Raw genomic sequence first — 107,294 nt, forward strand, 5'->3', positions numbered from 1 at the left:
GTGTTCTCCTCGGGTGGGGCCTAGTCTGACGGTCCGTCAGAATTGGGTACCGCGCCGGAGGCGAGCGAGCATGCTGCTGACAGGGAAGACCGTGGTCGTATCCGGAGTCGGCGCCGGCCTCGGGCAGTGCGTGGCGGCAGCCGCGGTGCGCGACGGCGCGAACGTGGTGCTCGGGGCGCGCACCGAGGAGCACCTCGTGAAGGTGGCCGGGGAGATCGACCCGAAGGGGTCGCGGACCGCATGGCTGTCCACGGACATCGCCGACGGCGACCAGTGCGAGGCGCTCGCCGCGCTGGCCGTCGAGCGCTTCGGCGGCATCGACGCCGTCGTGCACGTCGCGGCCATGGACGGGTACTTCGGCGGCCTGGAGGACGCGGACTTCGCGTCGTGGCAGCGCGTGCTGGACGTCAATCTGCTCGGAACACTGCGGCTCACCAAGGCGTGCCTGCCGGCGCTGAAGGCGCACGGCGGGTCCGTGGTGTTCATCGGGACGCAGTCGGCGATCGCGGCGCCCTCGCAGGTGCGGCAGGCGGCGTACGCGGCCTCCAAGGGGGCGCTGACGTCGGCGATGTACTCGGTGGCGCGCGAGCTGGGCCCGTACCGGATCCGGGTGAACACGGTGCTGCCCGGCTGGATGTGGGGCCCGCCGGTGCAGGCGTTCGTCCAGTTCTCGGCGCACACGGAGGGCGTGTCCGAGGATGAGGTGCTGGGCCGGCTCACGGAGCGGATGGCGCTCCCGGAACTGGCGACGGACGGGGACGTGGCGGAGGCGGCGGTCTTCCTTGCCTCCGACCGGGCTCGTGCGATCACCGGTCAGTCCCTGCTGGTGAACGCCGGCGAACTGATGCGGTAGCGCTCGACCTCTCCTCTCTCTACCGCGCGGGATCCCGTATCCCGCGCGGTACTTCCTCATGCCCTGCAGGACGTCCAGCGAAGTGCCCGCTCATCGTGTGTTCGCGGTCACGTTCACAACAATGCCAAGGAAGGTCAAGAACAAGTAAAATCGTTCGGCTTTCTGATTTTTGTTCAGACTCTTGAACGCGAAGACCCTTGACCGACCACCCTGACAGGGGGTTCAATCCCGGAAGTCCCCCACTCCCGCACGGGGGCGCCGCCGCAGCGAACGTCCCAGCGAAGTGCGATTCACGTTCACAGGGCGGACCCCTGGAGGGGACATGAACACTCTTGACTGGGCCGTACTCATCGCCTACTTCGGCGTGATGATCGCGATTGGAGTCTGGTCCCACAAGCGCATCGACGACGTCGGCGACTACTTCACGGCCGGCGGCAAGATGCCCTGGTGGCTTTCCGGCATCTCGCACCACATGTCCGGCTACAGCGCGGTCATGTTCACCGGCTACGCGGGCATCGCCTACAAGTACGGGGTGACGTCCTACGTCACCTGGTCCTTCCCGATCGCGATCGGGATCGCCATCGGCGCCAACCTCTTCGCGCCCCGGATCAACCGGCTGCGCTCCCGGCTGCATGTCGCCTCGCCGCTCGAGTACCTGAAGAACAGGTACAACCTCACCACCCAGCAGGCGCTCGCCTGGTCCGGTGTGCTGCTGAAGATCGTCGACGTGGGTGCCAAGTGGGCGGCCATCGCCACCCTGCTGTCGGTCTTCACCGGCGTCACGATCACCCAGGGCATCGTCATCACCGGCGCGATCACCGCCGTCTACTGCACGGTCGGCGGACTGTGGGCCGACGCGCTCACCGAGCTGGGGCAGTTCATCATCCAGCTGCTGGCGGGTGTCGCCATGCTCGTGGCCGCCCTCGGCAAGATCGGCGGCATCAGCGGGATCTGGAACGTCTGGGACGACCCGAAGCTGCACGGCCACACCAGCGGCACCGCCGGCCCCTACACGCTGATCTTCCTGTTGGCGTATCTGTTCATCAAGACCTTCGAATACAACGGCGGCATGTGGAACCAGGCGCAGCGCTACATGGCCACCTCCAGCCCCAAAGAGGCCATCCGCTCGGCCCGGCTGTCGGCCGCCCTGTGGTTCGTCTGGCCGCTGGTGCTGTTCTTTCCGATGTGGATCTCCCCGCTGCTGGTGACCGCCAAGAAGCCCGACGGGTCGGACTCGTACGGCCTGATGGTCGAGCAACTGCTGCCACACGGGCTGCTCGGCCTGGTGGTCGTCGGCTTCTTCTCGCACACGATGGCCATGTGCTCCTCCGACGCCAACGCCATCGCTGCCGTCGTCACCCGCGACATCGCGCCGGCGTTCTCCAAGACGGCGCGGGCCTGGACCCAGCGTGCGGGGCTGATCGCCGCCCGGCTCACCACGCTCTCGTTCCTCGGCCTGTCCATGGCGATCGCCACCCAGGTCAACTCGCCCACCTTCAAGGACATCATCACCATCGTCATCAAGTGGGTGGCGGGGCTGATGGGACCGATCGCGATCCCGTTCATGCTCGGGCTCCTGCGGCCGTTCCGTAAGTCCGGGCCGACCGCCGCGCTCACCAGCTGGGCGATGGGTCTGCTCGCGTTCTACCTGCTCAACTACCCGATCAACGATGCGATCGACGGCGGCGTGAACCTGGAGTACCAGATCTCATTGCCGCTCGCGGTCTCGCTCTTCCTCTACATCGTCATCGGCTTCATCAAGCCGGAGGACACCCCGGAGCGGGACGCGGTGCTGGCCCTCATCAACAACGACGGCGGCGGCAGTGATGCGACCGGGTCCGCCGCGGCCGTCCCCGAGCCGGCCAAGGACCAGGACGCGGCGGTGCCCGCCAACGACTGAGCCGCGGCCGGGACGTGGCGGTGGAGCACCTGCGGGGGCGCAACAGCTCCACCGTCACATACCTCCGGCGTCACGTATCTCCACCGTCACGGACCGGCCGACCGGCACGACAGCCGAATGGGGCGCCCGCCGGTGGCGGGCGCCTCAGGCGTTCGGGTAGCGGTCCAGCCACGAAGGGGACGCGCCGGCCGGGCCGTGCAGCGCCGGGGCCTGCGTCATCTCCATGGCGAAGTCGTCCGCGAGCTGCAGGATCGTGCCGCGCCCCTCCAGCTCCGCGATCCACGACGGGGGCAGCGCCGTCTCACCGTGCTGCGCGCCCAGCAGATTGCCGCAGACGGAACCGGTCGAATCACTGTCGCCGCCGTGGTTCACCGCCAGCAGCAGGCCGTGGTGTACGTCCTCGGCGACGAGCGCGCAGTACACGCCGATCGCCAGCGCCTCCTCCGCCGTCCAGCCCTCCCCCAGCGACTCCACGCGCTCCGGTGACGGCATCCCCTGCCGTACGGCGCCCAGCGCCCGCTGCAGGGCGTCCGTGGTCTCCTCGTGGTCGGGGCGCGAACCGAGCAGCGCCAGCGCGTGCTGTACGGAGCCGTCGAGCGCCTCCCCGCGCGCCAGCCCGTGCACGATGACGGCGAACGCGCCCGCCGCCAGCTGCCCGGTGGGATGGCCGTGGGTCTGCGCCGCGCACTCGACCGCCAGCTGGAACACCAGCCCCGCCTCCCAGCCGACCAGCAGCCCGAACGGCGCGGAGCGCATCACTGTGCCGCAGCCCTTGGAGTCCGGGTTCTTCGGGCTCTCGACCGTGCCCATCCGGTCGTCCGCGAGGCCCTTGAGGCACGCCTGGCCGGGCGCGCGGCGCGAGTACAGCCACTCCTCGCGCGACAGCCAGCCGGTGTCCTTGCGGCGCTCGTCGGGTCCCCAGTCGTTCTGGGTGGCCGCCCAGCGCAGATACGCGCGGTGCACATCGGTGGGCGGGTGCCAGGCGCCGCTGTCGCGGCGCACCTGGGCGCGTATGAGCCCTTCCGTCGTGAACAGCGTCATCTGCGTGTCGTCCGTGATGGCGCCCCGGCGGCCGAACGCCGGCACAAAGTCCGTCACCCCGTCCGGGCCGTGCTCCGCCCGGATCGCCTTCAGCGAGTCGAACTCGATGCCCGCGCCCAGCGCGTCGCCGATGGCCCCGCCCAGCAGGCAGCCACGTACGCGGCTGCGGAAATCCTGCTGCTGCGCGCGTCCCCAAACCGCCGTCAAAGCGAACCCCTTCGGTCAGCCGCTGTCAGGCGCAGCACGATAGTCGACAAACCCGCTCGCGTCCCGTGCCGTCGGACGTCACCGGCGCGGACCGGCCACGCCCGGCCGCCGCGACTGGCAACGCCCGGCCACGACCGCCCACACCCCGCCACGCCCGCCCACAACCCCCACCCCTACGCGTCGAGCACCGGCAGCAGCTCGGGGAGGTGTCCGTCGGAGGCGAGCCCTGCGGCCCGGCGTTCCGCGGAGACCTCGCCGTACAGGGTGGTGCGCTGACGGGACGGCCGGCCGGCGGAGTCGGCGATCGCGACCAGGTCCTGGATGGACCGGTAGGAGCCGTAACTGGATCCCGCCATCCGGGAGATGGTCTCCTCCATCAGGGTGCCGCCCAGGTCGTTCGCCCCGGAGCGGAGCATCTCCGCCGCCCCCTCAGCGCCCAGCTTGACCCAGCTGGTCTGGATATTGGGGATATGGGTGTGCAGCAGCAGCCGGGCCATCGCCGTGACCGCCCGGTTGTCCCGGAGCGTCGGCCCGGGCCGGGCTATACCGGCCAGATAGACGGGCGCGTTCGTGTGGATGAAGGGCAGCGTCACGAACTCCGTGAAACCGCCCGTCTCCCGCTGGATCTCGGCGAGCAGCCGCAGATGGCCCAGCCAGTGGTGCGGCTGGTCCACATGCCCGTACATCATCGTGGACGAGGACCGCAGGCCCAGCGAGTGCGCGGCCTTCACGACCTCCACCCAGGTCGCGGTCGGCAGCTTGCCCTTGGTGAGGACCCACCGCACCTCGTCGTCCAGGATCTCGGCGGCCGTGCCGGGAATCGAGTCGAGCCCGGCCTCCTTGGCCGCCGCCAGCCAGTCGCGGATCGACATGCCGGTGCGCGTCGCCCCGTTGGCGACCTCCATCGGCGAGAAGGCGTGCACATGCATGCCCGGCACGCGCTCCTTCACCGCTCGCGCGATGTCGAAGTACGCGGTGCCGGGCAGGTCCGGGTGGATACCGCCCTGCATGCACACCTCGGTCGCGCCGACCTCCCACGCCTGCTCCGCGCGATCGGCGACCTGGGACAGCGACAGCGTGTACGCGTCGGCGTCGGTGCGCCGCTGCGCGAAGGCGCAGAAACGGCAGCCGGTGTAGCAGACGTTGGTGAAGTTGATGTTCCTGGTGACGATGTACGTGACCTCGTCGCCGACCGTGTCGCGCCGCACATCGTCCGCGATCCGGCACAGCGCGTCCAGCGCGGGACCGTCCGCGTGCAGCAGCGCGAGCGCCTGCTCGTCGGTGAGCTTCACCGGATCGTCGGCCGCGGTCGCGAGCGCCGACCGTACGTCCCCGTCGACCCGGTCGGGGACCATGCCGGGCGCCGCCTGCTCGCGCAGCGACTCCCAGTCGCCGTACACGTCGTCGAAATCATCCCTGCGGTCGCCGGTCCGCCCGGTGGTGTCGATCGTGGTGTGCAGATCGGTGCGGCCGGTGGCCGTGAACGCCTCCTCCGGCTCCTGCCAGAGCAGCCCGGTGGGCTTGGCGTTCTCGTCCGCCAGCGCCGTCCCCGGGTCCGCCAGGGCCCGTACGTGCGGCAGCAGGCGCGGGTCGAGCCACGGCTCGCCCCGCTGGATGAACTCGGGATAGATCGTGAGCCGCTCGCGCAGCGCGAACCCGGCGGCGGCCGTCTTCCCGGCCAGTTCGTCGATGTGCGGCCACGGGCGTTCGGGATTGACGTGGTCGGGGGTCAGCGGCGACACCCCGCCCCAGTCGTCGATCCCCGCGTCGATGAACCGCGCGTACTCACCGTCCACCAGGTTCGGCGGCGCCTGGATCCGGGCCGCGGGGCCGAGGATCAGCCGGGCCACCGCGATCGCCGCCGCCAGCTCCTCCAGCTCCGCGTCCGGCATGCCGCGCATCGCGGTGTCCGGCTTGGCGCGGAAGTTCTGGATGATCACTTCCTGGATGCCGTGGTACTGCCGGGCGATCTTCCGTATCGCGAACAGCGATTCGGCGCGCTCCGCGTACGTCTCCCCGATGCCGATCAGGATGCCCGTCGTGAACGGGACGTTGGAGCGCCCCGCGTCCTCCAGCACCCGCAGCCGCACCGCCGGGTCCTTGTCGGGCGAGCCGTAATGCGGGCCGCCCGGCTCCGACCACAGCCGGGTCGCCGTCGTCTCCAGCATCATGCCCATCGACGGCGCCACCGGCTTGAGACGCTGCAGGTCCTGCCACGACAGCACGCCGGGGTTCAGGTGCGGGAGCAGTCCGGTCTCCTCCAGCACGCGGATCGACATCGCCCGCACATACGCGAGCGTGTCGTCGTAGCCGTGCGCGTCGAGCCACTCCCGCGCCTCCGGCCAGCGTTCCTCCGGGCGGTCGCCGAGCGTGAACAGGGCCTCCTTGCAGCCCATTTCCGCGCCCTGCCGCGCGATGTCGAGGACCTCGTCCGGGGAGAGGTACATCCCGTGTCCCTCGCGGCGCAGCTTGCCCGGCACCGTCACAAAGGTGCAGTAGTGGCACTTGTCGCGGCACAGCCGGGTCAGCGGAATGAAGACCTTCCGCGAATACGTGATCACTCCGGGCCGGCCGGCCGTCTCCAGCCCCGCGTCACGCACCCGGGCCGCCGTGGCGGAGAGATCCACCAGATCACCGCCACGCGCCTGCAGCAGGACCGCCGCCTCGGCGGTGTCGAGCGCAACGCCGTCGCGGGCACGCTTCAGAGCGCGCCGCATGCCGTTGGCGGTGGGGGTCGGCTCGTCGGGGCGGGTCAGGCTCATGGTCATCTCCCGAGCATAGGTCGCTGCCCGGCACGCGGGGCTATGGCGTTGACCACGACGGATTCCGGCGGGCCCGCCGGCAGGATCACTGCTTCCGGTCCATCCGGTGCTTCCGGTGCTTCCGCTCCGGCGGTCACAGGAACTGCGCGTAGTCGTCCAGCACGCGCAGGACGTCGTCCGTCCCGGCCGGGGGCAACTGCACCACGCACTCCTCGATGCCCAGGTCACGGAAGTACCCGAGCTTTCCCGCGTTCGGGCGCACCGCCGACGGCACGACCTGCAGCGCGCCCGGCTCACGTCCGGCCGCGGCCCACACCTCCCGCAGCCGCGGCAGCGCCTCGGCGAGACCACCGCCCCCGATCGGCATCCAGCCGTCCGCGTACTCGGCGATGTGCCCGAAGAGCTTCGGCCCCGCGGCCCCGCCGACCAGCGTCCGCAGCGGGCCGACCGGCTTCGGGTACGCGTCACTCGCCGCCACCGACGCGAACTCCCCCTTGTACGCCGTCGGCTCCGGCGCCCACAGCGCTCGCATCACCCGCATCCGGTCGCGTACGAGCTCCCGCCGCCGGTTCCACTCCACCCCGTGATCGGCGGCCTCCTCCACATTCCAGCCAAATCCGACCCCCAGCGTGAACCGGCCGCCCGACAGGTGATCGAGCGTCGCGATCTGCTTCGCCAGCACGATCGGATCGTGCTGCGCGACGAGCGTGATGGCGGTGCCGAGCGTGATCCGCCGGGTGACGGCGGCCGCCGCCGCGAGCGCCGTGAAGGGATCGAGCGTCCGCCCGTACTCGCGCGGCAGCGGCTCGCCCATCGGCGCCGGAGTGGTCCTGGCCACCGGAATGTGGGTGTGCTCGGGCAGGAACAGCCCGGCGAAACCGCGCTGCTCCACCTCCTCGGCGAGCCGCACCGGAGCGATGGTCTCGTCGGTCAGGAAGATCGTGGCATTGATCCGCACGGGCACCTCCGGTAAGTGGAGCGGGACGGCGTGGCGGGACACCCCTGTACGCCATGAACGCTGGGGCCGATCCTGTCTCTTCCCGTGAGCGTTTGCACCCAACCTCGCCATCCGGCGTCCCCGGGGTGTTCCGGCCTCCGACACTCCGGCGTAGAACAGTTCCCAGCGGCACTTCCCACCCTTCTCGCCAGGAGGCACGGATGGAACGACGCGATGTTCTCAAGCTCACGGCGCTTGCGGGCGCGACCGGAGTCCTTACGCTGGCTCCTGTGAGCTTCGCCGGAGCCGCGGACGCGCCGGACGGTACCCCAGGCGCCCCAGCGGCCGAAGAGACGCATACCGTCGCCGGACATCTGCCCACCGGTGTGGCGGACTTCGTCTACCTGCCCGTGGAAGTACCGCACGGCGTACGTGAGATCGCCGTCTCCTACACGTACGACAAGCCGGCCGTACCCGTCGGAACCGTCGGCAACGCCTGTGACATCGGCATCTTCGACCAGCGCGGCACCGCACTCGGCGGCAAGGGCTTCCGCGGCTGGTCCGGGGGATTCCGCACCGAATTCGCCATCAGCGCCAGGCAGGCGACCCCGGCCTATCTTCCCGGCCCGGTCTCCCCCGGCACCTGGAACATCGTCCTCGGCCCGTACACCGTCGCGCCCCAGGGGCTGAACTACTCCGTCACCATCACCCTGCGCTACGGCCCCCAGGGCACCACCCCGGCCACCACCTACCCGCCGCAGCACGCCAAGGGGCGCGGCAGCGCCTGGTACCGCGGGGACTGCCACCTCCACACCGTCCACTCCGACGGCAAGCGCACGCCGGAGGAGCTCGTCGCCGCCGCCCGCGCCGCCGGGCTCGACTTCATCAACACCAGCGAACACAACACCTCCTCCGCCCACACCGTCTTCGGCCCGCTGGCCGGCGACGACCTGCTCATCCTCACCGGCGAGGAGATCACCACCCGCAACGGCCACTACCTCGCCGTCGGCAGCGACGCCGGCGTCTGGTTCGACTGGCGCTACCGCGCCCGCGACGACGCGTACGCGCGGTTCGCGCGCAAGATCCGGAAGGCGGGCGGCCTCGTCGTGCCGGCCCATCCCTACGGGATCTTCCCCGCCAGTCAGTGGAAGTTCGGCTACGACCAGGCCGACGCCATCGAGATCTGGAACGGCCCCTGGACCCCGGACGACGAACTCTCCCTCAACACCTGGGACAACCTCCTCACCGCCTCCGGCCGTGGTGACGGTCATTGGATCCCCGCGATGGGCAACTCCGACGCCCACCGCGAACCCCAGGTCGTCGGCCTCCCCCAGACGGTTGTCCTGGCGGACCGCCTCGACCGCCCTTCCCTTCTCGCGGGTATCCGCGCGGGCCGGAGCTGGCTGGCGGAGTCGTCCGCCGTCCAGCTCGCCTTCACGGCCACCGGCCCGCACGGCGAGCACGCGGGGATCGGCGAACGGCTGGTCGTGGCGGCGGGGGACATCGTGACGGTGCGGCTCGAGGTGTCGGGGGTGCCGGATGCGGGCGGGGTGTTCGGCGCGCAGGCGCGGTTGATGACGGACGAGGGCCAGATGTACGCCACGCAACTCCCTGTCTCGGGGATCGGTCACATCGAATGGCGCACCACGGCTTCTTTGGCGGCGTATGTGAGGGCGGAGGTCCGGCATCCGGTTACGGACGGCGGGGCGAGCGGGCTTCCGGGCCGGGTTGCTGCCCTGACGAATCCGATCTGGCTGGATCCGCGGTAGCCGGTTCGCTTGCGGCGGGCTTGGGGGGCGGGGCCGGGTCCTCCGGGGCGGCGATCCCCTGCGGGAGGCGAGTGGCCGGTCAGGCCGTTGGGACGGTCGCGGTGTCGCGGCCTGAGCGCAGCACAATGCCCGGCACAGCGCCGGTGATCTCGTCGTCGCGAATCGTCTCGACGCCGTTGACCCGGACGCTCACGATGCCGATCGCCCGGGAGTCGAGCCGGGGGCTGTCGCCCGGCAGGTCGTGGACGAGGGTGGCGACGCCGGCGTCGATGCGGGCGGGGTCGAAGAGGACGAGGTCGGCGAAGTAGCCCTCGGCGATCCGGCCCCGGCCGCGCAGTCCGAAGAGCCGGGCCGGGTCGTCGGTGAGCATGCGTACGGCCTGTTCGAGGGGGACCAGGCGGCGGCCGCGCAGGCAGTCGCCGAGGAAACGGGTCGTGTAGGGGGCGCCGCACATGCGGTCGAGGTGGGCGCCGGCGTCGGAGCCGCCGAGCATGACGTCCTCGTGTTCCCAGGTGCGGGCGCGGAGCGCCCAGCTGTCGGGGTCGTTGTCGGTGGGCATCGGCCAGAGCACCGTACGCATGTAGTCGTTGGCGCAGATCTCGACGATGGTCTCGAACGCCTCCTGCCCGCGTTCGGCGGCGATGTCCTTGACGACCCGGCCACTGACGCCCGTGTTGGCCTCGGAGTACGTGTCGCCGATGACGTAGCGCCCGAAGTCGGCGAGGCGCCGGAAGACGCCGGCCTCGGGGCTGTTGGCGCTGCGCAGCATCTCCGTGCGGACGGCGGGCTCTCGGAGCCTGGCGATGCGTTCCGGGACGGGAAGGTTGAGGACCTCGCCCCAGCCGGGGATCAGGTTGAGTGCGCAGAAGGTGCCGAGGGACATGTTCATCGGCGTGAGGATCGGCATGGTGAGGGCCACGATGCGGCCACCGGCCTTGCGGGCGCGTTCGGACGCGGCGAGCTGGCGGGGAACGCGGGCCGGGACGGCGGCGTCGATGGTGAGGACGTTCCAGTTGAGCGGCCGTCCCGCGGCGGCGCTCATGTCCACGAAGAGGTCGATCTCCTCGTCCGCGAACTGGTCGAGACAGCCGGCGACGATCGCCTCGATCTGGGTGCCCTCGTGTTCGCCGACGGCGCGCGACAGGGCGATGAGTTCCTCGCGGGTCGCGTGCCGGGAGGCGACGGGTCTGCCGTCGCCGTCGGAGTGGGTGGAGGACTGGGTGGTGGAGAGCCCCCAGCCGCCGGCGGCCATGGATTCATGGAAGAGCTGGAGCATCTGCTCCAATTGCTCCCCGGTGGGCTGTCCGCCGACGGCGTCCGGGCCCATGACATGGCGGCGGAGCGCGCAGTGGCCGACCATGAAGCCCGCGTTGACGGCGATACGTCCTTCGAGGGCGTCGAGATAGTCGCCGAAGGAGGACCAGGTCCAGTCGACGCCGTCCTCGAGGGCCTTGAGGGACATCCCCTCGACCTTGGACATCATGCGGCGGGTGTAGTCGGCGTCGCCGGGGCGGTCGGGGTTGAGCGGGGCGAGGGTGAAGCCGCAGTTGCCGCCGGCGATGGTGGTGACGCCGTGGTTCATGGAGGGGGTGGCGAAGGGGTCCCAGAACAGCTGGGCGTCGTAGTGGGTGTGGGGATCGACGAAGCCGGGGGTCAGGACGAGGCCGGTGGCGTCCTCCTGCGACCGCGCGGGTTCTGTCAGGGTGCCCGGTTCGGCGATCGAGACGATCGTGCCGCCGCGCAGGCCGACATCGGCGGTGTACGCGGGGGCTCCCGTGCCGTCCACCACGGTGGCGCCCTTGATCAGGTGGTCAAGCATGGTCGATCTCACCTCTCCGGGTAACGGGTAAGCGGTCGCTGCGGTGCGGGGCCGCGGCGGTCAACGGTCGCTGCGGTGAACCACCGCGGTAGCGGGCCGGCTGCCGGACGGACCGGCTCCGGCACGTGTCCTGGCTTCCGGACCGGGCAAGGCCGGCAGGCCGCTGCCGGTGTTCCTGCCCGGTCCGGAGGCCCGTGGTGGCGGCGGTCCGGGAAGACGCCGCCGTATGGGGCGCGGGCCGGGGCCCGCAGTGCGCGGCGGGCGCCGTCAGGCGCCGGCCGCCTGGCGGAATCGCGTGGTGCGGTGCACCGGGTCCGTGTCGATCTTGGGGATCACGTGCTCGCCGATGAGCTTGATGGTGTTCATCGTGTCCTCGTAGGAGATCCCGATCGGCAGCCCGAAGGAGAGCTGGTCGGCACCGGCCTGCTCCCAGCGCTTGCACTGCGCCGTGACCTCGTCCGGGTCGCCGCAGATCATCAGCTCCTCGGCGATGAGGAGTTCGATGATCTCCTCGCTGTACTCGGGGAGCAGTTCCGGCCACTCGGGGATGCCCTCGGGCCGGGGGAAGGTGTCGTGGTAGCGGAAGACCAGCGACTGGAGGCGGTTGAGGCCGCCCTTGGCGGCTATCTCGACGGCCTTGGCGTGGGTCTCCGCGCAGATGGCGGTGGACGTCACCATGACGTTGTCGTTGACGAAGTCACCGATCGGCTCGGCCTCCTGGATTGCCGTCTTGTACTGCTCCAGGACCCACTCCATGTCGGAGACCTTCTGCACGCTGAACCCCAGCACGCCCAGGCCCTTCTTGGCGGCCATGGCGTACGAGGACGGTGATCCGGCGGCGTACCACATGGCCGGGTGCGACTTCGCGTACGGCTTGGGGAAGATCTTCCGCGGCGGCAGCGACCAGTGCTTCCCCTGGAACCCGACGTACTCGTCCTGGAGCCACATCTTGGGGAACTCGGCGATGGTCTCTTCCCAGATCTCCTTGGTGTGGTTCATGTCGGTGATGCCCGGCATGAACCCGAGGATCTCGTGGCTGCCCGCCCCGCGTCCCGAGCCGAACTCGAACCGGCCTTCCGAGAGGTGGTCCAGCATCGCGACCTTCTCGGCGACCTTCACCGGGTGGTTGACCGGCGCGAGGGGGTTGAAGATGCCGGATCCGAGGTGGATGCGGTCAGTGGCGTGGGCGAGGTATCCGAGGAAGACCTCGTTCGCCGACAGGTGGGAGTACTCCTCCAGGAAGTGGTGTTCGGAGGCCCAGGCGTACTTGAAGCCGGACTTGTCCGCCTGGATGACGTACTCGGTCTCCTCCAGCAGCACCTTGTGCTCCGCCTGGGGGTCGACCGCAGACCGTGCGGCAGGCACGTATCCCTGTACAAAGAGCCCGAATTCCAAGGAGGTTCACCGTCCTAAAGTTTTCTGACACTCCGTCAGATACAGACGACTCTGGCACCGCCGCCGCGGAGCGTCAATACCTGATGAAGCGTCAGATTCAGTGGCTAGAAGACGGATACCCCGGCCAGCCAGCCACCGTCGATGACGAACGGCTGCCCGGTGATGTACGAGGAGTCCTCGCTGGTCAGGAACAGTGCGAGCTTCGCCACCTCGGCCGGCTGACCGATCCGCCCGAGCGGCACGAGCTTCTTGTACAGCCCGTCGAGGGCCGCCGTGGTCTCCGCCGGGTCCGCCTCCGGGTCGAGCCGGGAGGGGTTGGACATGGGGGTGTCGATGGCGCCGGGGCACATCGCGTTCACCCGGATCCCCTTCGACGCCACCTCCATCGCCGCCACCCGCGTCATCCCGACGATCGCGGCCTTCGTCGCGGCGTACGACGCCAGCAGGGCCATGCCGCTCAGCGCGGTGTACGAGGCGGTGTTGACGATCGTGCCGCCGCCGGCCGCCTCGATGGCGGGGATCGCCGCCCGCATCCCGAGGAACGCGCCCACCTGGTTGACCTGCACCACCAGCTGGTACTCCTCCAGCGGGGTACTCGCCAGCTCGTTGAAGCGCAGGATCCCCGCGTTGTTGACCAGCCCGTCCAGCCGGCCGAATGCCTCGGTCGTGGCCGCGACGGCCGCCGCCCAGTCCTCCTCGCGGCTCACGTCCAGATGGACGTAGCGCGCGCTCTCGCCCATCTCCTTGGCCAGCGCCTCGCCCTGCTCGTCGAGCACATCCGCGAGAACGACGTTCGCCCCCTCGGCGGCGAACAGCCGCGCCTCCTGCTCGCCCTGCCCGCGCGACGCGCCGGTGATCAGCACCACGCGCCCGTCCAGCTTGCCCATGTCTCTCCCTCGGTCCCTCGGTCGTCTCAGTCATTGAGGAGCGGGGCGACGTCCGTGCCGAACGCCTCCATCTGCTCGATCAGTTCGGCCAGGCTGCGGCTCCTGAACCGGACCTGGATCTGGCCGACGCCCATCGCGTGGTACTCGCGCAGGCTCTCGGCCAGCGCGTCCGCCTTGCCGTGCAGCGTCCGCCGCCCGACGTGCCACGTGGCTTCGCCGACGTACAGCGGCTCGGCGATCGCGCCGATGTCGATCGGCGCCCCGATCCCCGCCTGCTCGCGCAGCTCCCTGATCCGCGCGATCTGCTGCGGCATGCGGTCCCGCGGGTCGCCCTGCGGCAGCCAGCCGTCGCCCTTGGTCGCCGCCCGCCGCACGGCCGCGGGCGCGGAGCCCCCGACCCACACGGGCGGGCCCGCCGGCTGGGCGGGACGCGGGCGCTGCCCGAGCCCGTCGAACGAGAAGAACTCGCCCTCGTGCGAGGGGAACTCGTCGGCGAAGGCGGCTTTGAGCGCGTCGATGGTCTCGTCGAGTACGGGTCCGCGCCGCTCGAAGTCCGCGCCGACCGCGTCGAACTCCTCGCGCACATGCCCGGCCCCGACCCCGAGGATCAGCCGGCCGCCCGACAGATGGTCCAGCGTCGCGTACTGCTTCGCGCTGATCAGCGGATGCCGCAGGCCGGTCACGGCCACGTGGCTGAGAAGCCTGACGTTCGTCGTGGCGGCGGCCAGGTAGGCGAGGGTCGCCACCGGGTCGTACCAGGTCGTACTCATCGCCTCGGCGAGCCGGTGCGGGATCGCGACGTGGTCGCACGACCCGATATACGCAAAGCCGAACCGGTCCGCCGCCTGCGCCACCGCCACGAGGTCGGCGGGTGTCGCGTCCGTCTCCCACGGCTCGGCGTAGATGGTGCTCAGCGACTGGATCGGCAACTGCATCCCATAGACCAGCCGCCCTTCGGGCAGGATCCGCGCCACGTCGTCCTCCCTCAATCTGGATCGGTGTGGATCGGTGTGCGGCCATCGTCGTATCTGACGATCCGTCAGTAAAGGGCTGCGCCGGGTTTTCCGGCCGGGGTCAGGGCTTTGCCCTCAAACGCCGGGCGGGCTGGACGGGTCTGCGGGTCCGGCGTTTGAGGGCAGAGCAGGAAGATCAGCCGGCCCACAAACCGTCAGGGCTGAGGCCGAGCAGCGCGATCGCGTTGCCGCGAACGATGCGGTCCACCACATCCGGCGCCAAGTGACCCATCTGCGCCTCCCCCACCTCCTTCGACTTCGGCCATGTCGAGTCGGAGTGCGGATAGTCCGTCTCGTACAGGACGTTGCCGACGCCGACGGCGTCGAGGTTCTTCAGCCCGAACGCGTCGTCGAAGAAGCACCCAAAAACGTGCTCGGCGAAGAGCTCGGACGGCGGCCGGAACACCTTGTCCGCGACGCCGCCCCAGGCGCGGTTCTCCTCCCACACCACGTCCGCGCGCTCCAGGATGTACGGAATCCAGCCGATCTGGCCCTCCGCGTACATGATCCTGAGGTTCGGGAAGCGCTCGAACTTGCCCGACATCAGCCAGTCGACCATCGAGAAGCAGCAGTTGGCGAAGGTGATCGTGGAGCCCACCGCGGGTGGCGCGTCCGCCGAGGTGGACGGCATTCTGCTGGACGAGCCGATGTGCATCGCGATGACGGTGCCGGTCTCGTCGCAGGCCCGCAGGAAGGGGTCCCACTCGTCGGTGTGGATGGACGGCAGCCCCAGGTGCGGCGGGATCTCCGAGAAGCAGACGGCCCGTACGCCGCGCGCTGCGTTCCTGCGTACCTCCGCGGCCGCCAGTTCCGCGTCCCAGAGCGGGACGAGGGTGAGGGGGATGAGGCGGCCGTGCGCTTCGGGGCCGCACCACTCCTCCACCATCCAGTCGTTGTACGCGCGCACCCCGAGCAGTCCCAGCTCCCGGTCCTTGGCCTCGGTGAAGGTCTGGCCGCAGAACCGCGGGAAGGTCGGGAAGCAGAGCGCGGACTGGACGTGGTTGACGTCCATGTCGGCCAGCCGCTCAGGAACGCTGAAGGAGCCCGGCCGCATCTGCTCGTACGTGATCACTTCGAGCTTGATCTCGTCGCGCGAGTAGCCGACGGCGGTGTCGAGGCGGGTCAGCGGGCGGTGCAGATCCTCATAGATCCACCAGTCGCCTATCGGCCCGTCGTCGCCCGGCTGCCCCATGACAGGGGCGAACCTGCCGCCCATGAAGGTCATTTCCTTCAGGGGGGCGCGGACGACGCGCGGGCCGATGTCGTGGTACTTGGACGGGAGCCGGTCCCGCCAGACGTTGGGGGGCTCAACCGTGTGGTCGTCCACCGAGATGATCTTCGGGAAGGTCTCCATGGGCACCACGGTAGCGCCGATCTGACGATCCGTCAGCTACGTGGAGGCACCCTCGTCCAGCGGAGAGCGCGGCCGAAGGACGCGCTCTCCGGGGAACCATGCCGGTCAAGGAACGTGCGTCGGCAGCAGAATCCGCCAGACCGCGTCCTCCACCCCGTGCACGGCCGCGATCCACCCGATGTTCTCCTCCTCCGTGCCCAGCCGCACCGCCTGCGCCAGCTCCCCCACCACGTCCGCGAGATCCCCGTGCCCCATCGCCGGCTCCAGCCGGCCACCCGCGGGCCCGTCGTCCAGATAGCGCTGGTAGCCCGGCGCGGTCCGCAGCACACCCACCGGCCGCCAGCTCTCGGCCAGCCGCCACACCGGTTCGCCGCCGACCCGGATCCCGTCCGCCTCCACCACCTGCGTACGGGCCCGGTCCACCGCCAGCGCGGTCCAGCCGTCGGCACCGGTCAGTACCGCGGCCGGCGCGCAGCGCTCGACGCAGCGGCCCACCGCCGACGTCACCCCCGGCGCGGGCAGCACCAGCGGCACCGCCGTCATCCCCGCGTACAGACAGCCGAAGAACGCCCCCGCGAGATCGGCCCCCTCCGGGTAGGCCAGCAGCACCCGGCTGCCGGGCGGCAGCAGTTGCCCGAGCCGCGCGGCCACCGCCCGTGCCCGGCGGTCCAGTTCCCCGTAACTGCACCCGGCGGTCCCCGCCGTCTCACCGTCGGGGAACGGAAGTTCCGGCACCGACAGCGGCGACCAGGCCGCCCGCCGCCGCAGCCAGGGGCCGGGCAGCCGGTCCACGGCCGCCTCCCGGCGCCCCGGACCGGGCCCGGGACGAGAGCCGGTCCCCGGCCCCTGGCCGAAACCCGACCCTGAGCCCGAACCGGATCCGGTCCCGGAACCGGATCCGGACCCGCCTTTTGTCACCGCCACCGGTACGCACCGTGAACACATGACTGACCTCTCACCTCCTCCGCACCAGACAACACACCGGCATCACCGAAATTCACACAGCACAAGCCGCGGGCAGACACAGACGGAACCTCAAATTCAGCACAACTTTCCCTGTAGCGCCGGGTCGGTCCACAGCACGGGGTGACCCCGGCCCTCCGACACGGCAAACTGGCACGGGACGGAGGGCGAGCGACTGGCCCCACCCGTCATGCGGACACTGTTCCGGTACGCGATGAACGATAGATATACGCGCGTGGCGCCGATGGGCAGCGCATCGGCCGGCACGCCTCAGGGGGCAGCAATGGACAGCGCGACAGGGCCCGGCCGGGGACTGCGGTTCGCAGTTCTCGGTCCGGTACGGGCATGGCGCGACGACCAGCCGATCGTCACCGGCTCCCCGCAGCAGCGTGCGCTCCTCGCCGCGCTGCTGCTGCGCGGCGGCCGCACCGCCACCGCATCCGAGCTTCTCGACGCACTGTGGGGCGAAACCGCACCGACCACCGCGCTCGCCGCGCTGCGCTCGTACGCCTTCCGGCTGCGCAAAGCGCTCGGCGCCGACGCCCTCGTCACCGAATCCGGCGGCTACGCCCTGCATGTCGCCCCGGACGGCCTGGACTTCGCAGCCGCGGAGCGCCTCGCCGCCGAGGCCGAGAAGGCCCGCGGCGCGGGCGACCCCGCCCGCGCCCGCGAACTCCTCGCCACCGCGCTGGGCATGTGGAACGGGGAGCCGCTCGCCGGCCTCCCCGGCCCCTACGCCGAAGCCCAGCGCACCCGCCTGGAGGAATGGCGCCTCACCGTCACCGAGACCCGCCTGGAACTCGACCTGGCGCTGGCCGCCCACGCCGAGGCCGTCTCCGAACTGACCACGCTCTCCGCCGAGCACCCGCTACGGGAACGGCTGCGCTGCCTGCTCATGCTCGCCCTCTACCGCAGCGGCCGGCAGGCAGAGGCGCTCGGTGTCTACGCCGACACCCGCCGGCTGCTCGCCGAGGAGCTGGGCGTCGATCCCTGCGCCGAGCTCACCGACCTCCACCAGCGCATCCTGGAGGCCGACCAGAGCCTGGCCGCCCCGGCCGGGCCCGGCCACCCCGTCGAGATCGTCCGTCCCGCCCAGCTCCCCGCGACCGTCGCCGACTTCACCGGCCGCGCCGCGTTCGTCCGCGATCTCGGCGCCCAGCTCACCGAGGCCGACAACGGCGTCATGGCCGTCTCCGCGCTGGCCGGCATCGGCGGCGTCGGCAAGACCACCCTCGCCGTCCATGTCGCCCACGCCGCCCGCGACGCCTTCCCCGACGGGCAGCTCTACGTCGATCTGCAGGGCACCGACGCCCGGCCCGCGGAACCCGAAGCCGTCCTCGCCTCGTTCCTCCGGGCGCTTGGCCTGTCCGACAACGCGATCCCCGACTCGCTCGCCGACCGCGCCGCGCTCTACCGCTCCACCCTGGACGGCCGCCGGGTGCTGGCGCTGCTCGACAACGCCCGTGACGCGGCCCAGGTCCGCCCGCTGCTGCCCGGGACGCCCGGCTGCGCCGCCCTGATCACCAGCCGGGTCCGGATGGTCGACCTCGCGGGTGCCCACCTCGTCGACCTCGACGTGATGAGCCCCGAGGAGGCGCTCCGGCTCTTCACCCGGATCGTCGGTGAGGAGCGCGTCACCAGCGAGCGCCAGTCCGCCCTGGACGTGGTCGCCGCCTGCGGCTTCCTGCCCCTCGCCATCCGTATCGCCGCCTCGCGGCTGGCCGCGCGCCGCACCTGGACCGTCGCCGTCCTGGCCCGCAAGCTCGCCGACCAGCGCCGCCGGCTGGACGAACTGCGCGCCGGCGACCTCGCCGTCAAGGCCACCTTCGAACTCGGCTACGGCCAGCTCGAACCGCTCCAGGCCCGCGCCTTCCGCCTCCTGTCGCTCGCCGACGGCCCCGACATCTCCCTGGACGCGGCCGCCGCCGTCCTGGACATGGACCCGTACTCCACCGAGGAACTCCTCGAAGCCCTCGTCGACATCAGCCTCATCGAATCCGCCGCCCCGGCCCGCTACCGCTTCCACGACCTGCTGCGCCTGTACGCCCGCGAATGCGCCGACCGCGACGAGACCGACGACGCCCGCTGCAAGGCGCTCTCCCGGTTGCTCGACTTCTACCTCTCCTCCGCCGCGTGCGCCTACGAGCTGGAGAACCCCGGCGACCGCGTCCTGGACCACCTCGCCCCCACCGAGCGTGCCGGTCTGGTCTTCGGCTCCCGCGAGGACGCCCTGGAATGGCTGTTCTCCGAGGCCCAGGGCCTGCTCGCCGCCGTGCAGCAGGCCGCGGGCGGCGGCTGCGAGGGCCCGATGCGGCGGGCGGTCGACCTCCTGTGGGCGGCCCAGGACCTGATGGAGTCGGGCGTCTACGCCCGGCAGTACGAGCAGGGCGTGCGCGCCCTGGTGGAAACGGCGGGCGACTGCGCCGAGCCCCTGGTGGAGGGACGCGCCCGGGTTCTCCTCGGACAACTCCAGCGCCTGTCAGGACAGTTCGATTCCGCGGACCTGGAGGCGCAGCGCTCCTTCATCCTGGGCCTCGCCGCCGAGGACCCGCTCACACGCAGCTACGCCCTCAACCTGCGCGGCGGGATCGCCCTGTTGGGCCATCGGTTCCACGACTGCGCCGAGTACCACACGAACGCGCTGGACGCGTTCCGGGCGGACGGCAACCGGCACGGCGAGGCCGCCGCCCTCAGCAATCTCTCCCGGGCGCAGCTGGAACTCGGCGACACCGAGGCCGCGGTGTCCGCAACCGAACAGGTGGTGTCGATCTATCGCGGGCTGGGCGCCGGCTTCCGGCTCGGCAACGGCCTGTACGCCATGGCCATCGCCCTCACCGAGACCGACCGCCTCGACGAGGCAACGGCCTGCCTGACCGAGGCCCTGGGCATCTTCCACGAAGCGCGGCAGCGGTTCTGGGAGGGCATGACGCTGTTCCGGCTCTCCAAGGTCCACCTGGCGGGCGGCCAATGGCGCCAGTCGGCGTCCCACGCCGAGCAGGCCCTCGTCATCCTCCGCGAGGTCGGCGGCGAATGGCGCACCGCGAACGCGCTGACCGTCCTGGGCCGGGCCCTCTCGGGATTCGGGCAGACCATCCGGGCCCGGGCGTGCTGGCACGACGCGCTCGGCATCTTCACCGCGCTCGGATCCCCGGAGGCGGACGAGGTGCGGCGCCTCATCGACGACCGCTCGTCCCCCGCCGTCGCCATATAACCGCAGCTCACGCTGAGCAACGCCCTCGTTTATCTGTTGATTATCTCGGGATGCCAGGATTCCATTCATTGCACGAGCTACCCACCCGGTGGCGCACGGGGGTCGCCACCGGGTGGGTGCCCCACCAGTAAGGCCAACAAAACCTGGGGAGTCCATATGACCACCGAGACGCCGAAGCCACTGAACGACGGCGGCATCGTCAAGCCGGACAACTGGCACAACGACAGCACCACGGAGGCCCTCCCGGACGTCCTCCGCACCGAAGCCGCCCCCGATCCGACGCCGGACAACTGGCACAACGACTCGGAGCCCCTCAAGTAGGAAGCCCCAACCGCTCGGGGGAGCAACGGGGTTGGCGGGGTCACGGGGGTAACGGGGCCACGGGGTCACAAAAGCACGGGGGAGCACGGGGAAGCACGGGGGAAAGCTCAGCTCAGGGGCTCGGGGGAGCCCAGGAGCTGAAGGGCTCGGGGGGAGCCCAAAGGGGGAACGGGTCCGGGGGGACCCAGCGGGGAAACGGGTCCGGGGGGACCCAGCAGGGGGATCGCCCAGGGGACACGGGGGGAACGGGGACCGCACCTGGGGGAGCGAGAGAGACCGACCACGGCGTGGAGGGGGCGCCATGGCCGGTCTCTCTCATGTCGCGTGCCCAAGCCCGGAGTTGAGCTCGAGGGACATCCCTGTTGCCGGCGGGGTGGGGGACCTCGGATTCTCGGTGAACAGACGCTGTGTCAGCGGGCAGTGGGATCAATACGAGGAGCGGCACGAACAGCGTCCATTGGGGCAGGGTGAACACCGCGCCGCCGAAGGCGGCCACGTTGATGGCGAAGAACACGCAGGTGAAGGCGGCGGCGATGAACCAGGTGTAGGCCAGGACCGGCCGAGCGGCTGTGCGGTCGGCGCGCGCGGCCCAGGCCAGGGCCACGGCGAGCGACGCGAGCAGTAGCGTGCATATGTGCCACAGCACGCGGAAGAGCTGTCCGACCGCGGCGTCGAGGTCTGCGTGGAGCAGAGGATCGACGAACTCCGCGGTGCCAAGCAGGTGGAGCACAGTGATGGCTGCGGCGAGAGCGGCGGCTGTCCAGAGCGGCCAGCGGCGGGTGGTCGCGGTGATGGTGTCGGACATGGAAACCTCCATGAGGTAACGGGGGCTGGGTCGGCGTCCGTGCCGGTGGCCTGCGTGGACCCGGCGGAAATGCCTGGTGTCGACGGCGGCCGCGGCGCCGGCCCAGCAGGTGAAGGTGCGGCGGGGTTTGCTGGAAGAAGCGGGCCCGGACCCGTCAGGCTATGGCTGCTGCTGGGCGTAGCGCTCGGCCTGGGCGTCCAGCGGTCGACCTGGAGTGAGGCGCCGCTGGATCTGCGCGGGTAGCAGGGACGAGGTACGGCGAAGACCCGCGATGTGGAGCAGCCCTGCCGCCGACGATGTGCGCTGCGGCCAGGCCGGCTGCGCTGATACCTGCTGCGGGAAGCCGGCCGTTCATCGGATCTCGATTCCCTTGACAACGACCGCAGCCAGCCGGCCGGCCAGCTGCGGGCTGGGGTCTTCGCCGACCAGCCCGACATGGAAGAGCACGGCTCCGGCCAGCGTGTCCAGGACCAGATCCGCCGGTGTGTCCGCCGGGATCTCTCCGCGCTGCACGGCCCGGTCGAAGACGATCACCAGTCGATGTCTCGCCGGGGCCAGGAAGTCCGTACGGATGCGGGCCTTCAGGACCGGATCGGAGGCGAAGTCAGCGAGCAGTCCCGGGAGCGCCGCGGCACTCGCAGGTGTGCGGTACTGGTCGATCAGGGGTTGCAGCAGTACGGCCAGGTCTCCCACCAGCGTTCCGGTGTCCGGGATCGGAGCGTGGTCGGTGGCCGTGCACACGGCCTCGTAGACCAACTCTGCTTTTCCCGACCATCGTCGGTAGATCGCGTCCTTGCCGACGCCGGCCCGCGCGGCCACAGCCCCGATCGACGTCGCCGCGTATCCGACCTCGGCGACGAGCTCTGCGGTCGCGCTGACGATCGCCTCGTGCGAGCGGGGGTCCCTCGGTCGTCCCCTGGATGGTGAAGAGGAGTTCATGGCGATTACCATACGGGTAGACCCGTATGGTAATCAAGCCATGCACGACCGACTATCACGAACTCCACGCTGTCGACTGCGGGATCAACCGCCCCAGGAGGCACCGCTAGCGCGTGCGGATCTCGCACCACACTCCCTTGCCGTCCACGCCGCCGAGCCCGACCGGACCGCCGGGTGCGGTGCCCCACCGGTCGGCGAGGGCGTCGACGAGGAGGAGCCCCCGGCCGTGCTCGGAGGATTCGCGGGTTCCCCGACGCAGTAACGGCTCCGCCGGGGAAGCGTCGTAGACATTGATGCGGATGCGTGTGGCCTGGATGTCGAGCCGGAGCAGCGAGCCGATACAGGGGGCGTGCTGGAGGGAGTTGGTGACCAGCTCGCTGGTGCAGAGCTGGGCGGCGTCGAGGATGTGACCGAGGTCGAGCGAACGCAGCACGCTGGCGATGAAGTCGCGGGCGATCTTCGGCGACGTATCCAGCGGCGGGCTGAACATCGTGTACGAGTGCGGAACGCCTCGGCCGTTCGGCGGCCACACGGAGGCGCACTTGCTTGTTCCCATGGGTGATCTCCCTGGGTGAGCATGAGGGATTGGTTTCGCGGTACGCCAACTCGCGGTGGCAACGCCCGCTGCGATCGGCCGCTCGCAGAGGGTGCACTTCCGCCTTGCCGGCAGCGCAAAATGGGGTGTGACCGGCAGGATGCCGATCACACCACGGTGTAGTCGAAGCGATACCTACGGTAGGGCTCAGGGTTAATCCGGCGCAACCATAAACCGTAAAGTTGCCTCGGATGAGAGGCCTCATGCCATGCTGGCGCGGCGTGCCCGATCAACCCCCCGCGCCAAGGAAGGGAGCCATGCCCCCCAGGACCAACCCCACAGCCCGCCAGGAGCGGTTGGGTGTCGAACTGCGCAGGATGCGCGAGCAGGCCAGCATGACCGCCCGGGAGGCGGCAGCCCTTCTGGCGATCAACCCGATCCAGATCAGCCAGATCGAATCGGGTCGCGGTGGCATCAGCGAGGAACGGCTCCGCCGCCTCGCCGGCTTCTACGAGTGCGACGACCCAGCGCTGGTCGATGCGTTGGTGGAGATGGCCAGCGAGCGAGGCAAGGGGTGGTGGGACGAGTACCGGGGCGTTCTACCGCAGGCGTTCCACGACCTGGCCGAGCTCGAAGATCGTGCAACTCACCTGCGCACTCTCCAGATCGTGCACATCCCCGGGATGATGCAGACACCTGACTACGCACGGGCCGTCTTCACTTACGTCAAACCCGACATGTCTCCCGAGGAAATCGAGACCAGGGTCGAGCATCGCACGCGGCGGCGGGCGATCTTCGAGAAGGAAGAGCCACCCGAATTCGTCGCCATCATCCATGAAGCTGCGCTTCGCATCATGGTCGGCAGTCGCAAGTCCGCCCACGCCACGCTGCTTGACCTCATCGACCTCTCAGAGCGAGAACGAGTGACCTTGCGGGTCATCCCGTTCTCTGTGGAAGGGTTCGCCGGGGCCGGGTACTCGATGATGTACGCGAACGGACGCGTACCTCAGCTCGACACCGTGGTGATTGATGGAGCGCACTACAGCAGACTCCTCAGCACCGAGGCCCAGCTGCGCAAGCATCGCGCCGTCCTGGATAGGGTCCAGGATTCAACGCTGCCGCGGACTGAGTCGCGCGATCTCATCCAGCGCATCGCCCGCGAACTATGAAAGGCAAAGCAGTGCCATCGACCACCGCCTGGCAGAAGTCCTCCTACTCCGCAGGAGGGGAAGGCAACGACTGCGTCGAACTGGCGGCAACAGAGTGCCTAGTTCACCTCCGTGAGAGCGACGACCCCCACGTCATCCTCACTACCACACCCGCCCAGCTCGGGGCGTTCCTCGGCGGTGTCAAGGCCGGGGAGTACGACCACCTCGCGGGCTGACGCCCTGGCACTCTGACCCCCATGGGTCTCAACAACACTGCACGCGCGTTGGCCGCCGCAGGCGCGGTCGTGGTGCTCGCCGTCGGCGGAACCGCGTTCGCGAAGTTCGGGGCGAAGTTCGGGACGGCGGCCGCGCAATCGGGCGCGCCAAGCGCGCCCGCAACCCGTCCACCAGCCGGCTCGGGTTCTGCCCGGAAGGGGAGGGGACGGCGCCAACGCCGTGCATCTCGTTCGATTGGAATCAGCGGCAGCGCGAGAACCACGGCTACCGCGAGCAGCTGCCGATCACGGCTGGTGAGAAGGAGCGGGCTCAGCCCTAGGCCGAGGCGCTGGCGGCGGAGTTGAGGAACAGGACCGTGGACGCGTCGGCGGTGCGCGAGGCCGCGGGACACGCGCTCGGGGTTCCGGCGGCCCAGATCGAGATCAAGGCGGCCGGTTACGACAAGCCCTTGAAAAACGTGCAGGTCGGCGGTGGCGGCGGGAAGGTGTGCGTCAACGGCACCGTCGACACGGACGGAGCGGTCACCACCGAGGTGGCGGGCCGCACCCTGGAAGGCACCTGTCTCCCGGGCGACGGCGGACACTGACCCCGAAAGTACGATCCTCTGGTCTGGCTCGGCAACACGATCCGGCGGTGGGGGCTTTGCAGCTGTCCCCGGGTCCGGCTCTTCAAGGGAGGAATCCTTATGTCCACACCTGCTCGCCCCGTAGCGGCCGACGGGCTGCTACTGCCTGCCGAGCGGGGGCGACGTGCGGTGGGCGACCTCGGCGTCGTTCTCGGCGTGATGGCGTTCCTCCTGATGCTGGAAGTGGTGTCGTTCTTCGCGGGCGGAGTGCTGATCGCAGGCAGGGGCATGGAGTGGAGCATGGGCGCTCCCGGCGTGGGCGGGTATGTGGGGCTGCCGGTGATCGGCGGAGTGCTCACCCTGCCGCTGCTCATCCGCTCGTGGGGGCAGCCGGCGCTGCGGATCGACGCGGCGGGCATCAGCAGGGTGCAGCGGCACCGCGTCGTTACCGTCCCCTGGGCGACCCTCGACGCGGTCCAGTTCTCGCAGAAGCGGGGTGCCCTGGTGCTACGGATGCGCGCAGATGCCGCGTTCCCAGGGAAAAGCCGCGTGCCGAATCAACTCGTGTCGGTGCCCTTCTACGCCCTGGGGAACACGCTCCAGCACCGCCGTCGACGTGAGCACCACAACCTGATCGTCGCCGCGGTGGAGCACTTCGCCCCGGACACATACACCGACGAGCCGTTCCGGCCGGGCGACCGCAAGGCAGCCGCGCAGCGCACGCCGTAGCACCGCGCTGCGCGCTCCTCGCGTCCTCCCAGGCCCGGTTGGACGTGGAACGGGCCCGGAACCGCAGGTTCTGACGCTGGGTCAGGCGCTCTGTTGGCCGCTGCCCGGCCGCAGTTCGGCCTTCAGTTTCTCTCGGGACCTTGTAGTTGGCCATTTCGCGGCGGGGCCAGGCGATGAGGTCGTCGGCGGAGAGGGTGGAGTCCTGGCGGCGGATCACGTAGGCCTTGCCGACCTCGCCAAGGCGGGGGTCGGGGATGCCGACTCCCGGGCGACGGCGGCCACTGACCCGGCCCACTGCACGGCCCGAATACCGGAACGGTCGGCGGGGGCCGAGGTTCAGGCTCTGACTGTTGGCCCGACCGAAGCGCGGCCCGGGCGAAGTGGACCGGGGCGCGGGCCGGTGGGGCGGCCTGGCCCCGGTGCGCTGCCACCCCACCGGCCGCCCCACCGACCACCCCAACCCCACGCGCCCCAAGCGGATCACGCGGAGTGCCCGGAGCGCCGCTACGTGGAGCCTTGGCCCTTCGTGGAGATCAGCATCCGCCAGTCAGCCCGCTCGGTGCCTGCGGCCACCCCCAGCTCCCGGCGCGCTCACGAGTGCCAGATCTCGGCGATCGTGGTGATGTGGCCGGCGGAATCCACGGTGATGTCGTAGATGTCGCCGGAGCAGTAGTTCGGCGGCTGGACGGACGTGCCGTGGAGGCAGTCGCTGATGTGGTGGGAGAGGACGGTGAGGGAGACCGCCTTGCGGTTGACCGCGCCTTGGGTCACTTCGGCCTCGGCGTTGGCGGCGAACTTGTAGGTCTTGGCGGTGCCGGTGCCCGCGTAGTGGCCGTCGTTGGGGTCGCAGGCGAAGTTGGTGGCCTGGGCCTGGAGCGTGGTGGCGGTCGGCTGGGCCGTCACGTGCACCATCTTGTGGCCGGTGACCGGCTTGGGGGTCCCGCAGTCGTTGGCGGGCGCGCCGTCCGAGGGCGGCGCGCTCTTGCCCGGCGAGGTCGCGGCCGTGGTGCCGGAACTCGGGGCGGCGGAACTCGGGGCGGCAGAGGTATCGTCGGGGCCGCAGGCGGCCAGGGTGAGCAGCGCGGCGGAGAGCATGGTGGCATGGAGCAGTCGGCGGGACAACATCGTGATGGATCCCCGTTCTCGGCATGAGTGGGCACACGTTCGGGATGATCATCCTGTATTCGGCCAACCGCGGCCCAACAGCCGGCCAACATGCCCGCTGCCCGGCCCGGGCGGGGTGAATGGGGCCGGATTAGACGAACCGGCCGGTCGGTATGGAAGATCACGCCGTCCGTGTGGCCGCCCCGGGGTCCCATGTGTCCGCCCGGCCACCGCCCCGTCCCACCAGGACGAGAGCCGGGCAAGAGCCGTGGCGAGGGCGGCAGAGCGACGGACGGGAAGCGGCGGCGAGCCGTCGAAATGGCGGCCCTGGTTGGACGGGCACCTCCGCCAGGCGTGTACTGGCAGTAGAGCCCGAGCAGGCAGGGAGCAGCCATGGCACTGACCGGCTGGCCATTCATGGCAGTGGTCATAGCGACCGCCGTGGCCGTGGTCGCGGCGACGATGCTTCTGTGGAATCGGTGGCCGCGTCGCGGGGCCGTCCTGCTGCGGCTGATGTCCCTGCTGCTGGTCATGGCTTCCGGCGCCGCCGTGATGGCGGACCTCGTCAACCGCGACTACGGCTTCTACCAGACCTTCGGCGACCTGCTGGGGCAACCGCCCGTACCGGCACCGGCCGGGACGTCGAAGCAGGCCAGGAGCGACCCGCCGGTTCCCGCAGACGCGCACGGCCGAGTGGAGAGCGTGCGCCTGGACGGGCCGGTCTCGGGGGTGAGCCGGGACGCCCGGGTCTACCTTCCGGCCGCGTACTTCCGGCCGGAAGCGGCCACGCACAGGTTCCCCGTGATCGAGCTCCTGCACGGCTTCCCGGGGGGACCGCACAACTGGACACACCACCTGCACGTCGTTGAGACCCTCGACCGCGAGATCGCGGCCGGCCGCATGCCGCCGGTGATCGCGGTCGCTCCCACGGACTACGACCACGGGCGGGACAGCGAGTGCGTCAACGCCGTGCGGGGCCAGCAGAACGAGACCTACCTGGCCGTGGACGTCCCGGCCGCCGTAGCGCGGCACTACCGCGCGCTGGACACCCGGGCCTCCTGGGCGGCGATCGGCTACTCCACCGGCGGCTTCTGCGCCGTGAACATCGCCTTCCATCACCCTGAGCGATACGGTGCGGCGGCCGCCCTCTCGGGGTACTTCACTGCGGTCTCGGACTCCCAAACGGGCGACCTGTACCGGGGACAGACGGCGGTGCGCCAGTGGAACTCGCCGCTCTGGCTCGCCGGCCATGGACGGGCCACCGTGCCGCTGTACCTGGTCGCCAGCCGCGGCGACCCCGGCGCGCTGCGCAATATGCAGCAGCTCCAGGACGTCGCCGGCGCCGGCCTGCCCGTGAAAACCGTCATCGTGCCGAAGGGCGGCCACAACTTCCACGTGTGGTACCCGGCCACTCCGGCCGCCTTCGACTGGCTCGCCGCCCACCTGCCGGCTGCGCAGAGCACCGGAGGCTGAGGCTGACGTGCGATCCCCGCTGCTCCGTCCCCAGCGCACGCCGGACCGTTCCGGCCGCCGTCGGTACGGGGGAGTGATGGCGGGCGGGCTGACCGGACTCGTCGGCGCCTTGGCCTACAGCTCCCTCCTGCTGCAGTGGACGGTGGACTCGGATCTGAGCGTGCTCCATTCGTACGTCAGCGAGTTGTCCGTCCGCAGCGAGCCGTCCAGCGCACTGTTCCGGACGTTCGACGTCATAGCCGGGGCCGGCCTGCTGGTGCTGGCCGTGATGCTGGCCCGCCGGCTTCCCGCCGGCCGGCGGCGTACGACTGGGTGCGTGGCACTGGCGGTCACGGCGGTGGCCTCGGCCCTGGACGGCCTGCAGCCGATGTCCTGCGCTCCGTCGTCCGACCCGGTCTGCCGCGCCGGCGACTCCGGTGCGCTGGCGGCTCAGCTGCGCGAGCCCCACACGCTCTCCAGCCTTGCGGAGTTCGCCGCCGCGATCATTGCCATGGTCGTGCTCAGCAGTCTCTTCCAGCGGCTGCCGGGCTGGCGTCGGCTGGGGAGGTGGGACTCGGTCGCCGGCCTGATGGTGGGCGGGCTCGGAGTGCTGGAGGTCTGCCTGGTCCTCGCGGACCTGCGGTGGGTGGGGCTGCCGGAGCGGGGGCAGGTGCTGGTGGTTTCGTTGTGGTGCGGCGCGGTGGCCGTGCGGCTGATCGCCGGGGGCGGAGCCCCGGCGGCCGCCCGTGAGGTGTCCGGCGGCCCGCCTCCGCCGGGTCCCAGCAGGACACCACAGGAGCAACCCGCCTCCCCACCAACCCCCGATTACCCCCGGAGCTCGGCCTTCATCACCTTCCCGCTGGCGTTGCGTGGCAGTTCCGTGAGGAAGGCGACCTCTCGCGGGACCTTGTAGTTGGCCATCTCCCGGCGGGACCACGCGATGAGGTCGGCGGCGGAGAGGGTGGCGTCGGGGCGGCGGATCACGTAGGCCTTGCCGACCTCGCCGAGACGGGGGTCGGGGATGCCGACGACCGCGACGTCGGTGATGTCGGGATGGTGGCGCAGCGCCTGCTCTATTTCGGCGGGGTAGGCGTTGAAGCCGCCGACGATGAACATGTCCTTGATGCGGTCGGTGATGCGGAGGTTGCCGTCTGCGTCGAGGACGCCGACGTCGCCGGTGTGGAGCCAGCCGTCGGCGTCGATGGCGCGGGCGGTCTCGTCGGGGTCCTCGAAGTAGCCGCGCATGACGTGGTAACCGCGCACGAGGACTTCGCCGGGCTCGCCGGGGTCGGCGAGGACGCGTACCTCGGTGTCCGGGATGGCGCGCCCCGAGGTGGAGGCGATGACTCCGGCGGGGTCGCCCTGGCGGCACATGGTGACGGTGCCGCTGGCCTCGGTGAGGCCGTACGCCGTGAGGACGGTGGCGATCTTCAGCTCGGAGCGCAGGCGTTCGACGAGTTCGAGGGGGACGACGGCGGCGCCGGTGACGACGAGCCGCAGCGCGCTCAGATCGTGCTTGCCGCGCGCCGGATGGTCGAGGATCGACTGGTGGAGGGTGGGCGGGCCGGGGAGGACGCTGATGCGTTCCGCGGCGATGTTGGCGAGCGCGGTGTCGACGTTGAAGACCGGCTGGGGAACCATCGTGGCGCCGCGCATGAGGCAGGCGATGATGCCGGCCTTGTAGCCGAAGGTGTGGAAGAACGGGTTGATGATCAGGTAGCGGTCGCCCTCGGTCAGGCCCGCCAGTTCGCTCCAGACTCCGTAGACGCGGAGCGTCTGGGCATGGGTGATGACGGCGCCCTTGGGGTGACCGGTGGTACCGGAGGTGAAGGTGATGTCGGAGGGGTCGCTGCCGCGCAGCGAGTCGGCGCGGCGGCGTACGGCCTCCCGGGAGACCGACTCGCCGCCCGCGAGGAACTCCCGCCAGGTGCGGTACCCCTCGGGAGCGGGGGCGGTGTCGGAGAGGACCACGACATCGCGCAGCTGCGGCAGATCGGCATCGGCGCGGCGCAGCGCGGCCACGTAGGACGTGCCGAGGAAGGTGCCGGTGACGAAGAGCAGTTTGGCGCGGGTGCGCTGGAGGACGTAGGCCGCTTCGGTGCCCTTGTAGCGGGTGTTGAGCGGGACGAGAACGCCGCCGGCGGACACGGCGCCGAGTGCCGCGACGATCCAGTCGACCGTGTTGGGCGCCCAGATGGCGACCCGGTCGCCGGGTTCGATCCCGGCCGCGATCGTGGCGGCGGCGGCCCGCTCGACGCGCTCGCCCAGCTCTGTGTAACTGATACGGGTCCGGCCGTCGACGACGGCCTCGAGGTCGCCGTACTGTCGTACCGCCGCCCGTACCAGCCCCGGGATATTGCCCCAGTCCAGGTCACCGCGCATGATGCTCCCCTCAACGGGATGTGCTGACTGCCTGACGACTACCTGACTACCCGTCAGATTAACGGTACCCTGACTGGCTGTCAGCAGTGATGACCATGCCGGGAGGTGTCCGTGAGCGCTGCCCTGAAGGACGCGACAGCGATCGTGGGAATAGGCCAGACCCCCTTCGCCAAAAACCTTCCGGAGTCCGAACGGGCCCTGGCCTGCCGGGCGATCATCGCCGCACTCGACGATGCCGGGATAGCGCCGTCCGAAGTCGACGGCTTCGCCTCCTACACGATGGAGGAGACCGACGAGGTCGAGGTGGCGAAGTCCATCGGCGCCGGAGACGTCACCTTCTTCTCCAAGGTCGGCTACGGGGGCGGCGGTTCCTGCGCGACCGTGGCGCACCTGGCGGCGGCCGTGGCCACCGGGCAGGCGACCGTCGGCGTGGCCTGGCGGTCCCGCAAGCGCGGCAGCGGCAAACGCCCCTGGACCAACACCGCCGTCCAGCTCCCCACCCCCGGCCAGTGGACCCGCCCCTTCGGACTGCTGCGCCCCTCCGACGAGATCGGCATGCTCACCCGGCGCTATATGCATGAGTTCGGCGCGACCCGCGACCACCTCTTCAACGTCGCGCTCGCCTGCCGCAACCGCGCCAACCAGAACCCCGCCGCGATGATGTACGAGCGCCCGCTGACCCGCGAGATGTACATGACGTCCCGCTGGATCAGCGATCCGCTCTGCCTCTTCGACAACTGCCTGGAGACGGACGGCGCGCTGGCCTGCGTCATCGTCAGCGCCGAGCGCGCCCGCGACTGCCGCCGAAAGCCCGTCTATGTGCACTCCGCCGCCCAGGGCCTGCCCGCCCAGCACCACGGCATGGTCAACTACTGGAACGACGACCCGCTGACCGGCCCCTCCTGGACCACCGCCCGGCACCTGTGGAAGAACGCCGACATCACCCCCGAGGATGTCGACGTCGCGCAGATCTACGACGCCTTCACGCCCCTCATCCCGCTCTCCCTGGAGGGCTACGGCTTCTGCGGACGCGGCGAGGGCGCCGCCTTCACCGAGGGCGGCGCGCTGGAGATCGGCGGCCGGCTCCCCATCAACACCGGCGGCGGCGGCCTCAGCGAGGCGTACGTCCACGGCTTCAACCTGATCAACGAGGGCGTCAAGCAGCTGCGCGGCGATTCCACCGCCCAGGTCCCCAACGCCGCCACCTGCCTGGTCACCGCGGGCGAGGGCGTCCCCACATCCGCGCTGCTGCTGAGGAGCTGAGGCATGTCCAACGAACTGCTGCTGCCGGTGACCGACGACGACGGCGCGCCCTTCTGGGCGTACGCGCGCCTCGGCGAGCTGCGCGTACAGGCGTGCGCCGCCTGCGGCGTACTGCGCTTCCCGCCGCGCCCCTGCTGCCCGCACTGCCAGTCCTTCGACAGCGAATGGCGGCGGATGAGCGGGCGCGGCCGCATCTGGTCGTATGTCTTCCCGCATCCACCCCTGCTGCCCGGCTACGCCGAGCAGGCACCGTACAACGCCATCGTCGTGGAGCTGCTGGACGCCCCGCAGATCCGTCTCGTCGGCAATCTCGTCGCCTCGGCGGACGCCCCGCTCAACTCCGTCGACCCGGCGAAACTCCGGATCGGCGCCGGGGTGAAGGTCGCCTTCCACGCGATGGCGGACGGCGTCACCGTCCCGCGCTGGCTGCTGGAGCGGCCATGAGCGTCACCTGCACGTCGAAGGACGGCGTCGCCGTCGTCACCCTGGACCGCCCCCGGCGCCACAATGCCATCGACCTGGATACCGTCGGCGAACTCACCGCCCTGTGGCGGGAGTTCCGCATGACGGACGACATCCGGGCCATCGTCCTCACCGGCGCCGGCGGCAAGGCGTTCTGCACCGGCATCGACCGCTCGGTCGACGTCCCGCAGCCATCGTCCCCGTACTCCATCGACGACCCGTTGCTGAGCCTCGGCCCCAAGTCCAACGACCTCTGGAAGCCGGTCATCGCCGCCGTCAACGGCATGGCCTGCGGCGGCGCCTTCTACCTCCTGGGCGAGGCAGAATTCATCATCGCCGCAGAGCACTCGACCTTCTTCGACCCGCACACGACCTACGGCATGGTCAGCGCCTATGAGGCCGTCCACATGGCGCAGCGCATGCCCTACGGCGAGATCATGCGGATGTCCCTGATGGGAACGGCCGAACGGATCAGCGCCCGACGGGCCTACGAGACCGGCCTCGTATCGGAGGTCGTCCCGGCGGACGAGCTGCTCGACGCGGCCCTGCGCGCCGCCGCCGTCATAGCCTCCTACCCGACGGAGTCCGTCCAGGGCACGGTCCGCGCGGTCTGGTCGGCCCGCGAGGCGGCCCGCGCGCACGCGCTGGCGCAGGCCCCGCACCTCATCGCCCTCGGGAACCTGCCGCCGGAACGCCAGGCGGGGCTGTTCACCTCGCGCAGCGGGGAGTTCCGAGTGAGGTGACGGGCGCCTGCGGCGCTACGGTCGGCCGGGGTCCGGCGACGTCGACCGTCGGCTCCGACCGGACCTTCAGCCCGGCCGCCGAACCGTCCAGCCCCTGGCGGTGCGACCATCACGCGCGCAGCTTCCCGATGTCCATGGCACCGAGTGTGCCCCGCGTGGCGGCGTCACGCCGCCCGGCATAGCGTGGGCCGCAGGGGGGCGTCGAGATTGGACGACGAACGATGATCCGCAACGTCTTCGGGTCCCTCATCGCCCTCATCGGAGCGACGGCCGCCGCCTGGAGCCCTTTCCGTGCCTGGTACGACGGCCGTCACGGCTCCAAGATCCGCATCGAAGACCTCTTCAATGGCATCACCGCCGACAGTGCCGCCCTCATGGGCTCCCTCTTCCTTCCCATGATCTTCGCCGCCCTCGTCACCCTCCTCGGCCTCCTGCTGCGCTCCCGCCTCCTCGTCGGCCTCTCCGGCATCATCGTCCTCGGCTTCACCATCCTCTGGATGGTCCGCCAGGGGCAGGCCGCCGGCTCCCTCACCGCCGGCGGAAACGGCCTCGACGCCGGCGTGGGCATCGCCCTCGCCGGCGGCGCGCTTCTCCTCATCGCCGCCGCCATGATGTCCGGCCGCCATCACCCGTCCTACGGCCGGCCACCAGTCCACCCCATCGACCCCTCGAACGACCCCGCCCCCACCCAGCCGGCGGCCTGGGACCCCCCGGCCGAGGCCCCCACGGAATGGACCCCCTCCCCCCCGGCAGGCTCCGAGCAGCGGCCGGAGTAACGCGGGCGCCTCCGACGGGCGCACGGGTACGTCGGCCCCCAGCCCCAATGACCCCGCACCCTAGGCCCGCCGCGCAGCGGCGCCCGTACCCTTCACCGCGTCCAGCGCGTACACACAGCGGTCCTTGCTGCACGCGTACACCACCCCGTCCGCCGCCACCGGCGACCCCGTGATCTCGCCGCCGGTTTCGAGCTTCCAGCGGAGCTGGCCGCCTGCGGCGTCGACGGTGTAGAGGCAGTGGTCCTTGGAGCCGAAGTGGACGCGCCCATCGGCGACGACAGGCGAACCGACGATCTCGCCCTGCGCGGCGAAGCGCCACTTCGGATTGCCCGTGACGGCGTCGAGTGTGTAGAGGGCGTTGCCCGCGCCCAGAAGCACGTCGCCGCCGGCGACGAGCACAGGTTCGAGGGACTGCCGGGGCTCGGTGGCGACCCGCCAGCGGTCGCCGCCGTTGTGAGGGTCGAGGGCGTAGACGGTGCCGAGGTGGTCGGCGACGTATACGCCGCCCCCGCTCGCGCCGGCGCCCGGCACGTGGGCCGGAGGCCCGAACATGACGGCCGGGGCGTCGAAGCGCCAGCGTTCGGCACCGCTCCTGGCGTCGAGGGCAAGCACGCGCGTGCCGGCCGTGACGTACACGACGCCGTCGGCGACGACGGGCCGCGTCGGCACGCTGCCGGTCGCGCCGGGGGCACCGGAAGCGCCGACCGGGTAGGACCAGCGCTCGGCGCCGGACGCGCCGTCGATGGCGTACAGCCGTCCGCCGCCCTGGAAATACACCATGCCGGCGGCGATCGAGGGCCCGGACTCGGGCGACTCGAATTCGGTCTGCGCGCCACCGCGCTCCCAGCGCAGGTGGCCCTGGTCGGCGTCCCATGCCTGGACGCCGCCGCCCCGCGTGCCGGTGACGACGGTGCCGTGTTCGGCTCGCAGCGAGTAGATCCAGCCTTCGACGCCGGTCCGCCAGCGGTCGCCGCCGTCGGTCGTGTCGACTGCGTAGAGGCTCGGCCCGTCGGAAGCGTGGATGCGGCCGTCGGCGACGGCCATCGTCCAGGCGACGTCACGGGTCTTGAACTGCCGCCGCCCGCTGGCGATGTCGAGGGCGTGCACCTCGAAGGAGGTGACGTAGAGGCGTCCGTCGGAGACGACAGGCGTGCCCCATACGTCATTGGACATGCGGAACCGCCAGGGCCGCCACTCCCCCGGCGGAGCCGACGGCGGTGCGGGCTGCTGTACGGGCTGCTGTACGGGGAGGGCGCCGGGTCCGCCGGCCCGGTGGGCGCCGCCGCGGCGCACCCAGTCGGTGCCGGGGGCGCCCTCGGGCGGAGCTGCTTTGTGGTCGGCGTCCGCGACGCGCAGACCGGGCCCTATGGGCGCGGAGCCGGCCAGCCGGACGGGCCCATGAGTGTGCGGCTCGGCCAGGGCACCACCGCGCCCGGCACCGGGACCGTTGAGACCACCAGGAGCGTTCATACCGCCGCCAGAACCTCCACGCCCGCCACCATGCCGGCCGTGTACGGCCGGCTCCGGGTCGGGCGTGCGCGGGGGTACGGGTGGCGGCGGGGGCGGCGGCTGCGACGGCCGCACGTTGACGTTGACAGCGACGGCCGGCCGGCCACTGCGGCGCTGCTCTATCAGCGCTACGGCCCCGGGGGGCAGCCAGGCGGACGCCGTCCCGGTGTCATCGCTGCCGGTGGAGAAGAGATGCGGGGCGAGCTGTGCCTGCAGCTCGGCGGGCGTGGGCCGCTGGTCGGCTTCCAAGCGCATGCAGGATTCGATGAGCGGTCGCAGCTCGCTGGGCAGGCCCGTCAGGTTGGGGCCTTCGCGGAGCAGCATGAAGACGGTCTCGACGGGGTTCGCGCCATGGAAGGGGGCGTGCCCGGTCGCGGCGAACACCAGCGTCGAGCCGAGCGAGAAGACATCGCTGGCGCCCCGTACGCTGCGCGAGTCGCGGGCCTGCTCCGGTGACATGTAGGCGGGGGTGCCGACCGCCACGTTCGTCATGGTCAGCCGGGTGTTGGACACCCCGCTGGCGATTCCGAAGTCGATCACTCGCGGCCCGTCCTCGACGACCAGGACGTTGGACGGCTTCATGTCGCGGTGGACGAGCCCCGCACCATGGATGGACTGGAGCGCCTCGGCGACGCCCGCCGCGAGCCAGCGGACGGCCTGGGCGGGCATCGGCCCGGCCTCGTTGATGATCTCCTCGAGGGAGGGGGCGGGAACGTAGGCGGTCGCCAGCCATGGCACGGCGGCGCGGGCGTCCGCGTCCACGACGGCGGCCGTGTAGAAGCCGCTGACCGCGCGGGCCGCCTCGACCTCACGGCTGAAACGGACCCGGAACAGCTGGTCCTCGGCGAGTTCGGCGCGCACCGTCTTGATCGCGACCCGGCGGCCCGAGGCCGACCTGGCGAGATAGACCAGCCCCATGCCGCCGGCACCGAGCCGGCCCAGCACCTCGAAAGGGCCGATCCGTCTCGGGTCGTGCTGCGTCAGCTGCTCCACCACTGCCCTGCCACCTCCCCGTGGGGTGTTCCCCGTATGGAAGCTGATTCTTCCTGGCGGAGGGTCCAGTTGCGAACCCGGGGGCGTAACGACACGACATCTGTCGATTCTGTCGATACGGACCCCGGGTCCTGACAGCTGTGAACAGCGGGCTGAAGGGAGCCGGAACGGGGCCGTCCCGGAGCCGAGCGGCCGTCCGCCGCGGCCGTCCGCCGCGGTCGGAACGGGGCCGGGCCGGCGCCGACCGGAGCCGGTCCGGCGCCGGACCGTACCCGGAGCCCTGACGGAGTCAGACCGGCATGTCGCCGACCGTCGTCGTCAGGTCGATGACGGCGAACGAAGCACCCTGATCGTCCACGACCAGGGCGTACCGGCCGAACGGGCTGTCGCGCGGCTCGCGGGTGACCCTGCCGCCGAGGCGGCCGACGCTCGCCGCGGCCTCGTCGCAGTTCCCGACGGCGAAGTAGACGAGGAAGTGCGCGGGCAGCTCGGACGGATACTCGGGCCCCATCTGGAGCCGTCCGGCGACGCTCTCCTCCTCGCCGGGCGGTGTCCACACCTTGAAGTCGAAATCGGTGGTGTCACCCATCTGCTCGCCCTTGAGGCCGAAGACCGTCTCGTAGAACGGGTCGACGGTCTTCTTCTCGCGCGTGTAGACCTCGGACCAGCAGTACGAGCCGGGTTCGTTCCGGAGCGCGAAGCCCGGGTGGGTGCCGGGCTGCCATACGCCGAAGACCGCGCCGCCCGGGTCCGCGGCGATCAGCATCGTGCCGAACGGGCCGACCACCATGGGCTCCGAGATGAGCTGCCCGCCGGCTTCCCGGATCTTCCGGGCGGTGGCTTCGGCGTCGGGTGAGGCGAAGTAGACGTTCCAGGCGGTCGGCATTCGGCCGTCGGGCTTGGGGGCGAGTGCCGCGACATTCTTGTCGCCGCGGAACGCCTGGGTGTAGTAGCCGTAGTCCTTGTCGCCGTCCTGGAACGTCCAGCCGAACAGCTCGCCGTAGAAGCGCTTGCCCGCGTCGAGGTCGGGAAGCATGGCGTCGGCCCAGCAGGGGGTGCCTTCCGCGAATCCGGCCATGGCCTGGATCCTCTCGGTTGATGAAGTGGGAGGGAGTGTCTGACTTGACACGCTATCGGGGGATAGAGCGGTTCGCTGCAACACTATTCGAACATTTGGTCAATTCTTTGGCGCCGCGAACGGGCCGCCCACAGAAGTTGTCCACAGGCTGTTGATAAGATGATTCGCTCGAATGGCGGACTGTGACAGCACGCCGGGACGGCCCTTGCAGGGGCGCGGAAGGACCCGTGACGGACCGGCTGACAGGTCTGACGGCCAGTTATCCGGCGGAAAACGGCCCCCGGAATGGGCGGGGAATCCGGTCCTCCCCATTTGCAGGAGGCCGAATCGCGCGCTGATCACCCGTCGGTAAACTGACGGCATGACAGGACAAGTTCGCACCGTCGACGGCCGTGTTGCCGGTCGTCGAGGACAGGCGACGCGGCAGAAGCTGCTCGACTGCCTCGGCGAGATGCTCAGCACGTCGCCGTACCGGGACGTCAAGGTCATTGACGTGGCCCGGATGGCGGGCACCTCCCCCGCAACGTTCTACCAGTACTTCCCCGACGTCGAGGGCGCTGTCCTCGAACTAGCCGAGGAGATGGCCAAGGAAGGAGCGAGTCTCACCGATTTGGTCGCGGGACGCTCCTGGATCGGCAAGTCCGGCGCCCAGGCGGCGGACGAACTGGTCGACGGCTTCCTCTCCTTCTGGCGGAAGAACGACGCGATTCTGCGCGTCGTCGACCTCGGGGCGGCGGAAGGGGACAAGCGGTTCTACAAGATCCGCATGAAGATCCTCAACGCCGTCACCAACTCGCTCACGGACTCCATCAAGGATCTGCAGAGCAAGGGCAAGGTCGACAAGGAGGTCAGCCCGGCGGCCATGGCCGGTTCGCTGGTCGCCATGCTGGCCGCGGTCGCCTCGCACCAGAAGGGATTCACCAGCTGGGGCGTCAAGCAGGCCGAGTTGAAGCCGAACCTCGCGCTGCTCGTGCACCTCGGTGTCACCGGAAAGAAGCCCGTCAAGTAGGTCACGGGGCCGTAAGCGGCCTTTGGCGCGCTCCTGTTCAGCCGGTCAGCCGGTCATCCGGCCAGCCGTTCCGTCGTTCAGCAGCGCTCAGCGTTCAGCCGTTCATCCGTCCTGCCACGTCACGCCCAACGCGGGCGCCGTCCGGTCCTCGGGGGAGGTAGCCGGAACGGCGCCCGCGTTTTCGTGCGGTGCGTGTGCGGTGCGTGTGCGCGGGTTCGCGTGCGCGTTTCGTATACGTGGGCGGGGTGGGTCAGCCGGCCGGCGGTCCGTCACCGCGCGGTACGAGGCGGAAGAGCCGGATCTGCCGGTCCACTCGTGCCGCGTAAGAGGCGTAGGGCGGCCAGAACTTCAGGACCGCCGTCCAGGCGGCCTCGCGCTCGGGGCCGTCCAGGAGCCGGGCGACGACGAGGACGTCCTTCCCCTTCCAGCTGATCTCCGCGTCCGGGTGCTTGATCAGATTCCCGGTCCACGCCGGGTGGTCCGTCCGTCCGAAGTTGCTGCCGACGAGGACGAACGTGCCGCCGTCCTCGGGCATGCACGCCAATGGCGTACGGCGCGGCTGCCCACTTTTCGCCCCCGTGGCCGTCAGCACGACACCGGGCAGCATCTGGGCGCTGAGCAGCACCTTTCCCTTGGTCAACCGGTGTACGACCTTGTCCATCACCGGGACGACATGCGGAGCGATCTTCGCGAAGCCGCGCGTGGACGACACCTTCTGGACGAGGGGCTTGGACCGTTCCACCAGCGTCTTCTTCATGCCGCGCTCCCCGCGCCCGTCGAGGCGGTGGCCGGGGCCGCCGGATCCGAGGGTTCTGCCGTCCCCGTTGGTACCGCCGGCCCCGCTGACGCGAAGAGCCCCGCCCGGTCGGCCGCGCGGGCGCGCAGCAGGTGTACCGGCCCGAAGAGCAGCTCGTCGGACGCGGCGCGCTTGAAGTACAGATGGGCGTGATGCTCCCAGGTGAAACCGACGCCGCCGTGCAACTGGATCGCCTCGCCGGCGACGGCCCGCAGCGCCTCCAGCGCCTGGGCGAGCGCGAGCGGGCCCGCGACCGGCAGGTCCCCTTCCGAGGCGGCGGCCGCCCAGGCGGCGTAGTACGCGGCGGAGCGCGCCGCCTGGACCTGGACGTAGAGGTCGGCGAGCCGGTGCTTGATGGCCTGAAAGGAGCCGACAGGACGCCCGAACTGCTCTCTGACCTGCACGTATTCCACGGTTGAGGCCAGCGCCTGATCCGCGGCACCGACCGCCTCCGCGGCGAGCGCGGCAGCTGCCAGTTCACCGGCACGGGCGAGCGCGGGCCCCGGGTCGGCCGCCTCGTCGCCGCCGAGCGGCACGGCGGCGACGTTCCGCAGCTCGATGCGGGCCTCGGGACGTGTCTCGTCGAGCGCGGTGAGTCGGGTGCGTACGACTCCGGCGGCGTCGCCTTCGACGAGGAACAGCCGGGTGCGGGAGACCGCCGCGTAACCGCCCGCGTGAGCGGCCACGAGCAGCAGTCCCGCGCTGTGGCCGCCGAGCACCTGGTCGGCCTGACCGTACAGCCGCCATCCGCCGTTCTCCTGGCGGGCCTGGATGCCGCCGGCACGGCCGCCACCCGCCCAGTCGCCGTCGTTCGGGCCGGTCAGGCCCAAGGCAGTGCCGAGGCCGCCGGGCAGCGCGAGGGCCACCGTGACGGCGCCGGAGGCGATCCTGGGCAGCACGTCGGCGCGCTGCAGCTCGCTGCCGAGATCGGCGATCAGCGGAGCGGCCAGCACAGCGGTGGTGAACAGGGGTGACGGCAGCAGCGTCCGGCCCGCTTCCTCGCAGGCGAGCACCAGCTCGGTCGGGCCGCAGCCGGCGCCGCCGTACTCGGACGGCAGCCCGAGGCCGGGCAGTCCGAGCTGTTCGGCGAGCTGGCGCCAGAGCGTCTCGTCGTATCCGGCGGGGGTGCCGACCGCGGCCTTGACCTCGTCCGGCCCGCAGCGTTTGTGCAGTACCTCGCGCAGAGTGCGCCGGATCTCGTCCTGCTCCTCGGTGAACGCGGCATCCATCGGCGGGCTCCTCACGGCTGATCTGACGGTCCGTCATCTTAGGGAGCGGCGGTCCAGATGCACAGGGCCGGGGAGCATCGATTCCCGACCGGGCATGATGTCCCGCATGAGCCAGAACCCCAGCCAGGAACCGAACCGGGACGCGAACCGGAACTCGAACCGGGACCCGAACCGGGACCCGAAGCCGCAGCGCCCGCGCAGCACCACCCTGCGCTTCCTCTCCCCCGGACCGGACTCGTCGACACAGCAGCTCAAGGTCTATGTGGCGATCTGGACCGCGCTGCTGATCCTGTGGATCAGCGCACAGTTCTGGATGAGCGACATCTCGGGCTTCCAGCGGGCGCTGTACATCCTGCTCTCGCTCGTCGCACTGACGCAGCTGCTCTCGGCGGCCGGACAGCTGCGCAAGAGACGCTGAGCCCTCCCCCCTCCCTCCCCACCCGCTCGCCTCTCATCTGTCACTGGCCCACCTCTCACCGGCCCCCTGTCACGCCCTCCCGAATCTGATGTACCGTCAGATTCATGGCTGCTGCTGCTCGCAAGGTCGCCGTCGTCGGCGTGGCGCTGTCCGACTGCGGACGGGTCGACGAGGCCACCCCGTACGCCCTCCACGCCCAGGCCGCCCGTCGCGCGCTGGCCGACTCCGGGCTCGACCGCTCGGTCGTCGACGGCCTCGCCTCGGCCGGCCTCGGGATCCTCGCGCCCGTCGAGGTCGCGGAGTACCTCGGGCTGCGTCCCACCTGGGTGGATTCCACCGCCGTGGGCGGCTCCACCTGGGAGGTCATGACCGCGCACGCCGCCGACGCGATAGCCGCCGGCCATGCCAACGCCGTACTGCTCGTCTACGGATCCACCGCGCGCGCCGACCTCAAGGCGAAGCGGCGCACCGCGAACCTCTCCTTCGGCTCACGCGGCCCGCTGCAGTTCGAGGTCCCGTACGGCCACACCCTCATCTCGAAGTACGCGATGGCCGCGCGCCGCCACATGCACCAATACGGCACGACGCTGGAGCAGCTCGCCGAGGTCGCCGTACAGGCCCGCGCGAATGCCGCCCGCAATCCCGACGCGATGTACCGCACCCCGATCACCGTCGACGAGGTGCTGTCCGGGCCGATGATCGCCGACCCGTTCACCAAGCTGCACTGCTGCATCCGCTCCGACGGCGGCGGCGCGGTGCTGCTGGCCGCCGGGGAGTACGTACCGGACACGGCGAAGACGCCCGTCTGGATCCGTGGCTCGGGCACCGCGATCTCCCACACCACCATGTCCGAATGGGAGGACTTCACGGTCTCCCCCGCGGCCGTCTCGGGCCGGATCGCCTTCGAACAAGCCAGGGTGACCCCCGCCGACATCGACCTGGCCGAGATCTACGACGCCTTCACGTACATGACGCTCGTCACGCTGGAGGACCTCGGCTTCTGCGCCAAGGGCGAGGGCGGTGCCTTCGTCGAGAAGGGCCGGCTGACGATCGACGGCGACCTGCCCGTCAACACCGACGGTGGCGGCCTGTCCGCGTGCCATCCCGGGATGCGCGGGCTGTTCCTGCTCGTCGAAGCCGTCCGGCAGCTGCGCGGCGAGGCGGGCGACCGGCAGGTGCGCAAGTCGGGCGGACGGCTGCCCCGACTGGCCGTCGCCTCCGGCACCGGCGGCTGGTTCTGCTCCTCGGGCACCGTGATCCTCGAACGCGGCTGATCCTCGAACGCGGCGAGTGCGGTGGACCGCATTGGTCCGCCGGGTCCGCCGGGTTCGCGGGGTCTGACGGGTCCGTCAGGCCGCCCAGCCGCCCGTCCGGCCGCCGTTTCGGCCGCCCATTCGTCCGCGGGACGCGTGTCCCGGTGAACCCTGCCGGCCACAGCACTGGCGCACAGCGGCGTGGGCGTGGGTACGCTGGCCCGGTCGGTGGAGCTATGGGTGATCCGGAGAGGGGTATCGCGTGGTCAAGCGGTTCATCCTGCCCCTGGCCTGCACGCTGCTCCTGGCCGGCGCCGCGATGTGGACGCCGCGGGCAAGCCCGCAGCCGCATCTTCCGGCGGTCTGGACGAACAAGACCGCGGCCCAGTTCTGGACCCCGGAGCGGATGGCGAACGCCATGCCGCAAACCGCCCCGGCCGGTCCCGAGGACCTGCCCGGACCGAACGCGAACGTCAGCACGACCATCGCACCGCCCGGTGCGGCCCGGCACATAAGCGGCGTCCCGACCGTCGGCGTGCTCTTCTCCATCGACTCCTCGGCCGAGGCCCACTTCTGCTCGGCGAGCGTCGTGCACAGCCCCTCCCGCAGCCTCCTGCTGACGGCCGCGCACTGCGAGCCGGGCACCGGCGTCGTCTTCGTGCCGGGGTACGTCAAGGACGCGAAGGTGCAGCCGTACGGGACCTGGGTCGTCGACCAGGTCTTCACCGACCCCCGGTGGACGGTCGAGGACACGGGCGCGGGCTCGGACTACGACTTCGCCTTCGCCCGGGTAAAGAAGGACGAACAGGGCAAAAGCCTCGAGGACGTCACCGGCGCCAATGTCCTGACCCGAACGCCCGGCTGGACGAACAAGGTGACCGTGATCGGCTACTCCGGCGAGGAGTCCGACCCGACCGGCCGGCCGATCAGCTGCACGACGGCGACCACCCGGCTGCCCGGCCTGCGCCAGCTGCAGATGGACTGCGGCGGTTTCTACACCGGCACGTCCGGCAGTCCATGGCTGCTGGACTACGACCCGCGGACGAAGACCGGGAAGGTCGTCGGCCTGGTGGGCGGCCTGGACGGCGGCGGCCCCGACGACAGCGTCTCGTACAGCCCGCTCTTCGAAGACGCCGCCTTCACGCTCTACCGGACGGCGGGCGGCTAGCCGTCCTGGCCCCCGCCGGGGCGAACACGGCGACCGCGGGAGCGCCCTCGTCGGCACGGAAGCGCACCCGCAGCTCCATGCCGATCCTCAGTGCGGCCTCGTCGCAGTCGACGATCTCGGTCATCATCCGCGGGCCTTCGGCGAGGTCGACGACAGCGGCGACGTAGGGCACCCGGGTGCCGAACGGCGGCAGGTCGTTGAGGTGGACGACCGACCAGGTGTAGAGCGTGGCGTGGCCGCTCCCCTGCTCCCATAGGACGTCCTCGCTCCAGCAGGACGGGCAGAACTCGCGCGGGTAGTGATGGGCGGCGCCGCACGCTCCGCAGCGCCGGATCAGCAGTCGGCCCTCGGCGGCCGCCTCCCAGTACGGCCGGGTGAACGTGTCGATGTCGGGCAGGTCGAAACGCGGCGTCGTCACCGCGGTCGCCGCAGGGGTCGCCGCAGAGGTCGTCGCAGGAGTCGTGGCCGGAGTCGTCACAGGAACAGTCCCCACAGGTTGTCGAGCGACCACGCCTGCCAGCTCATGGCGAAGAGGGCGACGAGCGATATGAGCGCCATCATCGCGTTCTGCCCCTGCTCGGCCCAGTCGTGGATCATCAGGACGAGATACAGCAGGTTGAGCAGCAGACCGCCGACCAGCGCCACGGGCGTCAGCAGGCCGACGGTCAGGCCCAGCCCGAGCGCCAGCTCGGCGTACACCACGACGTACGCCATCAGCTTGGGCCGTGGCGCGACAATGGTGGTGAAGCCGCCCTGGACGAAGCTCCAGCGGTGTTTGTCCGCCACGCTCTTGGCCCAGACGATGCCCGTGCCGCGCTCGAACCAGCCCTTCTTGTCCTTGTGCCGCCAGCTCTCCAGCCACCACAGACCGAGGCCGATGCGCAGCACGGCGAGCCATTCGGCTCCGGTGAGCCAGATCGTCTGCATCACGGGTCTCCCTCTAAGGAACCTGACGGTACGTCAGTTCATCTGATGGAGACGGACATGCGCAAGAGTCCGGTGCCAAACGCCCCCGGATTGATCACCTCCGGGACTACCCTCACACCCGCGCCACCCGTCACACGTCACGCGCCTCCCGTCAAAGTCATCTGTCACGAACCGCGAGTGCTCCGCCACCTTCCGGTACTACTCCCTTCGACAGGCCCCGGGAGCACCCCATGACCGACCACGCCGCCTCCTCCACTTCGCCGCCACTCCTGCCCCTTCACCTCACCCGCCACATCTGCCCCCTCCGCTTCCACCGCCTCCCCCGGCGCGATCGTCATCGGCGCCGGACCCGGCGGGCTCGCCGTGGCGGCGGCGCTGCACCAACGTGGCGTCCGCACCCTCGTCATCGAGCGGTCGGAAACGGTCGCCTCCTCCTGGCGCGCCCATTACGAGCGGCTCCACCTGCACACCACGCGACGGTTGTCCGGCCTGCCCGGCTTCGAGATCCCGCGCGCGTACGGGCGCTGGGTCGGTCGCGACGATGTCATCCGCTACCTGGAGCAGTACGCCGCGCACCACCGGATCGATATCGCCACCGGAATCGAGGTGTCCCGGATCGACCGCGCCGAAAGCGCCGACGGCACGAGCAGTACCGACAGAACCGGCGCTACCGGCAGCGCCCGCAGCAACCGCAGCACCGGCGGCACATGGCAGCTGCCGGCCACCGGCGGCCGGCTGCTCACCGCGCCCATCGTCGTGGTCGCCACCGGCCACAACCACACGCCGCACCTCCCTGACCGGCCGGGCCGCGACACCTACCCCGGCGAACTGCTGCACGCCGCCCACTACCGCAACGCCGAGCCGTACGCGGGACGCGACGTGCTCGTCGTCGGCGTCGGCAACACCGGCGCCGAGATCGCCGTCGACCTCATCGAATCGGGCGCCGCACGCGTACGGCTCGCCGTCCGCACCCCGCCGCACATCATGCGGCGCAGCACCGCCGGATGGCCCGCCCAGGCCAGCGGCATCCTCTGCCGACGACTGCCGGTCGCGCTCGTCGACCGCGTCGCCCCCTACGTGGAGCGGCTCAGCGTCCCCGATCTCTCCGCCTACGGGCTCGCCCGCCCTACCACCGGCCTCTACTCCCGGGTCCGCGACGACAACGCCATCCCGGTGCAGGACGTCGGCCTCATCGACGCGATACGGGCGGGCCGAGTGGAAGCCGTCGCCGCCGTCGAGGGTTTCGACGGCGACAAGGTCGTCCTCACCGACCGTTCCCGCATCGGCCCGGAGATCGTCATCGCCGCCACGGGATACCGGCGCGACCTCGAACCCCTCGTCGGCCACCTTGGCGTGCTGGACGCCCACGGCCGCCCTCTCGTCCACGGCCCCCACACCCCGCCGGGCGCTCCCGGCCTCTATTTCACCGGCTTCACCAACCCCATCAGTGGCATGTTCCGCGAACTCGCCATCGACGCCCGGCGTATCGCCCGTGCGGCCGGCCACGCCTCCCGGCGGGCGTGACCGGTCGCTGTCGCCCTGCGCCTCACCGCCTTCCGCTCCCGGCCAACGGGGATCGCCGACGTCGTTTCGTGCACCCAAATGCCACTGAATGACCTTCTCGTCGGCCTCCTTCACATCTTTCACATGCCCGCACTGTTCCTGACACGTCGTCAGTTCAGTAATCTGACTGTGCGTCAGTTCTGTATACCTTCGAGCAGGAGCGGGCGAGACCGATGCTTGGATCGACATACAGCACCCGCAGCCCCGGCCCCGGGCCCGCCGCACGCGGCGCGTCCGACACCGACGTCGGTGGCCGTCCGCTGCACAGCACCGTCCCGGACCTCGACCGATTCTTCCGGCCGGAGACCGTGGCGGTGGTCGGCGCGTCCGAGACGGAAGGGCGGCCGAACACCGGCATCACCCGGCAGCTCATCGCCTGGTCACAGCGGGTCGGAGCCCGGCTCTTCCCGGTCAACCCCGGCCGTGAGACCGTCTTCGACCTGCCCTGCTACGCCTCGGTGGCGGACCTGCCGGAGACCGTGGATCTCGCGGTCCTCCTCGTCGGCGACCCCCTTCCCGTCATCGAGCAGCTCGGCGAGGCGAAGGTCCGGTTCGCCGTCGCCTTCGCCTCCGGATTCGCCGAGACCGGCGAGGTGGGCGCCGCCGCCCAGACCCGGCTCGCCGAGGTCGTCGCCGCGTCCGGGCTGCGACTGCTCGGCCCGAACACCAACCTCAACGCCTTCGAGAAGTTCCGCGAGGACCTCACCGGGCCGGCCATCGCCCTGATCACGCAGTCAGGCCACCAAGGCCGTCCGCTCTACACGCTGCAGGAGCTGGGCATCCGCATCAGCCACTGGGCGCCCACCGGCAACGAGGCGGATCTCGAAACCGCGGACTTCATCTCCTACTTCGCCGAGCGGCCCGAGGTCGGGGCCATCGCCGCATATGTGGAAGGGCTCAGGGACGGACGCTCGTTCACTCTCGCCGCCGACCGCGCGGCGCGTAAGAAGGTTCCGGTCGTCATGGTGAAGGTCGGACGCACCGAGACCGGTGCCCGCATGGCCGCCTCGCACACCGGCAAACTGACCGGATCCGACACCGTCGTCGACGCCGCGCTCAAGCAGTTCGGCGTGATCCGCGTCGACGGGCTCGACCAGTTGCAGGACACCGCGACGCTGCTCGCGCGGGCCAAACCGCCCACCGCGGACGGAGTCGTCGTCTACTCCATATCCGGCGGCACCGGAGCCCACTTCTCGGACCTCGCCACCGCCGCGGGACTCGACATCCCCACCCTCTCCGACGAGAAGCAGACCGAACTCCACCAGTGGATCCCCGACTACCTCAATGTGGCCAACCCGGTCGACAACGGCGGTCACCCGGTGGGCGACTGGCGCGGCCGGAAGATCATCGACGCGATCCTCGCCGACCCGTCGGTCGGTGTGCTCATCTGTCCGATCACCGGCCCGTTCCCACCCATGAGCGACAAGCTTGCGCAGGACCTGGCCGACGCGGCCGAGACCACGGACAAGCTGGTGTGCGTGGTGTGGGGCTCGCCGCTGGGCACCGAGGACGCCTACCGCACGACCCTCCTCGGCTCGTCCCGGCTCGCGACCTTCCGCACCTTCGGCAACTGCATCAGCGCCGTCAAGTCCTATCTGGACCACCACCGCTTCGCGGCCGCCTACCGCTCGCCCTTCGACGACGCCCCGCGCACCCGCTCCTCCTCGGCCCGCAAGGCCCAGGCCCTGATGCGCGCGGGCCATCAGCTCAGCGAGCACGCGGCGAAGCAGATGCTGCGCGCGTACGGGATCCGCGTGCCGCGTGAGCAGCTGGTCACCAGCGCGGCAGGCGCCGTCCGGGCCGCCGGCCTGGTCGGCTACCCGGTGGTCATGAAGGCCTCCGGTCCGCAGCTCGGCCACAAGACCGAACTCGGCCTGGTCAAGATCGGCCTGACCTCCGCCAGCCAGGTCCGCGACGCCTACCGCGACCTGACGGACATCGCCCGCTACGAAGGTGTCGAGCTCGACGGGATCCTCGTCTGCCAAATGGTCGAGCGCGGCGTCGAGATGGTCGTCGGCGTCACCCAGGACTCCCTCTTCGGCCCGACCGTCACCGTCGGTCTCGGCGGCGTCCTCGTCGAGATCCTCGCGGACGCGGCCGTGCGCGTGCCGCCGTTCGGCGAGGACATGGCCCGCGACATGCTCGGTGAACTGCGCGGTCACCGGCTGCTCGAAGGAGTACGGGGGGCGCCTCCGTCCGACGTCGACGCGCTCGTCGACGTGGTCATGCGGGTGCAGCGCATGGCGATGGAACTCGGCGGCGACCTCGCCGAACTCGACATCAACCCGCTGATGGTGCTGCCGCGCGGCCAGGGGGCCGTGGCGCTCGACGCGCTGGCGGTGTGCCGGTGAGCCTCGCGGCGGGCGCGGCCGACGGGTCAGGCGCGGTGGACGGGTCAGGCGCGGTGGACGGGTCAGGCGCGGTGGACGGGTCAGGCGCGGCGGGCACGGTCCACGGGGCCGTAACCGCCCGGCCGACGGCCGGCCCCGAAGTCCGGTCCGCGGAACGGCCCGAAGAGCGGACCGGAGAACGGCGAGCGGAACGGTCCGTAAGCCGGTCCACTGCCCGGTTCGTAAGCCGACCGGGACCCAGACCTGAATCACGGCCTGAATCACGGCCAGGACCCAGGCTTGGATACCGGTCTGGATCCCGGTCACCGCTGCGCGCGCAGCCTCCCGTACCGCAAGGAGCCGCTCCCTCATGACACCCACCCCCCGTGAAGATTCTGTAGATCCCGTGGACTCATTGGTACTTCACGCCACTGACAACGGCGTCGCGTGGATCACTCTCAACCGCCCTGAGGCGATGAACGCCGTCACCTGGGACCAGCGCGAACGCGTCATCTCGCTGCTCGACGCCGCGTCCGCCGACCCGGACGTTCGGGCTGTCGTCATCACCGCCACCGGCCGCGCGTTCTGCGCCGGTGCGGACCTCAGCGGCGGTGCGGCCGCGCCCGGCGAACGGGTCGCCGGCGACGTCGCCCGAACGATCCGGCGGGGCGCCCAGCGTCTCGTCTCCGCCGTCCTGGACTGCGAGAAGCCGGTGATCGCGGCGGTCAACGGCACCGCGGCCGGGATCGGCGCGCATCTCGCCTTCGCCTGCGATCTCGTCCTGGCCTCCGACCGCGCCAAGTTCATCGAGGTCTTCGTCCGCCGCGGCCTCGTCCCCGACGGCGGCGGCGCGTATCTGCTGCCGCGGCTCATCGGCCCGCAGCGTGCCAAGGAGCTGATGTTCTTCGGTGACGACCTGCCGGCCGTCGCCGCCGAACGCCTCGGCCTCGTCAACCGCGTCGTCCCCGCCGATGATCTGGAGAAGACCGCCCGCGAATGGGCCGAGCGCCTCGCCTCGGGCCCGACGCGTTCGATCGCCCTGACCAAGCAGCTGGTGAACGCCTCCCTGGACGCGGACCGTTCGACGGCCTTCGCGGCGGAGGCGGCCGCCCAGGAGATCAACATGACCACGGACGATGCCCAGGAGGGCGTCAGGAGCTTCGTGGAACGCCGGTCGCCGGAGTTCCGGGGGCGGTAACGGGGCCGGCGGCCTGGACCTGAGCCGACGACAAGGCCGGGGCCAGGCCCTGTCCTAATCGGTCAGCTTCGTGAGGACGTAGCGGTCCCCGCTGTCCGGGTCCCCGATCAAGAACGCCAATTCCGGTTTCGCAGATTTGCCGCTGACGTCGAAGACTTCACGGCACGACGGCACGACGGCACGACGGCACGACGGCACGACGGCACGACGGCACGACGGCAGGGCGGCAGGGCGGCAGGGCGAAGAGCGCGCGGCCCATCCAAGTCGCTTCCCGCAGCCCCCTTCCCATCTGACGCACCGTCAGGTTCAATGACTGGTGTGATGGGACACGCAGGGATGGCGGCCACCGCCGTCCGGTACCTCAGGTCGGTCGGGGCCGCCACGACGGCGGGGCCCGTGGAACCGCTGCCGCGCCCGGACTTGCGGGCTGTGGGGCCGGACGAACGGGCGCCGATCGATCCGGCGGTGTTCCGCAAGGTGCTCGGCACCTTCGCGTCGGGCGTGACGATCGTCACCGCTCCCGGGCCGGAAGGCCCCGCCGGCTTCGCGTGCCAGTCGTTCGCGTCCTTGTCACTGGACCCGCCACTGGTGGCGTTCATGGTGGCGCGTACGTCCACCACCTGGCCGCGGATCGCGCGCGCCGGGGTCTTCTGCGTCAACATCCTCAGCGCCGACCAGGGCGCCTTGTGCCGCGGCTTCGCCGTGAGCGGGGCGGACAAGTTCGCGGGGGTGGACTGGACGCCGGCGCCGGTCACCGGGTCGCCGCGGCTGGCGGGCATACCCGCGTGGATCGACTGCACGATCCACGCGGTCCACACCGGTGGTGACCATCTGATCGTCGTCGGCCGGGTCAACGAACTCGGCTGCACGGAACCGGATACGAGGCCGGATACCGGGCTGGATACCGGGCCGGATACGGATGAGATCGCGGGCGCCGACGCCGGGCCGCTGCTTTTCTACCGTGGGCGCTTCGGCCGGTTCACGCCATAGCGGCGGGGCTCACGCCACAACGGTGACCAGGAGGCCGGACGGACGGCCGCGCCGGATGACCAGGACCATCAGCGCGGCGACCGCGCACAGCGCGCCCGAGCTGTACCAGACCACGTCGTAGGAGCCGAAGGCGTCGCGTGCGGCGCCGCCCAGGAAGGCCACGACGGCGGCGCCGATCTGGTGTGCGGCGAGGACCCAGCCGAAGACGATGGCGCTGTCCTCGCCGTAGTACGCACGGCACAGCGCGATGGTCGGCGGGACGGTGGCGACCCAGTCGAGGCCGTAGAAGATGATGAAGACGATCATCGGCGGATGCACGGTGTTGGCCATCATCTGAGGCAGGAACATCAACGACAGCCCGCGCAGGCCGTAGTAGACGGCGAGCAGCCGACGCGGCTCGAACCGGTCGGTGAACCAGCCGGAGGCGATCGTTCCGGCTATGTCGAAGATCCCGATGACGGCGAGCAGTGACGCGGCGGCCGTGACCGGCATGCCGTGGTCGTGGGCGGCGGGCACGAAGTGGGTTCTGATCAGGCCGTTCGTGGAGGCGCCGCAGATCGCGAAGGATCCCGCGAGCAGCCAGAAGGGGCCGGTTCGGGCGGCGGAGGCCAGCGCCTTGAGCGCGCGCCTCGCCGCGCCACGCACCGGAGCTGGCTTGGGCGTGAACTCGGCTGCCCCGTAGGCCGCCAGGCCGACATCCGCGGGGTGATCGCGCAGCAGCAGCCAGACGAACGGGACGACGGCGAGCGCCGAGCAGGCGACGGTCGCGGCGGCGGGCCGCCAGCCGTGCTGCTCGACGATCCAGGAGAGCAGCGGCAGGAACACCAGTTGTCCGGCCGCGCCGGCCGCCGTGAGGATGCCGGTGACGAGTCCACGGCGGGTGACGAACCAGCGGTTGGCGACGGTCGCGGCGAAGGCGAGCGCCATGCAGCCGCTGCCGGCGCCGACGAGGATGCCCCAGCACAGGATCAACTGCCAGACCTGCGTCATGAAGATCGTGAGCCCGGCGCCGAGGGCGATCGTCGTGAGGGCGGCGGCGACGACGCGGCGGATGCCGAAACGATCCATCAGAGCCGCGGCGAACGGGGCGGTGATCCCGTACAGCGCGAAGTTGATGGAGACGGCGAAGCCGATCATGCCGCGTGACCAGCCGAATTCCCCATGGAGGGGTTCGATCAGCAGACCGGGCAGGGAGGCGAAGGCGGCGGCACCGATGATCGTCACGAAGGTGACGGCCGCCACGAACCAGGCGCGGTGAACCTTCGGCCGCCGACCGGCGGCCGGACGATCCTGCGAGCCGTCCAGGTCCTGCGGGTCTTGCGAATGCTGCGGGCTTTGCGAACCCTGCGAGCCCTGAGGGTCGTGAGGGTTGTGAGGGTCCTGCGGGTCCTGCGGGTCCTGCGGGTCCTGCGGGTCCTGCACCGGGAATTCGGATGTCTGCGTCACGGGATCAGCTTCGGGCGTGCGTCGGCACGATACGAGTGGCCCGATGGTCATGATGTGAAAGAATCGGGCCATGACGACTCCGGCCGAGAACACTCCCGGAACCACCCGCGGAACCACCAAACCGGCTGATACCCCCGCAGGCCCGTTCCGGCACCAGGACCGGCACCGGGTGGCGGTGCTGGTCATGCACGGCGTGATCCCCTTCGAGCTGGGGATCCCGGCCCGGATCTTCGGCGGGGCCCGCACCCAGGACGGCCGCAAGCTGTACGAGGTCGTGACCTGCTCCGCCGTGCCGGGACTCGTCCAGACCGACGCGGATTTCCCGATCCTCGTCGAGCACGGGCCCGAGATCCTGGAGGCGGCCGACACCGTCGTCGTCCCCGCCACCCACGAGCTCGACGACATCTACACCTCGGGCCGGCTGAGCGGCCCGCTGGCCGCCGCGTTCGCCCGGATCCGGCCCGGCGCCCGCATCGTGTCGATCTGTACGGGCAGCTATCTGCTCGCCGCCGCCGGACTGCTGGACGGCCGCCCCGCCACCACCCACTGGGACAGCGCCGACCACTTCCAACAGCTCTTCCCGCAGGTCAAGGTCGACCCCGACGTCCTCTACATCGACGACGGCGACATCCTCACCTCGGCCGGTGTCGCCTCCGGCATCGACCTGTGCCTGCACATCGTCCGCCGCGACCACGGCACCGCCATCGCCAACGCCGTCGCCCGCCGCACGGTCGTCCCTCCGCACCGCGACGGAGGCCAGGCCCAGTACATCCAACGCCCGCTCCCCGAGCCGCAGCTGGCCTCCACCAGGGGCGCCCGCGCCTGGGCGCTGGGCCGTCTCGACCAGGCGGTGACGCTGCGCGAACTCGCCGAGCGCGAGTCGATGAGCGTACGGACCTTCACCCGCCGGTTCCGCGAGGAGGTCGGGATCAGCCCCGGGCAGTGGCTCGTGCAGCAGCGCGTCGAACGCGCCCGTCATCTCCTGGAGTCCAGTGACCTGAGCATCGACCAGGTCGCGCACCGGGCCGGATTCGGTACGGCGGCCTCCATGCGCCAGCATCTGCATGCCGCGTTGGGCGTCTCACCGACCGCCTACCGCCGCACCTTTCACGCCGCACCCGTCGCCTGAACCACCGGACTCCACTACCGCGCCTGCCCCGTCCGGCGTCTCCGGCCCGGTCAGGACGGTCTCCCGGCGGGCGGTCTCCCGCCGGGCACTCTCCCGCCCGGCACTCTCCCGCCGGGCACTCTCCCGCCGGGCGGACTCCCGCCGGGCGGACTCCCGCCGGACAATCTCCCGCCGGACAATCTCCCGCCGGGCCGGGCGGCGGGCCGCTCGCGCCCCTCCCACCGCGCTCACCGCGGTCAGCACGAGCGTCAGCACCACCCCGCACAGGATCGCGGCCGACGGTGAGGCCACGCTCTGCACCGCCCCGGCGAGCACCGCGCTGGAGGTGTAGCCGACGCCGATCGCCGCGTACAGCACCGAGTACCCGGCGCCCTGCGCGCTCGGCGGCAGCACCTCGCGCAGCGACAGGTTGCGGGCGAGGTGCACCCCCGCCTCCAGCAGCCCGGCGATGAGCAGCGCCACCGCGATCGCGCCCAGTGCGGGGATGGCGGCCGTCAGCGTCACGCAGGCGCTGAGGCCCAGCAGCAGGACGAGGGACTGCGTCCCCAGCCGTCCCGGCCAGCCGCGCGTCCCGTAGACGAACGCTCCGACGGCCGCCGCGACCGAGTATCCGGCCAGCAGCGGACCCGACCAGCCGACCGCGATGCCGCGCTGTTCCAGCAGGGCGGGCAGGACGAGTTCGGTGAGCGCCAGCAGCGACAGTCCCGCGGCGCCGGTCACGTACACCGGCCAGGCGGCGGCCAGTGTCCGCGTCATGGACACGCCCTCGCGGTCCGCCGGGTCCGCCCGCCATCCGGCGGGCAGGGCGAACAGCCCGACGGCCGCCAGGGCGGCGAGCACCGCCGACAGCGCGAGGGGCAGCGCCGGTGCCACGCCCAGCACCAGGCCGCTGGCCAGCGCCGGGGAGGCGGCCGCGATCCCGAACGTCAGCATCGATTCGCCGCTCAGCGCCCGTGCCGCGGCCTGTTCGGGCACCAGGTGCATGAGCAGCATCCGCAGCCCCCCGGGCACCGCCGCCGGTCCGCCACCCGCCAGGACGGCCAGCGCCGCGAGTACGGCCGGGTGGGCGTTCGGCAGCGCCGCGAGCCCGGCGAAGCCGGTGCCTCCGGCCACCAGCCCGGCGGCCAGGGGCGTCCGCGCCCGCGCCGGCCGCATGACGGTCCCGAGCCAGGGCGCCGCGATGACCTCGCCGATGACGAACGCCGCCGCCAGCGCCGCCCCGAGCCCGTAACCGCCCGGTCGCTCCCGCACCAGGAAGACGAGCGCGAGCGGCCCCATGACGGCCGGTGTCCGGCCGGCGACGGCGACGAGTGCCAGGTCAGCCGGGGGCGGGTGGTGAGTTCGCGGTATCCCATGCCGGGAACGTAAACCGTGACACCGTGGCAGACTCAAGGGATGCGGAGCGGGGAACTGTCCATGCGGACCGGCGTCACCGTCCGCCTGCTGCGCTACTACGAGCAGCGCGACTTGATCTGTCCGCAGCGGCGGGCGAACGGCTACCGGGAGTACTCCGAGGACGACGTACGGCTGGTCGGCCGGATCCGCACCCTGCTCGCCGCCGGGATCCGCACTCCGATGATCGCCCGGATCCTGCCGAGCGTGTGCGAGGACGAGGACGGCGTGCTGGTGCCGTGCACGACGGAGCTGGCCGACGAGCTGCGGCGCGAGCGCGCCCGGATCGACGACCAGGTCGCCGAACTGCTGGCGTCCCGGCGGGTGCTCGACCTGGTCATCGGCGCGGCTCCCGGACGCGACGCCTAGCGCTCCGACGGCCCTGGTCCCGGACGCGATCCGGCGTCCAGGACCGGGAGCGGCGTTGTCACTCACTGCCTACCGTTCGGAATTCAGAACGTGAGCACCCCGCGCGCCACACGGCCGTGGTGGGCGTCGTCGGCCGCCTTCGCGAAGTCCTCGACGGGGTAGGTCTCGGTGACGAGTTCATCGAGCAGCAGCCTGCCCTGGCGGTACAGCTCCGCGTAGAGCGCGATGTCGCGCTGGGGGCGGGACGAGCCGTACCGGCAGCCGAGTATCGACTTGTCCAGGTACATGGACGACACCAGGAAGGTCGCCTCGGCGTCGGCCGCCGGAACACCCAGCAGGACGGCCTGGCCGCGGCGGTCGAGGAGGTCGATGGCCTGGCGGATGAGTTTGACGTTGCCGACGCATTCGAAGGTGTGGTCCGCGCCGGTCGGCAGCAGCTCGCGGACGGCCGCGACGGTGTCGTCCACGGCGGACGCGTCGATGAAGTCGGTGGCGCCGAACTGCCGGGCCACGTCCTCCTTGGCGGGGTTGGCGTCCACGGCGACGATGCGGGTGGCGCCCGCGATCCGGCAGCCCTGCAGGACGTTGAGGCCGATTCCGCCGGTTCCTATGACGACGACCGTGTCGCCGCGGTCGACCTTGGCGCGGTTGAGCGCGGCGCCGACGCCCGTCAGCACACCGCAGCCGATCAGCGCGGCGGAGGTGAACGGGATCTCCTTCGAGATCTTGACCGCTTGGACGGCCTTGACCACGGTCTTCTCCGCGAACGCCGAGTTGGAGGCGAAGTTGAACAGACCGTTGCCCTGCCGCGAGAAGGGCTGGCCCGGGTAGCCGATCGCCTTGCGGCACATGGTGGGGCGGCCACGGTCGCACTCCGCGCACGTACCGCAGTTGGCGAGAGTGGACAGCGCCACGTGGTCGCCGGGCACGACATGGCTGACCCCGGGGCCGACCGCCTCGACGATGCCGGCGCCCTCGTGGCCGAGGACCACGGGGACGGGGAACGGGATCGTGCCGTCGATGACGGACAGATCGCTGTGGCACAGGCCCGCGGCCTGGATCTCGACCAGCACCTCGCCGGGGCCGGGGTCCCGGACCTCCAGGTCGTCGACCACCAGGGGCTGCGTGCCGTCGAAAATGACGCCTCTCATGAATTGTCCTGTCCCTCAAGGGCCTTCAGGAAGGCCAGACGACCGATTGGAGTTCGCTGTATGCGTGCAGTCCGAACGAGCCGCCGTCCCGGCCGACTCCGCTCTCCTTGAAGCCGCCGAAGGGCGTCTCGGGGTGGCGCTGAACGGTGTTGATGCCGACGTTTCCGCTGCGCAGCCGGGCCGCGAGCTGCCAGGCGCGGCCCGCGTCGTCGGAGAAGATGTAGTCGTAGAGGCCGTACGGGGTGCTGTTGGCGATGTCGATCGCCTCGTCCTCGGTGTCGTAGGCGAGGGCGACGACGACCGGGCCGAACAACTCCTCCTGGGCGACGGTCATGTCGGGGGTGACGTCCGCGATGAGGGTGGGGGCGACGTAGAAGCCGGGCTTGAGGTCGGGGCGTTCGCCGCCGGTGACCACACGGGCGCCCTGGGCGCGGGCGCCGGCGATGTAGGCCTCGACGCGGTCGCGCTGTGCCGCGCTGATGAGCGGGCCGACGACGGTGGACTTATCCACAGGGTCCCCGATGGTCAGCGCTCCGGCGTACTGTGCAAGGGCGGTGATCACCTGCTCGTACTGGTCGCGGTGGACCAGTGCGCGGGTGGGCGCCGTGCATATCTGACCGCTGTGGAAGGCCCAGGTGGAGGCGACCGCCCCGACCGCCGCCTTGAGGACCGCTCCACCCGATTCCGGCAGGACGATCGCCGCGCCCTTGCCGCCCAGTTCCATCAGCGTGCGCTTCAGCGTCCGGCCGGACGCTGAAGCGATCGCCTTCCCGACCGCCGTCGACCCGGTGAAGCTGATCATGTCGACGCCCGGGTGCGCGACGAGCGCCTCGCCCGCCGCCGCACCCGATCCGGCGATGACGTTGAACACGCCGTCGGGAAGTCCCGCCTCCTTGAGGATCTCGCCGAGCAGCAGGCAGGTGAGCGGGTCCTGCGGGGCGGGCTTGGCCACCACCGTGTTGCCCATGGCCAGGGCGGGGGCGACTTTGCCCGCCAGATTCACGATGGGGAAGTTGTACGAGGTGACACAGCCGACGACGCCGACCGGGCGGCGTACGGCGGCGGCGCCGATCAGTCCACCGGGTGCGAGAGGGGAGGCCTTTACGGGTTGTGGAGCGAGTGGGATGACATCGGGCTCGACGGCGCCGCGCGCGTAGCGGCGGAAGCGGTCGGCCGCTGTAGGCACCTGCATGGTGGAGGCCACGCGGATCGTCGCGCCGGTCTCGGCCTGGAGGAGGGGGACGAGTTCGTCACCGCGCGCGCTGAGCACATCCGCGATCCGGTCGAGGATCGCGGCGCGTTCACCCGGGGCGGTACGCGACCAGCCGTCGAAGGCGGCGCGGGCGGCCCGTACGCCGGCGTCCACGTCCTCGGTGGTCGCCTCGGGGGCGTGCCCGACGATCTCCTCGGTGGCCGGATTGATGATCGCGTAGTGGCCCTGAGCGGGTTCGTGCCACTGCCCGTTGATCCAGTGCGGATAGGTCGGGGGTACTGGTCGGCTCATGGCCGCGGCTCCTTCGGGAGGCCGAGCACCCGCTCGGCGATGATGTTGCGCTGGACCTCGTCCGAGCCGCCGTAGATCGTGTCGGCGCGGCTGAAGAGGAACAGCCGCTGCAGCGCGTCGAGTTCATAGGGCTGAGACGGGGTCCAGTCGCGGGGGCCGGCGGCGGCCTCCGCGCCCCGGACGGCCATGGCCAGTTCGCCGAGCCGCTGGTGCCAGCCGCCCCAGAGCAGCTTGGCGACGCTGGGGACGCCCGGCGAGTCGGTGCCCAGGGTGCGCAGGGCGTTCCAGCGCATGGTCTTCAGCTCGGCCCACTGGCGGACGATCCGGGCCCGCAGGATGGGTTCGGTGTCGGCGCCGGTGCGCCGGGCAAGGTCGGTGATCTCGCGCAGTTCCTGCTCGAAGCCGATCTGCTGGACGAGGGTGGAGACCCCGCGCTCGTAGCCGAGCAGGGACATGGCGACGGTCCAGCCGCCGCCCTCTGCCCCGACGAGGTGGTCGGCGGACGCGCGCGCGTCGTCGAAGAAGACCTCGTTGAACTCGGCGTCGCCCGACATCTGGCGGATCGGCCGGATCTCGATCCGGCCGGGCTGGTCCATCGGCACCAGCAGAAAGCTGAGGCCGTGGTGACGGCGGGAGCCGGGTTCCGTACGGGCCAGGACAAAGCACCAGTCGGCGTCCTGGGCGAGGGAGGTCCATAGTTTCTGACCGGTGATCCGGTAGCCGCCGTCGGCGTCCCGGAGCGCCGCGGTACGGATCCCCGCGAGGTCGGATCCGGCGTCCGGTTCGCTGTAGCCCTGGCACCACAGTTCCTCGCCGCGGGCTATCGGAGGGAGGAAGCGGTCCCGCTGCGCGGGGGTGCCGTGGGCGAGGAGGGTGGGTGCGAGCAGGTTCTCGCCGATGTGGCCGGACCGGCCGGGAGCGCCGGACCGCGCGTACTCCTCGCCCCAGACGACCTGCTGGGCCAGGGTCGCGCGGCGGTTGCCGTAGTCCCCGGTCCAGCCGAGCCCGATCCAGCCGGCTTCGCCGAGAGTGCGCTCCCAGCCGCGCCCGCCCGCCGGCCACCCGTCACGGTGTTCGGCGAGCCAGGACTGCGCCTGCGCGCGGAAGGATTCGGCCTCCGGGCCGAACGTAAAGTCCACGGATCCTCCGGTCGTCGGTCCCTGCGGGCCGTGCCGGCCGTGCGGACGACGGGGCTGGTACGGCTGGTACGGCTGGTACGGCTGGTGGGTGATCGCATTGGTACGCCGGTCCGCCCGGCAGCCGGCTTGTCCTCAAGCGCCGGACGGGCTGAATGTGCCGGTCACGGCGCTAGGCGTTGGGGTGTTCGGCTGCGGCGGCCGCCGCGCGCATCGCTTCGAGCTGTTCGAGCATCGGCATCGGATCGACGCCGATGGTCCCGGGCAGCACATCCGCGATGCGTTCCGGCGTCCATGGCCCGTCGCCCCAGGCGGACCGCAGTTCCCGTGGCTGGGCCCAGACGGCGATCTTCGGCCCGGCGACGGTGTAGACCTGCCCGGTGATCGAGGCGGCGCGCTCGGACAGCAGGAAGACGACCATCGCGGCCACGTCCTCCGGTTCGCCGATCTCCTTCAGCTCCATGGGCACGTTCGCGGACATACGGGTGCGGGCGACCGGGGCGACGCAGTTCGCCGTCACCCCGTACTTGTTGAGGCCCAGTGCGGCGCTGCGCACCAGCGAGATGATGCCGCCCTTCGCCGACGAGTAGTTCGCCTGGGAGACGCTGCCCTGGTGGTTGCCGCTGGTGAAGCCGATCAGGGTGCCGGCTCCCTGCTTGCGCATGACCGCCGACGCCGCCCGGAAGACCGTGAAGGTCCCCTTCAGATGGGTGGCGATGACCGGATCCCACTCCTCCTCGCCCATGTTGAAGAGCATCCGTTCGCGCAGGATGCCGGCCACGCACACGACGCCGTCGATGCGCCCGTACGTCTCGACGGCCGTGGAGACGATGCGCGCGCCGCCTGCCATGGTCGACACGTCATCGGCGACGGCGACGGCCTCGCCGCCCGCCGCCTGGATCTCCTTGACGACCGACTCCGCGATCTCGCTCGCCGGTTCGCTCGCGCCGTCGATCGAGACCCCGTAGTCGTTGACGACGACCATGGCCCCCTCGGCGGCACAGGCGAGCGCGACGGCGCGCCCGATGCCACGCCCGGCACCCGTAACAGCGACGACTTTTCCGGTCAGGAAGTTGGCCACGTCCCGCCCCTTCTCATGGTTTCTGACGGACCGTTAGATTCTAGGAGGGAGTACACACCCCAGCACAAGCCCTATGACCAGGAGGCCGCTGTGACACTTGCCGCCGAGTTCCACGACATCGCCAAGCGGATCAACAACTGGGGGCGGTGGGGCGAGGGCGACGAGATCGGCACGCTGAACCTGATCACCGACGAGGTGGTGCGTGCCGCGGCCGCGACCGTGCGCAGCGGCCGCCGCGTCCCGCTGGCGCTGCCGCTGCAGCAGGACGGGGTGCAGACCGGCATGATTCCCGGCCGGGTCAACCCGCTGCGCACGATGGTGGCGCTCAACCTGGAGATGTTCGGTCCGGGCACCATCGCCACCAGCGACGACGTCGTCACGATGGGCCTGCAGGCGGCCACCCACTGGGACGGCCTGACCCATGTCTCGCACTCCGGCAAGATCTACAACGGCCGCCCCGCCGGCTCCGTCACAGCGCACGGCGGCGCCGCGTTCAGCGGCATCGAGAAGGTGACGACCCTGGTCTCACGCGGTGTGCTGCTCGATGTGGCCCGTGCCAGGAGTCTCGACCGGCTGCCCGGCGACCACGCGGTCACCCCCGAGGATCTGGAGGCGGCCGAGGAGTTGGCGGGTACAGCGGTCCGCGCCGGGGACATCGTGCTGGTCCGCACCGGTCAGATGCGCTCCTACCTGGGCGGCGACAAGCACGGCTACGCCTTCCCGTCCCCCGGGCTGTCCATCAGGACACCGGAGTGGTTCCACGCCCGCGATGTGGCGGCGGTCGCCAACGACACGCTCACCTTTGAGATCTTCCCGCCGGAGATCGAGGATCTCTGGCTGCCGGTGCACGGCCTCGATCTCGTGGAGATGGGGATGTTGCAGGGCCAGAACTGGAATCTGGAGGAGCTGTCAGAGGCCTGTGCGGAGGCGGGGCGGTACGAGTTCTTCCTGGATGCCACGCCCGAGCCCTTCGTGGGCGGGGCAGGCAGTCCGGTCGCACCCGTCGCAGTGCTCTAGGCCGGCGATCCCCTGGCCGGCCAGCGGCCGGTCCACCTCGCACCAGATCCGCTTGCCGGCTCCCTCGGGCTGCCAGCCCCACCGGTCGGCCAGTCCGTCCACCAGCTCCAGGCCGCGGCCCCCGGTCTCGTCACGGTGGGCGTGCCGAGGCGTGGGCGGACAGTCGCTGGAGTCGGCGACCTCGACCCGGACCGTCAAGTCCGAGGAGTCGGGGAAGAGCATGCGCAGCACCGCAGGGCAGCCGGTGTGCACGACCGCGTTCGTCACGAGCTCGGAGATCAGCAGGATCAAGGTCTCGGCGAGCGGCTCGTCCGCCCCTATGCCGGAGCCGAGGAGCCGCGAGCGCGCCCATCGCCTGGCGCGCCCCACTTCCGCGGGATCCGCGCCGACCTCGAGCTGAACCTGAAGCACCTGCACCGCTCACACCATCCGAACCGGCGGACACATCGCCTCGCGCCATGCTGAAGTCACGGTACGTGACCCCCATGGAGCACAGCATGATTGACCTACAGTCACCCCAACAAGCGCTTCGGGCATATTCCAGCGCAAAGGAGTATGCGTACTGCATACTGTGCGAGGCTCATTGAGGGGCGCGCGGGGAGGATTCGAACACCCAGGCGTCCCAGGCGCGGCGCCCGCCCGGCTCCGCCGGGCGGCGACCATTCGGCGCCTCTGAACCTCTCGCACCCGATGGAGCGTACCCGAGCCGGGCGCCGACTCCAGCCCGTCACAAGTTACGCCTTGGACACAACCCGATATCAACGCAGCGTCACCGATCGCTCACTTGGCTCTCATCGCAGCAGCTCCCCGGCCAGCTCCTCCTCATATCGCTCCTTGTCACCGCGGCCGGCCGCGAGCACCCAGGACCGCTTGATGTGCAGGTGGACGTCCGCCTCCCAGGTGAAGCCCATCCCGCCGAAGACCTGCAGGCAGTCACGTGCGTTGCGGGCCGCCGCGTCGTCCGCGAGCAGCCGCGCAGCGGCTGTTTCGAAGCCGTCGCCGGACACCGCCGCCGCGTAGACCGCCGTACGGGCCATCTCCACCCGTACGAGCATGTCCGCGCACAGATGCTTCACCGCCTGGAACGCCCCGATCGGCCGCCCGAACTGTTCGCGTTCCCGGGCGTGTTGCACGGCCATCGCGAGGGTCCTTCCGGCGCTGCCCACCTGCTGCGCCGCGGTGAGCAGCGCGGCTTCCCGCCGCAACCGGTCCGGATCGGCGCCCGTACCGCCGTCGAACGGCTGCTCCGCGGCCAGGCCGCCGCCGGGGCCGCCGTCGGCCAGATGCAGCGGGGTGAGGGGGTCGACGGAGCGGATCGCCACGGCTGGGAACGCGTCGGCGGCGACGAGGCCGACGGATCCGTCCCCGGTCCCGCCCAGCACCATGACCGCGTCCGCCGCGGCCAGGTGGCCGACCGGAACGGACGGCTGCGCCAGGGTGACCACCGTTTCCCCGGTGGCCGCACCGGCCGCCACCGGCCCGGTCAGATGCGTCGCCGCCAGGTGCGTGGCGACCAGCGGCCCGGGCAGCAGTACGCGGCCGGCCTCCTCGAAGAGCAGCACAGCCTCGGGCAGTCCGAGGCCCACGCCGCCGTCCGCCTCCGGCACCCTGAGCGCGAAGAACCCGGCCGCGCCCAGCTCGCGCCACCGGGCGCGGTCGAGCAGCGGGACGCCGCCGTCCGTTCCGGTCGGCCACCTGGGCGCGCCCGTGACGGCACCCCCGCCGGCGGTGTGCACCGCCGCACCTCCCGGGACGTCGCCCGCGTCCACCGCCGCGCGCAGCGCCTCGCGCGGGAACCGCCCGGCGAGCAGCTTCCGCACGCCCGTCCGCAAAGCCTCTTGATCTTCGGTCGGTTGGAAATCCACGGTCAGCCCCCAGCCCTCTGCACGTCCCCGGTCCTCCGCACTCCTCCGGTCCTCCGCACGTCCTCAGCCCTCCGCACTCCTCCGGTCCTCCGCACGTCCTCAGCCCTCCGCACTCCTCCGGTCCTCCGCACGTCCTCAGCCCTTCGGGAGACCGAGGATGCGCTCGGCCACGATGTTCTTCTGGATCTGCGAGGTGCCGGCGGCGATCGTGTAGGACAGCGACGACAGCCGCTCCGCAGTCCACGGGTGCCCGGTGTCCAGCGCGAGCGGGCCCAGCACCTCGGCGGCCGTGTCGTACAGCTCCTGCCGGGCGTGCGAGTAGCGCAGCTTGAACACGGATCCGCCGGTACCGGGCACGCCCGTGCCGCCGACCCGCAGGGAGCGCTCCGCCTCACTGACGTTCCGCTGGGTGAGTCGCCACAGGACGGAGAACTCCGCCGCGAGCCGGCCCAGCCTGCGCCGCAGCGCCGGGTCGTCCCAGCTGCCGTTCGCCTTCGCGGCGCGCGCGATCTCGCCCAGGACGCGGCGGCAGGCGACGACCTCGCCGACGAAGGCGGTGCCGCGTTCGAAGGAGAGGGTGACCATGGTGACGCGCCAGCCGTCGTTCTCCTCCCCCACCCGGTTGGCGACCGGCACCCGCACCTCGTCGAGGAACATCTCGGCGAATTCCGTCGACCCGGCGAGGGTGCGCAGCGGCCGCACCGTGACGCCCGGGGCGTCCATCGGCATCGCGAGCCACGAGATGCCGCGGTGCTTGGGCGCCTGCGGATCGGTGCGGACCAGCAGCTCGCACCAGTCGGCGACCTCCGCGTGCGAGGTCCAGATCTTCGAGCCGGTCACCACGTACGCGTCGCCGTCGCGCACCGCGCGGGTCCGCAGTGATGCCAGGTCGGAGCCGGCGCCGGGCTCGCTGAACCCCTGGCACCACACCTCGTCGCCGCGCAGCACCGGCGGCAGCCAGCGCCGCCGCTGCTCGGCGGTGCCCTCGGCGGCGATGGTGGGCCCGGCGTGCAGCAGCCCGACGAAGTTGGCGCCGACATAGGGCGCGCCCGCCTTCTCCGTCTCCTCCAGGAAGATCAGATGCTGCACCGGGGTCGCGCCCCGCCCGCCCGCGTCGGCCGGCCAGTGCAGGCCCGCGTAGCCCGCGTCGTACAGCATCCGCTGCCAGCCGGCGTCGTACGCGCGCCGGCCGGGCCAGTCGCGCGGGTCGGGCCGGGGGGGCAGCTTGGGCAGCACGTCGCCGAGCCAGGCGCGCAGCCCGGCGCGGAACGCCTCCTGTTCCCCGGTATACGTCAGGTCCACGCGCGCCTCACCTACCGGATCCGCCGGACGTACCCGCCGGACTCTGCTTCGCGAGGGAGGAGAGGTCGAGGCCGCGGTCGAAGTCCAGGTCGAGCATCCGGATGGCGTTGCCGCGCATGAGCTTGTAGACGGTCTCGTCGTCGATCCCCTTCATATGGTCCTCGGCGACCTCCTTGGTGTGCGGGAATGTCGAGTCCACATGCGGGTAGTCCGTCTCGAAGGTCGCGTTGTCGCGGCCGACGACGTCCAGCGACGCGACGCCGTGCTTGTCGCGGAAGAAGCAGCAGAAGATCTGCCGGTAGTAGTACGCCGACGGCGGCTCCGGGATGATGTCGCGCACTCCGCCCCAGGCCCGGTGCTCCTCCCAGACGGTGTCCGCGCGCTCCAGGGCGTAGGGGATCCAGCCCATCTGGCCCTCGCTGTAGGCGAGTTTCAGCGTCGGGAACTTCACGAGGACCCCGCTGAACAGGAAGTCCATCATCGAGGCCATCGCGTTGTTGAAACTGAGCGCGGCCTGCACGGCGGGCGGTGCGTCGGGGGAGGCGGCGGGCATCTGCGAGGACGAGCCGATGTGCATGTTCACTACCGTGCCGGTCTCCTGGCACACCGCGAAGAAGGGGTCCCAGTAGCCGGAGTGGATGCTGGGCAGGCCCAGGTGCGTGGGAATCTCGCTGAAGGTGACGGCCTTGACGCCGCGCGCGGCGTTGCGGCGGACCTCGGCGACGGCCAGGCCGATGTCCCACAGCGGGATGATGCACAGCGGGATGAGCCGGCCGCCGCTGTCACCGCACCACTCGTCGACCATCCAGTCGTTGTAGGCGCGTACGCAGGCGAGCGCGACCTCCTTGTCGTGCGCCTCGGAGAACGTCTGCCCGCAGAACCGCGGGAAGGTGGGGAAGCAGAGCGACGCCTCGACGTGGTTGAGGTCCATGTCCGCCAGGCGTTCCTTGGGATCCCAGCAGCCGCGGCGCATCTCGGCGCGGGTGATGCCCTCCAGGGTCATGTCGTCGCGGTCGAAACCGACGGCGGCGATGTTCCGCTTGTAGGGGAACTTGAGGTCCTCGTAGATCCACCAGTCGGTGGGCGGTCCTTCCGGGTCCATCGTGATCTGGTACTTCCCGGCCACGTACGCCAGCTCACCGATACCGGCGGTCAGCGGCTTCGGACCGCGGTCGCGGTACTTGGCCGGCAGCCACTTCTCGAAGAGGTGCGCGGGTTCGATGACGTGGTCGTCGACGCTGATGATCCTGGGCAGTTCCATCGGCCTCTCCCTGCAGATCTGATGGATCGTCAGATTTAGAGTACGCACGCACACCCGTCGCGTCCATCGGCGTCGCACCCCTGGACCGGCACCGCTCCGCCACATACGCTGCCGCCAGTATCTGACGCTACGTCAGGTACGGTGACGGTACGGAGGAGACCGGAATGGACCCGACCATCGAAGCCCTCGGCGACTCCCCGACCCTCTGGGCGCTCGCCGCCCACCGTGCCGAACTCACCCCCGACGCACCCGTCCTGCTCGACACCGACGGCCGCCGGCTCACCTTCGGCGAGCTGCGCGACCGGGCGGAACGCGTCGCCGCCGGACTCCACGACCTCGGGGTCAGGCCCGGCAGCCGGTTCGCCTGGCAGCTGCCCACCCGCGTCGAAACGGTGCTGCTGACCTTCGCCCTCGCCCGGCTCGGCGCCGTACAGACCCCGCTCATCCCCTTCTACCGGGACCGCGAGGTCGGCTACGCGCTGCGCGAGGCCGAGGCGGAGTTCTTCGCGATACCCGGCGAATGGCGCGGCTACGACTACGTGGCGATGGCCGGCCGCCTGGCGCCCCGCCTCCCCCGGCCGCCGCGCCTGATCACCGCCTACGACGGGCTCCCCGACGGCGACCCCGCCGTCCTCCCCGCCCCGCCCGCCGACGGCACCGCGGTCCGCTGGATCTACTGGACCTCCGGCACCACCTCCGACCCCAAGGGCGTGCTGCACACCGACCGCAGCCTCATCGCCGCGGGCGGCTGCCTCGCCCACGCGCTGCGCCTGACCACCGACGACATCGGCTCCATGGCCTTCCCGTACGCCCATGTCGCCGGCCCCGACTACACCGTGATGCTGCTGCTCTACGGCTTTCCCGCGCTGCTCCTCGAGAACTTCGCGCTGCCCGCCTCACTCGACGCCTACCGCGAGCACGGCGTCACGGTCGCGGGCGGCAGCACCGTCTTCTACTCGATGTTCCTCGCCGAGCAGCGCAAGGACCCCGGCCACAAGCTCATCCCCAGCCTGCGGCTGCTCGCGGGCGGCGGCGCGCCGATGCCGCCCGAGCTGTACTACGAGGTCACACGCGAGATGGGCTGTCTGCTCACCCACGGGTACGGCATGACCGAGGTCCCCATGATCACCATGGGCGCTCCCGACGACACCCCCGACCACCTCGCCACCACCGAGGGCCGCCCGCCGTCCGCCATGGAGATCCGCATCACCGACGCGGACGGCAAGCCGCTGCCCACCGGAACCGACGGTGAGGTCCGGCTGCGCGGCGAGGCCGTCTGCCGGGGCTACCTCGACGCCGCCCAGACCGCCGAGGTCTTCGACGCCGACGGCTTCCTCATCACCGGCGACCTCGGCCGGCTCACCCAGGACGGCTATCTCGTCCTCACCGGCCGCCTCAAGGACATCATCATCCGCAAGGGCGAGAACATCTCCGCCCGGGAGATCGAGGATCTGCTCTACGAACACCCCGCCATCGCCGACGCCGCCGTCATCGGCCTCCCCGACCCCGCGCGCGGCGAACGCGTCTGCGCCGTCGTCGAACAGCCCGCCGGCGCGGCGCCGCTCGCCCTCGCGGACGTCACCGCGTATCTGCGCGAGCACGGCCTGTCCGCGCACAAACTGCCGGAACAACTGGAGGTCGTGGACGCGCTGCCGCGCAACGACGTCCTGCGCAAGGTCCTGAAGTTCAAGCTGCGGGAGCGCTTCAGCGATTCATGAGGCCGCCACGGGCCCGCAGGGCCGACGGGGCGCGGCACCGGCGGGTGCCGCGCCCTCCCGCGTGCCGGGCGCCAGCTGTTCGGGGCCGGAAGTGAGCCCTTCCGAGCTGGGCGCGACCGTTCGGGGCCGGGGACGGAATCTGGTTTCTCCTCCACCCATCACGTATTCTCACTGCTCGCTGCCCTCGATAGCGCGCATATCGCATATCGCGCATCCGCACGAAGGCAATGTCCTTCTTCCCCACTCTGAGGGTTGCCTTGAGAAATGCCTCCACCGCGGCCGGCCGGGCCGCACGGGCCGGATGGACGACCCGCCTCATGGCCTGCGGGGCCGCGGCCGCGAGTCTGGGGACGCTGGGCTCCGCCGCGCCGTCGTTCGCGCAGGACGAGGGCATGACCGTCACCGCGCCGTCCCGGCTGGTGCTGCCGGTCGCCTCGGCTCCCGACCCGGGCCCGCTCCGTTCGCTGGAGATCGGCTTGCGGCGGGGCGCTTCCGGCGGAACGGACGCCGGTGGCACGTTCACCGTCGACGCCGGCGGACTGACCGGTATCGCGGAAGTGATCTGGCCCCAGGGCTGCGCGCATGCCCGCGACAGCGCCGTCGCGACGTGCGACCTCAGAGTCAGTCCCTCCAACCCCGGCAACCTGATGCAGTTGCGGGTGCGCAGTCTCGTCGGCGCGAAAGCCGGGGCCACCGGCGTGATCACGTACGCCCCGAAGACGCCGGCCGGCGCCGCCCGGCCGGCGAAGACCCTGATATCCGTCGGTTCCGGCCCGGACGTCGTGATCGCCGCACCGTCACAGCTCCAGGTGGCCAAGCCGGGCGACACCACGGGACTGCCGCTCAGCATCACCAACGCGGGCAACGAGGCGGCCCCCGGCGCGATCGTGCGCGTCTACGAATCCAGCGGCCTGGCATGGGCCGCCACTCACTCCAACTGCGAGTATCGGACATCGCCGGAATCCGGTGACTTCCCGGCGTCCTTCCTCGCGTTCTGCGTGATCGACCAGCCGCTGGCGCCAGGGGCCAGCTATGCCCTCGCCGACCCGCTGGCCTTCCGTACCGAGGGATCCGCCCTCTGGGAGCGCGCGGATCTGCGCGTGGTGTCGAAATCCGACGACGCGCTCGCCGGTGTCCGCGGCAGCGGGACGTGGGCGAAGGGATCAGGCACGCCGCTGCGCCTGGTGGACCGCCCGAGCGTGCCGCCCGAGGAACTGGGCGACAACTACGCCACCACGTCGCTCGCCGTCCGCAATACCGCGGACCTCGCCGTGACCGCATCGGTGGGGTCCGGCAAGGTCGGCGAGCGCGTCACCGCGAATGTGACGGTGACGAACCGCGGTCCCGCGGCCGTCACCGATATCACCGGCGGCAGCCCCGTCGTCAGCGTCGATATCCGCATACCGGCGGGAACCGCCGTCACCGGGGTGCCCAAGGCCTGCCACCCGGTCCGTCCCAACGACGAGGAGACCGCCGGCCCGGCGGGCGCCCCGGAGTACACCTGCGACACCAAGAACTGGCTCAAGGTGGGCGCCTCGGCCACCTTCCCGTTCCAGCTGCGGATCGACAAGGCCATGGAGCCCGACGGGGACGGGGGGGGCCCCGCGACCCTGCAGACCGACAGTGACGTCAACTCACGGACCAGCTTCGACCGTAACCCCGCCAACAACACCGCCCGGATCGTGGTCACCGGCAACGGCCACCAGTCCTCCACCGCCAAACTCGCGCTGGCCGGCGGCCTCGCGGCGCTCTTTCTCGGCTTTCTCGGCGCCGCGTTCTACGTGGTACGCCGTCGACGTCACCTGCGGCTCCGGTAGCCGTTAGTCTTCGTCTGCATACTGCGTAACTTCCGGCAAGGGCAAGTGAGTTGACGCATCATCACGCCCGGTCGGGACGATCTTCCACAGGGTCCGGCCGTGCGGTGTGCACTCGAGTCGTGGGAGGGGACGTGACGGACGGAACGGACGGTTCGGATCCGGCGGCAGACGGCCCGCGCGTCCCACAGCCGCGCCGGCCGGTCCCACAGCAGGTCCCACAGCAGGTCCCGCAGCCGCGCCGGTCGCAGGACCTGCCGGTACGCCTGCTGGCCGAGGCCAGGAACGCACTCGCCGCGGGCGAAGTGCGCACCGCGGCGCTGCTGTTCGGCGAGGCGCTCGCCATCGCCGAGGAGCACTCGCTCGCGGACGAGCACGTCGCGGCCCTGCTCGGGCTCGGTGACTGCGAACTGGAGGGCGGGGAACTCGGCGCCGCCCGGGAGCACTTCGAGGCCGCCGAGAAACGGCTGGCCGGTGAACCCCTGCCACGGCGGGCGGCGGCCATCCGTGGCCGGGCGGTCTCCCATCTGCTGGCGGGCGAGCTGCGCTACGCCTGCTACCTGCTGGAGAACGCGATCGAAGGGCTCCAGGCCACCGGGGAGCCGAACCCCGACGCGCTGCTGCTCCTCCATACCGCCGTCATCGCCCCATACATGGACATGGGCGCCCTCGCCCGCGCCGCCCAGGCCGCCGAACTGGCCCTGGCCCTCGCCCCGTGCGCCACCGACCCCGCCCTGGTGGCCGGGATGCACCGCAGCGTGGCCCGCACCCTCATAGCCGAGGGCCGGATCGCCGAGGCCGGCGTCTCGCTCGCCAAGGCGCAGGAGCTCTACCAGCGGCTGGGGCTCCGCTCCGACCTGGCGAAATGCCACTGGATGCGCGGCTATGTCCACGCCCAGGGCGGCAATCTGGAGCACGCGGAACGCGAACTGCGCATCGCCCGCAACATGCTGGCCTCGCTGCGGTCCGCGCTCTTCACGGACCAGGTGGAGGTCGAACTCGCCGACGTCCTGCGCCGGCGCGGCAGCCACACCGAGGCGGGCGAGCTGCTCGCCCAGCTCCTCGACCGTATCGGCCCCGAGCGCGGCGCCATCCACGCGGCCGGCGCCCACCGGCTGCTCGGCCTGATCGCACAGGACGCCGGCGAACTCGACGCCGCCGAGGAGCATTACGTCAACGCGCTGTCGCTGCTGGAGCGCGCCGGCGCCGCCGGCGACCTCGCCGACCTCTGCCGGCTGCTGGGCGACCTGCTGCGCCGCACCGGCCGTGTCGAAGCCGCCCTGGACGCGTACCGCACCGGCCTCGGCCACCGCGCCGCGATCGGCACGACGACCCTGGGCCCGGCCCCGCCGAAACCACCGGTCCGGCCCCCGTCGTATTAGGCCGTGTCGGGCATCCGTCCCGCCGGCCGTTCCGCCGTCGCTACGCGGAGATCGGCCGGGCCGATTCGTCGGTGGCGGACGTGAGGTCCGGGTAGACGTCGAAGAGACGGCGCACGCCGAGCGCGGCGAGCACCCGGTTGACGTGGGAACCGTCATCGGCGTCCTGGTCGGGCAGGACGATGCGCAGCCGGCCCGCGCACGAACGCATCAGGCGGCGGGCGGCGATCAGCACGCCCACCCCGCTGGAGTCGCAGAACCGCACCCCGGCCAGGTCGAGGACCACACTGCGCCGCCCGTCGGCGACCGCCTCGTGGACGTGCTGGCGCACGGTGGGCGATGTCACGAGATCCATCTCGCCCGTGACGATCACCACGGCCCAGCCGTCCCGTTCGATCCGCGTTACTTCCACTGAGTCTCACCTCGCGATGTCGCTGGGAGCAGCCCGGCCACCCTGGCGGTCCGCGGTGGCCCGGGAGGCCGCTCCTCGGGGGAATGCGGCAGCGTCATCATGGGAAACCCTATGCCCGGAATCCGGCACAACAGAGCAGTCTCTCGGTCACACCCGCATAACGCATCGCCAGAATCGGTCCGATACGGCGGCAGGATGGCGCAAAGGGGCGTACGCCGCCGTAGGTGCCGGTTACATTCGAGCAGACAGGGCCGACAGAACCGACAGCGCTCATGGAGCTGACGGAACCGGCGGCGGCACGGCTCGGCACGGCACGGCACGGCGCGACAAGGGAGTGGCGGCATGGCGACACCGGCACCACCCCGGTGGGACCGCAAGATGCGGCAGCGCCTGGCCCGCGGGGAGGAAGCCGCGCTCGGCGAGCTGTACGACCGGTACGCCTCGCTCGTGCACAGCCTCGCCCACCGGGTGCTGGACGACGACGAGGCCGCCAACCGCGTCACGCGCGACGTCTTCGGCTACATCTGGGAGAACCCCGAGGCCTACGATCCGAGGCACGGCTCCCTGCGCTCCTGGATCGCCGCGCTCACCCAGCTGCAGGCCGTGCGGTGCCTGCGCCACCATGAGAACCGGGGCGAGAGCACCCAGGAAGAGGTCGAGGCGAAGGTGCGCGAGGCCAATACCGCCGCCCGCGCCGACTTCATCGTCACTTCCATGCCGGCCCCGCTGCGTGACGCCCTCGAACTCGCCTATCTGCGGCGCCGCGACTACCGGCAGACCGCCGCCGACCTGGGCGTCACCGAGGACGAGGCACGTCGCCGGCTGCGCCTGGGCCTGCAGCTGCTGTCCACGGCCATGGAGCCCTCCGGGCACCCGCGGCTCGACCGGCGGCAGCCGTGAACGACGAGACGGCACGCGCCGAGCCGGACCGGCGGGGCCTTCCCCAGTACGACCACGGCACCCTCAAGTCGCTGCTCGGGGCGTGGGCGCTGTCCGCCTGCTCGCGCGACGAGTCCCTCGCCGTCGAGGTGCACCTCACGGACTGCGCGACCTGCGCGGACGAGGCTCTGCGGCTGCGCGACGCGGTCGGGCTCCTCCACCAGGAAGAGACGCTCGACCTCGACCCGCTGCTGCGCGCCCGGGTCCTGGAGGGCTGTCTGGGCCGCCGCCCGGCCCGTATTCCGGTGCCGGAATGGGCGGGTCCCTACGACGCGGAGACCGCCCGGCTGGACGCGCTGCTGCGCGATCTCGGTGACGGGTACTGGGACGCGCCGGTGGAACTGCGCTGGCATGAGGGCAAGCGCGTCACCCGGGAGGTCACCGTCGCGGAGGTCATCGGGCATCTCGCCGCGGTGGACGGCCTGGTGGCGTCGGCGCTCGGGCTGCCCACCGGGGAGCTGCCGTTCGATCCCACACTGCGTACCGAGAGCTACTGGACCGCGATGCGGGACCTGCCCGCCGCGCCCCAGCGCGGCGCCTGGCGCGAGCAGAGCCAGACCCTGCTGCGCACGGTGTCGTTCGCCGGTCGCGGTACGGCGGGCCTGGACGTCCGCTACGGCGAGTTCACCCTGCCGCTGCGTGACGCGTTCCTGGACCGGGCGTTCGAGTGCTGGATACACGCCTGGGACATCGCCGAGGCCGTCGACTACCCCTACGGTCCGCCGGCTCCGCGCAACCTCAACCGCATGATCGACCTCGCGGCCCGGCTGCTGCCCACCGCCATCGCCGGCCGCCGCCGTGCCGGCCTCGCGGCCTCACCGGCCCGGCTGACCACCGCCGGCTCCCCCGGCCGGTCGGTGCATCTCGAGGTCGAGGGCCTGGGCGGCGGCAACTGGTACATAGCCCTGGACTTCCCCGGGGCGCTCGCCTCCGCCGGGGAGGCGGTGGCCCATGTCGCCCTCGACAGCGTCGAGTTCTGCCAGCTGGCCGCGGGCCATCTGGCGCCCGAGCGGATCGCCGTGGGCCAGGACGGGGACCGCGACGTCATCCGCGATGTGCTCTTCGCCGCCGCGAGCATGTCCCGGCTCTGACACCGGCTCTGCTCGCACTGGCTCCGGCCCGCGTCGGCGCCCGCTCGCGCCGGTGATCACATGTTGTACTTGAAGTGACCCGCCGGGCGGGCGTACTTGGCGTAGTTGTCCTGCGCCGGATACCTCTGGGCGGACGGTCCCGCCTGGAAGGCCCGCAGGATGTTCTCGGCGACCTTGGTGGCAAAGGCCCCGGTGGCCTTGGGCAATTTGCCCCAGCACGGATTCGCGTCGACGGCACACGTCCAGCCCAGTGTTCCCGCGCTGAACACTCCGGCGCCGGAGGGGACGGTGTAATAGGAGGAGTTGGCGAAACTCTTGTCCTTGCCGTAAATGACCACCGGTGAATCCGAGAGGATCTGGATCGGCCGCGGAGTATTCGCGTCCGAGAAGACCCGGTCGAATTCACTGCGGATCAGTCCCGGGTATTGCGAGCCGGCGTGGGCGCCGGTCCCCTTGAACATCCAGACGTTCGGGTCGGTGACGACGTACGGGGCGAGTACGCCGGCCCATTCGTACTGGACGCCGAGGAACGAGGCTTCCGGGCGCGGGTTGGGCGCCTGTCGCCATTGCTGCGTGGACTCGTCGGTGTCCGTGAGGCTCATCGGGTCCTCGGCGGCGTCCTTGTAGCAGGTCACCACGCGGTCACCGCCGAGCGGCGAGCCCTCGAACCGTACGTGCCGGTACGCGTTGTTCGCCCCGAAGAACGCGAGGTTCACGCCCTTGTCGCGCAGGGCGATGGTGTTGGTCCGCATCCCCGTCGACCAGTACTCGTCATGGCTGGGGAAGATCATCCCGCGGGCGCCCGTGAAGCGGCCCGGGTCGGAGTCCAGTTCCAGGGACGTGCCGTAGGCGAGCGGGATGCCCATCCGCTCGGCGAGTGTCAGCATCGGCAGCTCATGCCAGCCGAACAGCCCGTCGCCCGCACCGGAGTACGGGCGGTCGAAGCTCACCTTGCGAGCCCGGTCCCCGTAGCCCTTGACGCCGCTGTAGATGTTGGCGCCGCCCCAGCTGTTGTACGCCGCCCAGGTGGCGACCGCGTTGATGAAGACGCTGCGGCCCACGGCGGACTTCGAGCGCACCGTGATCGGGACCCAGCGGTCGTGGCCCGCGGCGGAGGTGAGCTTCAGCCGGTAGTCGCCCTCCGGCCACCCCTTGGTGGAGACCTCCAGCGAACGCTTCCAGGTCGCCCGCGCCATGTAGATCTGGGGCGTCATCTGCGCGGCGGCCTGCCGCATGCCCCGGGTGTGCGAGGACTCCCAGACCAGCCGGCCCTGCTTTCCGCCGTACCAGCCCATTCGGTACGCCTGTACCTGGAAATCGCGGGCGGGGGTGGAGACGTACAGGCCGAAATTCTCACCGGGGTCGACACTCACCCGGTCGGCATAACCCTCGATCGCGTTTTGCGGACCGGGGTTCTTCAGTTTCCAGGCGGTGGTTCCCGGAAGGGAATTCTCCTTGGTGACGGAGATTCCGGTGTCCTTACCGGCTCCGGCCTTGCCCTTCTCGGGCGGCTGCGTCACCGCCTGCACCGGGGGGCGCTGAGGCGTCGGGATAGCAGTCACGGTGCTCTTCGCCGTGTCCAGCAGGCTGGTGCCGTACTGAATGCACACGACGATGGCTACGCCGAGAGCGGCAACGAGGAGAGCTGTCCGACGCATGTTCATGATGTGATGAACATATATGGCGAAGTGGTGCAGCTTCGGCGCTGCAGGCTACTTGTCGGGTCTCTGTGACAAAACTGTGAAGTTCAGCGGCCTTAGTCCGCCGTTCACCGCAGCGCGTGCCTGAGCAGGTTGCCCGCCGTGCCCTTCTGGCCCGAGCGCAATGCCGCCGGGACCAGCGTCAGGGCATGCGCCCGCGACGAGAAGTGCCTCTCAGCGGCGGTCGCGGCCTTGGTCCATCCGTGGGAACGGAGCTGTTCGGCCGTCTCGGTGAAGAACCTGCGCTCCTCGGTGAAGCGCGCGCCGGAGACCGCGCGCGCCGAGGAGACGCTCACCGCGTGCCGCCGGTACTGGAAGCAGACCTCGGGGGTGAGCGCCAGGGTCGCACCCCGCACCAGGAGTTCCATGACCAGGGCCAGGTCCTGGATGACGGAGAGGTCCTCACGGAACCGGACCGCCCGCACCGACTCGGTGCGCCAGCACAGCGAAGGGAAGTACAGCCAGTTGCCCCGCAGCAGACTCGCCGCCAGCGGCTCACCGGACTGGAGGGCGCTCTCCCCACCGGGGCCCGGGCGCAGCATCCGCTTGATCCGGTCGGTGGAGGTGACGGCGGGCCGGCCGTCGGAGTCGATCGCCTGTACGCCGGGCTGGACGATCTCGACCCCGGGATGCCGCTCGCGTACCCCGCGCACCACGGCCAGATAGTCCGGCAGCATGACGTCGTCGCAGCCCATCATGACGAGGTACGGCGCCTCGGCCAGGTCCACGCAGCGGTTGAAGTTGCGGGTGATGCCGAGGTTGGTCTCGTTCGGCAGGTACTCGACGCGAGGGTCGTCGAGCTCCTTGAACCAGCCGGGAAGGCTGGTGTCCCGGCCGTCGTCGTCGACGACGACCAGCCGCCAGTCGGCCACGGTCTGCGCCAGGACGCTGCGCACCGCGGTCTTGAGCATGGCCGTGTCCCCGTAATGGGGGAGCATGATGTCGAATTCTGTCATCGGATCAGTCCCGGCTCGGGGTCATCGGATCAGTCCCGGCTCGGGCTGGCGGCGACAGCCTCGGGCTTGGGCGCCTTCTCCGCCGGAGCGTCCCCGAGGTCCTGCTCCAGGCCCCGTTCCAGGGCCTCCTCGGTCCCGGCCACGGCGGTGTTGATGGCCACGCTGCGGGCCAGGTCCGTCAGCTTGCGCTCCATCTCCCGGAACCGCATGTACGTGTTCAGGGTGATGAAGGCGAACGCCACGACCAGCCCGTAGAGAACAAGGTCGGCGCCACGGCCGACGCCGAGCTGGTGCGCGACCCGGTTGCTGTCCTCGGGGCGCAGCACGAAGTCCACGGTGAGCATCAGGAACGCGAAGAAGCCCAGCCGCTTCCAGGCCCGGGTGCGGGCGGTGCCCCAGCCCCGGACGAAGAACACGAGCGCACCCGCGGCTGCCAGCAGCAGAAGGATTTTGATCAGCATGCGACGGTCACCTCTTGGCCCTGATCGCGAGATCGGTCAGGATATTGACGCCGTTGATCAGCGACTGCCCCTTGGCCCGCGAATAATCGGTGTACAGAACGGTCACGGGAAGCTCCTGGACCCGCAGTCCGGAGCGGGCCAGAATGCCCATCATCTCCGACGCGTGCGCCATTCCGTTCATCGTGATGCGGAGCTGCGAAGCGGCCGTGCGGTTGAAGGCCCGCAGACCGTTGTGCGCGTCGGTGAGGCGCAGTTTGCGCGCGGTGGGACTGATCGCCGCCGTGGTGCGCAGGACGATCCGCTTGAGCAGCGGCACCTGCTCGTGGTCCTCCAGGAAGCGCGAGCCGAGCACGACATCCGTCTCGCCCGCTATGACGGCGTCGACGAGGCTGCAGGCGTCCTTGACCTGGTGCTGGCCGTCCGCGTCGAAGGTGACGAACCACTTGGCGCCGGGCTGGGCCAGTGCGTACGTGACACCGGTCTGCAGAGCCGCGCCCTGTCCCAGGTTGACCGGGTGCCGGACCAGGTGCGCTCCGGTCGAGAGGATCTCCCGCGAGGAGGCGTCGCTGCTTCCGTCATCGACGCACACGACGTTGGGGAACGTCTCGCGCACACCATTGACGACCCCGGCGATGACCTGCGCTTCATTGAAGACGGGGATCACCACCCAGGCGTCACGGTAGTCCTGGGGCACTGGCACTCCACAGCTCGGTTCAGAACGCAGAACCCCCCGGTACAGGGCGCTCCATGATTAACGTCCAGGGTACCCTTGCTCCCACATGAGGTCACCAAGAGCACTCCTGAGCACCCTCCCCTCCGGGACCCTTCTGGTCGGAGCCGGAGTGGCCGCCAGTGCTGCCTCTTCGTACATCTTCCTGGCAGCGGCGGGACGAGCGCTGGGCCATGATGACATGGCCGCCATCTCCGTGCTCTGGTCCGTCATCGCCTTTGCCGGAATCGGGCTGTTCTTCCCCGTCGAGCAGGAGCTGACGCGGGTGGTCGCCGCGCGGACCGCCGCGGGTCTGGGCGCGGCCCCGGCGATACGGCGGGCCCTGGTGAACGCGGCGGTCATGCTGGCCGTCGTCCTGGCGGTGCTCGCCGCGGCGGCACGGCCGCTGGCGGACCTGCTCTTCAACGGCGACCGCTCCATGATCATGGTGCTCGGCGCCGCATTCGTGGGCTGGGCCGCGCAGCACACCGCCCGCGGCATCCTCGCGGGCTACGGGAATTTCCGCTGGTACGCGGTACAGCTGACCGCCGACGCGGTGCTGCGGGTCGGCTTCGCCGCCGCACTGCTCATCGGCAACGGTTCTGCGCTGATGTTCGGCCTGGCCATGGCGCTGGCGCCGCTGCCGGCCGTCGCGGTGTGCGTCCCCGCGATGATCCGTGCCGCCCGTCCCGGCCCCCCCGCCGCCGCCAACGAGCTCCGGCACGGCTTCGGAGTACTGGTCGTCTCGACGACCCTGGCCCAGGCGGTGGCGAACGCCCCGGTGGTCGCCGCCCAGCTGCTCGCCCCGCACAACGCCCCGCTGGTGGCCGCGCTGGTGTCGGCGCTGATCCTGGTGCGCATTCCGCAGTTCCTGGTCAGCTCGATGCAGGCCTCGCTGCTGGTGGACCTGACCAGCAGGCACACCGCGGGCGACCGGGCCGGATTCCGGCACGCGCTGCGCGGCAATCTGCTGATGGTCGCCGCCCTGGGCACCTTCTGGGCCCTGGTGTGCGCCGGGATCGGCCCCGTACTGAACGAGAAGGCCTTCGCGGCGGCACCCGTCCTGGGCGCCCTGGACTTCACGCTCCTCGGCCTCGGTGCCGTCGGGCACCTCACCGCCATCGTCCTCAGCAGCGGCACGCTGGCGGCCGGCGGACACCGGGTGCAGTGCGTCGCCTGGGTGGCGGGGGCCATCGCGCTGGGTATCGCGCCGCTGCTGCCCGGCGGGGCCGCACTGCAGGTGGAGCTGTCGTACGCGGCGGCGGCCTGGACGGCGACCGCGGCCCTCCTGATCGGCCTGCGGCTCACGATGCGGCGCTTCACGGCCACGGCCGGCGAACCGCCCTCCGAGATGCTGCTGGACGGTATGGAACCGCGCCGCGCCGCGAACACCGCCTGACGACAAGAAGCCGGACTCCGCGGACGCGCGCCCCGCCGCGAGCCGAAATCGCCGTTCCCGTACGATCTGGAACGCCGCGCCGCACGTCCCCGTCTGTGACGGTGTGATCAACGGACTCACCGGATTCAACGGACTCACCGGAAAAGAACACAGCGGTCGGGACAAGCGCCGGCCCGGGTGCCCGACCGAAAGCTGGAGCTCTCTATGACCCCGACCGTCGCGCCGGCGGCGCCGCGGCCCGCACATCCCCTTGTGGTGGCCTTCAAGCCCTGGCGGAAGAGGCTCGCCCTGATCGGCGCCGAATTCGCGGTGGCGCTGGTCGCCGCGGTCGGCTTCGCGTGGTGGAGCGTCACCATCGCGGTGAACCCGATGACGCGCGTCGGGCAGGTGAGCGGTCTTGCGAGCCTGCAGTTCCGGCTCGCCGTCATCGCGCTGCCGCTGCTGGCGGTGGTGCTGTGGACCGTCTTCCGCAGCAGCGCCCGGGTGCACCGGCTCACGGTGCGCCTGGTGTGCGCGGCCGTCGCGGGTCTCGCCACCGGCATGACCGCCGGCGGCCAGGTGGTCGCGCTGCGCGGTACGCCGTGGCCGCTGAACGGCCAGGGCGGTGACAACGGCAGGCTGGAGGCGTGGGCCACGCAGATCCAGCACGGCGGTCACATGACCAACATCTACCCGCCGCTGCTGCCGCACCTCACCGCGTTCTGGGCCGAGCACTTCAACGCCAGTCACCAGTCGGCGTTCGCGCTCAAGCAGATCCTCATCGTCTGCATCGCGCTGACGGGTCCGGCCGCCTACCTGGCCTGGCGGCTCTTCCTGCGCCCGCTGCCGGCGCTGGGTGTCGGCCTGCTCGCCGGTGTGCCGTCGGTCGTGGTGTACAAGCCGTACAGCCCGCTCGTCCTCGTGGTGCTGGTGCCGCTGCTCGCGAAGCTGCTGCAGATGCTGCGGAAGTCACCGGACCGCGCGTACAAGGCGCTGGTGTGGCGGGGGGCGGCGCTCGGCGCGATACTCGCCATCCTGTTCCTGGTCTACTCCGGCTGGCACGTGTGGTCGGCGCCGGGCATCATCGTCGCGGTCCTCGGGCTCTTCCCCTGGCGCTCCGGACGGGCCGGGAGGCTGCGCGGACTGGCGTTCCTCGGCTCCGCCGTCCTGGTCTTCCTGCTGCTGGCCGGAAGGTACATGGTGTCGCTGCTCTCGGGGGCGGCCAGCACCAAGGACCGCTTCTGCTCGACGCTGACCCTCGTCGACCCCGGCTACTTCGCCATGACGCCCTTCTACACGCGGAACGCGAACCTGCCCGGCATGTGGCCGCCGCCCGGTGAGCTCGGCGGGGTCGGGGTCTTCACCGCGCTCATGGTCGTGGGCATCGGGGTCGCGCTGACGGTGGGGCTGAAGCGCTCCGCGGTGATCACCACCGTCGCCTGCTTCGGCAGCGCGTGGCTGGTCCGGTTCTACTTCGCGGCGAACATGGAGCGCGACCAGGCGGTCCAGCTGTTCCCGCGCACCTACCAGCAGCTGCTGTACTGCGGCCTGGCACTGGTCGGCCTGGCCGTCGTGCTGACCGCCGAGCGGATCAGGGCCAGGCTGCGGACCGTTCCCGGTCTGGAGGACCTCGGCCTCACGGGGAACCGCAACCGGTACGCCGCGATCGGCGTGCTGGCCGCCACCGTGCTGCTGAGCGGTATGGCCGCCTCCGCCCAGTCCGACCCGTTCTTCCCCGAGAACCCGAAGAACGTCAGCACCATGGGCCGGCTGGCCTGGGCCGCGCACCAGCTCCAGAAGCCGGACGGCAGCTGCCCCAAGTACGCGCCGCACGGCACGTGCCAGGCGCCGAAGAAGCTGAACCCGCACTCGGGTACGAACGATGGCACCACCCTGACCGGCTGCGAGTACGGCTGGCGCAAGGGGCAGTAACGCGCACGGGGCAGTAACGCGTCAGGTGCCGGTAGCGCCCGGAGGTACGGGCGCTACCGGCACCTGAACGCGGTGACCGGTGGCGGGTCTCAGGCGGTGGGGGCGGGGGACCCACCCCCCCCCCACCGCCGCTTTCAGTTCATCGCGCCAGCCGGCCATCGGGGGAAGCCCGGCGGCGGACCAGCGGTCATGGCCCAGCACGCTGTACGCCGGGCGCCGGGCCGGGCGTACGAAGCGGTCCGCGGTGGTGGGACGGATGCGCTCGGGGTCGAGACCCGACAGCTCGAACGCCGCGCGGGCCAGGTCGTACCAGGTGGCCTGGCCCGAGGCCGTGCCGTGATAGGCGCCGGCGGGCGCGGTGCCCGCGAGCGCGGCGCGGCCCAGCTCGGTGAGCCGGACGGCCAGCGCACGGGCCCAGGTGGGCTGCCCGAGCTGGTCGTTGACGACATCGAGCGTCTCGTGGGTGGCGGCCAGCTTCAGCATGGTGGCGACGAAGTTGCGGCCGTGCGCGCCGTACAGCCAGGCGGTACGGACGATGTAGCCGCTGTCGGGCAGCAGCTCGGCGACAGCGCGTTCCCCGGCGAGCTTGCCGCGGCCGTAGGCGTTGACGGGCCCGGTCGCGGCGTCCTCCCGGTACGGCTCCGCGGCGTCGCCGGGGAAGACGTAGTCGGTGGAGACGTGGATGAGCACGGCGCCCGCCGCGGCGCAGGCGGCGGCCAGGTGGCGTACGCCGTCGCCGTTGACCACGGTGGCGGCGGCCTCGTCGCTCTCCGCGCCGTCGACGTCCGTCCAGGCGGCGGCGTTGACGACGACCTGGTGGCCGCGGACCGCCGCGAGCAGCGCCGCGGGGTCCGTCAGGTCCAGGTCCGCCCGGGTGGCGGCGGTGACGGCGGCGGCCGGGTCGGCGCCGAGCGCCGCCACGACCTCCTGGCCGAGCATGCCGCCGGCCCCGGTGACCAGCCAGCGGGTGGTGCCGGTCGCAGGGCTGGACGAGGCGCCCGTGGCGGCATTCACAGAAGCGTCCGTCGAGGCGCCGCTCATGAGTTCAGCGCCGCCTTGGACTTCAGCGGCTCCCACCAGGCCCGGTTGTCCCGGTACCACGCGACGGTGTCGGCGAGGCCCTGGTCGAAGCTGACGAGAGGCTCGTAGCCCAGCTCGGCGCGGGACTTGCTGATGTCCAGGGAGTACCGCAGGTCGTGACCCTTGCGGTCCTCGACGTACTGGACCATGTCCCAGCCGGCGCCGCAGGCTTCCAGCAGCCGCCCGGCGAGCTCCTTGTTCGTCAACTCGGTTCCGCCGCCGATGTGGTAGACCTCGCCGGCCTTGCCGCCCAGCAGCGCGAGCGCGATGCCCCGGCAGTGGTCGGAGACGTGCAGCCAGTCGCGGATGTTGCTGCCGTCGCCGTAGAGCGGGACCTTCTGGCCGTCCAGCAGGTTCGTCACGAACAGCGGGATCATCTTCTCGGGGAAGTGATGGTGCCCGTAGTTGTTGGAGCAGCGGGTGACCACCACGTCCATGCCGTGCGTACGGTGGTAGGCCAGCGCGATCAGGTCGGAACCCGCCTTCGCGGCCGCGTACGGGGAGTTGGGCGCGAGCGGCCAGTCCTCGGTCCACGAGCCCTCGCTGATCGAGCCGTACACCTCGTCGGTGGATACGTGCACGAAGCGGCCGATGCGGTGCCGGTGGGCGGCGTCCAGCAGGGTCTGAGTACCGAGCACATTCGTGGTGACGAAGGCGGCCGCGCCGGTGATGGACCGGTCGACGTGCGATTCCGCGGCGAAGTGCACCACCGCGTCGTGGCCCGGCAGGACGGAGTCGACGAAGTCCGCGTCGCAGATGTCGCCGTGCGCGAACCTGTATCCGGGCAGGTGGGCGACCGGAGCCAGATTCTCCGGATTGCCGGCGTAGGTGAGTTTGTCCAGTACGGTGACGGAGGCGCCTTCCAGCCCGGGCATCTCGCCCGACAGGACCGCGCGGACGAACTGCGAGCCGATGAATCCGGCGCCACCGGTAACAACAATGTTCATGAGTGCCAGAGTCCAGTCGGGCCCCTGGTGGGGCAGCGTAAGATGGTTTGCTTCGCCGCAACTCTAGCCCGTCCCCGAGTGCAGGGGCGATGCCGTGCAGCTGCTGGGCATCCGCCGCCGGAGAAAGTAGAAAACAACATGCGTGGTATCCTCCTGGCCGGCGGGACCGGGTCCCGGCTGTGGCCGATCACCAAAGCGGTCTCCAAGCAGCTGATGCCGGTCTATGACAAGCCGATGGTCTATTACCCGCTGTCCACTCTGATGATGGCGGGAATTCGCGACATACTGCTCATCACCACCGAGCAGGACCAGGCACAGTTCAGCCGGCTTCTGGGCGACGGATCGCAATTCGGCATCAATATCGAATACCGCACCCAGCCGAATCCCGGCGGAATCGCCCAGGCATTCCAGATCGGCGCGGACTTCATCGGCGGTGAGCCGGTGGCGCTCATTCTCGGTGACAACATCTTCCACGGCGCCGGTCTCGGACGGCAGTTGCAGGACCACAGCTCCCCCGACGGCGGCGTGATCTTCGCCTACCAGGTCTCGGATCCCACCGCCTACGGCGTCGTCGAGTTCGACGAGCACGGCGCGGCGCTGTCGATCGAGGAGAAGCCGGAGCGGCCGAAGTCGCGCTTCGCCGTACCGGGGCTCTACTTCTACGACAGCCAGGTCGTCGACATCACCAACAACCTGCGCCCCAGCGCGCGCGGCGAGTTGGAGATCACCGAGGTCAACGCGACCTATCTGAAGCAGGGCAAACTGCGGGTCTCCGTGCTCGACCGCGGCACGGCCTGGCTGGACACCGGCACCTTCGACTCCCTCGTCCAGGCGTCGGAATACGTCCGGGTCATCGAGGAGCGGCAGGGGCTCAAGCTCGGCTGCGTCGAGGAGACCGCCTGGCGGATGGGCTTCATCGACTCCGAGCAGCTGCGCAAACTGGCCGAGCCGCTGCTGAAGAGCGGTTACGGCGACTACCTCATCAACACCCTCGCCCTGGAAGAGGACCTCCCGCGATGAACATCCGACCGCTCTCGTTCCACGGCGCCTGGGAGATCACCCCCCAGCAGCACGGCGACCCGCGCGGCCTCTTCCTGGAGTGGTACCGCTTCGACCGGCTGGAGGCCGAGGTCGGGCATCCGATGCGGCTCGCGCAGGCCAACCTGTCCGTGTCGTCGAAGGACGTCGTGCGCGGGATCCACTTCGCGGACGTCCCCCTGGGGCAGTCCAAGTACGTGACCTGCGTGCGAGGCGCGGTGCTCGACGTGGTGGCCGACCTTCGGGTCGGCTCGCCGACCTTCGGCCAGTGGGAGGGCGTCCGGCTGGACGACACCGACCGCAAGGCCCTCTACATCGCGGAGGGCATGGGCCACGGCTTCTGCGCCCTCAGCGACGACGCCACGCTCTCGTACCTCGTCTCGGACGTCTTCCGTCCCGAGAAGGAGCACAGCGTGCACCCGCTCGACCCGGATCTCGGCATCCAGTGGCAGGCCGGCACGCCCCAGCTCTCCGCCCGGGACGCGGCCGCTCCCAGCCTGGCCGACATGCTCGCGGCCGGCAGCCTGCCGGACTTCGACGTCTGCCAGGCGCGCTACAAGGAGCTCGCCGCCGGCGCCTGACCGTACGGCCGGGTCAGGCGAAGACCACCGTGCGGTGGCCGTTGATCAGGACGCGGTGCTCGCTGTGCCACTTCACAGCGCGCGCCAGCGCCTGGCACTCGACGTCCCGGCCGATGGCCACGAGCTGCTCCGGGGTGACCTCGTGGCCCACCCGCTCGACTTCCTGCTCGATGATCGGACCTTCGTCGAGCGCGGCCGTGACGTAGTGCGCGGTGGCGCCGATCAGCTTCACCCCGCGCGCGTGCGCCTGGTGGTAGGGCTTGGCGCCCTTGAAGCTCGGCAGGAACGAGTGGTGGATGTTGATGATCCGCCCGGGCAGCCGCTTGCAGAGATCGTCGGAGATGACCTGCATGTAGCGGGCCAGCACCACCAGGTCCACGCGCTCCGCCTCGACCAGTTCCAACAGCCGCGCCTCCGCCTGCGCCTTGGTGTCGGCGGTCACCGGAATGTGGTGGAAGGGGATGCCGTACGAGCCGGCGAGTTCCTCGAAGTCCGTGTGGTTGGACACCACGGCCGCGATCTCGACGGGCAGCGCGCCGATCCGGGTGCGGAACAGCAGATCGTTCAGACAGTGCCCGAACTTGCTGACCATGAGGACGACGCGCATCTTCTCGTCACCGGGGTGGAGCTGCCAGTCCATGTGGAAGGAGTCGGCGATCGCCGCGAAGCTCGCGCGCAGCTTGTCCGCGTCCACCGGCGGCTCCGCCGTGAAGTGCACGCGCATGAAGAACAATCCGGTGTCCTGGTCCCCGAATTGCTGGCTGTCCAGGATGTTGCAGCCGGTCATGAAGAGATAACTCGACACGGCGTGCACGATGCCCTGCTTGTCGGGGCAGGACAGGGTCAGCACATATTGCGGCTCGTTCACCCGCCAAGCCTCGCACACGCGGCGGCCCGGACGGCGCCGCCGTCCGCAGGCCGGAACGCGGCTCTCCGGCCCGTCAGGCGCCGTCAGGCCGTGCGGGTGTAGATCGCCAGCACGTCGAGGGAGCGCGGCGGAGCGTCCACGTCGTCCCCGTCGGCCGTCGCGAGCTTGACGTGCGCCTCGCGGGCCGCCCGGACCGCCTCGGGCCACGCGTGGTGCTCCAGATAGGTGCTGACCGGCGCATCCGCGCCGACCTGGTGGAGGATCTTCAGCACGCGCAGCACCGCGACATCGACGAGCGCGGCCTCCTGCGAGTCGCGGAAGATCGTCCCGACGTACTTCTCGGCGGACCAGTTGTCGAGCCAGGTGTCCTCGACGAGGCGGTAGACGGCGTCGGTGACGTCGCCGTAACCGGGCAGCCCGGCAAGCCAGCACTCCTGCTGGAACACCGGGTCGCTGATCATGTGCAGCGCCGAGCGCACATTGCTGCGCCAGCGCCACCAGGGCATGTCATTGAGCGGCATGCCCCCCATCGTGGAGGAACGGGTACCGCGGCGGGAAGTCTTCTCCGGAGTCTGCACGGTGACCGATCGTACGTTCCCGCGAATCAGCACCCGTAATTCACCTGAACGTGACTGATCGTTCTCTTGCGGTCACCCTCACGTTGGGCGCGGGGCGGAAACGTCCGTGTTCATGACTGAACAGCGATCGCGCAAGGCTGTCCTGTTGGCGATTTCAACGACCTGCGCGGCGCTGATCAGCGGCTGCGGCGTGATCCCGGGGGGCGCGGGGGGGTCCCCGGGGCCCGTGGTCGTGATGACATGGGCGCCGGGCGGAACGAAATCCACGAACATGCCCGGAATGCCGGCCATGGCGCAGGCGTTCGCCGACCACATCAACGACATGGGCGGGCTGAACGGCCGCGATCTGAAGGTACTCACCTGCAACGACCACAACGACCAGGTCGAGGCCGCCAAGTGCGCGCAGCAGGCCCAGCAGGAGGGCGCCGTCGCCGTCATCGGCTCGTACAGCGAGCAGGCGAACAGCTTCCTCTCCACACTGGAGGCGGCCGGTATCCCGTACATAGGGGGCTACGGGCTCACCCAGGAGGAGTTCCAGAGCCCGATGTCCTACCCGGTCAACGGCGGTCTGCCCGCCCTGCTGGCCGGCAACGGACAGCAGTTGGCCGGCTCCTGCTCCAAGGTCAGCCTGGTGCGGCCCGACACCATCGTCGGCGATCAGTTCCCGCTGTTCCTCGACGCCGGGCTCAAGGCCGGAAACCGGCCTCCCGCCACCGACCTGCGCACGGCCGACGACGCCACCGAGTACACCTCCGTCGCCCAGCGCGCGGCCGGCAGCACCAAGCCCGGCTCCTGTGTCGCGGCCGTGCTCGGCGACCGTACGGACACGTTCTTCGACTCCTTCCGGCGGCTCGGCGACGAGCTGCCCAATGTGCGGCTGGCCTCCGTGATCGGCAGCATCCAGCAGTCCCTCATCGACAGCACGGGCGGCAAGAACAGCCCGTTGGAGAACGCGTTCGTCACCAGCTGGTACCCGCCGACCTCCGACTCCAAATGGGACCCGATGAAGCTGGTCGTGAAGAAGTACGCGTTCGGCGACGACCGGATCAACGTGTCCGACCCCGGCGTCCAGACCACCTGGATCGCGTACTCGGTCTTCACCCAGGTCGTCAGGACGATGGGCGAGGAAGAGGTCACGCCCCTGTCCCTCAAGCGCGCGCTGGACAAGGCGACCGCCGTCTCGACGGGCGGCCTCACCCCGGACCTCGGCTGGCGCAACGAGAACATGCTGGCGGTGCCGGGGCATCCGCGGATGGTGAACGCGAAGGTGGTCTACGAAGTGGTCCGCGAAGGGCTGCTGGTCGCCGCCCGTACCGGATTCGCCGACATGACGCCGACGCTCAGCCACCAGGGCGGCTAGGGCCTGTCCGACGCCGCGCTTTCCACGGGCGCCGTACGGGCTTGATCTCCAGCCCGTACGGCGGACGAAGGCGGCGGGCGCGCCTACAGCTGGGTGTACTCCCGATCGGCCAGGCTGTACTGCTTCGCGATCGTGTTCCAGATCCGGACGGCGCGCTTCTTCTGCTGCGTGGCGCCACCGCTCTCGCGGTCACCCACGGACTTCTGCGGGGTGCCCTTCGCGTGGCCGCCCTTGCAGGTCTTGCCGTCGCTCGCCGCCTGGTCCGCCCACAGCGCGTAGGCGTTGTCGGCCGCGGCCGACGCCAGCCACGCCTTGTTCAGCGCATCGGTCAGCTCGGCGTGCTGCGGCAGCTTGTCCACGGGCACGGCCGTGAGGCGGGTGACGAGCGTGCCGCGCTGGCCGCCAGCCGCACGCAGGTCGGCGGCCGCCTGGCCCAGGTTCTTGCAGGACTTGATCGACTCCACGGCGCTGATCACGGAGGAACGGCTGCTGCCGCTGTCCTTCAGCAGCGCGTCCAGGGCCGTCGCCTGCTGCGCCGTAGCGCTGTCACCGGCGCCGGGCTGCGCGGACGCACCCGTCGAGGCCGCCGGCGACGTGCTGGCCTTGGCCGCGGCTTTGCTGTCACCGCCGCCCGCGCTCAGTGCGGCACCTGCGGCCAGCCCGGCCAGGGCGCAGCCGCCGACGACGATGCCGATCACCGCGGCCGGGGACATCCGGCGGCGCGAGCCGCCACCGCCACCGTTGCCGTCACCGTTGCCCGCGCCGTCGTACGGCGGCTCGGCGTAGCCGGGCGCCGGAACGGGCGGCTGGGCCTGGGCCGGGGCCCGGTACTGCTGCTGCCGGGGCTGCTCGGGCATCGGCTGCTGGCGGGGGCCGTCCTGCCGGTACAGATGGTCGTAGTCGCCCTGCGGCGCGGGCTGCGGCGGCTCGGCGGACTGCTCGTGCTGCCGGCCGTAGGGCGGCTCCGCGGCGTACGGCTGGTCGTACGGCTGCTCCTCGAAGATCGAGAGCGGCAGGTGCGCGGTGGCTTCCGCCGCGGTCTCGGCGGGATACCCGCGCCCGGCACCGAACGGTTCGGGCGTGAACGGCTCGGGGGTGAACGGCCGCGGTGTGAACGGCTCGGGCACGTACGGCTCGGGCTGCTGGGGCGTCGCGGACGGCTGGGGCGCCGCGGGCGGCGTCTCGCGCGGGTACGGGGGCAGGAACTGGGTGGCGTCAGCCTCCGGCACCGGTGCCGTGGCCCTGGGGGGCGCCGGGGGCGCGGCGGGCATCGCGGGCGGGCCGGGCGGCATGGCGGGAATCGGCGGCGCGGGCGGAACGGCCTGCGGATACGGCGGGAACATCATCGTCGCGTCCGCCCCCGCACCGGCCTCGGGGGGCAGCGGCTGCGCCGCGCCGGACACCTGGTCCCACGGCTGTCCTCCGGCGGGCCGCACATGATCGCCGTAGCGCTCCAGCGGCTGCTCGGCCGGCAGTACGACACCGCTGTGGGGCTCGGGCACCGCCGGGAGCCGCCGGTACTGATCGTCCGGCGTCTCGTCGCCGTGTCCGCTGTGCATCGCCGGAACTCCCGCCTTTACCCCGTCATCGGACCCGTCATCGCAATCGACTCATCGCAATCGACGGCTCACGCTACCGGGTCAGCCTGTCAACCCACTACGCGCCCGATCGGGCGAGCGCCGAACGCGGCCGCGTTGACGACGGGGAAGGACCGAATGGCGAGGTATCGGCTGTCCCTTGGGCCTCCCCGCACGGCGATGTCGTTCCGGTAACGATTCCGCCAACGATTCCGCCGCCACCTCGAACACGGCGGCGGGACCGGCCGGGGAGCCCGTCGGACCGGTTCGGACGTCGTTCACAGGGCGCCGAGGGCGCGCGCGGACCCGCGCGGACCGTCGTATCCCCTGTCCGGCGGCTGCGGGGCGGCCGCCGGTGATGCGCGGTGCTCCACGGTGACCAGCGGTGACCCGCTGCGATCCGCGCTTCTGCCCGGGGCCCGTCCGGCGCGCTCGCGGCCGTGACGGACCGGCGGGCCGGGCGGCCGTCGGGCAGTTGGCGACGGGCCGTTCGTGAGCGGCCGCACGGGGCTGCCGTACGTTAACGTCCGCACGGGGCAGCCGTACGTAAACGGCCGTACGGGGCGGGCTAGGCCGCCGCCTCCTGCTCCTGGAGGTGGGCGCCGAACTCCCGTACCGCGGGCTCCGCTCCGTACGGTTCGAGGCGGCGGCGGAAGTCGTCGAGGTATTCGGCGCCGCGATTGGAGCGCAGTCCCGTCAGCAGGGAGACCGCCTCGGCACCGGTGTGGCAGGCCTGCTCGATCTCGCGCTGCTGGACCTGGGCATCCGCCAGGAGCAGCAGGCCGATCGCACGGCGGCGCACCCGCGTCGGGGGATGGCCCGCGAGGGACTCCTCCGCGCGCCGGGCGGCCGGGGCGGCCTGGCCCAGATCGCGGTGGCCGTGCGCCAACTCGTCGGCGAGATAGGCCTGGTCGAAGTGGGCGATCCAGTCGGGATCGTCGTCCGGGTTGGAGTGGTCGAGCGCGTCGACCGCCTGCCCCGCGACCTGGGCGAACGTACGGGCATCGCCGAGCAGCGCGTGTCCGCGGGCCTCCGCGGCGTAGAACATCGCCTGTGCGGTGGGGGTGACCTGCCCGCGCGCGCCTTCCTGCGCGGCACGCGCGAGCTGCGCGATCTCCCGCGGGTTGCCGAGCGTCTCGGCGAGGTGGCTCATGCCCGCGGCCAGCACGTATCCGCCGTAGCCGCGGTCGCCGGCGGCCTGCGCGAGCCGTAGCGCCTGGATGTAGTAGCGCTGCGCGAGCCCCGGTTGCCCGGTGTCGACGGCCATGTACCCGGCCAGTTCCGTCAACCGCGCGACGGAGGCGAAGAGCTGACGCCCGGTCGCCTCGCGGTACGAGCCGGAGAGCAGGCCCGACACGACGCTGTTGAGGTAGTGCACGACAACCGGCCGCACATGGCCGCTGCCGAAGCGGTGGTCCAGGTCGATGAGCGCCTTGGTCGTGGCCCGCACGGCCTCCACGTCCGCCTTGCCGACCCGCGAGCCGCCGGCCCGGGCGACGGCGCCGTCGGTGCGGGTGATCAGCCAGTCGCGGCTGGGTTCGACGAGGGCCGAGGCGGCCACCGTCGATCCGGTGAGGAAGTCACGGCGTCCGACGTCGCTGCGCCACAGCTCGCAGACCTGCTCGATCGCGCCGAGGACGGTCGGGGAGAAGTGCAGCCCGATGCCGGTGGCCAGGTTCTTGCCGTTGGCCATGCCGATCTCGTCGATCGAGACGGCGCGGCCGAGCTTGCGGCCCAGCGCCTCGGAGATGATGGCGGGTGCCCGGCCGCGCGGCTGCTGGCCGCGCAGCCAGCGGGCGACGGACGTCTTGTCGTAGCGCAGGTCGAGGCCGTGCTCGGCCCCGCACATGTTGACCCGGCGGGCCAGCCCGGCGTTGGAGCAGCCGGCTTCCTGGATGAGCGCCTGCAGCCGTTCGTTCGGCTGCCGCGCCACCAGTGGTCGTGCGGCCATGTCGTGACCCTCCTTCATCGCGGGACCGCGGACATCCGCCCGTGGTCCCGCTTCCCCCTGGTGACCCTGGTGATCGTGGTCGTGATCGTGGTGGTGATCGCGGTGATCACGGTGATCGTGGTCGTGATCGTGGTGGTGATCGCGGTGATCGCGGTGACGGTGGTGATCGCGGTGACGGTGGTGATCTTCGATGAGGAGATCAATGCCCACCGCACATGATGTGAATTCGCCGTTTTCACAGCATTTCTTCCGGAATCCTTCTGCGGGGTGTGCCAGCGCACCCACCAGGGACTACCCGTATCCGGGGCCGCGTTCTCGCACGCGCCCCCGGCCGTGCATCCGTGCGCCCGCCATGAGCCGCGGGCCCACCCCGTAACCCTTGGTGACGGGCGTAGTTGTGCAGCGCGTGGAAGACACCATCGGAGCCCCGCAGCAGCTCACCGGCCAACTGCTCGACACAGCGGTCCGATACGCGGAGGAGCGGCACTGGGACGTGCTGCCCGGCTCCTGGCTGGAGGACGACGCCGGCGGCGCATCGCGCTGCTCGTGCGACTCCCCCGCCTGCCCTGCGCCCGGCGCGCACCCGACCCGTCCCGACTGGGCGACCCAGGCCAGCGGCAGCGCCGTCGCGGTGCGCCGGATGTGGGCCAGGGAACCGCGTGCCTCGATCCTGCTGCCGACCGGACGCACCTTCGACGCGATCGACGTCCCCGAGGTGGCCGGCTGCCTCGCGCTCGCCCGCATGGAACGGATGGACCTGCCGCTGGGCCCGGTGCTCTGCACCCCCAACCGGCGGCTGATCTTCCTCGTACTGCCCGGCGCGACGGTCAAGGTCCCCGACCTGCTGCGCAAACTCGGCTGGCCGCCCGCCTCCCTGGACCTCATCGTCCGCGGCGAGGGCGACTTCGTCCCCTCCCCGCCCACCCGCACCGGCACCGGCGGCTCCGTGCAGTGGGCACGGCAGCCCACCGCCCTCAACCGGTGGCTGCCGGACGTCGAGGAGCTGCTGAGCCCGCTGGCGTACGCGTGCGGTCGCGAAGCGGCGGCGAGCCGGGCCCGCTAGGGCCTGTCCGGCCGCGCTGTTCCAACGCCGGATGGGCTGAATTCAGCCCGTCCGGCGTTGGAGGACGAACTACGCTTCCCGTGGATCAGCGGTCACCACGGGGAAGGACGGCGCAACGTGCCGAAGACATTCGAGCCGGGGGCTCCCGATCAGGGAACACCCGATCAGGGCGCACGGGACGCGAGCGGGCAGGGCGAGAACGCACCGGATCAGGGCTACGCGGTCAGTGTCCACAACCTGTGGAAGAGCTTCGGCGAGCAGGTGGCCGTGGCCGGCATCAACCTCGAACTGCCGGCCGGCCGGTTCATCGGCCTCGTCGGCCCGAACGGCGCCGGCAAGACCACCACCCTGTCCATGGTCACCGGGCTGCTCCGCCCCGACGACGGCACCGTCGAGATCACCGGCCATGACGTCTGGACCGACCCCGTCGCCGTGAAGTCCCGTATCGGCGTGCTCCCCGAAGGACTGCGGCTCTTCGAGCGGCTGTCGGGCCGTGAACTCCTCGCCTACACCGGCCGGCTGCGCGGTCTGCCCGGCGCCGAGGTCGACAAGCGCGCCGCGCAGCTGCTCGACGTCCTCGACCTCGCCGCCGCGCAGAACAAGCTGGTCGTCGACTACTCGACCGGTATGCGCAAGAAGATCGGCCTGGCCGCCGCCCTGCTCCACAACCCCGAAGTGCTCTTCCTCGACGAGCCCTTCGAGGGCGTCGACCCGGTATCGGCACAGGTCATCCGGGGCGTCCTGGAGCGGTACACCCGGTCGGGCGCCACCGTCGTCTTCTCCTCCCACGTCATGGAACTGGTGGAGAGCCTCTGCGACTGGGTCGCGGTGATGGCCGCCGGCCGGATCGTCGCCCAGGGTCCGCTCGCCGACGTACGAGGCGAAGCCGCCACCCTGCAGGACGCCTTCCTGTCGCTCGTCGGCGCCACGGAACGCGGTGGCCAGGATCTCGACTGGCTGGGCGGCGCACGATGAGCGCACCGTCCGTCACCCCGGTCTTCATCCGCCTCAAGCTCTCCATCGTCCGCAACGGACTGCGGCAGTCCACCGGCCGCACCATCGGCTGGATCGTCGGCGTCGTCTTCGCGATGCTGTACGGGATCGGCATGGGCGTCGGCATGATCGCGCTGCGCGACAGCCAGTACGCGCCCGCGGCCGCGGTCGGGCTGGCCGTCGTCCTCATCCTCGGCTGGGCCGTCATGCCGCTGTTCCTCTTCGGCGGCGACGACACCCTCGACCCCACCCGCCTCGCGATGCTGCCGCTGCGCCCGCGGCCGCTGATCGCCGCCCTGCTGGTGTCCTCACTGCTGGGCGTCGGCCCGGTCTTCACGATCATCGTGACGGCGGGCGCGGTGGCCGCGCTGGCGGGCAACGCGGCCTCCCTGGTGGTCTCGGTCGTCGCCGTCGCCCTCGTACTCCTGCTGTGCGTGGCGCTGTCGCGCGCCGTCGCCGCCGCCAACACCCGGCTGCTCACCAGCCGCAAGGGCCGCGACCTCGCGCTGCTCAGCGGCCTGTTCGTCGCGGTCGGCGCGCAGCTCGTCAACCTCGGCGCCAGTTCGCTCGCCTCCTCGGACGGCCTGGCACGGGTCAAGTCCATCGCCTCCGTACTGCGCTGGCTGCCGCCCGCCCCCGCGATCGACGCGGTACGCGCCGCCGCCGAGGGCTCGTACGGGCTCGCCGTCCTCGAACTCGGCTACGTCGCCGCCGTCCTGGCCCTCGTCATCCGCTGGTGGCACCACAGTCTGTACCGGCTGATGGTCTCCCCCGACGCCTCCACCCTCCAGGCCGCCGAGAAGGAAGCCGGCTCCGGCGGCGGCCGGCTCGCCGCGCTGCTGCCCGCCGGCCGCGCCGGCACCGTCATGGAGCGCCAGTTCCGCTACGCCTGGCGCGACCCGCGCTCCAAGGCGGCCTGGGCGACGGCGCTCGCCGTCGGACTCCTGCTGCCGATCGTCGCCGCCGTGCAGCACGGCAGCATCTACTCGGCCTGCTGGGCCGCAGGGCTGCTCGGCATGCAGATGTACAACCAATTCGGTGTCGACGGCTCCGCGTTCTGGACCGTCGCCTCCACCATCTCCACCCGCGCCGACGCCCACGCGGAACTGCGCGCCCGCGCGCTGGCGCTGTCCACCGTCGCCGTCCCGTACGTCACGGTCGTCACGATCGGCGCGTCACTCCTCCTCGGCCGCCCCGACGCCATCCCCGAGACCCTCGGCCTGTCCTTCGCCCTCCTGGGCGCCCTCATCGCCGCCGGCGCCTTCGCCAGCGTCCGCTTCCCCTACGCCCTCCCCCAGGACAACCCGTTCGGCAGCTCGGCCCCCGGCCAGGGCGGCCTAGCCGCCATCAGCCTCTTCGGCGGCGGCCTCACGGGCGCGGCCTGCTGCCTCCCCCTCGTCGGCCTCACCGTCTACCTCCACGTCGCCGACCACCACGCCTACCTCTGGCTCCTCCTCCCCGCAGGCGCCCTCTACGCGATCGCCCTCTCCGCCGCCTCCCTCCACCTCACCGCCCCCCGCCTCCTCAACCGCCTCCCGGAAATCCTGTCGGCGGTGGCGAAGGGCTGACCGGGGCGGGCTGAGCGGGGCCGGCTTCCGCAGGGATCGGGCTCCCGAAGGTCAGTTGGCGATGCTGCCGCGCCAGGTGGGGAGGAGTTCGTCGAGGAGGGCTTCTACACGGGGCGGGAGGCCGCGGGGGGAGCCGTTGAGGGCTTGGTTTCGGACCAGGAGGGACTCGGCGGCGGCTTCGAGGCGGGCGGGGTCGCCGGTGGCCTGGGTGGCGCGGAGGAGGGCCAGCCAGAGGCGTTCGTCGGAGCCGGTGACGGCCAGGGCGGCCTGTACGGCGGCGACGGCGGCCTTGGGCTTGCCCGCGTCGAGGTGGAGGCCGGACAGGGCGAGGGCGACCTCGGCGACGAGGACCGGGTGCTGGGCGTCGACGATTTCGTGGGCGAGCCAGCCGTAGCGGCCGGGCGTGCGGTCCTCCAGGAGGGAGCCGCGGGCCAGCGCCAGGGCGTCGGTCAGGAGGCGGCGGCGGGTCTGCGGGTCGTTGGCGCCGGGGCCTTCGGAGGCCGCGTGGTGGAGGGTCTGCAGGACGTCCCAGTCGGAGACGACCGTGCGGGACAGGACGAGGCGGCCGGTGGCGTCGGAGGACAGCCGGGACGAGCCGCCGGGGTCGGTGCCGAGCCAGTCGCGCAGCCGGCCGATGAGCGCGTCGCGGACGTCGTCGGTGACACCGCGCGGCCAGAGCGCGGAGGCCAGCACGCGCGGGTGGACGCCCTCGCGGTGCAGGAGCAGCAGCGCCAGCGCCTCGTGGAGGAGCAGGCTGCGGCCGGCCTCGGGGGTTTCGAGGCCGATGAGTTCGAACGGTCCGAGGAGGCGCGCGTACACCCCGGGGCGGCCCTGGTCGGTGAGGTCGACCATGAACGGCGGGAGGACGGCGGACGGTTCGCGGTCCGGGTCGGCCGCCGCGAACAGCCGCAGGATCGCCTCGTACTGGGCGGCCGGGAGCAGCTGCGCTTCCAGGTCCAGGCCCAGCAGCGGGGCCAGCAGACGGCCCGCGGGGGTCACTTCGAGCTCCCAGGCGGCGCCCGGCAGGTCGGCGCGGCCGGACGCGACGAGGTAGCCGATGCCCAGCCGGCCCGAGCCGGCGGCGAGTTCGGCGAGCCGGTCGGCCTCCTCCTCGGTGGGCTCGACGGCGATCAGGACAAGATGCGGGGCGCGCTGGGTGTGCTGGGAGTTGCCGGTCCTGCCGGTGAGAACGCTGTCCTGGCCTGCGGTACGCAGGGCGCCCGAGCGCTGCGCGGTCTCGGCGGACATCGTCTCGATGACCTCGGGCACGTCCGCGAGATGCCGGATGCGGGCCGGGGCGAGGGCCGTGAGGTCCTCGGCGAAGCCCACGAGTGTCACCGTCATCCGGTCCGACCAGCCGTTGGTGGCGAGTTCGGACGCGACGGAGGCGAGCACCGCCTCGCGGTCGGCGCGCGCGCCGGTCAGCGACACGATGCCGGGCACCGCCTCGAGGTTGAGCATCAGCCGCGCGCCGTCGAGGGTGCCGAGGGCCGCCAGGCCCGGGTACGGGGCGCTGGCGGAGACGTCCGCGTCGGGGAGCAGATCGGAACGGTCCAGGCGCCAGAACGTCTGGTCCTGGCCGAGCTGCCACGGCGCGGGCGGCTGGCCCTCGGGCCAGGCGAGCTGGAGGTGCAGGGCCTCGTCGGTGAGCCAGGCCGCGTAGACCGTCGGCAGCTGCGTTCCGTCGGAGGCGAGCCGCGCCGACAGGGCGCGCAGCGCGCGGTCGAGGAACGTGACGGTGTCGGCGTCCGCGCCGATCCTCAGCGCGTCGGCGGCGTCGGCCTCGGGCCCGGTGGGGGTGCGGGGGGTCCGGAGGGCGCCCGCGGTGACGGACTGCCAGAGCACCGTACGGCGGCGCCTGCCCAGGGCCGCGAGCAGTCCGGCTGCCAGCAGCGGGGCTCCGATGAGGGCTTCGGGGAGGCCGAATCCGTGGCCGAAGCCATGGGACTCGGACTGCGGCCCCGCGGTGACGGCTGCCGCGGCGGGACCTGAGGGTGCGGCCGGGACCGACTCGGCGTGCGCGGGCTGCTGGGCGGGCTGCTGGGCCGGGGTCTGGGCGGGCGTTTGCGTAGGAGCCTGGGCCGGGGTCTGGGCCGGAGCGGCGGGTGCGGCATGCGCCGCGTGCGCGCCCTCGGCCGTCGTGTCCTTGCTCCCGCCGCGCTCCGCGTAATGCTTCACGTCAGGGGCGGTCTTCGGCGCCGCGACGGGCATCTCGACGAGATCGCCGCCGCGCGCGTCGGCCGGCATCTCCATGATCCAGCCGGGCCGGATGAGGCTCGCCTTGGACAGCTTCGAACCGTCGGGCTGCGCCCTGTCCTTGTTGAGCTGGTAGACCTCGTTGTAGCGGCGGCCGTCGCCGAGATGGCGTTCGGCGATCTCCCACAGCGAGTCGTGGTGCCGGCCCTCGGGCGGCTGGATCCGGTAGAACTTCGTCGCCTTGTCGCCCGCCTCCGCGGCGGCCACGGCTCCCGGCGTCACCGTCGTGGCGGCCGGGCCGCCCCCCTGATGCTGCTGCGCGGCGGCTGCGGCCTGCTGGTGCTGCTGCACCTGGCCGGGCGTCTGCCGGGCGGTCACGGCAGGACCGCCCCGGTGCGGCTGGTCGTGGAGGTTGCCGAGCTGCGCGAGCCCCGGCGTGAGGCTGGCGGCGCTCGCGCCGATCAGCAGCAGCGCCGCGATCAACTGGCGCGCCAGCAACTGGCTCGGCCCGGACGCGGGCACCCGCGACGGCATCCCGATCCCGGAGATCGCGGCTTTGGTCTCCACGAGCACGCACGCCGTGAACTGCGCCCACGCCAGCCAGACCACGACCGCCAGCACGCTGATGAACGTGTCGGCCGTGATCGGCTCCCGCAGGACCGCCATGTTCCAGTCGTGCGGCAGCGGCGAGCCGATGAAGTACAGCAGCGCGCCCGGCACACCCGCCAGCAGAACGGAGAGCGCGAGGAACGCCACGAGCGCGCGGACGAAGTCCCCGAACGTACGGCGCCGCCGTGGCGGCTGCGGCCGGGCCGGTTGGGCCGGTCGCCGGCTGGCGGACGTGCGTGCCATGGGCTCGTTCCTCTGCCTTCGGTGGTACTGGGCTTGGTCAGTTCGCGGGGCCGGTGGCCGGTTCGGCGGCCGCGGTGCCGTGGGCCGTGAGCGGCTCGCTGTAGAAGAAGCCACTCAGGATGGGGGTGTACGTGAGGTCGACGTTGACCTCGATACGGTCGGCGGTCGCCACGGAGCACTTCATGGACTTGAGGGCGCCCCCGGTGAGACCGGCGGCGGCGGCGAACTCCCTGACGCGCGTATCGCAGTTCTTGAAATTGATCTGCGGCTTCGTACCCGCCGGTGCGTTGCGAAGAGCCTCCACGTCGAGGTCCTGAGCGGCATAACGGGCCGCCTGCTCGGCGATGTCCGCGGCGCGCTCGCGCTGCGAGATCGACAGGCCGCCGTCGACGACGAACCCGGCCAGTGCGAGGAACAGGAACGCGAAGATGATCACTGCCGCCGCGCCGGAACCCCGGTCGGTGTCGGTACGGAACGCGGCCCGGCAGGCGGCGACGCGCTCCCGCAGCGCACTCATCGCGCTCACTGCACCATCCTCCGATACGGGTCGAGGGGCGACGCCGCCGAACCGGTCATCGTGGTCTTGATGTTGAGCCCCAGCATCGCCAGTCCGCGTACCTCGCAGGTGACGTCGATGGCGAAGAGACGGCCGGGTCTGAAGTCGTTCTCCGGTCTCGTCGCCACCCTGACGCTCCCTTCCACGCAGGTGCCCGTCAGATCCGCCTCAGCGGCGGCCTTGGCCTCACGCATCGCGCTTCCCGAATCGCGCTGAAGGGATCCGGCGCGAGCCGCGTCACGTGCAGCGCCGTCGACCCCACCGCGGCCGTCGACCATCTGCCCGAAGGCGACCAGCACCAGGATGAACAGGAACATCACCGGAGCGAGGATCACCACCTCGATGGTGGAGACGCCCTCGTCACCCGTTCGTTGAGCGCGGGTTCTCAGCCAGGCGCGCATACGGCTCTCAGCCCCCGTCCGGCACGAAACGCTCAACAGGCCCCTGCGACAGGGCGTCCACGGTGAAGTGCAGCCCCGGGAAGACCTGGGGAACCTCGGCGCGGATGTGGACGCCGACGTTGTTCGGATCTGGCCTGATGGTCTCCACCGTCTTGTTGGTGAGCAACTGCGGCCCGAGCTGCTGGATGTAGCTGTCCGCCTTCGAGACCGCCTTCGCCCTCCAGCCGTCGGGATTCGCGTCCGCCTCGGCCCGCGCCTCGCGGGCGCCCGCCTGCGCGGCGGCCTGCGCGACATGGTCGGCGAAGAAGTACAGCCCGAACTGCACGGTCGCGAAGATCATGAAGAAGAGGACCGGGGTGAGGAAGACGAACTCGATCGCGGTCATACCGCGGTCGTCCGCGGCACGCTTGCCCACACCGCTGTCGCCGCTGGCGGCTTGCAGCCGGCGGCGTACGAGGGCTTCGAGGCGTCGTCTCATCATCCTGTGGTGGATACGGTCGGCTGGGCTAGCAGGTGCCGGCCGCCTTGGCGCCGTCGATGCACGTCTTGACCTTGTTGGCACCGTCGGTGAGTGCGGTGTTGATGATCGCGGCCACCACGCCGACGATCGCGACGACGACCGCCGAGATGATGACCCACTCCACGGCGGAAGCGCCGCGCGACGTCTCCTCCGACCGGGCACGCCGCACGCGCCCTTGCAGGAAGGTGACAAGGAAGTCGATCGCCGGATGGCTGTTCTGCAGTCGGTTCATGAGCGGATGTCCTCTCAGTAGGTGATGACGGTCAGACCTGGAAGACGCGCATTGCCGCGGGAAAGATCAGGAAGACCAGGAAGCCCGCGCACAGCAGCAGCTGCGCCACGATCATGGATTGCGACTTCTCACCCGCCGCGCCCTCGATCTCCGAGAGTTCGCGGTGGCGCATCGTCTCGGCGCGGGAAGCCAGGGATTCCCGGATCTTCGCGCCGTCGTCCGCCACCAGAGCGAGGGTGGTGGACAGATCCTGCAGTTCCTCGATGCCGAGGTCCTCGCCGAGCCGCCCCAGGGCGACCCACTGGCTCGTGCCGGTGATGCGGGCGTCCGCGAGGGTGTTGCGGATGCGCAGCAGCGCCCAGCCGTCGCTGATGTCGGCGGCGGCCATGAGCGCCTCGGGCAGACCGCGGCCGCCCGCGAGGTTCATGGAGACGAGGTTGAGGTACGCGCCGATGACCCGCCGCAGGTCGCGGCGCTTGTCGACGGCGTCGCGGCGGACCTCCAGGTCGGGCAGGAAGAAGAACAGCCCGCCGAAGGCCAGCGCGAGCCAGACCGGGATGATCGGATTGCTGCCGAGGCCGAGCTGCCAGGCGATGCCGAAGAGCAGCGGGCCGAAGACCAGGCCGACGGCCGACAGCAGCACCTTGGTCGCGAGGAAGGCTTCCCAGCTGCGGTCCAGGACCGCGAGGTCGGCCCGGAGCGAGCGCTGTTCCCAGCCCCGCTGGAGGTAGAAGGCGGCGACACGCTGGCCGATGCGCCCCTTGGCGTCGATGGCGCGCGGTGCCGGGCCGCCGGCCGGGCCGGCCGCCCGCAGCGCGTCGATCTGGGCGACGGTGGCGACCGCACCGCGCTTGTTCGGTGTGAGGGCGCGGACGAGGGCGAAGATCCCGAGCCCGGCCAGGGCTCCGAACAGGATGGTGAGCGGAAGGTTGTTCATCGGATGCCCGCCTCCTGTCGTTCACGCCGCTGCGATTGCAGCTGCGGGTCCTGAGTGAGGAAGCGCTCCGGGGTCTCGATGCTGGAGAGCTTGCGCAGCCACCAGAAGCCTGCGGCGAACAGGGCGCACACGCAGGCCAGCACCAGCTGGCCGATAGGCGTCCCGTAGGGCTCGACGAAGCCGCGGTTGAAGATGGCCAGGCCCAGGACGAACAGCACCGACACCGCGATGACGATCTGCACACTGCGCCGGGTGCTCGCGCGCTGGGCCATGACGCGCTGGCGCATGTCGACTTCCTCGCGGGCCGACTTGGCGAGGGCGCCAAGGACTTCGCGCAGACCGGGGCCGCGCAGCCGGGAGTTGAGGATGAGGGCTGCGATGATGATGTCGGCGGAGGCGTCGTCGATCTCGTCGGCCAGGTGCTGGAGCGCCTCCGGCAGGGGCGTACGGGACCGGAGGCGGTCGACGAGCGACTCCAGGTGGGTACGGAGCGCCGGTGCGGCGGCCCGCGCGGAGGCCGGTATGGCCTGCTCCAGGCCGACGGCGCCCGCGATGGTGTCGCGCAGCGATTCGGTCCAGGCGGCGAGCGCCTCGACCCGCTTCATGGCGGCGCGTTCCTCGGCGGCGCCGCCGAAGAGGCGGTCCCAGGTGAAGACGAGGATGCCGGTGGCGGCGCCCATGACCACCCACCGGGTCAGGGCCAGGACGACGAGGCCGCCGCCGATGGCCAGCGAGCCGCGGGTGGACAGGAACCGGGCCAGTTCCGCGGCGCGCTTGCTGTTGTCCTTGCCTGCCGCGCCGGGCTTGGGCGCCCAGCCGCGCAGCGCGACGATGAACAGCGCGATACCGCCGCCGACGGCAGTGCCGGCCAGCAGTCCGTACAGCACGGGCAGGGAGAAGACGCCGGTCATCATTGCCACACCCCCGAGGGCTGGTAGCCGTTGGCGAGGAGTTCGTCCAGGCAGGACAGGGGCGCGTGCGGGTAGGCCCGCCCGTCCCTGCCCTCGGCGAAGACCTCGCTGGACAGGACGCGGCCGTCGATGCCGTTGACCTCCCTGATGGAGGTGACGACGCGGCGCAGGGTGCCGCCGCGTTCGAAGTCGTTGCGCCGCTGGACGAAGACGACGAAGTCGATGGCGCCCGCAACGAGCATCTGGGAGGCCTCGACGGGCAGCCGTTCCTTCGCCTGGAGGGCGTAGGTGGAGATGCGGTTGAAGACCTCGGCGGAGCTGTTGGCGTGGATCGTGGACAGCGAGCCGTCGTTGCCCTGCGACATGGCGTTGAGCATGGTGACGATCTCGTCGCCGAGTACCTCACCGACGATGACGCGCGACGGGTTCATACGCAGCGACCGCCGCACCAGCTCGGCCATCGAGATCATGCCCTGGCCCTCGGAGTTGGGCAGCCGTTCCTCGAACGCCACGACGTTCGGGTGGAGTTCGGGGAACTGGTCGAGGCCGAGCTCCAGGGCCCGTTCCACGGTGATCAGGCGCTCGGTCGGGCCGATGACGTTCGCGAGCGCGCGCAGCAGCGTCGTCTTGCCGGCGTTGGTGGCCCCCGCGATCATGATGTTCTTGCGGGCCAGCACGGCGGCGCTCAGGAACGAGTGCAGCTCCGGGGTGAGGGTGTTGTTGCCGACCAGGTCGGAGAGGAAGACCTTGCCGAGCCGGGCCCGGCGGATGGACAGCGCGGGGCGTCGCGTGACGTCCATGACGGCGGACAGCCGCGAGCCGTCCGGGAGCCGGAGGTCGAGCTGCGGATTCGCCGAGTCGAAGGGGCGCGACGACAGGCCGGAGTACGCGCCGAGCACCTGGATCAGCTCGATGAGTTCCTCGTCGGACTCCGCGACGGGGTCGGCCTGCAGCTCGCGGCCGTCCGAGTAGCCGACGAAGACCTGGTCGCAGCCGTTGATGTCGATGTTCTCGACCGCCGGGTCGTCCAGCAGCGGCTGGAGCCTGCCGACGCCGAACAGCGCGGCGTGCACGGCCGCCGCGTACGCCTCCTCGGTCTCCGCGTTGGGCGGGGTACGACCGAGGTTGATCTCGGCGCGCGCGTAGTCCTCCAGGATCTGCCCGATGACGGCGCGGGCGAACTGCCGCTCGTCCTCTGGCGACATCGCGGGAACGCCCGACGCCTGGTCGAGGCGGCGCTGCTCGGATATGCGGTCGCCCGCGTCCTGCCGGAACCGCTTGACGAGCGTGTGGTCCATCGCGCTCATCGCGAAGCCTCGCTCAGCTCGGGTCCCGCTGTCCGCTCGCTTCGCTCAATTCGCTCACTCATCGCAGGACCCCGTACCGGTGCGGCACATCGGCGGTGATCTGCCGGGCGGAACGGATCAGCAGCGACTTGTCGAGGCGGCCGCGGCGGCGGCCGGCCAGCTGCTCGGCGCCCGCCGGGTCGTGCGCGAGGGTGCCGACGACGCGGGCGGCGATCTGGGAGGCGACGAGCATGTCGTTGACCTGGCTGACGATTCGCGCGCTCTGTCCCGGTTCGGTGACGAGCAGCACGCCGATCGGCGGGTAGCCGAGCGCGGCCGCGCCCCGCTGCGAACCATGCAGCTTGGCGGAGAGCGCGGCGGCGCGGTCCCGTACCCGGGCCAGCTGCTCGGGCTCGGTACGGGACACCAGCAGGACGAGCGAGGCGTGCGCGAACAGCTCGAGCGAGGGCGAATCGGCGCCGATCCGGCCGCAGTCGGCGATGACGTCGGCCGCGCCGTTGGGCGACTCGGCGAGCGTCGCGAAGGCCCGGCCCAGCGTCGGCCACAGGCCGACCAGTCCGGCCGCCTGCTCGGAACTGCCGAGGCCGACGACGACATCGAGGCCGCCGGAGAGCGGCTGCGCGTGATCCCACAACTGTTCGGCCGCCAGCCCGCGGCGGGCGGTGGCGGCCAGCGACAGCATCCCGGTGTTCGGGTCGAGCATGCCGCCGTGCGCGGCCGGGCTGCGGTAGACGAGGTCACCGCCCGACGGGTCCGCCTCCACGAGCAGCGCGCGGCGCGGCCATACGGCGGCGAGCGCGACGGTCGCCGTGGTCACTCCCGGCGAACCCTTGTCCGCCGCGATGGCGATAAGTGCCATGGCGGGCCTCAGCCCTTGTTGGCGGGAACGAGCACCAGCGAGACCTCGCCGGCGGACGCGGCCAGCGTCAGCGGGCCGGCGTCGCTCTGGTCGACGATGATCGAGTACGCGCTGTCGCCACTGCTGATCCCGTCGCCCCCGCCGCCCGGCACGGCCTTGACCTTGGCCTTGCTCGTGAGCAGCGTCGTCCCGGAGCCGGTGGCGCTGTTCGCGGACTTCGCCGCGTCACTGCCCACGCGGTAAACGGCGACCGCGTCGCCGACCCGCAGCCCGTCGGGGAATTGTCCGCGCTTGAGGGAAAGGCCGATGACCGCGGTGCCCGCTTTCAGCTGGCTGTCCGCGCTGCTCAGCATTTGCTTGACGAGAACGGTCCCGCCGACGAGGTCCGTTGCGGCCCGGTAGTTCCGCAGATCGTCCTTGGCCGCCCAGTCCACATATTTGATATCCGAACCATCGGCGACCATCACTTCTCTGATCGCCGAAGCCGGAATGGCCTCGCCCGCCGGCACCGTCTGCGTGACCTCGATCGCGGAAATGCGATTCCCGGCCCGCATGACGAGCACCGTCGCACCGAGCGCTCCAACGAGGATGAGCAGCACGGCGAGCGCGGCCAGTGCCGGCTTCCGCTCCCGCGGGGCGACCGGAAGCCGCTCACCCGTCGGGCCGCCCATCATCGGCGCGGGCGCGGACGGCCTGCCGCCACCGGTACCCGGAGCGGAACGTTCTCTGATCTTCACGTCAATGCCCCCGTCGAGCTGGCGTGCTTGGACTCCTGGCTGCATGGGGAGAGGTTGTCGCGCTCCGGACGGCGACAGCCCGCGGGCCGGTGTCAAGTCACCGCACGCTATCAGCGCCACATAAACACCCTCAAGGCGCATCGTGTGACAGGAGACTCACGGAAGCGCAACAGAACTCTCCGTGATCACGCCAAGCCCGGTATGCCTTGCGCAGCGAATGTGACTTCGGCGTGCGGACCTGGTCACGGAACGGGCGGGATCCCTGTAACCGCTCCGGCATCACGGGTAGCGTCGGATCCCAATGCTCTGTCCGCGCACCACACGGGGGACCCCATCGTGACCCGCAGCACGCTGCCCACCGCCACCGCCGTCGCCCTGACCCTGGCCACGGCCCTGGCCCTGACCGCCTGCGGCAGCGACTCCAAACCCTCCAACGAAATCAGCGGCATCCCGACCACAGCAGCAACCACGGCCCCGGCCACCCCGAGCGCGACGCCCGGCGATTCCGTGAAGCGTCCGCCCACGGACCTGCCCAGCGATCTCAAGATGGTCTTCACATGGCCGAAGACCGGCGACTCGGCTCGCGACAGTGTCCTCAACGACGGCGAGCAGTACATCCGTGCGATCAAGCGTGCGAGTGCCAAGAACGACCTCAAGGACCCGGCCTACGCGTTCTACTCGCGCAACGAGGGCCTTGTGTACGCACATAACCAGGTCAAGGCGAACATTGACGGCGGCTGGGCACCCACCGGCGACGACCGCTACTACGAGGCGAAGGCCGATGTCTTCAAGGCGGGTTCCGCGACCCTCACATTCTGCCGGGACCAGAGCAAGGTCTTCAGCAAGAAGGTGAAGACAGGAGAGGTCGTACGTAGTCCCGCCAACGACAAGAGCTACGTCCTGTACAACCTGCTGCTGGTCAAGGACGGTTCTTCCAACGGCGTCTGGCAGACGTCCAAAATCACGGTTCTCGAGGGGGCGCTCCAGTGCAAGGGATAGGCAGGAGTCGTCGGCGGCTGACCAAGGCGGCTTTGGGTGCGTCGCTGGTGTTGTCTCTGAGCCTCCCAGCAGCCCTGACGAGTCCAGCCGCCGCGAATGAGGTTCCTTCGCCCGGCACCACGGGCGGAACCAACGGTCAGGACCTCACCGCTGGTGTAAGTTCCATTCGCTTCGAACCCGCGACGCCGCCTCCGGGGGCCGCACTCACCGCCACCACCGGCTGGACACCACCGGCCTGCTGGCTGGAACCGCAGTACACCGCCGAGCAACTCAAGGTGGAGCGTGAGCACACCTGGGGCCTGGGGTCGACCGGCGACGCTTGGGAACAGCAGGAGCGGGATTTCTACGTCAATGGCCATCCACACACCGATTTCGAGATCCCGAACTCGGACAAGGGTCTGTGGTGGAACGGTGTCGCCAACCCCAACCGCAAGGCCGATCCAGCCTCGTTGAAGTGCTTTCAGGAACATTCTGCATGGGTCCTGAAGGGCACGATCCCTGATGTGGGGATCGCCGTCACGCCCGAGATTCTGGCCAAAGCCGCCTATGACCGGATCCGCGTTCCCGACACGGATGTCTCTCTCTCACCTGCCGCCGGATCACAGAAGGTAAACCTCAACACCTGGGTCTGGCTGGACAAGGCTGACTTCAAGCCGGTCTCCGTCACGGCCCGCCTGCCGGCCCTCGGTCTGTGGGCGACCACAACGGCCACCCCGATAGGCCTCCATCTGGAGGCAGGCACCAGCGATGCCGATCTCTACCCTGCGTCCGGCGACTGCGGGATAAACAAGGACGGCAGCATCGGCACCCCGTACAAGACCGGGGACAACGGCGTAGCGCCGCCTTGTGGCGTGACTTACCGCCGCGCCTCAACGGGCGGGGCATATCCGCTCAAGGCCACAGTGACCTGGAAGGTCGAATGGCGCGGGAGCGGTAACACAGGCGACGTGCTCCCCAGCGGAACATTCGACAGAACAACCCCAGTCACCGTTCAAGAGATCCAGGCGGTCGTCCGCTGAATTACGCATCCGCGAAGGCCGCTGACGGAACATGAAGGATCCCATCGTGACCCGCAGTACGCTGCCCATCGCCGCTGTCCTCACCATGGCCACGGCCATGGTCCTGACCGGCTCTGGCGGCAGCGACTCCACAGCCTCCGACGAGGCCACCGGCGTCCCCGCAACGACCCCTGCCACGCCGAACGCCTCAGGGGCAGAGGCCGACACGCCGACCTTCAAACTGCCGTCCGACGTCAAGGTCAAGATCGAAGGCTTCGAGAGCAGCGATGCCACGAAGAAGGTCGCGCTCCGGGACACGTCGTACGCCATCACCGCCATCCTTGAGGCGGAGGCGTCGGCCGCCGACAAGGAAACCCCGAACTTCAAGCGGTACTTCCACCGGTCTCCAAGGCGCGGAGTTCGCCGACACGATCATCAAGTACGGCAGAGATGGAAAGGTCATCACCGGCTCATACCGCTACTCCAAAGCGTCGGCGGTCATCGTCAGCGGCACCTCCGCAAAGGTGACGTACTGCGAAGACCAGCGCGAGGGGTACGACAAGGACTTGAAGACCGGAAAGGTCCAGAAGAACGCGCCGTCCCCTCAGGATTACTCGCTCTGGTCGCTGATGCTCTCCAAGGCCAGTTCCGGCGATTGGCAGACTTTCAGTTTCGACGTGAAGGAAGGCGCGACGGAATGCCAAGTCGCCTCATCCGTCGCCTCGGTCGCGGTGCGCAGCGTCAGTGCTCACGGTCGGCCCCCTGAGCACCCCCACGGGTCCGGCCTCCAGCGCCGCCAGGACCGCAGTACCTCGCGAACGTAGCGATACACCGGGCATGCCCAGCCGATCCGGGCCGTCGTCAAGCCAACGCCGTAGCCCGGCCGGCCGGCCGACCATGCCCGATTCCGCCATCGTCAGTCATGGCCGCCGCGAGCAAGGGCGCGGTCGACATCCATAAGGCGTTCTCGCGCGCCAACGATGGCTTTGTGCAGAGCGTGGATAGCTTCGTCGTGGTCTTTGGTGAGTCGGTCGGAGAAGAGGGCAAGGCGGCCGAGGGTGTTGTTGGCCTTGGCGTCGCCGATCTCGGCGTCGGTGGGCGCGGCCGGTGCTGTCGGCGGGGCGGGGAGGAGGTAGGTGATGCGTCCGTAGATCTCGTTGAGGATTGCCTCGGTGACAACGAGCGATTCGGTCATTCTCTCCCCATCAGTGGTGGCCGCAGGCGCTAGTGACGTGTGTGACGTGATACCGCTACTGTTCCCTTTGTAGCGCATTGGGATGATGCGCCGTCAAGGGGGACTGATGGGCAGGGCGACCGATTGGTACATCCTCAACCGGCACGACGACCCGACACCAGGGGACCTTCACATCATCCTTGCCTGGGAGCAGTACTTCGCCGACCGACAGTTCGACATGGACGCAGCGATCGGACGCGTCTCAAGCCTCTCCGGCGACCTGAACACCTTGAACTTCGTAGGCGAGTTCGCGACCGCAGTCCGCGACACGATGCGCGAGATGGCGACCAAAGTGTCGTGGGAGCGGGACGGCTACCGGCGCGCCACTGATGCGCTCCAGGCATACCGCCTCAAGCTCACGCCTACGCAGGAGCACGCCGACGCCGCCCTGGCCGAGGGCCGCATTGCCTACGCCGACCACCTGAACGCCCAGGGCATGGTCACCATCCACACCCAGGAGATTGACCGGGACCAGAAGGCCCAAACGTCAGAAGCGGTCAAGCAGGCCGAGCGAAACAAGATCCAGCAACAGGGCAAGGCAGACGCCGCCCAGTCCCGGCTCGACGCCGCGATCAGCAAGGCCAAGGAAGCTGGCGATTCCCTCACCGGGCCCCGTAAGGATCTCGAAGCACACCTGTCCGAGGCCCTCGACACCCTCGCTTACGGCATCCTCAACGCCCACTACAACGGCGACCTGCCAAAACCCCGCCGTGTCACCGACGCCGACGTGGAACAGGCCAGGAAAGACCAAGGCTCTCTCCTGGACCAAATCTTTGGGATCGATCCCAAGGACAACCCATTGGACCAGTTCTGGGACAAGCTCGACTCCCAGACCGACGCGGACGTCAGAGCCGTACTCGGAGCCATCCCCGGCGTCCTTGACGGCGCCACCAGCATCACCGAAGCCATGACCCTCATGCTCCTCACCGACGGACTGGGGCCCGGGGCCAAACCGAAGCTCGCCGCGGCTGACGGCATCACGATCGCGAGCCTGGATGGCGTATCCACAGCGGACATCTGGGCGGCAGACAAAGACGGTCTCACGTTCGACCCGGTCAAGTCGGAAGATTTCAAGTCCAGTGAGACGGTCGTGACGCTATGAGGTTTGTGGTGTGGGTTCCCGGCGTTTGGCTGGGTCGTTGATCCATGCCTTCTGGGGTATCTCGGGTGGTCGGGGGCGGCGGCCGAAGCGTTCGGGGTGGCGGGCGTATGCCTGGGCGAGGGTGACGGCCCGCTGGTCGCGGACCTCCTCGGCGGTCCCGAAATGGACGGATGCGGGGGTGTGCCAGCCAATGCCCGAATGCCGGTGCTCATGGTTGTAGTACGTGATGAAGGCGTCGAACCACTCGCGGGCATGGGCCAGGGAGTCGAAGCGCTCGGGATAGTCGGACATGTACTTCGTGGTCTTGAACTGGGCCTCGCTGTAGGGGTTGTCATTGGAGACCTTCGGCCGCGAGTGCGAACGCGTGACGCCCAGATCGATCAGCAGCTGGGAAACCTTCTTGGAAGTCATCGACGTGCCGCGATCCGCGTGCACGGTCTCGGGCACGATCCCGTTGCGGGTGATGGTCTCGCGGATCAGCTCCTCGGCCCGTGTGGCTGATTCGGCCGCCTCGACGGTGTGACCGACGATGTACCGGCTGAAGATATCGATGATGACGTAGGCGTGATACCAGATGCCCTTGACCGGTCCGGCAGCCTTGGTGATGTCCCAGGTGAACACCTGCGACGGGCCGGTGGCGACCAGCTCGGGCACCGTCTTGGCGCAATGGGTGG

At 70.7% G+C, this 107,294-nt stretch carries 97 protein-coding genes and 1 pseudogene; 44 read left to right on the forward strand and 54 right to left on the reverse strand.

Translation table 11 applies throughout. From position 1 onward, the window contains the following. Nucleotides 1–70 precede the first annotated feature (70 nt). Nucleotides 71–853 (forward strand): SDR family oxidoreductase, encoded by a 783-nt coding sequence (locus QMK24_RS12860; protein ID WP_283465769.1) that lies wholly within the window; start codon nucleotides 71–73, stop codon nucleotides 851–853. Nucleotides 854–1,175: 322 nt separating this feature from the next. Continuing rightward, nucleotides 1,176–2,753, forward strand: a complete 1,578-nt coding sequence (locus QMK24_RS12865) for a sodium:solute symporter family protein (protein ID WP_283465770.1) — start codon at nucleotides 1,176–1,178, stop codon at nucleotides 2,751–2,753. 144 nt (nucleotides 2,754–2,897) lie between these two features. On the opposite strand, the gene QMK24_RS12870 is transcribed toward QMK24_RS12865, so the two are convergent. The 3 genes from QMK24_RS12870 to QMK24_RS12880 form a co-directional block, all read right to left on the reverse strand. Beyond that, complete coding sequence (locus QMK24_RS12870) at nucleotides 2,898–4,001, reverse strand: ADP-ribosylglycohydrolase family protein (protein WP_283465772.1); 1,104 nt, start codon at nucleotides 3,999–4,001, stop codon at nucleotides 2,898–2,900. A 173-nt stretch (nucleotides 4,002–4,174) separates the two neighbouring features. Then, nucleotides 4,175–6,769: a bifunctional FO biosynthesis protein CofGH gene (locus QMK24_RS12875; protein WP_283465773.1), complete on the reverse strand. Its 2,595-nt coding sequence runs from the start codon at nucleotides 6,767–6,769 to the stop codon at nucleotides 4,175–4,177. Nucleotides 6,770–6,896: 127 nt separating this feature from the next. Continuing rightward, a complete protein-coding gene (locus QMK24_RS12880) occupies nucleotides 6,897–7,721 on the reverse strand; it encodes a TIGR03619 family F420-dependent LLM class oxidoreductase (protein WP_283465775.1) in 825 nt (274 codons plus the stop codon). Nucleotides 7,722–7,921: 200 nt separating this feature from the next. On the opposite strand from QMK24_RS12880, the gene QMK24_RS12885 reads away from it, so the two are divergent. After that, nucleotides 7,922–9,469, forward strand: a complete 1,548-nt coding sequence (locus QMK24_RS12885; protein WP_283465776.1) for a CehA/McbA family metallohydrolase — start codon at nucleotides 7,922–7,924, stop codon at nucleotides 9,467–9,469. A 79-nt stretch (nucleotides 9,470–9,548) separates the two neighbouring features. Here QMK24_RS12885 and QMK24_RS12890 read toward each other — a convergent pair whose 3' ends face one another. From QMK24_RS12890 to QMK24_RS12915, 6 genes are all read right to left on the reverse strand, one after another. Further along, nucleotides 9,549–11,288, reverse strand: a complete 1,740-nt coding sequence (locus QMK24_RS12890; protein ID WP_283465777.1) for an N-acyl-D-amino-acid deacylase family protein — start codon at nucleotides 11,286–11,288, stop codon at nucleotides 9,549–9,551. A gap of 267 nt (nucleotides 11,289–11,555) precedes the next feature. Continuing rightward, entirely contained in the window at nucleotides 11,556–12,683 is a 1,128-nt protein-coding gene (locus QMK24_RS12895; RefSeq protein ID WP_283465778.1) for an LLM class flavin-dependent oxidoreductase, read from the reverse strand. Nucleotides 12,684–12,787: 104 nt separating this feature from the next. Then, entirely contained in the window at nucleotides 12,788–13,570 is a 783-nt protein-coding gene (locus tag QMK24_RS12900; RefSeq protein ID WP_283465779.1) for an SDR family NAD(P)-dependent oxidoreductase, read from the reverse strand. Nucleotides 13,571–13,596: 26 nt separating this feature from the next. Beyond that, entirely contained in the window at nucleotides 13,597–14,505 is a 909-nt protein-coding gene (locus tag QMK24_RS12905; RefSeq protein WP_283465884.1) for a TIGR03619 family F420-dependent LLM class oxidoreductase, read from the reverse strand. Between the two features lie 214 nt (nucleotides 14,506–14,719). Beyond that, on the reverse strand, nucleotides 14,720–15,937 hold the full coding sequence (locus tag QMK24_RS12910; RefSeq protein WP_283465780.1) for an amidohydrolase family protein: 1,218 nt from the start codon (nucleotides 15,935–15,937) through the stop codon (nucleotides 14,720–14,722). Nucleotides 15,938–16,042: 105 nt separating this feature from the next. Continuing rightward, on the reverse strand, nucleotides 16,043–16,729 hold the full coding sequence (locus tag QMK24_RS12915; RefSeq protein WP_283465781.1) for an AMP-binding protein: 687 nt from the start codon (nucleotides 16,727–16,729) through the stop codon (nucleotides 16,043–16,045). 454 nt (nucleotides 16,730–17,183) lie between these two features. On the opposite strand from QMK24_RS12915, the gene afsR reads away from it, so the two are divergent. Beyond that, complete coding sequence (gene afsR / locus QMK24_RS12920) at nucleotides 17,184–20,111, forward strand: SARP-family global regulator AfsR (RefSeq protein ID WP_283465782.1); 2,928 nt, start codon at nucleotides 17,184–17,186, stop codon at nucleotides 20,109–20,111. A 156-nt stretch (nucleotides 20,112–20,267) separates the two neighbouring features. Next, nucleotides 20,268–20,432, forward strand: coding sequence for a hypothetical protein (locus QMK24_RS12925; RefSeq protein ID WP_283465784.1), 165 nt, complete (start codon nucleotides 20,268–20,270; stop codon nucleotides 20,430–20,432). Nucleotides 20,433–20,544: 112 nt separating this feature from the next. Here the strand turns inward: QMK24_RS12925 and QMK24_RS12930 are convergent, their stop codons facing one another. The 3 genes from QMK24_RS12930 to QMK24_RS12940 all read right to left on the reverse strand — a co-directional run bounded on the left by QMK24_RS12930 (nucleotide 20,545) and on the right by QMK24_RS12940 (nucleotide 22,732). Further along, nucleotides 20,545–21,237 (reverse strand): hypothetical protein, encoded by a 693-nt coding sequence (locus QMK24_RS12930; protein ID WP_283465785.1) that lies wholly within the window; start codon nucleotides 21,235–21,237, stop codon nucleotides 20,545–20,547. A gap of 351 nt (nucleotides 21,238–21,588) precedes the next feature. Beyond that, nucleotides 21,589–22,176, reverse strand: a complete 588-nt coding sequence (locus QMK24_RS12935; RefSeq protein WP_283465787.1) for a TetR/AcrR family transcriptional regulator — start codon at nucleotides 22,174–22,176, stop codon at nucleotides 21,589–21,591. A gap of 106 nt (nucleotides 22,177–22,282) precedes the next feature. Further along, entirely contained in the window at nucleotides 22,283–22,732 is a 450-nt protein-coding gene (locus QMK24_RS12940; protein WP_283465788.1) for an ATP-binding protein, read from the reverse strand. A 296-nt stretch (nucleotides 22,733–23,028) separates the two neighbouring features. Here QMK24_RS12940 and QMK24_RS12945 point away from each other — a divergent pair, with 296 nt between their 5' ends. The 4 genes from QMK24_RS12945 (at nucleotide 23,029) to QMK24_RS12960 (ending at nucleotide 25,390) form a co-directional block, all read left to right on the forward strand. Then, entirely contained in the window at nucleotides 23,029–23,880 is an 852-nt protein-coding gene (locus QMK24_RS12945) for a helix-turn-helix domain-containing protein (RefSeq protein ID WP_283465789.1), read from the forward strand. A gap of 11 nt (nucleotides 23,881–23,891) precedes the next feature. After that, a complete protein-coding gene (locus tag QMK24_RS12950; protein WP_349307885.1) occupies nucleotides 23,892–24,095 on the forward strand; it encodes a DUF397 domain-containing protein in 204 nt (67 codons plus the stop codon). A 356-nt stretch (nucleotides 24,096–24,451) separates the two neighbouring features. Further along, on the forward strand, nucleotides 24,452–24,682 hold the full coding sequence (locus tag QMK24_RS12955) for a hypothetical protein (protein ID WP_283465791.1): 231 nt from the start codon (nucleotides 24,452–24,454) through the stop codon (nucleotides 24,680–24,682). A gap of 99 nt (nucleotides 24,683–24,781) precedes the next feature. After that, complete coding sequence (locus QMK24_RS12960; protein ID WP_283465792.1) at nucleotides 24,782–25,390, forward strand: hypothetical protein; 609 nt, start codon at nucleotides 24,782–24,784, stop codon at nucleotides 25,388–25,390. A gap of 121 nt (nucleotides 25,391–25,511) precedes the next feature. On the opposite strand, the pseudogene QMK24_RS41480 reads toward QMK24_RS12960, so the two are convergent. After that, a pseudogene (locus QMK24_RS41480) lies at nucleotides 25,512–25,652 on the reverse strand (AMP-binding enzyme); the annotation flags it as partial. 329 nt (nucleotides 25,653–25,981) lie between these two features. After that, the gene (locus QMK24_RS12965; protein WP_283465793.1) at nucleotides 25,982–26,515 is read right to left on the reverse strand and encodes a hypothetical protein; all 534 of its coding nucleotides are present in this window, start codon (nucleotides 26,513–26,515) and stop codon (nucleotides 25,982–25,984) included. Between the two features lie 372 nt (nucleotides 26,516–26,887). On the opposite strand from QMK24_RS12965, the gene QMK24_RS12970 reads away from it, so the two are divergent. Continuing rightward, nucleotides 26,888–27,967: an alpha/beta hydrolase-fold protein gene (locus tag QMK24_RS12970; RefSeq protein ID WP_283465794.1), complete on the forward strand. Its 1,080-nt coding sequence runs from the start codon at nucleotides 26,888–26,890 to the stop codon at nucleotides 27,965–27,967. A gap of 76 nt (nucleotides 27,968–28,043) precedes the next feature. Beyond that, nucleotides 28,044–28,859 carry a DUF998 domain-containing protein gene (locus QMK24_RS12975; RefSeq protein WP_283465795.1) on the forward strand — a complete coding sequence of 272 codons (816 nt, stop codon included), beginning with the start codon at nucleotides 28,044–28,046 and terminating at the stop codon, nucleotides 28,857–28,859. Here the strand turns inward: QMK24_RS12975 and QMK24_RS12980 are convergent. After that, nucleotides 28,772–30,328: a FadD3 family acyl-CoA ligase gene (locus tag QMK24_RS12980; RefSeq protein ID WP_283465797.1), complete on the reverse strand. Its 1,557-nt coding sequence runs from the start codon at nucleotides 30,326–30,328 to the stop codon at nucleotides 28,772–28,774. The genes QMK24_RS12975 and QMK24_RS12980 overlap by 88 nt on opposite strands. A 111-nt stretch (nucleotides 30,329–30,439) precedes the next feature. On the opposite strand from QMK24_RS12980, the gene QMK24_RS12985 reads away from it, so the two are divergent. The 4 genes from QMK24_RS12985 to QMK24_RS13000 all read left to right on the forward strand — a co-directional run bounded on the left by QMK24_RS12985 (nucleotide 30,440) and on the right by QMK24_RS13000 (nucleotide 33,572). Beyond that, nucleotides 30,440–31,591 carry a lipid-transfer protein gene (locus QMK24_RS12985; RefSeq protein WP_283465798.1) on the forward strand — a complete coding sequence of 384 codons (1,152 nt, stop codon included), beginning with the start codon at nucleotides 30,440–30,442 and terminating at the stop codon, nucleotides 31,589–31,591. Between the two features lie 3 nt (nucleotides 31,592–31,594). Beyond that, entirely contained in the window at nucleotides 31,595–32,035 is a 441-nt protein-coding gene (locus tag QMK24_RS12990) for a Zn-ribbon domain-containing OB-fold protein (RefSeq protein WP_283465800.1), read from the forward strand. Next, on the forward strand, nucleotides 32,032–32,796 hold the full coding sequence (locus tag QMK24_RS12995) for an enoyl-CoA hydratase/isomerase family protein (protein WP_283465802.1): 765 nt from the start codon (nucleotides 32,032–32,034) through the stop codon (nucleotides 32,794–32,796). The genes QMK24_RS12990 and QMK24_RS12995 overlap by 4 nt, the downstream gene beginning before the upstream one ends. Before the next feature lie 221 nt (nucleotides 32,797–33,017). Next, complete coding sequence (locus tag QMK24_RS13000; protein ID WP_283465803.1) at nucleotides 33,018–33,572, forward strand: hypothetical protein; 555 nt, start codon at nucleotides 33,018–33,020, stop codon at nucleotides 33,570–33,572. Nucleotides 33,573–33,632: 60 nt separating this feature from the next. On the opposite strand, the gene afsK is transcribed toward QMK24_RS13000, so the two are convergent. Both afsK and kbpA read right to left on the reverse strand, forming a co-directional pair. Continuing rightward, the gene (gene afsK / locus QMK24_RS13005; RefSeq protein WP_283465804.1) at nucleotides 33,633–36,077 is read right to left on the reverse strand and encodes a protein serine/threonine kinase AfsK; all 2,445 of its coding nucleotides are present in this window, start codon (nucleotides 36,075–36,077) and stop codon (nucleotides 33,633–33,635) included. 286 nt (nucleotides 36,078–36,363) lie between these two features. Continuing rightward, the gene (kbpA, locus tag QMK24_RS13010; RefSeq protein WP_283465806.1) at nucleotides 36,364–37,152 is read right to left on the reverse strand and encodes an AfsK-binding protein KbpA; all 789 of its coding nucleotides are present in this window, start codon (nucleotides 37,150–37,152) and stop codon (nucleotides 36,364–36,366) included. A gap of 361 nt (nucleotides 37,153–37,513) precedes the next feature. Here kbpA and QMK24_RS13015 point away from each other — a divergent pair, with 361 nt between their 5' ends. Beyond that, nucleotides 37,514–38,161, forward strand: coding sequence for a TetR family transcriptional regulator (locus tag QMK24_RS13015; protein ID WP_283465808.1), 648 nt, complete (start codon nucleotides 37,514–37,516; stop codon nucleotides 38,159–38,161). Between the two features lie 250 nt (nucleotides 38,162–38,411). Here QMK24_RS13015 and QMK24_RS13020 read toward each other — a convergent pair whose 3' ends face one another. Both QMK24_RS13020 and QMK24_RS13025 read right to left on the reverse strand, forming a co-directional pair. After that, on the reverse strand, nucleotides 38,412–38,918 hold the full coding sequence (locus QMK24_RS13020; RefSeq protein WP_283465809.1) for a nitroreductase family deazaflavin-dependent oxidoreductase: 507 nt from the start codon (nucleotides 38,916–38,918) through the stop codon (nucleotides 38,412–38,414). Next, a complete protein-coding gene (locus QMK24_RS13025) occupies nucleotides 38,915–40,186 on the reverse strand; it encodes an acyl-CoA dehydrogenase family protein (protein ID WP_283465810.1) in 1,272 nt (423 codons plus the stop codon). The genes QMK24_RS13020 and QMK24_RS13025 overlap by 4 nt, the downstream gene beginning before the upstream one ends. Before the next feature lie 106 nt (nucleotides 40,187–40,292). On the opposite strand from QMK24_RS13025, the gene QMK24_RS13030 reads away from it, so the two are divergent. From QMK24_RS13030 to QMK24_RS13040, 3 genes are all read left to right on the forward strand, one after another. Next, on the forward strand, nucleotides 40,293–40,604 hold the full coding sequence (locus tag QMK24_RS13030; RefSeq protein WP_283465811.1) for a DMT family transporter: 312 nt from the start codon (nucleotides 40,293–40,295) through the stop codon (nucleotides 40,602–40,604). Nucleotides 40,605–40,708: 104 nt separating this feature from the next. Further along, entirely contained in the window at nucleotides 40,709–41,878 is a 1,170-nt protein-coding gene (locus QMK24_RS13035; protein WP_283465812.1) for a thiolase C-terminal domain-containing protein, read from the forward strand. Nucleotides 41,879–42,119: 241 nt separating this feature from the next. After that, the gene (locus QMK24_RS13040; RefSeq protein WP_283465813.1) at nucleotides 42,120–43,025 is read left to right on the forward strand and encodes a trypsin-like serine peptidase; all 906 of its coding nucleotides are present in this window, start codon (nucleotides 42,120–42,122) and stop codon (nucleotides 43,023–43,025) included. Here QMK24_RS13040 and QMK24_RS13045 read toward each other — a convergent pair. Beyond that, on the reverse strand, nucleotides 42,997–43,443 hold the full coding sequence (locus QMK24_RS13045) for a Zn-ribbon domain-containing OB-fold protein (protein ID WP_283465885.1): 447 nt from the start codon (nucleotides 43,441–43,443) through the stop codon (nucleotides 42,997–42,999). The two genes, QMK24_RS13040 and QMK24_RS13045, sit on opposite strands and share 29 nt — an antisense overlap. Nucleotides 43,444–43,499: 56 nt before the next feature. After that, a complete protein-coding gene (locus tag QMK24_RS13050; RefSeq protein ID WP_283465814.1) occupies nucleotides 43,500–43,952 on the reverse strand; it encodes a DoxX family protein in 453 nt (150 codons plus the stop codon). A gap of 330 nt (nucleotides 43,953–44,282) precedes the next feature. Here QMK24_RS13050 and QMK24_RS13055 point away from each other — a divergent pair, with 330 nt between their 5' ends. The 4 genes from QMK24_RS13055 (at nucleotide 44,283) to QMK24_RS13070 (ending at nucleotide 50,033) form a co-directional block, all read left to right on the forward strand. Continuing rightward, on the forward strand, nucleotides 44,283–45,476 hold the full coding sequence (locus QMK24_RS13055) for a flavin-containing monooxygenase (protein WP_283465886.1): 1,194 nt from the start codon (nucleotides 44,283–44,285) through the stop codon (nucleotides 45,474–45,476). A gap of 212 nt (nucleotides 45,477–45,688) precedes the next feature. After that, on the forward strand, nucleotides 45,689–47,866 hold the full coding sequence (locus tag QMK24_RS13060) for an acetate--CoA ligase family protein (RefSeq protein WP_283465815.1): 2,178 nt from the start codon (nucleotides 45,689–45,691) through the stop codon (nucleotides 47,864–47,866). A 349-nt stretch (nucleotides 47,867–48,215) separates the two neighbouring features. Next, nucleotides 48,216–49,043 carry an enoyl-CoA hydratase/isomerase family protein gene (locus QMK24_RS13065; protein WP_283465816.1) on the forward strand — a complete coding sequence of 276 codons (828 nt, stop codon included), beginning with the start codon at nucleotides 48,216–48,218 and terminating at the stop codon, nucleotides 49,041–49,043. Between the two features lie 336 nt (nucleotides 49,044–49,379). Further along, nucleotides 49,380–50,033: a flavin reductase family protein gene (locus QMK24_RS13070; protein WP_283465887.1), complete on the forward strand. Its 654-nt coding sequence runs from the start codon at nucleotides 49,380–49,382 to the stop codon at nucleotides 50,031–50,033. A gap of 9 nt (nucleotides 50,034–50,042) precedes the next feature. On the opposite strand, the gene QMK24_RS13075 is transcribed toward QMK24_RS13070, so the two are convergent. Further along, nucleotides 50,043–51,338 (reverse strand): MFS transporter, encoded by a 1,296-nt coding sequence (locus QMK24_RS13075; RefSeq protein WP_283465888.1) that lies wholly within the window; start codon nucleotides 51,336–51,338, stop codon nucleotides 50,043–50,045. Nucleotides 51,339–51,663: 325 nt separating this feature from the next. Here QMK24_RS13075 and QMK24_RS13080 point away from each other — a divergent pair, with 325 nt between their 5' ends. Further along, complete coding sequence (locus QMK24_RS13080) at nucleotides 51,664–52,608, forward strand: GlxA family transcriptional regulator (RefSeq protein WP_502962583.1); 945 nt, start codon at nucleotides 51,664–51,666, stop codon at nucleotides 52,606–52,608. On the opposite strand, the gene QMK24_RS13085 is transcribed toward QMK24_RS13080, so the two are convergent. Then, nucleotides 52,561–53,886 (reverse strand): MFS transporter, encoded by a 1,326-nt coding sequence (locus QMK24_RS13085; RefSeq protein ID WP_283465818.1) that lies wholly within the window; start codon nucleotides 53,884–53,886, stop codon nucleotides 52,561–52,563. The two genes, QMK24_RS13080 and QMK24_RS13085, sit on opposite strands and share 48 nt — an antisense overlap. Before the next feature lie 117 nt (nucleotides 53,887–54,003). Here QMK24_RS13085 and QMK24_RS13090 point away from each other — a divergent pair, with 117 nt between their 5' ends. Further along, on the forward strand, nucleotides 54,004–54,369 hold the full coding sequence (locus QMK24_RS13090; RefSeq protein ID WP_283465819.1) for a MerR family transcriptional regulator: 366 nt from the start codon (nucleotides 54,004–54,006) through the stop codon (nucleotides 54,367–54,369). A gap of 83 nt (nucleotides 54,370–54,452) precedes the next feature. On the opposite strand, the gene QMK24_RS13095 is transcribed toward QMK24_RS13090, so the two are convergent. From QMK24_RS13095 to QMK24_RS13110, 4 genes are all read right to left on the reverse strand, one after another. Continuing rightward, nucleotides 54,453–55,520, reverse strand: a complete 1,068-nt coding sequence (locus QMK24_RS13095) for a Zn-dependent alcohol dehydrogenase (protein ID WP_283465820.1) — start codon at nucleotides 55,518–55,520, stop codon at nucleotides 54,453–54,455. Between the two features lie 25 nt (nucleotides 55,521–55,545). After that, nucleotides 55,546–57,024 carry an aldehyde dehydrogenase family protein gene (locus QMK24_RS13100; protein ID WP_283465821.1) on the reverse strand — a complete coding sequence of 493 codons (1,479 nt, stop codon included), beginning with the start codon at nucleotides 57,022–57,024 and terminating at the stop codon, nucleotides 55,546–55,548. Then, nucleotides 57,021–58,163: an acyl-CoA dehydrogenase family protein gene (locus tag QMK24_RS13105; RefSeq protein ID WP_283465822.1), complete on the reverse strand. Its 1,143-nt coding sequence runs from the start codon at nucleotides 58,161–58,163 to the stop codon at nucleotides 57,021–57,023. Before QMK24_RS13105 ends, QMK24_RS13100 begins: the two co-directional genes overlap by 4 nt. Before the next feature lie 169 nt (nucleotides 58,164–58,332). Then, nucleotides 58,333–59,241, reverse strand: coding sequence for an SDR family oxidoreductase (locus QMK24_RS13110; protein ID WP_283465823.1), 909 nt, complete (start codon nucleotides 59,239–59,241; stop codon nucleotides 58,333–58,335). 90 nt (nucleotides 59,242–59,331) lie between these two features. Here QMK24_RS13110 and QMK24_RS13115 point away from each other — a divergent pair, with 90 nt between their 5' ends. After that, nucleotides 59,332–60,258, forward strand: coding sequence for a cyclase family protein (locus QMK24_RS13115; RefSeq protein WP_283465825.1), 927 nt, complete (start codon nucleotides 59,332–59,334; stop codon nucleotides 60,256–60,258). On the opposite strand, the gene QMK24_RS13120 is transcribed toward QMK24_RS13115, so the two are convergent. The 4 genes from QMK24_RS13120 to QMK24_RS13135 form a co-directional block, all read right to left on the reverse strand. After that, a complete protein-coding gene (locus QMK24_RS13120) occupies nucleotides 60,151–60,675 on the reverse strand; it encodes an ATP-binding protein (protein WP_283465829.1) in 525 nt (174 codons plus the stop codon). The two genes, QMK24_RS13115 and QMK24_RS13120, sit on opposite strands and share 108 nt — an antisense overlap. A 374-nt stretch (nucleotides 60,676–61,049) precedes the next feature. Further along, on the reverse strand, nucleotides 61,050–62,123 hold the full coding sequence (locus tag QMK24_RS13125) for an acyl-CoA dehydrogenase family protein (RefSeq protein ID WP_283465831.1): 1,074 nt from the start codon (nucleotides 62,121–62,123) through the stop codon (nucleotides 61,050–61,052). A gap of 135 nt (nucleotides 62,124–62,258) precedes the next feature. Beyond that, nucleotides 62,259–63,425, reverse strand: a complete 1,167-nt coding sequence (locus QMK24_RS13130; RefSeq protein ID WP_283465833.1) for an acyl-CoA dehydrogenase — start codon at nucleotides 63,423–63,425, stop codon at nucleotides 62,259–62,261. 7 nt (nucleotides 63,426–63,432) lie between these two features. Beyond that, complete coding sequence (locus QMK24_RS13135; protein WP_283465834.1) at nucleotides 63,433–64,686, reverse strand: amidohydrolase family protein; 1,254 nt, start codon at nucleotides 64,684–64,686, stop codon at nucleotides 63,433–63,435. 164 nt (nucleotides 64,687–64,850) lie between these two features. Between QMK24_RS13135 and QMK24_RS13140 the strand changes: the two genes are divergently transcribed. From QMK24_RS13140 to QMK24_RS13150, 3 genes are all read left to right on the forward strand, one after another. Beyond that, complete coding sequence (locus QMK24_RS13140) at nucleotides 64,851–66,404, forward strand: class I adenylate-forming enzyme family protein (protein ID WP_283465835.1); 1,554 nt, start codon at nucleotides 64,851–64,853, stop codon at nucleotides 66,402–66,404. 257 nt (nucleotides 66,405–66,661) lie between these two features. Further along, a complete protein-coding gene (locus QMK24_RS13145; RefSeq protein WP_283465839.1) occupies nucleotides 66,662–68,221 on the forward strand; it encodes a COG1361 family protein in 1,560 nt (519 codons plus the stop codon). Between the two features lie 131 nt (nucleotides 68,222–68,352). Beyond that, nucleotides 68,353–69,600, forward strand: a complete 1,248-nt coding sequence (locus QMK24_RS13150) for a tetratricopeptide repeat protein (RefSeq protein ID WP_283465840.1) — start codon at nucleotides 68,353–68,355, stop codon at nucleotides 69,598–69,600. A gap of 40 nt (nucleotides 69,601–69,640) precedes the next feature. Here the strand turns inward: QMK24_RS13150 and QMK24_RS13155 are convergent, their stop codons facing one another. Next, nucleotides 69,641–70,009: an STAS domain-containing protein gene (locus QMK24_RS13155; protein WP_283465842.1), complete on the reverse strand. Its 369-nt coding sequence runs from the start codon at nucleotides 70,007–70,009 to the stop codon at nucleotides 69,641–69,643. A 342-nt stretch (nucleotides 70,010–70,351) separates the two neighbouring features. On the opposite strand from QMK24_RS13155, the gene QMK24_RS13160 reads away from it, so the two are divergent. Together QMK24_RS13160 and QMK24_RS13165 are read left to right on the forward strand one after the other, a co-directional pair. Then, a complete protein-coding gene (locus tag QMK24_RS13160; protein ID WP_283465844.1) occupies nucleotides 70,352–70,909 on the forward strand; it encodes a sigma-70 family RNA polymerase sigma factor in 558 nt (185 codons plus the stop codon). Beyond that, nucleotides 70,906–72,039, forward strand: coding sequence for a maleylpyruvate isomerase N-terminal domain-containing protein (locus QMK24_RS13165; protein ID WP_283465845.1), 1,134 nt, complete (start codon nucleotides 70,906–70,908; stop codon nucleotides 72,037–72,039). Before QMK24_RS13160 ends, QMK24_RS13165 begins: the two co-directional genes overlap by 4 nt. Before the next feature lie 56 nt (nucleotides 72,040–72,095). Here the strand turns inward: QMK24_RS13165 and QMK24_RS13170 are convergent, their stop codons facing one another. The 4 genes from QMK24_RS13170 to QMK24_RS13185 all read right to left on the reverse strand — a co-directional run bounded on the left by QMK24_RS13170 (nucleotide 72,096) and on the right by QMK24_RS13185 (nucleotide 75,850). After that, complete coding sequence (locus tag QMK24_RS13170) at nucleotides 72,096–73,703, reverse strand: N,N-dimethylformamidase beta subunit family domain-containing protein (protein ID WP_283465846.1); 1,608 nt, start codon at nucleotides 73,701–73,703, stop codon at nucleotides 72,096–72,098. Nucleotides 73,704–73,807: 104 nt separating this feature from the next. Next, a complete protein-coding gene (locus QMK24_RS13175; RefSeq protein ID WP_283465847.1) occupies nucleotides 73,808–74,695 on the reverse strand; it encodes a glycosyltransferase family 2 protein in 888 nt (295 codons plus the stop codon). Nucleotides 74,696–74,724: 29 nt separating this feature from the next. Then, complete coding sequence (locus QMK24_RS13180; protein ID WP_283465848.1) at nucleotides 74,725–75,156, reverse strand: DUF2304 domain-containing protein; 432 nt, start codon at nucleotides 75,154–75,156, stop codon at nucleotides 74,725–74,727. Nucleotides 75,157–75,163: 7 nt separating this feature from the next. Beyond that, the gene (locus tag QMK24_RS13185; protein WP_283465849.1) at nucleotides 75,164–75,850 is read right to left on the reverse strand and encodes a glycosyltransferase family 2 protein; all 687 of its coding nucleotides are present in this window, start codon (nucleotides 75,848–75,850) and stop codon (nucleotides 75,164–75,166) included. Between the two features lie 217 nt (nucleotides 75,851–76,067). Between QMK24_RS13185 and QMK24_RS13190 the strand changes: the two genes are divergently transcribed. Together QMK24_RS13190 and QMK24_RS13195 are read left to right on the forward strand one after the other, a co-directional pair. Next, complete coding sequence (locus QMK24_RS13190) at nucleotides 76,068–77,264, forward strand: hypothetical protein (protein ID WP_283465850.1); 1,197 nt, start codon at nucleotides 76,068–76,070, stop codon at nucleotides 77,262–77,264. A 204-nt stretch (nucleotides 77,265–77,468) separates the two neighbouring features. Beyond that, nucleotides 77,469–79,175: a hypothetical protein gene (locus QMK24_RS13195; RefSeq protein ID WP_283465851.1), complete on the forward strand. Its 1,707-nt coding sequence runs from the start codon at nucleotides 77,469–77,471 to the stop codon at nucleotides 79,173–79,175. A 21-nt stretch (nucleotides 79,176–79,196) separates the two neighbouring features. On the opposite strand, the gene rfbD is transcribed toward QMK24_RS13195, so the two are convergent. Further along, complete coding sequence (rfbD, locus tag QMK24_RS13200; RefSeq protein WP_283465852.1) at nucleotides 79,197–80,189, reverse strand: dTDP-4-dehydrorhamnose reductase; 993 nt, start codon at nucleotides 80,187–80,189, stop codon at nucleotides 79,197–79,199. Nucleotides 80,190–80,212: 23 nt separating this feature from the next. Further along, nucleotides 80,213–81,202: a dTDP-glucose 4,6-dehydratase gene (gene rfbB / locus QMK24_RS13205; RefSeq protein WP_283465853.1), complete on the reverse strand. Its 990-nt coding sequence runs from the start codon at nucleotides 81,200–81,202 to the stop codon at nucleotides 80,213–80,215. A gap of 138 nt (nucleotides 81,203–81,340) precedes the next feature. Between rfbB and rfbA the strand changes: the two genes are divergently transcribed. Together rfbA and QMK24_RS13215 are read left to right on the forward strand one after the other, a co-directional pair. Beyond that, a complete protein-coding gene (gene rfbA / locus QMK24_RS13210; protein ID WP_283465854.1) occupies nucleotides 81,341–82,222 on the forward strand; it encodes a glucose-1-phosphate thymidylyltransferase RfbA in 882 nt (293 codons plus the stop codon). After that, the gene (locus QMK24_RS13215; RefSeq protein ID WP_283465855.1) at nucleotides 82,219–82,821 is read left to right on the forward strand and encodes a dTDP-4-dehydrorhamnose 3,5-epimerase family protein; all 603 of its coding nucleotides are present in this window, start codon (nucleotides 82,219–82,221) and stop codon (nucleotides 82,819–82,821) included. The genes rfbA and QMK24_RS13215 overlap by 4 nt, the downstream gene beginning before the upstream one ends. Nucleotides 82,822–82,834: 13 nt before the next feature. Here QMK24_RS13215 and purU read toward each other — a convergent pair whose 3' ends face one another. Continuing rightward, nucleotides 82,835–83,689: a formyltetrahydrofolate deformylase gene (purU, locus tag QMK24_RS13220; RefSeq protein WP_502962582.1), complete on the reverse strand. Its 855-nt coding sequence runs from the start codon at nucleotides 83,687–83,689 to the stop codon at nucleotides 82,835–82,837. Between the two features lie 83 nt (nucleotides 83,690–83,772). Further along, nucleotides 83,773–84,219: an SCO4402 family protein gene (locus QMK24_RS13225; protein ID WP_283465889.1), complete on the reverse strand. Its 447-nt coding sequence runs from the start codon at nucleotides 84,217–84,219 to the stop codon at nucleotides 83,773–83,775. Between the two features lie 160 nt (nucleotides 84,220–84,379). Here QMK24_RS13225 and QMK24_RS13230 point away from each other — a divergent pair, with 160 nt between their 5' ends. Then, the gene (locus tag QMK24_RS13230; RefSeq protein ID WP_349361990.1) at nucleotides 84,380–85,627 is read left to right on the forward strand and encodes an ABC transporter substrate-binding protein; all 1,248 of its coding nucleotides are present in this window, start codon (nucleotides 84,380–84,382) and stop codon (nucleotides 85,625–85,627) included. An 83-nt stretch (nucleotides 85,628–85,710) separates the two neighbouring features. Here QMK24_RS13230 and QMK24_RS13235 read toward each other — a convergent pair whose 3' ends face one another. Beyond that, nucleotides 85,711–87,186, reverse strand: a complete 1,476-nt coding sequence (locus QMK24_RS13235; protein WP_283465859.1) for a hypothetical protein — start codon at nucleotides 87,184–87,186, stop codon at nucleotides 85,711–85,713. Nucleotides 87,187–87,772: 586 nt separating this feature from the next. Continuing rightward, entirely contained in the window at nucleotides 87,773–89,155 is a 1,383-nt protein-coding gene (locus QMK24_RS13240) for an NsdA family TPR-like regulatory protein (protein ID WP_283465860.1), read from the reverse strand. 3 nt (nucleotides 89,156–89,158) lie between these two features. Here QMK24_RS13240 and QMK24_RS13245 point away from each other — a divergent pair, with 3 nt between their 5' ends. The 4 genes from QMK24_RS13245 (at nucleotide 89,159) to QMK24_RS13260 (ending at nucleotide 92,779) form a co-directional block, all read left to right on the forward strand. Continuing rightward, nucleotides 89,159–89,374 (forward strand): hypothetical protein, encoded by a 216-nt coding sequence (locus tag QMK24_RS13245; protein ID WP_283465861.1) that lies wholly within the window; start codon nucleotides 89,159–89,161, stop codon nucleotides 89,372–89,374. A 187-nt stretch (nucleotides 89,375–89,561) separates the two neighbouring features. After that, nucleotides 89,562–90,218 carry a bifunctional DNA primase/polymerase gene (locus QMK24_RS13250; RefSeq protein WP_283465862.1) on the forward strand — a complete coding sequence of 219 codons (657 nt, stop codon included), beginning with the start codon at nucleotides 89,562–89,564 and terminating at the stop codon, nucleotides 90,216–90,218. Between the two features lie 237 nt (nucleotides 90,219–90,455). Continuing rightward, entirely contained in the window at nucleotides 90,456–91,193 is a 738-nt protein-coding gene (locus tag QMK24_RS13255) for an ABC transporter ATP-binding protein (RefSeq protein WP_283465890.1), read from the forward strand. Continuing rightward, nucleotides 91,190–92,779, forward strand: a complete 1,590-nt coding sequence (locus tag QMK24_RS13260) for a transporter (protein ID WP_283465863.1) — start codon at nucleotides 91,190–91,192, stop codon at nucleotides 92,777–92,779. Before QMK24_RS13255 ends, QMK24_RS13260 begins: the two co-directional genes overlap by 4 nt. Before the next feature lie 51 nt (nucleotides 92,780–92,830). On the opposite strand, the gene QMK24_RS13265 is transcribed toward QMK24_RS13260, so the two are convergent. From QMK24_RS13265 to QMK24_RS13310, 10 genes are read right to left on the reverse strand one after another with little or no spacing between them, the layout of a single operon-like run. Next, nucleotides 92,831–95,827, reverse strand: coding sequence for a BTAD domain-containing putative transcriptional regulator (locus tag QMK24_RS13265; RefSeq protein ID WP_283465864.1), 2,997 nt, complete (start codon nucleotides 95,825–95,827; stop codon nucleotides 92,831–92,833). Between the two features lie 37 nt (nucleotides 95,828–95,864). Further along, a complete protein-coding gene (locus QMK24_RS13270) occupies nucleotides 95,865–96,344 on the reverse strand; it encodes a Tad domain-containing protein (RefSeq protein WP_283465891.1) in 480 nt (159 codons plus the stop codon). A 5-nt stretch (nucleotides 96,345–96,349) separates the two neighbouring features. After that, complete coding sequence (locus QMK24_RS13275; protein ID WP_283465866.1) at nucleotides 96,350–96,784, reverse strand: TadE/TadG family type IV pilus assembly protein; 435 nt, start codon at nucleotides 96,782–96,784, stop codon at nucleotides 96,350–96,352. Between the two features lie 7 nt (nucleotides 96,785–96,791). Beyond that, nucleotides 96,792–97,262: a TadE/TadG family type IV pilus assembly protein gene (locus tag QMK24_RS13280; RefSeq protein ID WP_283465893.1), complete on the reverse strand. Its 471-nt coding sequence runs from the start codon at nucleotides 97,260–97,262 to the stop codon at nucleotides 96,792–96,794. A 28-nt stretch (nucleotides 97,263–97,290) separates the two neighbouring features. Further along, nucleotides 97,291–97,536 (reverse strand): hypothetical protein, encoded by a 246-nt coding sequence (locus QMK24_RS13285; RefSeq protein ID WP_283465867.1) that lies wholly within the window; start codon nucleotides 97,534–97,536, stop codon nucleotides 97,291–97,293. 31 nt (nucleotides 97,537–97,567) lie between these two features. Continuing rightward, nucleotides 97,568–98,473, reverse strand: coding sequence for a type II secretion system F family protein (locus QMK24_RS13290; RefSeq protein ID WP_283465869.1), 906 nt, complete (start codon nucleotides 98,471–98,473; stop codon nucleotides 97,568–97,570). After that, the gene (locus tag QMK24_RS13295) at nucleotides 98,470–99,384 is read right to left on the reverse strand and encodes a type II secretion system F family protein (RefSeq protein WP_283465894.1); all 915 of its coding nucleotides are present in this window, start codon (nucleotides 99,382–99,384) and stop codon (nucleotides 98,470–98,472) included. The genes QMK24_RS13290 and QMK24_RS13295 overlap by 4 nt, the downstream gene beginning before the upstream one ends. Further along, nucleotides 99,384–100,691 carry a TadA family conjugal transfer-associated ATPase gene (locus tag QMK24_RS13300; RefSeq protein WP_283465870.1) on the reverse strand — a complete coding sequence of 436 codons (1,308 nt, stop codon included), beginning with the start codon at nucleotides 100,689–100,691 and terminating at the stop codon, nucleotides 99,384–99,386. Before QMK24_RS13300 ends, QMK24_RS13295 begins: the two co-directional genes overlap by 1 nt. Before the next feature lie 58 nt (nucleotides 100,692–100,749). Beyond that, nucleotides 100,750–101,550 (reverse strand): hypothetical protein, encoded by an 801-nt coding sequence (locus QMK24_RS13305; RefSeq protein ID WP_283465871.1) that lies wholly within the window; start codon nucleotides 101,548–101,550, stop codon nucleotides 100,750–100,752. Between the two features lie 8 nt (nucleotides 101,551–101,558). Beyond that, the gene (locus QMK24_RS13310; protein ID WP_283465874.1) at nucleotides 101,559–102,287 is read right to left on the reverse strand and encodes a hypothetical protein; all 729 of its coding nucleotides are present in this window, start codon (nucleotides 102,285–102,287) and stop codon (nucleotides 101,559–101,561) included. 336 nt (nucleotides 102,288–102,623) lie between these two features. On the opposite strand from QMK24_RS13310, the gene QMK24_RS13315 reads away from it, so the two are divergent. Genes QMK24_RS13315 through QMK24_RS13325 form a run of 3 tightly spaced genes read left to right on the forward strand, consistent with a single transcriptional unit; the run spans nucleotide 102,624 to nucleotide 105,050 of the window. Next, nucleotides 102,624–103,286: a hypothetical protein gene (locus QMK24_RS13315; protein ID WP_283465876.1), complete on the forward strand. Its 663-nt coding sequence runs from the start codon at nucleotides 102,624–102,626 to the stop codon at nucleotides 103,284–103,286. A gap of 32 nt (nucleotides 103,287–103,318) precedes the next feature. Continuing rightward, the gene (locus QMK24_RS13320) at nucleotides 103,319–104,305 is read left to right on the forward strand and encodes a hypothetical protein (protein WP_283465878.1); all 987 of its coding nucleotides are present in this window, start codon (nucleotides 103,319–103,321) and stop codon (nucleotides 104,303–104,305) included. A 46-nt stretch (nucleotides 104,306–104,351) separates the two neighbouring features. Next, nucleotides 104,352–105,050 carry a hypothetical protein gene (locus tag QMK24_RS13325; RefSeq protein ID WP_283465879.1) on the forward strand — a complete coding sequence of 233 codons (699 nt, stop codon included), beginning with the start codon at nucleotides 104,352–104,354 and terminating at the stop codon, nucleotides 105,048–105,050. A gap of 150 nt (nucleotides 105,051–105,200) precedes the next feature. On the opposite strand, the gene QMK24_RS13330 is transcribed toward QMK24_RS13325, so the two are convergent. Further along, nucleotides 105,201–105,479, reverse strand: coding sequence for a hypothetical protein (locus QMK24_RS13330; RefSeq protein ID WP_283465881.1), 279 nt, complete (start codon nucleotides 105,477–105,479; stop codon nucleotides 105,201–105,203). Nucleotides 105,480–105,585: 106 nt separating this feature from the next. On the opposite strand from QMK24_RS13330, the gene QMK24_RS13335 reads away from it, so the two are divergent. Then, nucleotides 105,586–106,620, forward strand: coding sequence for a hypothetical protein (locus tag QMK24_RS13335; protein ID WP_283465882.1), 1,035 nt, complete (start codon nucleotides 105,586–105,588; stop codon nucleotides 106,618–106,620). Here the strand turns inward: QMK24_RS13335 and QMK24_RS13340 are convergent. Continuing rightward, on the reverse strand, nucleotides 106,615–107,294 hold a 680-nt coding region (locus tag QMK24_RS13340), incomplete at its 5' end, for a DDE-type integrase/transposase/recombinase (protein ID WP_283465883.1). The two genes, QMK24_RS13335 and QMK24_RS13340, sit on opposite strands and share 6 nt — an antisense overlap.

The organism is Streptomyces sp. PH10-H1, from assembly GCF_030063355.1.
Classification (GTDB): domain Bacteria; phylum Actinomycetota; class Actinomycetes; order Streptomycetales; family Streptomycetaceae; genus Actinacidiphila.

Excerpts from the sequence above, each read along its gene's own strand:
- QMK24_RS13090 (WP_283465819.1), top strand. The coding sequence starts at position 54,004 with ATGCGGAGCGGGGAACTGTCCATGCGGACCGGCGTCACCGTCCGCCTG.
- QMK24_RS13080 (WP_502962583.1), top strand. The coding sequence starts at position 51,664 with ATGCACGGCGTGATCCCCTTCGAGCTGGGGATCCCGGCCCGGATCTTC.
- afsR (WP_283465782.1), top strand. The coding sequence starts at position 17,184 with ATGGACAGCGCGACAGGGCCCGGCCGGGGACTGCGGTTCGCAGTTCTC.
- QMK24_RS12940 (WP_283465788.1), bottom strand. The coding sequence starts at position 22,732 with ATGGGAACAAGCAAGTGCGCCTCCGTGTGGCCGCCGAACGGCCGAGGC.
- QMK24_RS12990 (WP_283465800.1), top strand. The coding sequence starts at position 31,595 with ATGTCCAACGAACTGCTGCTGCCGGTGACCGACGACGACGGCGCGCCC.
- QMK24_RS12860 (WP_283465769.1), top strand. The coding sequence starts at position 71 with ATGCTGCTGACAGGGAAGACCGTGGTCGTATCCGGAGTCGGCGCCGGC.
- QMK24_RS13135 (WP_283465834.1), bottom strand. The coding sequence starts at position 64,686 with ATGGAACTGCCCAGGATCATCAGCGTCGACGACCACGTCATCGAACCC.
- QMK24_RS12865 (WP_283465770.1), top strand. The coding sequence starts at position 1,176 with ATGAACACTCTTGACTGGGCCGTACTCATCGCCTACTTCGGCGTGATG.
- QMK24_RS13020 (WP_283465809.1), bottom strand. The coding sequence starts at position 38,918 with ATGAAGAAGACGCTGGTGGAACGGTCCAAGCCCCTCGTCCAGAAGGTG.
- QMK24_RS12970 (WP_283465794.1), top strand. The coding sequence starts at position 26,888 with ATGGCACTGACCGGCTGGCCATTCATGGCAGTGGTCATAGCGACCGCC.
- QMK24_RS13265 (WP_283465864.1), bottom strand. The coding sequence starts at position 95,827 with ATGGCACGCACGTCCGCCAGCCGGCGACCGGCCCAACCGGCCCGGCCG.
- QMK24_RS13235 (WP_283465859.1), bottom strand. The coding sequence starts at position 87,186 with ATGCACAGCGGACACGGCGACGAGACGCCGGACGATCAGTACCGGCGG.
- QMK24_RS12890 (WP_283465777.1), bottom strand. The coding sequence starts at position 11,288 with ATGCTTGACCACCTGATCAAGGGCGCCACCGTGGTGGACGGCACGGGA.
- QMK24_RS13070 (WP_283465887.1), top strand. The coding sequence starts at position 49,380 with ATGGCGGCCACCGCCGTCCGGTACCTCAGGTCGGTCGGGGCCGCCACG.
- QMK24_RS13015 (WP_283465808.1), top strand. The coding sequence starts at position 37,514 with ATGACAGGACAAGTTCGCACCGTCGACGGCCGTGTTGCCGGTCGTCGA.
- QMK24_RS13030 (WP_283465811.1), top strand. The coding sequence starts at position 40,293 with ATGAGCCAGAACCCCAGCCAGGAACCGAACCGGGACGCGAACCGGAAC.
- QMK24_RS13065 (WP_283465816.1), top strand. The coding sequence starts at position 48,216 with ATGACACCCACCCCCCGTGAAGATTCTGTAGATCCCGTGGACTCATTG.
- rfbA (WP_283465854.1), top strand. The coding sequence starts at position 81,341 with ATGCGTGGTATCCTCCTGGCCGGCGGGACCGGGTCCCGGCTGTGGCCG.
- QMK24_RS13300 (WP_283465870.1), bottom strand. The coding sequence starts at position 100,691 with ATGAGCGCGATGGACCACACGCTCGTCAAGCGGTTCCGGCAGGACGCG.
- QMK24_RS13100 (WP_283465821.1), bottom strand. The coding sequence starts at position 57,024 with ATGAGCCGACCAGTACCCCCGACCTATCCGCACTGGATCAACGGGCAG.
- QMK24_RS13060 (WP_283465815.1), top strand. The coding sequence starts at position 45,689 with ATGCTTGGATCGACATACAGCACCCGCAGCCCCGGCCCCGGGCCCGCC.
- QMK24_RS13195 (WP_283465851.1), top strand. The coding sequence starts at position 77,469 with ATGACCCCGACCGTCGCGCCGGCGGCGCCGCGGCCCGCACATCCCCTT.
- QMK24_RS13160 (WP_283465844.1), top strand. The coding sequence starts at position 70,352 with ATGGCGACACCGGCACCACCCCGGTGGGACCGCAAGATGCGGCAGCGC.
- kbpA (WP_283465806.1), bottom strand. The coding sequence starts at position 37,152 with ATGGCCGGATTCGCGGAAGGCACCCCCTGCTGGGCCGACGCCATGCTT.
- QMK24_RS13230 (WP_349361990.1), top strand. The coding sequence starts at position 84,380 with ATGACTGAACAGCGATCGCGCAAGGCTGTCCTGTTGGCGATTTCAACG.
- QMK24_RS13095 (WP_283465820.1), bottom strand. The coding sequence starts at position 55,520 with ATGAGAGGCGTCATTTTCGACGGCACGCAGCCCCTGGTGGTCGACGAC.
- rfbB (WP_283465853.1), bottom strand. The coding sequence starts at position 81,202 with ATGAACATTGTTGTTACCGGTGGCGCCGGATTCATCGGCTCGCAGTTC.
- QMK24_RS12905 (WP_283465884.1), bottom strand. The coding sequence starts at position 14,505 with ATGCAGTTGCCGATCCAGTCGCTGAGCACCATCTACGCCGAGCCGTGG.
- QMK24_RS13050 (WP_283465814.1), bottom strand. The coding sequence starts at position 43,952 with ATGCAGACGATCTGGCTCACCGGAGCCGAATGGCTCGCCGTGCTGCGC.
- QMK24_RS13025 (WP_283465810.1), bottom strand. The coding sequence starts at position 40,186 with ATGGATGCCGCGTTCACCGAGGAGCAGGACGAGATCCGGCGCACTCTG.
- QMK24_RS13180 (WP_283465848.1), bottom strand. The coding sequence starts at position 75,156 with ATGCTGATCAAAATCCTTCTGCTGCTGGCAGCCGCGGGTGCGCTCGTG.
- QMK24_RS13295 (WP_283465894.1), bottom strand. The coding sequence starts at position 99,384 with ATGACCGGCGTCTTCTCCCTGCCCGTGCTGTACGGACTGCTGGCCGGC.
- QMK24_RS13140 (WP_283465835.1), top strand. The coding sequence starts at position 64,851 with ATGGACCCGACCATCGAAGCCCTCGGCGACTCCCCGACCCTCTGGGCG.
- QMK24_RS13175 (WP_283465847.1), bottom strand. The coding sequence starts at position 74,695 with ATGACAGAATTCGACATCATGCTCCCCCATTACGGGGACACGGCCATG.
- QMK24_RS12975 (WP_283465795.1), top strand. The coding sequence starts at position 28,044 with ATGGCGGGCGGGCTGACCGGACTCGTCGGCGCCTTGGCCTACAGCTCC.
- QMK24_RS12900 (WP_283465779.1), bottom strand. The coding sequence starts at position 13,570 with ATGGGCAAGCTGGACGGGCGCGTGGTGCTGATCACCGGCGCGTCGCGC.
- QMK24_RS13260 (WP_283465863.1), top strand. The coding sequence starts at position 91,190 with ATGAGCGCACCGTCCGTCACCCCGGTCTTCATCCGCCTCAAGCTCTCC.
- QMK24_RS12935 (WP_283465787.1), bottom strand. The coding sequence starts at position 22,176 with ATGAACTCCTCTTCACCATCCAGGGGACGACCGAGGGACCCCCGCTCG.
- QMK24_RS12965 (WP_283465793.1), bottom strand. The coding sequence starts at position 26,515 with ATGTTGTCCCGCCGACTGCTCCATGCCACCATGCTCTCCGCCGCGCTG.
- QMK24_RS13290 (WP_283465869.1), bottom strand. The coding sequence starts at position 98,473 with ATGAACAACCTTCCGCTCACCATCCTGTTCGGAGCCCTGGCCGGGCTC.
- QMK24_RS13170 (WP_283465846.1), bottom strand. The coding sequence starts at position 73,703 with ATGAACATGCGTCGGACAGCTCTCCTCGTTGCCGCTCTCGGCGTAGCC.
- QMK24_RS13215 (WP_283465855.1), top strand. The coding sequence starts at position 82,219 with ATGAACATCCGACCGCTCTCGTTCCACGGCGCCTGGGAGATCACCCCC.
- QMK24_RS13240 (WP_283465860.1), bottom strand. The coding sequence starts at position 89,155 with ATGGCCGCACGACCACTGGTGGCGCGGCAGCCGAACGAACGGCTGCAG.
- QMK24_RS12980 (WP_283465797.1), bottom strand. The coding sequence starts at position 30,328 with ATGCGCGGTGACCTGGACTGGGGCAATATCCCGGGGCTGGTACGGGCG.
- QMK24_RS13280 (WP_283465893.1), bottom strand. The coding sequence starts at position 97,262 with ATGAGACGACGCCTCGAAGCCCTCGTACGCCGCCGGCTGCAAGCCGCC.
- QMK24_RS12910 (WP_283465780.1), bottom strand. The coding sequence starts at position 15,937 with ATGGAGACCTTCCCGAAGATCATCTCGGTGGACGACCACACGGTTGAG.
- QMK24_RS12885 (WP_283465776.1), top strand. The coding sequence starts at position 7,922 with ATGGAACGACGCGATGTTCTCAAGCTCACGGCGCTTGCGGGCGCGACC.
- QMK24_RS12995 (WP_283465802.1), top strand. The coding sequence starts at position 32,032 with ATGAGCGTCACCTGCACGTCGAAGGACGGCGTCGCCGTCGTCACCCTG.
- QMK24_RS13305 (WP_283465871.1), bottom strand. The coding sequence starts at position 101,550 with ATGGCACTTATCGCCATCGCGGCGGACAAGGGTTCGCCGGGAGTGACC.
- QMK24_RS12945 (WP_283465789.1), top strand. The coding sequence starts at position 23,029 with ATGCCCCCCAGGACCAACCCCACAGCCCGCCAGGAGCGGTTGGGTGTC.
- QMK24_RS13085 (WP_283465818.1), bottom strand. The coding sequence starts at position 53,886 with ATGGGGCCGCTCGCGCTCGTCTTCCTGGTGCGGGAGCGACCGGGCGGT.
- QMK24_RS13285 (WP_283465867.1), bottom strand. The coding sequence starts at position 97,536 with ATGAACCGACTGCAGAACAGCCATCCGGCGATCGACTTCCTTGTCACC.
- QMK24_RS13190 (WP_283465850.1), top strand. The coding sequence starts at position 76,068 with ATGGCCGCCATCTCCGTGCTCTGGTCCGTCATCGCCTTTGCCGGAATC.
- QMK24_RS12925 (WP_283465784.1), top strand. The coding sequence starts at position 20,268 with ATGACCACCGAGACGCCGAAGCCACTGAACGACGGCGGCATCGTCAAG.
- QMK24_RS12930 (WP_283465785.1), bottom strand. The coding sequence starts at position 21,237 with ATGTCCGACACCATCACCGCGACCACCCGCCGCTGGCCGCTCTGGACA.
- QMK24_RS13330 (WP_283465881.1), bottom strand. The coding sequence starts at position 105,479 with ATGACCGAATCGCTCGTTGTCACCGAGGCAATCCTCAACGAGATCTAC.
- QMK24_RS13335 (WP_283465882.1), top strand. The coding sequence starts at position 105,586 with ATGGGCAGGGCGACCGATTGGTACATCCTCAACCGGCACGACGACCCG.
- QMK24_RS13000 (WP_283465803.1), top strand. The coding sequence starts at position 33,018 with ATGATCCGCAACGTCTTCGGGTCCCTCATCGCCCTCATCGGAGCGACG.
- QMK24_RS13035 (WP_283465812.1), top strand. The coding sequence starts at position 40,709 with ATGGCTGCTGCTGCTCGCAAGGTCGCCGTCGTCGGCGTGGCGCTGTCC.
- QMK24_RS13270 (WP_283465891.1), bottom strand. The coding sequence starts at position 96,344 with ATGAGTGCGCTGCGGGAGCGCGTCGCCGCCTGCCGGGCCGCGTTCCGT.
- QMK24_RS12960 (WP_283465792.1), top strand. The coding sequence starts at position 24,782 with ATGTCCACACCTGCTCGCCCCGTAGCGGCCGACGGGCTGCTACTGCCT.
- QMK24_RS13275 (WP_283465866.1), bottom strand. The coding sequence starts at position 96,784 with ATGCGCGCCTGGCTGAGAACCCGCGCTCAACGAACGGGTGACGAGGGC.
- QMK24_RS12875 (WP_283465773.1), bottom strand. The coding sequence starts at position 6,769 with ATGACCATGAGCCTGACCCGCCCCGACGAGCCGACCCCCACCGCCAAC.
- QMK24_RS13225 (WP_283465889.1), bottom strand. The coding sequence starts at position 84,219 with ATGGGGGGCATGCCGCTCAATGACATGCCCTGGTGGCGCTGGCGCAGC.